This window comes from Pontibacter deserti (genome assembly GCF_023630255.1).
GTDB classification, from domain to species: Bacteria; Bacteroidota; Bacteroidia; order Cytophagales; family Hymenobacteraceae; genus Pontibacter; species Pontibacter deserti.
On sequence record NZ_JALPRS010000001.1, the window covers coordinates 1 to 115,343 of the forward strand.

At 44.9% G+C, this 115,343-nt stretch carries 94 protein-coding genes; 49 read left to right on the top strand and 45 right to left on the bottom strand.

Annotated features, from left to right (window positions below):
* Positions 1 to 434 precede the first annotated feature (434 nt).
* The 6 genes from MJ612_RS00005 (at position 435) to MJ612_RS00030 (ending at position 6,925) form a co-directional block, all read left to right on the top strand.
* Entirely contained in the window at positions 435 to 2,423 is a 1,989-nt protein-coding gene (locus MJ612_RS00005) for a BatA domain-containing protein (protein WP_250418992.1), read from the top strand.
* Position 2,424: 1 nt separating this feature from the next.
* On the top strand, positions 2,425 to 3,687 hold the full coding sequence (locus MJ612_RS00010) for a dihydroorotase (RefSeq protein WP_187028260.1): 1,263 nt from the start codon (positions 2,425 to 2,427) through the stop codon (positions 3,685 to 3,687).
* Between the two features lie 67 nt (positions 3,688 to 3,754).
* Positions 3,755 to 4,264, top strand: a complete 510-nt coding sequence (locus MJ612_RS00015) for a DUF4199 domain-containing protein (protein ID WP_187028262.1) — start codon at positions 3,755 to 3,757, stop codon at positions 4,262 to 4,264.
* A 23-nt stretch (positions 4,265 to 4,287) separates the two neighbouring features.
* Entirely contained in the window at positions 4,288 to 4,806 is a 519-nt protein-coding gene (locus MJ612_RS00020; RefSeq protein WP_187028264.1) for a DUF4199 domain-containing protein, read from the top strand.
* Positions 4,807 to 4,808: 2 nt separating this feature from the next.
* Positions 4,809 to 5,783 (top strand): glycosyltransferase family 2 protein, encoded by a 975-nt coding sequence (locus MJ612_RS00025; RefSeq protein WP_187028266.1) that lies wholly within the window; start codon positions 4,809 to 4,811, stop codon positions 5,781 to 5,783.
* Positions 5,783 to 6,925 carry a glycosyltransferase gene (locus tag MJ612_RS00030; protein ID WP_187028268.1) on the top strand — a complete coding sequence of 381 codons (1,143 nt, stop codon included), beginning with the start codon at positions 5,783 to 5,785 and terminating at the stop codon, positions 6,923 to 6,925. Before MJ612_RS00025 ends, MJ612_RS00030 begins: the two co-directional genes overlap by 1 nt.
* Before the next feature lie 51 nt (positions 6,926 to 6,976).
* Here the strand turns inward: MJ612_RS00030 and MJ612_RS00035 are convergent, their stop codons facing one another.
* Complete coding sequence (locus MJ612_RS00035) at positions 6,977 to 7,432, bottom strand: DoxX family protein (protein ID WP_187028270.1); 456 nt, start codon at positions 7,430 to 7,432, stop codon at positions 6,977 to 6,979.
* A gap of 152 nt (positions 7,433 to 7,584) precedes the next feature.
* Positions 7,585 to 8,937 carry an adenylosuccinate lyase gene (gene purB, locus MJ612_RS00040; protein WP_187028272.1) on the bottom strand — a complete coding sequence of 451 codons (1,353 nt, stop codon included), beginning with the start codon at positions 8,935 to 8,937 and terminating at the stop codon, positions 7,585 to 7,587.
* 270 nt (positions 8,938 to 9,207) lie between these two features.
* Here purB and MJ612_RS00045 point away from each other — a divergent pair, with 270 nt between their 5' ends.
* On the top strand, positions 9,208 to 11,190 hold the full coding sequence (locus MJ612_RS00045; RefSeq protein WP_187028281.1) for a transglycosylase domain-containing protein: 1,983 nt from the start codon (positions 9,208 to 9,210) through the stop codon (positions 11,188 to 11,190).
* A gap of 76 nt (positions 11,191 to 11,266) precedes the next feature.
* A complete protein-coding gene (locus tag MJ612_RS00050; protein ID WP_187028282.1) occupies positions 11,267 to 12,316 on the top strand; it encodes a bile acid:sodium symporter family protein in 1,050 nt (349 codons plus the stop codon).
* A gap of 69 nt (positions 12,317 to 12,385) precedes the next feature.
* On the opposite strand, the gene MJ612_RS00055 is transcribed toward MJ612_RS00050, so the two are convergent.
* From MJ612_RS00055 to hemG, 5 genes are all read right to left on the bottom strand, one after another.
* Positions 12,386 to 12,712, bottom strand: a complete 327-nt coding sequence (locus MJ612_RS00055) for a DUF3817 domain-containing protein (RefSeq protein WP_187028284.1) — start codon at positions 12,710 to 12,712, stop codon at positions 12,386 to 12,388.
* A gap of 109 nt (positions 12,713 to 12,821) precedes the next feature.
* Positions 12,822 to 13,886 (bottom strand): 3-deoxy-7-phosphoheptulonate synthase, encoded by a 1,065-nt coding sequence (locus MJ612_RS00060; protein ID WP_187028286.1) that lies wholly within the window; start codon positions 13,884 to 13,886, stop codon positions 12,822 to 12,824.
* 277 nt (positions 13,887 to 14,163) lie between these two features.
* The gene (locus tag MJ612_RS00065; protein ID WP_187028288.1) at positions 14,164 to 15,132 is read right to left on the bottom strand and encodes a TerC family protein; all 969 of its coding nucleotides are present in this window, start codon (positions 15,130 to 15,132) and stop codon (positions 14,164 to 14,166) included.
* A 163-nt stretch (positions 15,133 to 15,295) separates the two neighbouring features.
* Complete coding sequence (locus tag MJ612_RS00070; protein ID WP_187028290.1) at positions 15,296 to 16,030, bottom strand: polyprenol monophosphomannose synthase; 735 nt, start codon at positions 16,028 to 16,030, stop codon at positions 15,296 to 15,298.
* Positions 16,031 to 16,043: 13 nt separating this feature from the next.
* Complete coding sequence (gene hemG / locus MJ612_RS00075; protein WP_187028292.1) at positions 16,044 to 17,393, bottom strand: protoporphyrinogen oxidase; 1,350 nt, start codon at positions 17,391 to 17,393, stop codon at positions 16,044 to 16,046.
* 159 nt (positions 17,394 to 17,552) lie between these two features.
* On the opposite strand from hemG, the gene MJ612_RS00080 reads away from it, so the two are divergent.
* Both MJ612_RS00080 and MJ612_RS00085 read left to right on the top strand, forming a co-directional pair.
* On the top strand, positions 17,553 to 18,077 hold the full coding sequence (locus MJ612_RS00080; protein ID WP_187028294.1) for a D-glycero-alpha-D-manno-heptose-1,7-bisphosphate 7-phosphatase: 525 nt from the start codon (positions 17,553 to 17,555) through the stop codon (positions 18,075 to 18,077).
* Positions 18,078 to 18,103: 26 nt separating this feature from the next.
* On the top strand, positions 18,104 to 19,240 hold the full coding sequence (locus MJ612_RS00085) for a hypothetical protein (protein WP_187028296.1): 1,137 nt from the start codon (positions 18,104 to 18,106) through the stop codon (positions 19,238 to 19,240).
* A gap of 97 nt (positions 19,241 to 19,337) precedes the next feature.
* Here the strand turns inward: MJ612_RS00085 and MJ612_RS00090 are convergent, their stop codons facing one another.
* From MJ612_RS00090 to MJ612_RS00100, 3 genes are all read right to left on the bottom strand, one after another.
* Positions 19,338 to 19,703, bottom strand: coding sequence for an endonuclease domain-containing protein (locus MJ612_RS00090; protein ID WP_187028297.1), 366 nt, complete (start codon positions 19,701 to 19,703; stop codon positions 19,338 to 19,340).
* A gap of 154 nt (positions 19,704 to 19,857) precedes the next feature.
* Positions 19,858 to 20,040 (bottom strand): hypothetical protein, encoded by a 183-nt coding sequence (locus tag MJ612_RS00095; protein WP_187028299.1) that lies wholly within the window; start codon positions 20,038 to 20,040, stop codon positions 19,858 to 19,860.
* Positions 20,041 to 20,133: 93 nt separating this feature from the next.
* Positions 20,134 to 21,528 carry a type III PLP-dependent enzyme domain-containing protein gene (locus tag MJ612_RS00100; protein ID WP_187028301.1) on the bottom strand — a complete coding sequence of 465 codons (1,395 nt, stop codon included), beginning with the start codon at positions 21,526 to 21,528 and terminating at the stop codon, positions 20,134 to 20,136.
* 78 nt (positions 21,529 to 21,606) lie between these two features.
* On the opposite strand from MJ612_RS00100, the gene rocF reads away from it, so the two are divergent.
* The 5 genes from rocF (at position 21,607) to MJ612_RS00125 (ending at position 26,583) form a co-directional block, all read left to right on the top strand.
* Positions 21,607 to 22,578, top strand: coding sequence for an arginase (gene rocF, locus MJ612_RS00105; RefSeq protein WP_187028302.1), 972 nt, complete (start codon positions 21,607 to 21,609; stop codon positions 22,576 to 22,578).
* Positions 22,578 to 24,368 (top strand): arginine--tRNA ligase, encoded by a 1,791-nt coding sequence (gene argS / locus MJ612_RS00110; RefSeq protein WP_187028304.1) that lies wholly within the window; start codon positions 22,578 to 22,580, stop codon positions 24,366 to 24,368. The genes rocF and argS overlap by 1 nt, the downstream gene beginning before the upstream one ends.
* A gap of 155 nt (positions 24,369 to 24,523) precedes the next feature.
* Positions 24,524 to 24,910, top strand: coding sequence for an endonuclease domain-containing protein (locus MJ612_RS00115; RefSeq protein WP_222619589.1), 387 nt, complete (start codon positions 24,524 to 24,526; stop codon positions 24,908 to 24,910).
* Between the two features lie 101 nt (positions 24,911 to 25,011).
* Positions 25,012 to 25,617, top strand: a complete 606-nt coding sequence (locus MJ612_RS00120) for a glutathione peroxidase (protein ID WP_187028306.1) — start codon at positions 25,012 to 25,014, stop codon at positions 25,615 to 25,617.
* A gap of 30 nt (positions 25,618 to 25,647) precedes the next feature.
* Positions 25,648 to 26,583, top strand: a complete 936-nt coding sequence (locus tag MJ612_RS00125) for a 1,4-dihydroxy-2-naphthoate polyprenyltransferase (protein ID WP_250418993.1) — start codon at positions 25,648 to 25,650, stop codon at positions 26,581 to 26,583.
* A gap of 3 nt (positions 26,584 to 26,586) precedes the next feature.
* Here MJ612_RS00125 and MJ612_RS00130 read toward each other — a convergent pair whose 3' ends face one another.
* From MJ612_RS00130 to MJ612_RS00160, 7 genes are all read right to left on the bottom strand, one after another.
* Complete coding sequence (locus MJ612_RS00130; protein WP_187028308.1) at positions 26,587 to 27,111, bottom strand: GNAT family N-acetyltransferase; 525 nt, start codon at positions 27,109 to 27,111, stop codon at positions 26,587 to 26,589.
* 343 nt (positions 27,112 to 27,454) lie between these two features.
* The gene (locus MJ612_RS00135) at positions 27,455 to 28,093 is read right to left on the bottom strand and encodes a Type 1 glutamine amidotransferase-like domain-containing protein (protein ID WP_317233050.1); all 639 of its coding nucleotides are present in this window, start codon (positions 28,091 to 28,093) and stop codon (positions 27,455 to 27,457) included.
* Positions 28,006 to 28,230, bottom strand: a complete 225-nt coding sequence (locus MJ612_RS00140) for a hypothetical protein (protein WP_222619590.1) — start codon at positions 28,228 to 28,230, stop codon at positions 28,006 to 28,008. Before MJ612_RS00140 ends, MJ612_RS00135 begins: the two co-directional genes overlap by 88 nt.
* An 84-nt stretch (positions 28,231 to 28,314) precedes the next feature.
* Entirely contained in the window at positions 28,315 to 28,701 is a 387-nt protein-coding gene (locus tag MJ612_RS00145) for a hypothetical protein (RefSeq protein ID WP_187028310.1), read from the bottom strand.
* 85 nt (positions 28,702 to 28,786) lie between these two features.
* Positions 28,787 to 29,140, bottom strand: a complete 354-nt coding sequence (locus MJ612_RS00150) for an immunity protein Imm33 domain-containing protein (RefSeq protein ID WP_187028312.1) — start codon at positions 29,138 to 29,140, stop codon at positions 28,787 to 28,789.
* A 186-nt stretch (positions 29,141 to 29,326) separates the two neighbouring features.
* Entirely contained in the window at positions 29,327 to 31,777 is a 2,451-nt protein-coding gene (locus tag MJ612_RS00155; RefSeq protein WP_187028314.1) for a TonB-dependent receptor domain-containing protein, read from the bottom strand.
* 318 nt (positions 31,778 to 32,095) lie between these two features.
* Positions 32,096 to 32,704 (bottom strand): tetratricopeptide repeat protein, encoded by a 609-nt coding sequence (locus MJ612_RS00160; protein ID WP_187028316.1) that lies wholly within the window; start codon positions 32,702 to 32,704, stop codon positions 32,096 to 32,098.
* A 201-nt stretch (positions 32,705 to 32,905) separates the two neighbouring features.
* Here MJ612_RS00160 and lpdA point away from each other — a divergent pair, with 201 nt between their 5' ends.
* The 3 genes from lpdA to MJ612_RS00175 all read left to right on the top strand — a co-directional run bounded on the left by lpdA (position 32,906) and on the right by MJ612_RS00175 (position 36,991).
* Positions 32,906 to 34,300, top strand: a complete 1,395-nt coding sequence (gene lpdA, locus MJ612_RS00165) for a dihydrolipoyl dehydrogenase (protein WP_187028318.1) — start codon at positions 32,906 to 32,908, stop codon at positions 34,298 to 34,300.
* Between the two features lie 137 nt (positions 34,301 to 34,437).
* Positions 34,438 to 35,199 carry a DUF3108 domain-containing protein gene (locus MJ612_RS00170; RefSeq protein ID WP_187028320.1) on the top strand — a complete coding sequence of 254 codons (762 nt, stop codon included), beginning with the start codon at positions 34,438 to 34,440 and terminating at the stop codon, positions 35,197 to 35,199.
* A 385-nt stretch (positions 35,200 to 35,584) separates the two neighbouring features.
* Positions 35,585 to 36,991 (top strand): S8 family peptidase, encoded by a 1,407-nt coding sequence (locus MJ612_RS00175; protein ID WP_222619591.1) that lies wholly within the window; start codon positions 35,585 to 35,587, stop codon positions 36,989 to 36,991.
* Positions 36,992 to 37,143: 152 nt separating this feature from the next.
* Here the strand turns inward: MJ612_RS00175 and MJ612_RS00180 are convergent, their stop codons facing one another.
* A complete protein-coding gene (locus MJ612_RS00180) occupies positions 37,144 to 37,419 on the bottom strand; it encodes a glycine zipper domain-containing protein (protein ID WP_187028322.1) in 276 nt (91 codons plus the stop codon).
* Positions 37,420 to 37,664: 245 nt separating this feature from the next.
* Between MJ612_RS00180 and MJ612_RS00185 the strand changes: the two genes are divergently transcribed.
* The 10 genes from MJ612_RS00185 to MJ612_RS00230 all read left to right on the top strand — a co-directional run bounded on the left by MJ612_RS00185 (position 37,665) and on the right by MJ612_RS00230 (position 49,760).
* A complete protein-coding gene (locus MJ612_RS00185; RefSeq protein ID WP_187028324.1) occupies positions 37,665 to 38,195 on the top strand; it encodes a GNAT family N-acetyltransferase in 531 nt (176 codons plus the stop codon).
* Positions 38,196 to 38,271: 76 nt separating this feature from the next.
* Positions 38,272 to 39,093, top strand: coding sequence for an AraC family transcriptional regulator (locus MJ612_RS00190; protein ID WP_187028326.1), 822 nt, complete (start codon positions 38,272 to 38,274; stop codon positions 39,091 to 39,093).
* Positions 39,094 to 39,204: 111 nt separating this feature from the next.
* A complete protein-coding gene (locus MJ612_RS00195; RefSeq protein ID WP_187028328.1) occupies positions 39,205 to 39,849 on the top strand; it encodes an NAD(P)-dependent oxidoreductase in 645 nt (214 codons plus the stop codon).
* Between the two features lie 93 nt (positions 39,850 to 39,942).
* Entirely contained in the window at positions 39,943 to 41,172 is a 1,230-nt protein-coding gene (locus tag MJ612_RS00200; protein WP_187028330.1) for a multidrug effflux MFS transporter, read from the top strand.
* Between the two features lie 334 nt (positions 41,173 to 41,506).
* On the top strand, positions 41,507 to 42,619 hold the full coding sequence (locus tag MJ612_RS00205; RefSeq protein ID WP_187028332.1) for a fatty acid desaturase family protein: 1,113 nt from the start codon (positions 41,507 to 41,509) through the stop codon (positions 42,617 to 42,619).
* A gap of 202 nt (positions 42,620 to 42,821) precedes the next feature.
* Positions 42,822 to 43,940 carry a fatty acid desaturase family protein gene (locus MJ612_RS00210; protein WP_187028334.1) on the top strand — a complete coding sequence of 373 codons (1,119 nt, stop codon included), beginning with the start codon at positions 42,822 to 42,824 and terminating at the stop codon, positions 43,938 to 43,940.
* A gap of 142 nt (positions 43,941 to 44,082) precedes the next feature.
* Complete coding sequence (locus MJ612_RS00215) at positions 44,083 to 45,084, top strand: alpha/beta fold hydrolase (RefSeq protein WP_187028336.1); 1,002 nt, start codon at positions 44,083 to 44,085, stop codon at positions 45,082 to 45,084.
* A 3-nt stretch (positions 45,085 to 45,087) separates the two neighbouring features.
* Complete coding sequence (locus MJ612_RS00220; protein WP_187028338.1) at positions 45,088 to 45,834, top strand: class I SAM-dependent methyltransferase; 747 nt, start codon at positions 45,088 to 45,090, stop codon at positions 45,832 to 45,834.
* 223 nt (positions 45,835 to 46,057) lie between these two features.
* A complete protein-coding gene (locus MJ612_RS00225) occupies positions 46,058 to 47,431 on the top strand; it encodes a DEAD/DEAH box helicase (protein WP_187028339.1) in 1,374 nt (457 codons plus the stop codon).
* Between the two features lie 259 nt (positions 47,432 to 47,690).
* Entirely contained in the window at positions 47,691 to 49,760 is a 2,070-nt protein-coding gene (locus MJ612_RS00230; RefSeq protein ID WP_187028341.1) for a multicopper oxidase domain-containing protein, read from the top strand.
* 60 nt (positions 49,761 to 49,820) lie between these two features.
* On the opposite strand, the gene MJ612_RS00235 is transcribed toward MJ612_RS00230, so the two are convergent.
* Entirely contained in the window at positions 49,821 to 50,714 is an 894-nt protein-coding gene (locus tag MJ612_RS00235) for a DMT family transporter (RefSeq protein WP_187028343.1), read from the bottom strand.
* A 71-nt stretch (positions 50,715 to 50,785) separates the two neighbouring features.
* Here MJ612_RS00235 and MJ612_RS00240 point away from each other — a divergent pair, with 71 nt between their 5' ends.
* The 4 genes from MJ612_RS00240 (at position 50,786) to MJ612_RS00255 (ending at position 56,411) form a co-directional block, all read left to right on the top strand.
* On the top strand, positions 50,786 to 51,934 hold the full coding sequence (locus MJ612_RS00240; RefSeq protein WP_250418994.1) for an AI-2E family transporter: 1,149 nt from the start codon (positions 50,786 to 50,788) through the stop codon (positions 51,932 to 51,934).
* Between the two features lie 125 nt (positions 51,935 to 52,059).
* The gene (locus MJ612_RS00245) at positions 52,060 to 53,328 is read left to right on the top strand and encodes a replication-associated recombination protein A (protein WP_187028345.1); all 1,269 of its coding nucleotides are present in this window, start codon (positions 52,060 to 52,062) and stop codon (positions 53,326 to 53,328) included.
* A gap of 232 nt (positions 53,329 to 53,560) precedes the next feature.
* Entirely contained in the window at positions 53,561 to 55,324 is a 1,764-nt protein-coding gene (gene sppA / locus MJ612_RS00250) for a signal peptide peptidase SppA (protein WP_187028346.1), read from the top strand.
* A gap of 271 nt (positions 55,325 to 55,595) precedes the next feature.
* Positions 55,596 to 56,411, top strand: a complete 816-nt coding sequence (locus MJ612_RS00255; protein WP_187028348.1) for a purine-nucleoside phosphorylase — start codon at positions 55,596 to 55,598, stop codon at positions 56,409 to 56,411.
* 70 nt (positions 56,412 to 56,481) lie between these two features.
* Here MJ612_RS00255 and MJ612_RS00260 read toward each other — a convergent pair whose 3' ends face one another.
* The 7 genes from MJ612_RS00260 to MJ612_RS00290 all read right to left on the bottom strand — a co-directional run bounded on the left by MJ612_RS00260 (position 56,482) and on the right by MJ612_RS00290 (position 67,049).
* Positions 56,482 to 57,288, bottom strand: coding sequence for a DUF4249 domain-containing protein (locus MJ612_RS00260; protein WP_187028350.1), 807 nt, complete (start codon positions 57,286 to 57,288; stop codon positions 56,482 to 56,484).
* Positions 57,288 to 59,600, bottom strand: a complete 2,313-nt coding sequence (locus MJ612_RS00265; RefSeq protein ID WP_187028352.1) for a TonB-dependent receptor — start codon at positions 59,598 to 59,600, stop codon at positions 57,288 to 57,290. Before MJ612_RS00265 ends, MJ612_RS00260 begins: the two co-directional genes overlap by 1 nt.
* A 189-nt stretch (positions 59,601 to 59,789) precedes the next feature.
* Entirely contained in the window at positions 59,790 to 61,673 is a 1,884-nt protein-coding gene (locus MJ612_RS00270; RefSeq protein WP_187028354.1) for a M61 family metallopeptidase, read from the bottom strand.
* A gap of 85 nt (positions 61,674 to 61,758) precedes the next feature.
* On the bottom strand, positions 61,759 to 62,502 hold the full coding sequence (locus tag MJ612_RS00275; protein WP_187028356.1) for a toast rack family protein: 744 nt from the start codon (positions 62,500 to 62,502) through the stop codon (positions 61,759 to 61,761).
* A gap of 55 nt (positions 62,503 to 62,557) precedes the next feature.
* Positions 62,558 to 64,957 (bottom strand): ABC transporter permease, encoded by a 2,400-nt coding sequence (locus MJ612_RS00280; protein WP_187028358.1) that lies wholly within the window; start codon positions 64,955 to 64,957, stop codon positions 62,558 to 62,560.
* On the bottom strand, positions 64,938 to 65,654 hold the full coding sequence (locus tag MJ612_RS00285; protein ID WP_187028360.1) for an ABC transporter ATP-binding protein: 717 nt from the start codon (positions 65,652 to 65,654) through the stop codon (positions 64,938 to 64,940). The genes MJ612_RS00280 and MJ612_RS00285 overlap by 20 nt, the downstream gene beginning before the upstream one ends.
* Before the next feature lie 144 nt (positions 65,655 to 65,798).
* A complete protein-coding gene (locus MJ612_RS00290) occupies positions 65,799 to 67,049 on the bottom strand; it encodes an efflux RND transporter periplasmic adaptor subunit (protein ID WP_187028362.1) in 1,251 nt (416 codons plus the stop codon).
* 289 nt (positions 67,050 to 67,338) lie between these two features.
* On the opposite strand from MJ612_RS00290, the gene MJ612_RS00295 reads away from it, so the two are divergent.
* From MJ612_RS00295 to MJ612_RS18375, 3 genes are all read left to right on the top strand, one after another.
* A complete protein-coding gene (locus MJ612_RS00295; protein WP_187028364.1) occupies positions 67,339 to 68,730 on the top strand; it encodes a sigma-54-dependent transcriptional regulator in 1,392 nt (463 codons plus the stop codon).
* Entirely contained in the window at positions 68,720 to 70,081 is a 1,362-nt protein-coding gene (locus MJ612_RS00300; RefSeq protein ID WP_187028366.1) for a sensor histidine kinase, read from the top strand. The genes MJ612_RS00295 and MJ612_RS00300 overlap by 11 nt, the downstream gene beginning before the upstream one ends.
* 100 nt (positions 70,082 to 70,181) lie before the next feature.
* On the top strand, positions 70,182 to 71,450 hold the full coding sequence (locus MJ612_RS18375; RefSeq protein WP_187028368.1) for a MutS-related protein: 1,269 nt from the start codon (positions 70,182 to 70,184) through the stop codon (positions 71,448 to 71,450).
* Positions 71,451 to 71,500: 50 nt separating this feature from the next.
* On the opposite strand, the gene trxA is transcribed toward MJ612_RS18375, so the two are convergent.
* Positions 71,501 to 71,809, bottom strand: coding sequence for a thioredoxin (gene trxA / locus MJ612_RS00310; protein ID WP_187028370.1), 309 nt, complete (start codon positions 71,807 to 71,809; stop codon positions 71,501 to 71,503).
* Between the two features lie 55 nt (positions 71,810 to 71,864).
* Positions 71,865 to 73,118, bottom strand: coding sequence for an MFS transporter (locus MJ612_RS00315; protein WP_187028372.1), 1,254 nt, complete (start codon positions 73,116 to 73,118; stop codon positions 71,865 to 71,867).
* Between the two features lie 141 nt (positions 73,119 to 73,259).
* On the opposite strand from MJ612_RS00315, the gene MJ612_RS00320 reads away from it, so the two are divergent.
* From MJ612_RS00320 to MJ612_RS00330, 3 genes are all read left to right on the top strand, one after another.
* Positions 73,260 to 73,556: an HNH endonuclease gene (locus MJ612_RS00320; protein ID WP_187028374.1), complete on the top strand. Its 297-nt coding sequence runs from the start codon at positions 73,260 to 73,262 to the stop codon at positions 73,554 to 73,556.
* A gap of 83 nt (positions 73,557 to 73,639) precedes the next feature.
* Positions 73,640 to 74,701, top strand: a complete 1,062-nt coding sequence (locus tag MJ612_RS00325) for a DUF6687 family protein (RefSeq protein WP_187028376.1) — start codon at positions 73,640 to 73,642, stop codon at positions 74,699 to 74,701.
* A 144-nt stretch (positions 74,702 to 74,845) separates the two neighbouring features.
* Positions 74,846 to 75,697, top strand: a complete 852-nt coding sequence (locus tag MJ612_RS00330) for a universal stress protein (protein ID WP_187028378.1) — start codon at positions 74,846 to 74,848, stop codon at positions 75,695 to 75,697.
* A 26-nt stretch (positions 75,698 to 75,723) separates the two neighbouring features.
* On the opposite strand, the gene MJ612_RS00335 is transcribed toward MJ612_RS00330, so the two are convergent.
* The 13 genes from MJ612_RS00335 to MJ612_RS00395 form a co-directional block, all read right to left on the bottom strand.
* On the bottom strand, positions 75,724 to 76,128 hold the full coding sequence (locus MJ612_RS00335) for a hypothetical protein (protein WP_187028380.1): 405 nt from the start codon (positions 76,126 to 76,128) through the stop codon (positions 75,724 to 75,726).
* 41 nt (positions 76,129 to 76,169) lie between these two features.
* Entirely contained in the window at positions 76,170 to 76,994 is an 825-nt protein-coding gene (locus MJ612_RS00340; RefSeq protein WP_187028382.1) for a thermonuclease family protein, read from the bottom strand.
* A 45-nt stretch (positions 76,995 to 77,039) separates the two neighbouring features.
* Positions 77,040 to 79,040, bottom strand: coding sequence for a tetratricopeptide repeat-containing sensor histidine kinase (locus MJ612_RS00345; RefSeq protein ID WP_187028383.1), 2,001 nt, complete (start codon positions 79,038 to 79,040; stop codon positions 77,040 to 77,042).
* A 201-nt stretch (positions 79,041 to 79,241) separates the two neighbouring features.
* Positions 79,242 to 82,670: an amidohydrolase family protein gene (locus MJ612_RS00350; RefSeq protein WP_250418995.1), complete on the bottom strand. Its 3,429-nt coding sequence runs from the start codon at positions 82,668 to 82,670 to the stop codon at positions 79,242 to 79,244.
* A 910-nt stretch (positions 82,671 to 83,580) separates the two neighbouring features.
* Complete coding sequence (locus MJ612_RS00355; protein WP_187028384.1) at positions 83,581 to 87,228, bottom strand: AAA family ATPase; 3,648 nt, start codon at positions 87,226 to 87,228, stop codon at positions 83,581 to 83,583.
* 192 nt (positions 87,229 to 87,420) lie between these two features.
* Positions 87,421 to 88,776, bottom strand: coding sequence for an erythromycin esterase family protein (locus MJ612_RS00360; protein ID WP_187028385.1), 1,356 nt, complete (start codon positions 88,774 to 88,776; stop codon positions 87,421 to 87,423).
* A 190-nt stretch (positions 88,777 to 88,966) separates the two neighbouring features.
* Positions 88,967 to 90,196: an exonuclease SbcCD subunit D C-terminal domain-containing protein gene (locus MJ612_RS00365; protein ID WP_187028386.1), complete on the bottom strand. Its 1,230-nt coding sequence runs from the start codon at positions 90,194 to 90,196 to the stop codon at positions 88,967 to 88,969.
* Positions 90,197 to 90,332: 136 nt separating this feature from the next.
* A complete protein-coding gene (locus tag MJ612_RS00370) occupies positions 90,333 to 90,740 on the bottom strand; it encodes a hypothetical protein (RefSeq protein ID WP_187028388.1) in 408 nt (135 codons plus the stop codon).
* Positions 90,741 to 90,948: 208 nt separating this feature from the next.
* A complete protein-coding gene (locus tag MJ612_RS00375) occupies positions 90,949 to 92,292 on the bottom strand; it encodes a rhodanese-like domain-containing protein (protein ID WP_187028390.1) in 1,344 nt (447 codons plus the stop codon).
* 52 nt (positions 92,293 to 92,344) lie between these two features.
* Entirely contained in the window at positions 92,345 to 92,725 is a 381-nt protein-coding gene (locus tag MJ612_RS00380; protein ID WP_187028392.1) for a rhodanese-like domain-containing protein, read from the bottom strand.
* Positions 92,726 to 92,942: 217 nt separating this feature from the next.
* Positions 92,943 to 93,248 (bottom strand): ArsR/SmtB family transcription factor, encoded by a 306-nt coding sequence (locus MJ612_RS00385; RefSeq protein WP_187028394.1) that lies wholly within the window; start codon positions 93,246 to 93,248, stop codon positions 92,943 to 92,945.
* Between the two features lie 213 nt (positions 93,249 to 93,461).
* Positions 93,462 to 94,409: a YeiH family protein gene (locus tag MJ612_RS00390; protein WP_187028396.1), complete on the bottom strand. Its 948-nt coding sequence runs from the start codon at positions 94,407 to 94,409 to the stop codon at positions 93,462 to 93,464.
* A gap of 47 nt (positions 94,410 to 94,456) precedes the next feature.
* Positions 94,457 to 95,578, bottom strand: a complete 1,122-nt coding sequence (locus MJ612_RS00395; RefSeq protein ID WP_187028398.1) for a BamA/TamA family outer membrane protein — start codon at positions 95,576 to 95,578, stop codon at positions 94,457 to 94,459.
* A gap of 215 nt (positions 95,579 to 95,793) precedes the next feature.
* Here MJ612_RS00395 and MJ612_RS00400 point away from each other — a divergent pair, with 215 nt between their 5' ends.
* Entirely contained in the window at positions 95,794 to 98,814 is a 3,021-nt protein-coding gene (locus tag MJ612_RS00400; RefSeq protein ID WP_187028400.1) for an amidohydrolase family protein, read from the top strand.
* A 99-nt stretch (positions 98,815 to 98,913) separates the two neighbouring features.
* Complete coding sequence (locus MJ612_RS00405) at positions 98,914 to 100,257, top strand: amidohydrolase family protein (protein WP_187028402.1); 1,344 nt, start codon at positions 98,914 to 98,916, stop codon at positions 100,255 to 100,257.
* A gap of 317 nt (positions 100,258 to 100,574) precedes the next feature.
* Here MJ612_RS00405 and MJ612_RS00410 read toward each other — a convergent pair whose 3' ends face one another.
* Entirely contained in the window at positions 100,575 to 101,765 is a 1,191-nt protein-coding gene (locus MJ612_RS00410) for an aspartate aminotransferase family protein (protein WP_250419140.1), read from the bottom strand.
* A 274-nt stretch (positions 101,766 to 102,039) separates the two neighbouring features.
* On the opposite strand from MJ612_RS00410, the gene MJ612_RS00415 reads away from it, so the two are divergent.
* The 4 genes from MJ612_RS00415 (at position 102,040) to MJ612_RS00430 (ending at position 106,951) form a co-directional block, all read left to right on the top strand.
* A complete protein-coding gene (locus tag MJ612_RS00415; protein WP_187028405.1) occupies positions 102,040 to 104,394 on the top strand; it encodes a TonB-dependent receptor in 2,355 nt (784 codons plus the stop codon).
* A 20-nt stretch (positions 104,395 to 104,414) separates the two neighbouring features.
* Positions 104,415 to 105,311, top strand: coding sequence for a DUF4249 domain-containing protein (locus tag MJ612_RS00420; RefSeq protein WP_187028407.1), 897 nt, complete (start codon positions 104,415 to 104,417; stop codon positions 105,309 to 105,311).
* 204 nt (positions 105,312 to 105,515) lie between these two features.
* Positions 105,516 to 106,664 (top strand): sensor histidine kinase, encoded by a 1,149-nt coding sequence (locus tag MJ612_RS00425; RefSeq protein WP_187028409.1) that lies wholly within the window; start codon positions 105,516 to 105,518, stop codon positions 106,662 to 106,664.
* 107 nt (positions 106,665 to 106,771) lie between these two features.
* A complete protein-coding gene (locus MJ612_RS00430; RefSeq protein ID WP_187028411.1) occupies positions 106,772 to 106,951 on the top strand; it encodes a hypothetical protein in 180 nt (59 codons plus the stop codon).
* 60 nt (positions 106,952 to 107,011) lie between these two features.
* Here MJ612_RS00430 and MJ612_RS00435 read toward each other — a convergent pair whose 3' ends face one another.
* Complete coding sequence (locus MJ612_RS00435; RefSeq protein WP_250418996.1) at positions 107,012 to 108,085, bottom strand: MBL fold metallo-hydrolase; 1,074 nt, start codon at positions 108,083 to 108,085, stop codon at positions 107,012 to 107,014.
* 420 nt (positions 108,086 to 108,505) lie between these two features.
* On the opposite strand from MJ612_RS00435, the gene MJ612_RS00440 reads away from it, so the two are divergent.
* The 5 genes from MJ612_RS00440 to MJ612_RS00460 all read left to right on the top strand — a co-directional run bounded on the left by MJ612_RS00440 (position 108,506) and on the right by MJ612_RS00460 (position 112,528).
* On the top strand, positions 108,506 to 108,766 hold the full coding sequence (locus tag MJ612_RS00440) for a hypothetical protein (RefSeq protein ID WP_187028412.1): 261 nt from the start codon (positions 108,506 to 108,508) through the stop codon (positions 108,764 to 108,766).
* A 92-nt stretch (positions 108,767 to 108,858) separates the two neighbouring features.
* Positions 108,859 to 109,122: a hypothetical protein gene (locus MJ612_RS00445; RefSeq protein WP_187028414.1), complete on the top strand. Its 264-nt coding sequence runs from the start codon at positions 108,859 to 108,861 to the stop codon at positions 109,120 to 109,122.
* 112 nt (positions 109,123 to 109,234) lie between these two features.
* Positions 109,235 to 109,954, top strand: coding sequence for a dipeptidase PepE (gene pepE, locus MJ612_RS00450; protein ID WP_187028416.1), 720 nt, complete (start codon positions 109,235 to 109,237; stop codon positions 109,952 to 109,954).
* 694 nt (positions 109,955 to 110,648) lie between these two features.
* The gene (gene rlmD / locus MJ612_RS00455; protein WP_250419141.1) at positions 110,649 to 112,061 is read left to right on the top strand and encodes a 23S rRNA (uracil(1939)-C(5))-methyltransferase RlmD; all 1,413 of its coding nucleotides are present in this window, start codon (positions 110,649 to 110,651) and stop codon (positions 112,059 to 112,061) included.
* 98 nt (positions 112,062 to 112,159) lie between these two features.
* On the top strand, positions 112,160 to 112,528 hold the full coding sequence (locus MJ612_RS00460; RefSeq protein WP_187028418.1) for a hypothetical protein: 369 nt from the start codon (positions 112,160 to 112,162) through the stop codon (positions 112,526 to 112,528).
* Positions 112,529 to 112,651: 123 nt separating this feature from the next.
* Here MJ612_RS00460 and thiL read toward each other — a convergent pair whose 3' ends face one another.
* Positions 112,652 to 113,677, bottom strand: coding sequence for a thiamine-phosphate kinase (thiL, locus tag MJ612_RS00465; protein ID WP_187028420.1), 1,026 nt, complete (start codon positions 113,675 to 113,677; stop codon positions 112,652 to 112,654).
* Between the two features lie 248 nt (positions 113,678 to 113,925).
* Positions 113,926 to 115,251, bottom strand: coding sequence for a peptidoglycan DD-metalloendopeptidase family protein (locus MJ612_RS00470; RefSeq protein ID WP_187028422.1), 1,326 nt, complete (start codon positions 115,249 to 115,251; stop codon positions 113,926 to 113,928).
* Positions 115,252 to 115,343: the final 92 nt, after the last annotated feature.

Here is a 115,343-nt window from a genome sequence, read left to right on the forward strand (position 1 = left end):
GCGCCGATGGTACTGGGGTCACACCCGGGAGAGTAGGTGGCCGCCAACCCTATCTTGCAACACCCCGCTTTAGCAATAGAGCGGGGTGTTTGCGTTTAAAGCCCCTCTCCACGCCCGCTCCCGGGCTACCGGCTTTAGTCTAAAGTGGTAGCGAGTGGCTGGCGCTTCTGCCGTCTAAGCAAAGCCTCTCCTTGACAGAACCAAGCCTTGCATTAGCAGCTATACAACTGCCTGCGGCTGTGAGCTAAACAGCCCCGGCTTGGGATGAAGGGGATGATAAAGAGAATCTGACTATTTATATGATTAGAGCTTTAGCTAAATAGTTTTAGTCTTCAATCTTTCGCCTCATTTATAGTAATCATTTTATACTTCATACCGTACTAGATTGGTATTATACCCGTTGTTTGTTTGGTATTTCCTGTCTAACTTGATTCATGGCTTTTCTTTATCCTTCTTTCTTATTTGCTTTAGCAGCGGCTGCTATACCTGTTATACTTCATTTAGTGCAGCTGCGAAGAGCAAAACGGGTACAGTTCAGTAATGTTAGGTTTATTAAAGCTTCTCAGGAGGTTACTGCCAGTCAGCGTAAGCTTAAAGAGCTTCTAATTCTTTTATGCAGGATCTGCTTTATTACCTTTTTAGTTTTGGCCTTTGCTCAGCCTTTTCTTCCTGGATCTGCTGCTGTGCCTACGTCTGATAAGGATGTTTCTGTAATGATTGATAACTCCTATAGTATGCAGAATTTGCATGCTGAAAGAGATATGGCCCTTCTTACTTTTGCTGTTGATAAAGCAAAAACTGTTTTTGATCTTTTCCCTCCTGCTGCTTCTTTCTCCATTTTAGATAACAATAGCATTTCAGTAAGTAAATTTCCTTCACCAGCTGACGCAAGAGCTGCTCTAGATAATTTAGATTTTTCCTCTAAGTCCCAGGGCAAGTTTAAAAGCAGTGGTGGTCATTTCTTTTTTTTCTCAGATTTTCAGAAGAATAACTTTACCCCTTCTTCAGTAAATCAGTTTGATAGTGTGACACAAGTTCATTTGTTACCCCTTGAGTCTGGAAGTATAGCAAATGTTTACATAGACACAGTCTATCTTGAAGATGCTTTCATAAGAGCAGGTGGTGAGAGTACTTTACATGTTATCATTCAAAATGCCGGGTCTGAAAGTATACATGATATACCTCTAAAATTGATAATAGATGAGCAGCAAGTTGCTGCTTTAAGTGTTGATTTACCTGCCAATCAGGCTACGGAAGCTGTTATAAGTTTCAAGGTTAGCAGTAACAGAAGTAGTTTAGCCTATTTAGCTGTAGATGATTATCCTGTTGAATTTGACAACACCTATTATTTTGTGCTTAAACCCTCTCAAACTATACACATCGTTGAGATTACAGATGGTAATAATTTAGACCTTGAAAATCTCTTTAGCAAGGAGCGGTTGTTCAGGTATACAAAATATCAAACAAGTGGTGTTAATTATTCCCGTTCTGGTGAAGCAGATATTATTATTTTAAATGGCTTAAAAGATATAAGTAATGCTTTGGCAACTACTATATCTAATTATATACAGGAGGGAGGTACTTTGATGATCATACCTCCCGCCAGCAGTGATATAAATGGATATGATGGTTTGTTTAACGCAGCCGGGATCCCGGCACGAGTAGCAGCATCATCTGGAATCAAATCTGACTTAGTAGCACCCGCAGCTGATAACCCATTTTTCAGGGGAATTTTTGCTGATTACGATAGAAAAATGCAGATGCCTTCTGCTGTCAGGAGCATGACTTGGTCCCGTGCTTCGGATAATATTTTAAAGTATAGGGGTGGCGTTCCTTTTATTTCCAGGTTTGATCGGGGCCAAGGGCAAGTATATTTGATGGCAGCTCCTTTACACGAAGATCATAATACCTTTGTTAATCATGCATTATTGTTACCAGTAATGTATAAGATTGCGATAAGTAGCTATAAGCAGGAACAGCAGCTGGCCTATACTTTAAGCGCGAATACTATAAAATTAACGATCTCACTTACCTCTGAAGGAGAAGGCATATATAAGTTAGAAAAAGACAGTCTATCGTTTATACCTGAACAACAAATACGAGGAGGTAACTTATACTTGAATATACCTCCTGATCTAAATGAAGCGGGCATTTATAAGCTAACCTTAAATGGTAAAACTGCAGGTACGGTTGCTTTTAATTACGATAACCGCGAATCACATTTAGAGCAGTATACACCTGAAGAATTGCGCAGTATAATAGGTACGGACAGGAAAAATATACACGTATATGATTATGGTGATGCCTTTTCGGTTAAGAATGAATTTGAAAAACGATATTTTGGCGTGAAGCTTTGGAAATATTGTCTAATATTGTGTCTGTTTTTCCTGATGGCCGAAATAGCCCTTATTAGATTTCTCTGACATGAACGTTTTCCTAAGAGCCGCTACCATCTATAATCCAACTTCAGAACTTCACCTGCAACGGCAAAATATCTTAATTGAGCAGGGAAAGATCACCTACATTGGTCCTGACGAGAAGCAGGCAGATCATATAATAACATCAGATCATTTATGTGTTTCGGTAGGCTGGGCAGATATGTACGCTGTTACAGGCGAACCAGGGCTGGAGCATAAAGAAGACCTGCAGAGCCTGGCATTTGCTGCCGCTGCAGGCGGCTTTACAGAAGTGCTTTGTATGCCAAATGTAGAGCCGGTTGTGCAGACAAAAGGAGCCATCAGCTATTTAAAGAACAGATCCGTTTATTTGCCGGTTACACTGCATCCAACTGCCGCCGTAACAATGGAAGCAGAAGGCAAAGAGCTAACAGAAATGATTGACCTGAAACAGGCAGGAGCTGTAGCTTTTACAGACGGAACCCATCCTATACAAGGGGCTGAAGTAATGGTAAAAGCGCTACAATACCTTCAGTTGTTTGATGGTCTGCTTTTGAATAGACCTGAAAATACTAGGCTCACTGTTTTTGGGCAGATGCACGAAGGAATAGCCAGTACTAAACTTGGCCTTAAAGGAATGCCAGCGCTGGCCGAAGAAACTATGGTTGCCCGCGACCTCCAACTGCTGGCCTATACAGGTGGTAAACTTCATTTCTCCTTAATATCTACTGCAAAGGCTATCGAAAGTATAAGAAAGGCAAAAGCAGATGGCTTACATGTAACTTGTGATGTAGCGAGTTACCAAGCTGCCTTTACTGATGATACCATGTTACCCTTCGATACAAACTATAAAGTTAACCCACCTTTCCGGAGTGCTACAGACGCTGAAGCAATTAAGTTAGGATTGGCAGACGGAACGATAGATGCGATTGTATCAGGGCATCAGCCACACGACACAGAAGCTAAAAAGCTCGAATTTGACTTGGCAGAGTTTGGGATTATAAACCTTGAAACTGCTTTTGCAGTAGCGAATACTACTTTAAGAGATGCCGTACCTTTAGAAACGATCATTGAGAAGCTGACCACTATACCTCGTAAAATATTACAGTTACCACAGCCTCAGATTGCCGAAGGAGAGTTAGCCAATCTTACTATTTTTGATCCAAAGCAGCAGTGGACACCACAAGAGAATACCTCCCGGTCAAAAGGCGTAAACAGTCCGTTCTTCGGGCAGCAGCTTACCGGTAAAGTAATTGGTATCATCCATAAGGGGCAACTGGTGTTAAATTAATTTTATTAATAAATTTATCTCTATATTACAGTTAATTACTATAGTTGCTGTAGTATAACCTGCATACATGTTTAATCAAGCAATAATAAGAGTTGGTATACGCTACGGCGTTACGGGTGGGGTAGTATGCTTTGCTATAGTTCTGCTGTTATACTTTCTCGGGCTGAATCCATTCGGCGACTATGGCCGCTATAGTTTTATACCTATACCATTTGCCATTTTTATGGGAATACGGTATTACAAAAAGTTTAACGACACCGAGATCGGCTTCCTGAGAGGGCTTCGTGTAGGAGCTTCCATTACTTTTTATACAGCTCTTTGTGCTTCTATGCTGGTTTTTATACTCACTTATATAGCCGGCCCTGAACTATTGCAGCAGCATATAGAAGAGATGAAAATGATGTTGGAAACCGGACGCGAAGAGCAGGTAAAATTATTTGGTGAGAAATGGTACCAGGAAGCTTACAAAGCGGCTGTAACTACAACACCATCATCATTAGCAGCTGGCGATTTCATAAGAAGGTTTTTGGGAGGGATGGTTTTTGCACTGGTTGCAGCTGTTTATTTTAGAAAGTAAACTTAACCTTAAACTATAAAATCATGACTGAAACTCAACCTTCTGTTACTTCGGTAGCGCTTAAGTATGGCTTTATTACGGCACTGGTAGGTGTTGTTTATACATTAATCATCATGGTAGCTGATCTGGGTGATAACAGATGGCTATCGGGCTTATCCTACCTTATCCTTATTGCAGGTATAGTTCTGGCCATGAAACAGTATAAAAACATCAACTATGGTTACATGTCTTATGGGCAGGGCCTAGGTATAGGTACATTGGTGTCTGCGGTGTTTGGTTTATTATCTGGAATCTTCGTGTGGATCTATACTTCCTTTGTTGATACCGGATATATGGACCGCATGATGGAAAAGCAGCGTGAAGCCATGCTGGATCAGGGATTGACCGATGAGCAGATTGACGCCGGAATGGCAATGACAGAAAGCTTTCAGGGACCGCTCGGTATGATTTTAGGTGGCCTGATAGGTGCGGTTGTAGTTGGTTTTCTATTATCTTTGATCATCTCTGCCATCATGAAGCATAACAGGCCAGAGTTCGAATAAAAATGCAATACCCTTATGATATTTCGGTAGTAGTTCCGCTCTTTAACGAGGAGGAGTCGCTGCCAGAACTTGTGCGCTGGATCCGACGTGTGATGCATGCGCACGAGTTTTCTTATGAAGTTATACTTGTGGATGATGGTAGCACCGACCGTTCCTGGGAAGTTATTCAGGAATTAAGTGCTGAAGACAATACCATCAAAGGCATTAGTTTTAACCGCAACTACGGCAAATCTGCTGCCTTGCACATGGGCTTTGAGCGTTGCGCCGGTGAAGTGGTAATTACCATGGATGCCGACCTGCAGGACAGCCCAGATGAGATTCCTGCACTGTACGACATGATCAAACACCAGAAGTATGACCTGGTGAGCGGCTGGAAGCAAAAGCGCTTTGATCCGTTGAGCAAAACTATCCCTACAAAATTATTTAACGCTGCAACCCGAAAGCTATCGGGCATACAACTGCACGACTTTAACTGTGGCTTGAAAGCATACCGCCAGCTGGTAGTTAAAAGTATAGAAGTGCACGGCGAAATGCACCGCTATATTCCGGTTATAGCTAAGTGGAGCGGCTTTACCAGAATAGGTGAAAAAGTAGTACAGCACCAAGAGCGCAAGTATGGCACAACTAAGTTTGGTCTGGAGCGTTTTGTTTATGGCTTCCTGGATTTACTTTCCATTACTTTTGTCAGCCGCTTCAAGAAACGCCCGATGCACTTTTTCGGAACTATGGGCACCCTGATGTTCGTGGTTGGTTTGGGAATTACAATCTGGCTGATCGTACAAAAGTTATTGGGCTTATACTCAGGCGGCCGTGTGCGTGATATTGTAGATCAACCTTTGTTTTTCCTGGCTTTAGTGGCGGTTATACTTGGGGTACAGCTGTTCCTGGCCGGTTTTCTGGCCGAAATGATATCCATGTCAGCCAGCAAAAAGAACGAATACCTGGTGCGCGACCGGGTAGGAGCCCTGAAAGTATAATGGCAAGGCGCATCGTTATAGTTGGGCCGGCACACCCATTGCGCGGTGGTGGTATGGCTACTTTTAACGAGCGTCTGGCGCAGGCTTTCCAGGAGAATGGGGATGATGTGGAGATCGTAACATTTAGCTTACAATACCCCTCATTTCTTTTCCCGGGTAAAAGTCAGTATTCTGATGAGCCTGCACCCGAAGGACTACGCATAAAGGTGCTCATCAATTCTATTAACCCGATCAGTTGGTTTGAAACGGGCAACTATATCCGAAAGCAGAAGCCTGACCTTGTTATTTTCAGGTACTGGTTGCCGTTTATGGGTCCGGCATTAGGAACAATTGCTCGTATTATCCGCAGAAACAAGTATAGCCGCGTATTGGCTATTACTGATAATGTGGTGCCACATGAAAAACGCCCCGGTGATGTCTCGTTTACCAAATATTTCCTGAGTGCCTGCCACGGCTTTATTACTATGTCCAGATCAGTACAGCAGGACCTGCAACGCTTTGAACCGCACAAGCCTAATCTATACTTACCACACCCGCTATATGATAATTTTGGGGCAATTGAAACAAAGGCAGAGGCCTGTGCTGCTTTAGGTCTTGATCCAAAGCATAACTACCTGCTGTTCTTTGGGTTTATCAGGGCTTATAAAGGATTGGACCTGCTGCTGCAGGCAATTGCCGACGAGCGTTTACAAAACAGGGAAGATATAAAGCTGATTGTAGCCGGGGAGTTTTACGAAGATGCTGCACCGTATCATCAACTGATAGCACGCTACAACCTAAAGGACCAGCTTATACTTCGCACTGATTTTATACCTAATGCTGCTGTACGCCATTACTTCTGTGCAGCCGACCTGGTGGTGCAGCCCTACAAACATGCTACCCAGAGCGGTGTAACGCAGGTAGCCTATCATTTTAACAAACCAATGGTAGTTACCAATGTAGGTGGCCTGGCGGAGCTGGTACCTGCCGGAGAGGTCGGATATGTGGTAGAGCCGAAACCTGAAACTATAGCCGATGCTATTCTGGATTTTTATAGTTCTGGCAAGCAAGCGCAGTTTGAGCAGAATATCCGGGAATATAAGCAACGTTTCAGTTGGGCCACTTTCACAGATGCTATTTACAAGCTGGCCGATAAAGTATAAAGCCAATTTCCTGAACCACGATCTGAAGCCGGAAGTAATAACAGAAGCTATTTAGTAAGGATGATAGGTGCTACGCTTTTTAATGCCATGCCTTGTAAACTTATAAATAGGGCAACAGGCAAGAAGAACACTGGCACCGAAGGTAACAAACAAATTAAGGTTGAAAGGAGCTTTTACACCAACAAAAACAAGGGCGGCAATAGCGAGTAGTAAAGTATAAATTCCTGACCCGACAGCTGCCCAGCGTACTTTAAACCCGAAGAGCAACATCAGCGCCAATACCACTTCCAGGGTAGTTACCGCGACCGCCAGATTTTCTGTTATGCCTTTTGGCAGTAATGGAATTACAGATTGCAGGTAATTCTCATAGCTATCCCAGTTGCCCCAGATGATGTTCGGTGTTCCTGGTTCTCCCCAATAGCCCAGCTTATCAGCAACAGCAGCGAGTAAAGTAACCGCCAGCGTGATCCGGAAAAGCAGTACGGCATAAGGTAAGTATTTTTCCATAGCGCTATAGTTAGCAAAAGGTAAACTATAGTTAAACGAGATTTAGCTATAAACTATATATACCAAGTATAAATACCTGTAGTTGCCGGAAAGAAAAGGGCATAAAAAAGCCCCGGCTACTACTATAGCCGGGGCTTTTTTATGAGGTTAAATTATATAAGATCTACACCGGTGTAACTGTATGGTGTTATCTGCTTTAGTTCAGCTTTTATACTTTCATTCACCTGCAGGGTATCTATAAAGCTGCTGATGGTTTGGGCCGTTATCTTTTCGTTTTTACGGGTTAATGCTTTCAGGGCTTCGTAGGGTTGTGGGTAACCTTCCCGGCGAAGTATAGTTTGGATACCTTCTGCCACAACAGCCCAGTTATCTTCTAAGTGTTGGGTTAGTGCAGCCTCGTTCAGTTCCAGTTTGCCAATGCCACGCTCCAGCGATTTTAACGCAATTACAATATGCGCCAGCGGCACGCCTACATTTCTTAAAACCGTAGAATCCGTAAGGTCGCGTTGTAGTCTTGAAATTGGGAGCTTGGCCGATAAGTGTTCTAAAATAGCATTAGCTATACCTAAGTTACCTTCTGCATTCTCGAAATCAATCGGGTTAACTTTGTGCGGCATTGCTGATGAACCTACTTCACCGGCTTTTATCTTCTGTTTAAAGTAGCCCATCGATACGTACTGCCACACATCTCTCGAGAAGTCTATCAAAATGGTGTTCAGGCGCTTCAGTCCATCAAAGTATGCGGCCAGGTTATCGTAATGCTCTATCTGGGTAGTATACTGGCTGCGGCGCAGGCCCAAACATTCCTGCACAAACCTGTTTCCGAATTCCGGCCAGTTTATAGTTGGGTAAGCCACATAATGTGCGTTAAAGTTACCAGTTGCACCGCCGAACTTTGCCGAAAACGGCACCTGTCGCAGCAGATCCATTTGTTGTACCAGTCGCTCAGCAAATACCATTATCTCTTTTCCCAAACGGGTAGGAGAGGCCGGCTGACCATGGGTATGTGCTAACATCGGTATATTTTTCCATTGCTGTGCAAGCTCAGCCAACGTTTGGTGTAACTGCTGGTACATCGGCTGCAGCACACGCTCATCTGCCTCACGCAACGATAGAGGGATAGCTGTGTTGTTTACATCCTGTGAGGTAAGGCCAAAATGAATGAACTCTTTATATTGGCCAAGACCTAACTGATCGAACTTATCTTTTATAAAATACTCAACTGCCTTTACGTCGTGGTTAGTAGTTTTTTCTGTCTCTTTTATAGTTAGGGCATCCTGTTCGGTAAACTGCTCATACATGGCGCGCAGGGCCGGGTACAGGCTTTTATCTACCTGCTGTAACTGAGGCAGTGGCAATTCGCAAAGGGCGATAAAATACTCAACTTCTACCAGCACGCGGTAACGGATCAGGCCAAACTCCGAAAAGTAAGCGGCTAACTCAGTTGTATTGCGGCGGTAGCGTCCATCCACCGGCGAAATGGCAGTAAGCGTTGTAAGATTCATCAGAGGTATAGTTTTTGTTCAAAGATAAGCAGGAATGGTATAGTACGCCAATTGCATTGAAATTTATAGCTTTGGGTGTCGTTTGTGAAAGACAAGATATAGCTTAAGCATACAAGAGTAACTATATCTAAAAAAGTACATTATCGTATGTGCTTGTGTATAACATTAAACATACAGGCAAACGTATCTGTAGGGGTATAATAACTGATCCTATATTTCAGATACTGAATCTAAATAGCGTAATTCGCAGCGAATATTTTGAACCAGCGATTGAAAAAAAGAATATTAATTGGAGCAGGCATTTTTGTGTCGTTGCTTCTCATCCTTCTCGTACTGCTTGTTACATTCCGGAGCAGGTTACTCGAATACACGATCAAGAGAGTTGAAGCCAAGATCGAAAATAAATATCCTGTAGACTTTACCATACAGCAGGCAAAATTTACGGACCTGAACTCTGTGGTGCTGAGCGGGATTTCGCTGGTGCCCCACGAGCGCGACACGTTGTTTGTAACTGATAGTGTGCATGCTTCGGTAAGTTTACGGTCTATACTTAAAGGGCGAATTGTTTTTGATAAACTGGATGTAGCTAACGGGTACCTTACTGCCCGCAAAAACGGTGATGTAAATAACTTCTCTTTCCTGTTTAAATCTGATGAAGACGCCCCGGCCGATACCTCTGCAAAAGGAGGCCGTAACTATGGCGAACTGCTAAACCGACTTATAGAAACGACTTTCGATAACGTACCGGGTCAGGTAGATTTCAAGAACCTGAACGTGTCTTACGTATCACCGAACCGCACAATAGATGTTAAAATGCCTTTCATGAAAATGGATGATGGCAACATCGAAACTGAGCTTTCTATCCAGATGGATTCTATAGTGAACCGGATGCAGGTACGAGGAACAATAGACCCGGGAGATTACAAATTAGCTGCCAGTTTATATGCATCAGATAATAAAGGTATTGAGTTACCCTATGTGCAGGAAAAGTTTGGCGGAACAGTTGTCTTCGATACGCTGCACCTGAGCCTGGAAGATAAAAATTATAAAAAAGACAGGCTTACCCTGAAGGGGAGTGCCATGGTAGAGAACCTGGTAGTAAACCACCCGAAAATTGCAACTGAAGATGTGCTCGTTAATGAAGGAGCAGTAGACTATGTGGTAACGATCGGGGAAGATTATTATTCCATTGATGAGCCAACCGAAGTACGTGTAAACAAAGCTGTTGCCAACCTGCAAGCCAGCTACCAGAATGCTACCTCCAAGATCATCGACCTGAGGGTTAACACAGAAGCTATACCTGCCAACAACATTTTCGAGTCATTGCCAACAGGCTTGTTTGAGAACCTGGATGGAATAAAAGCTCAGGGTGAGTTACAGTATAATATGAGCTTCCATGTAAATATGGATAGCCTGGATAACCTGAAGTTTAACTCTGACCTAGAAGCTTCCAAAGATTTCAAGATCGTGAAGTGGGGCAAAACGAATATCCAGAAAATTAATGGCTCATTTGTGCACACTGTGTATGAGTATGGCAAACCGGTAAGAACATTTACAGTTGGTCCGTCTAACGCTTTCTTTTCACGCATAGGAGCCATCTCACCATACTTGCGCAATGCTATACTTACCGCTGAAGATGCTGGTTTTTACAGCCACAACGGATTCCATGAAGAGGCTTTTCGTCAGGCGATAATTGCTAACCTGAAAGAAGGAGAGTTTGTGCGGGGTGGCAGTACCATTTCGATGCAGCTGGTAAAGAACGTGTTCCTGACACGCCACAAAACCATAACCCGAAAAGTAGAAGAGGCGATCATTGTCTGGCTGATAGAAAACCTGGACCTGGTGTCGAAGAGTCGCATGTTTGAAGTATACCTAAACATAATTGAGTGGGGACCAAACGTATATGGCGCTAAAGATGCCTCGCGTTTCTACTTTGGCAAGCAGCCATCAGAACTTAACCTGGCCGAGGCTATCTTCCTGACAAGTATAATTCCGAGCCCGAAACGTTACCGTTCTTCTTTTGATAGTTATGGTAACTTGCGCAGCTGGAAAGGTTATTACTATAGGTTGATTGGTGGCATTATGCGCCGCAGGGGATTGATATCAGAAGCTGAATACCAGAACCTGTACCCGAATGTAAGGCTGTATGGCCGTGCCCGCGACCTGATTGTAACAGCACAGGATACAAGCCAGGTGGAAGAAGTAGATACTACGGAATTCCAACTGGAAACAATTGACCTGCTGGATTTTTAAGACACAACTATAAGCATTAAGTAACGGCCCCGCAAAATACTTGCAGGGCCGTTATACTTTACAGCAACCAATAAGGATGAGCTCAGACAATAAGAACCATACTTCTGCAAATGGCATAGGACTGTTGCCTCGGGCAAATAAGCTGGCTGGCCGTTTAGGTTTAGACTGGTTCCTGCTGGCATTACTGCTCATGATAGTTTTGGCTTACCTGTGGCCGCAGGTTGGCTTAAAAGACGGGCCTCTGGCGCTAGGTACGATTACAGATATAGGTGTATCCGTCATTTTCCTGTTCTATGGTTTACGCCTGAGTCCTGAAAAGTTAAAAGCCGGGTTAAGCAACTGGCGACTGCATCTGCTGGTGCAGTTGAGTACTTTTGTGTTATTTCCGGTATTGGTGTTGCTGGCTATGCAGGTGGTTGGTGCCAATTCTTCTGATCTGCTCTGGATGGGGATATTTTATCTGGCGGCTCTTCCCTCTACTGTTTCATCGTCTGTGGTGATGGTATCGGTGGCCGGTGGAAATATGCCTGCTGCTATTTTTAATGCCAGTATTTCGAGCTTACTGGGTGTTTTTATTACGCCTCTTTGGATGAGTCTTTTTCTTTCGGCAGGAGCAGGAAGTATAGATATGCAGGATGTGATGCTGAAGCTGGTACTGCAGGTGCTGGCGCCGGTTATACTTGGGGTTATACTGCATAGCCGTTTCGGAGCCTTCGCAGAAAAGCATAAAGCCCGGATCCGGTTCTTCGATCAGAGCATTATTCTGCTTATAGTTTATTCTTCTTTCTGTGAATCATTTAGCCGCAATCTGTTTGGGGGATTTAGTCTGCTGCACGTGCTGGGATTAAGCTTTGGTATGCTGGCACTGTTCTTCGTGGTGTACGGCATCATTACAGCCATCAGCAGACTGCTTAAATTAACCTGGGAAGATAAAATAACTGCTGTGTTCTGCGGTTCTAAAAAGTCACTGGTGCATGGCACGGTTATGAGCAAAGTACTTTTCCCGGATGCCAATGTGGTTGGTATTATACTTTTACCTATCATGTTGTACCATGCCTTGCAGCTCGTAATCGCCAGTATCATCGCACAGGCATCGGCACGCAAGGGTGCTGCAAAACAGCTATAGTTATACCTGGGTATCTCTCAAAAAAAAGCCCCACCGTTTCCAGTGTGGCTTTTTATCTGTAAGTATAGGTTAAGCTGCTTGCTTTTCGCGTTTCTGGGCTAATTTGGCTTGTTCTTCCTCTTTCAGCTTTTTATCCAGCCAGAAGGTACCAAACGGGACAAATGAAAGTGCAAAGGCAACTATAGCTTTAAGTATAGACCAACGCTCTGCAAAAAACACATGTGCCAGTGTAGCTACATACAGCACAAACAATACACCGTGTGCCCAGCCTACATACTTAACCAGTTCAGGTATACCAAACATATACTTTAGTGGCATAGCTATCAGCAACAATACCAGGAACGAAATACCTTCATATAAGGCAACTGCGCGGAAACGTGAAAGTGGAGTACTCATGTCAAGAATTTAATTTTTCAGATGATGCTGCAACTTAACACACTTTTGCCATAAAACGTGCCTTCTGTTTCATAATTCATACTTCTTCCGGTTTTACCGCAAGGCGTTGTCAGGCTACAGCGCTGGTAGGCTCGCTGCCAGTAGTGGTTATACTTCCCAACTGCGGGCTAACCGGATGCAGCAAACTATGAAGCTGCTCTTGCTTTTTGCGAAGCTGATCTGCAGGAGATGCACCACCTAACCCGTAGCTGCTCATCTGGCTTGCCACAGTAGTGCGGTGCAATAGTAACTCCATTAATTGCTGGTCCAGCGTTTCTACTTCCTGTCTTAGCGCATCCAGGTGCTCCACCAGTTCGGTTGTTTCGCTCAGCTTTACTCGGGTTTTAAGGGCGTTAATCAACAAGCCCAGTTCCTGCGGCATTAACTGCTGTTGCTGGCTGCTAAGGGCAGTAGCCGGGCTAACATGCGACTCAAACAACAAACCATCTATACCTAAATCCAGGGCACGCTGGCCTACCGGGTACAACAAGCTGCGTTTACCTGCAATATGGCTGGTGTCGCAAAGTACAGGCAACTCCGGAAGCTCCTGGCGCAGTTGCAGCATCACCTCCCATTTAGGCTGGTTGCGGTAGAGCAGTTCTTTGTCTTCACCGGAGAAGCCACGATGTATAGCACCCAGATCAGTTAAGCCTGCCTGCTGCAATCTTTCAAAAGCACCTATCCACAGACCCAGATCCGGATAAACGGGGTTGTTAACCAGTATTGGCGTAGCAGTACCACGCAGCACAGCAGCAATTTCCTCTACTGCATAGGGGTTTACAGTTACTCTCCCGTTCAGGCAAAGTATATCTATGCTGTGCTTCAGGGCTTCTTCGGCCTGTTGTGCGTTCGATACATCCACTGCCAGGCGCGTACCAGTTTGTTGTTTTACTTTTTGCAGCCATGGCAAACCAGTAGCACCCACACCTGCAAAGCTATTTGGGCGTGTGCGAGATTTCCAGATACCTGCCTTAAAAATAGAAACGTTCTGCAGATTATACAGAAGACGGGCAGTTTCTAATACCTGGGTTTCGCTTTCGGCGCTGCATGGGCCAGCAATCAGCACGGGCTTTCCGCTTGCATTCCTGAAGCTGGATTGCGGTGCTGCACTGATGGTTGTTTTACTTGCTCTCATGACTACATAAAATAAATTACTGTTTTAAAAATGGCTTTACAGCCTTTCGATTGATTGTTTTAAGTGATACAAAACAAAAAGCCCCGCTTGTGGGCGGGGCTCTCTATGGTATTGCTAAAGTATATATATACTATACACAAATGTCTACCACCAGAGCCCCGCAAAGCTGGACCTTGGAAATATTGGCATACATATTTGTGCAGAATAGCGTCATTTGTTGTATTAATTGATGCAAGTAAAAGTATAAATTCTTTTAAAAGCAATTTTTAAGCTTAAATTATTTTTTATCTGTATCCAGGTTATTATCAAAATTCTGTGGTTTTGGCAGCTCATCATCCTTCTTCGGGAACAGCAGCGATGCAATAACTGAGATAGCAAGTATACCTCCCACAACACCTAATGCAATGCGCATATCCAGGTGGAAAACATCGCTTAGCAGCAGTTTAAAACCTATAAATACAAGTATAACCGATAACCCATAGTGCAGGTAATGGAACAGCTGCATGATACCAGCCAAGGCAAAGTATAAAGCTCTTAAGCCCAGCAACGCAAATACGTTAGAAGTATAAACAATGAATGGATCTTTAGAGATGGCAAGTATGGCAGGTATGGAGTCGGCAGCAAAAACGATGTCGGTGGTCTCCACCATAATCAGTACCAGGAACAACGGCGTTGCGAAAATCTTCCCGTCTATTTTTGTAAAGAACTTACCACCCACCGAATGCTTGGTAAAAGGCAGTTTCTGGCTGATCCAGACAATGAACGGGTTCTGCTCAGGGTGCAGCTCATCATCGCTTTTCTGGAAAGCCATTTTTATACCTGTAAATACCAGGAACGCACCCAGTATGTAGATAATAAAGTGGAACTTAGCGATAAGCGCCACACCCACAAGTATAAATATAGCCCGGAAAACTAGCGCCCCTAAAATACCCCAGAACAGGATCTTGTGCTGAAATTTGGTCGGAACCTTAAAGAAGTTGAAGATGAGGATAAAGACAAACAAATTGTCAACACTCAGCGACTTCTCAATTAAATAACCTGTAAGAAATTCAAGTGCAGGGCCGGGGCCTTTCCAGTAGTAAATCAGTAAGTTGAATGCCAGCGAAAGCCCGATCCAGAACACGCTCCAAAGCAACGCCTCCTTTATTTTAACTTCATGCTCTTTTCGGTGGAACACAAACAGATCCAGGCCAAGTAAAAGCAAAACAAAAACATTAAAGAAGATCCAGAAATATATCTCGCTCATAAAAAGAGTATTCAGAGGCTTACTGCCAATTCGGGTTATAACTTATACCTGATAAGCTACTTTTTGGGTAAAGTTACTTCATTTAGGCGTAGATATATAGCGAAGTGCTATGAATTTGTGCCGGAAAGCAGGATATAAGCCGGATACGACAGGTATCTGTCTGCTAGTACCGGTCGAAGTGGCGGAAGAAACTGTTAACTTTCATTTTTAGCACGCCCAGTACCGCCTCCTTAAATATACCCGACGACATTTTAGACTGGCCTTTGGTACGGTCTGTAAAAATGATCGGTACTTCCTTTATCTTAAAGCCATACTTGTAAGTCAGGAACTTCATCTCGATCTGGAAAGCATACCCTACAAAGCGGATTTTGTTAAGCTGTATGGTTTGCAACACCTTGCGGCGATAGCATTTAAACCCGGCCGTAGTGTCGGCAATGGGCATACCCGTTATCAGGCGCACATATAAACTGGCAAACCACGACATCAGTACACGGTTCATTGGCCAGTTAACCACGTTTACGCCCTGTATATAGCGGCTGCCGATGGCCATATCGTAACCATCCAAAGCACAGGCGTCATGTAATTTTATCAGATCGTCGGGATTGTGCGAGAAGTCGGCATCCATCTCAAAAATAAATTCATAGCCATTACGCAGCGCATATTTAAAGCCATGAATGTAAGCGGTGCCAAGCCCTAACTTTCCCTGGCGGGTTTCCAGGTGTAAACGTTCAGGATACTCAATCTGCAGGTCGCGCACAATGTTGGCTGTGCCGTCTGGTGAGTTGTCGTCGATGATCAAAAGATGAAAGGGGTGAGTCAGCGACATCACTTTTCTAACTATAGACTCAATGTTCTCCCGCTCATTATAGGTTGGGATGATCACCAACGATTCTTTCATGCCACAAATATAGCTATTCAGCTATTGATGGCGTGGGCCTTTTTAAATTAATTTTGTGAGCAAGTTCTTTTGCATGGCGAATACAACTAGGTACCGAAACTCCTGCCTGCCAGTTTGCAGCTATAAACAGGCCATCCTGCTCCAGTTGTTTTGCCATTTCGTGGGCATCTTCTATGTACATGTCATACTGCGGAATAGAGTGCTCCATAAAATGCATGTGCTGAAAAACAGGTTTGTCTGTTGTTATGCCATACTTCTCTGCCAGCTCTTTGTGCACGCAATCCAGTAGTTTATCTTTATCTGTCAGGGCGTTTTCTTCGTATTGCGCACCACCAACAAAACTGGTAACCAGCACCTCATGCGGACGGCAACGGCCATCAAACAAGGAACTAGACCAGATAGAACCTACCGTAAAAGGACATTCAGCCTTCGGATGCAGTGCACCAAATCCATCCAGGTCATGGCTAACATCGCGGCGGTTATACACCGAATGCACTATAGCCATAGGTGGGTAATGTATATTCTGCAAAGCCGCTGCCATACCCGGGAAAGTATAATGTAAAAGGTCAGCTGCCGGTAGGGCTGGTAAGGCAAGCACCAGCATAGTATATTCTTCATTGTCATGGTCGCCGGTGGTAGAGCAGCTGATAATGTATTTACCCTGGTTGCGGGTAATCATTTCTACCCGGTGGCCGGTATGCAGCGAGATTAATTTATCTGCAATAGCCTCAGGCAGGGTTTGCATACCGTTGGCAAAAGAGATGTTCTCATGTGTAAGATGAACACTTTTATGGTGCATCAACCCTTTCAGCACAGAGCCATAGCGGGTCTCCATTTCCTTCAGCATCGGGAATGCTTTATGGATAAGCAGCTTTTCGGGATCGCCGCCATATACTCCTGATATATAAGGGTTAACAACATAGTCGATAACTCCGGGGCCAAAGCGGCGTTCGAAAAACTGGGTTATGGTTTCATAGTCAATATCAGCAGGCGGTACATCTTTTTCTTTAAGTATGCGCAGTTTGGTTTTCCAGGAAAAGAAGTTGTTTGATAGTAACGAGAAAGGATTTGTAGGTAACTTTTCATAAGAACCATCACGAAGTATATACCTGTGGTTGCCAGCCTGTGCGGTTGGTACAACTTCCTGTTCTAGTTTAAGTTCGCGGATCAGGGCCTGTAACTCAGGAGTAGATTGCAATGAGTTAGGACCCAGCTCCAACAGATAACCACTTTCCTGTATTGTTTGGATATTACCGCCTACACGCTCCCCGGCTTCGAAAAGATCATAAGGTATACCCAGTTTTTGTAGGTAATAAGCAAGCGCTAACCCCGAAATACCCGCACCAATTATCGCCACTCTCATACTACTCACTTATTACTGTAATAATTCTTCTTATAATTGCACTATATTTTCATCCTTTTTGCTGATACCCTATTTATATTTACGGCATCGGCTGAGAAATTATACTTCTTGCAAACGCTTTATTTTCTATTTTAGCATTTAAAACCTTTATTCTTATACATGCCTGAGCAAAAATGCGTGTTCCTGGACCGCGATGGTGTATTGAACCGCGAACGTGGCGACTATACGTATCGATTGAATGATTTTGAAGTGATGCCAGGTGTACCCGAAGCGTTGGCATTGCTGAAAAATAACGGCTACCTGCTGGTAGTGGTTACAAACCAGGGTGGTATTGCCAAAGGATTATATACCAAAACCGATGTAATGGCCTGCCACCAGAAGCTGCAGAATAGCTGTGGTAACCTGATAGATGCACATTATTACGCCCCCTCACATCCTAATTATTCCGAATCTCTTTCCCGAAAGCCAGATAGCCTGATGCTGGAACGCGCCATAGCTAAGTATAACATTGGCCCTGCCCAAAGCTGGATGGTCGGTGATTCTTTACGAGACCTGGAAGCTGCTGAGAAAGTAGGAGTGAAGTCTATACTTGTTGGTGATAAGTATGAAGTTGGTACATATCCGGTGCAGGTAAAAGATCTGTGGGAGGCGGCGCAGGTTATAGTTTGTAAGGGGGATGTATAAATCAAAAGCTGAAACTTATCTACTGTATGAGAAACTATATACTTCTGTTGCTTATCCTGCTCTTAACTATAAATGCTGGTGCACAAGAACATGAGGACTCAGAGGATGAAGAATTAGATGAGTTGTTCAGGCCTGTGCCAAAGGCGAAGGTGCTAAACTATACATTGCCACAAATCAGGATCAGGAAAATCAGGAACTACACTCCATTTCAGGATCTGTCGCACTATTCTCCAGAAAAGAACCTGGCAATGATCCCAAACCCCAACCGCAACAGCTTTTTCTATACCATAGGCTCATCTGGGATTGTTAAAACTCAAGTAATTAAAAGAGGATCAATTGGAAACACTCATGCCATTCTATACCGTGATTCAAGGTATAGCCAAGGTAAAGATGTATGGTTAGCTCTATATGACCCTGAACAAGAACGTTGGGAAAAGTATTACACCGGTTTAACTCAAAGCTTGCCCCTACATTTAAAATGGGACTCTCAGGTACCATTATTTAAAGATACTCACACCGTTCAAATTGAAGCTGCTTATACCCGGGATCTTCATTTAAAGGAAAACTTTTTTTCGATACTAGACCTGGTACAGGATGGTGTAGTGGTTGAGATAAACATTGCTAGCATTATAGCAGATTCAGACAGGGATGGACTAACAGACGTGCAGGAAGAGAGATTTATGCTAAACCCTAAGAAAAGTGATTCAGATGGAGATGGGTTGATTGATAGCTTGGATCCAAACCCACGTTTTAGTTTGCCACGAACAGAATTTACTCAGATTTATGAGGAGGTGTATTTTTTCCCAAACTCCCTTGATAATTTGTTCTACCCGATCCCCTTTATGCCGCTAAAGTATGCTATGTATGCCTTAAAAGGCTCCGATGCTTCTACTTATTTGATTGTGAGTGATGATAAGAATATACAAGGTATTGGCTTAAGTAACTACAGATTGATAATACTTACAACAGAAGAGTATAAAGCACAAAAAGACTTTGGGCTTAAAAAATTTAGGCAAATCCACTTCAGTCCAATTAGTAAAATAGGAGGAAGTAAAAATTTATATAATGTCAGGATATCGAGTGGGAGTGGCGGAAATAGTTATACCATAAGAAAAAGCAAGAATGGTTGGGAATACCGGCACGAGTATTTCTGGATAACGTAACTTTTTAGTTTTAAAGGATAGACAATCGTTGCCACGCTGGCATTGAAAGATCGAACAACCTAAGCTAATTACCCTCTTGAGAGGGGTAGGGGTGTGTTTACTTTTGCTGCTCTAATATCCAACTCTCAATGGTACGCAATACATTTGGTAAATTTTGCTTTACTTCCAAATCAGTTAAACGTAAAAAGCGAACGCCAAAACTTTCTAGTTGCCGCTGTCTCTCCATATCTTCTGCAAAGCTATAGTCATGGCTGTCACCATCAATTTCTATGGCTATCTTCAATTCACTGCTGTAAAAATCAACTATAAAACTATCTAACGGCTTTTGGCGGTGGAAATCATAGCCTAGCATTTTTCTGCCTTTTAATTCCTGCCAGAGAAGTATTTCACTTAGGGTGCTGTTGTTACGCAGTTGCTTTGCTAGTTCTTTCAGGTATGGCTTGTATGGTATGTGCTCTCTCATAAGTAAACACACCCCTAACCCCTCTCAAGAGGGGAATAGTTCACAAGTAATTTGCCCGCAATCATTTTGTAGTTAACTTATAACTATACCCCCAAAATAAAAAAACCGGCCTAAGAGCCGGTTTTATATTTTTAAGGGTGGTAAGTGGCGTTGGTTAGCCGTTTACGCGTTGTGTCGTAGTGGTAGTAGTCTCGTTAGATGCCGATACGCTTACTTTTTCCTTTATAGTAGGATTTTCTACGTTGCCCAGGTTGTAGTTGTAGGCCGGGCAGTAGGTTTTGCAGGAAGCCATACCCATAGCAAGGCAAAGCGTACCGAATACTAATAACTTTTTCATGGTGGTGAATATTTAACGATGGTAGATCAAAAATACGGGAAATACAATAAAAGCAAAAGACGCTAACTAAAAAACTTAAAAATAGTGTTTATCTTATACTTCGTAACCCAAGATACGTAACATCGCTTCACTTGTTTGCTCCGGCGCAAATTGCCAAGTCTTTATTTCTCCGTTCTCGTCTCTGTCTATCAGAATATGCTGCGGCGATGGTATCAGGCAGTGCTTAATTCCACCGTAACCACTTAGCTGCTCCTGGTAGGCACCCGTATGGAAGAAACCAATGTAAAGTGGCTCATCTTTAGGTATTTTAGGCAAAAACACCTGGAACGAGTGCATCTCTGAGTTATAGTAATCCTGGCTGTCGCAGGTCATGCCACCCAACTGTATTCTGCGGTATTCCTTATCCCAATGGTTAATAGAAAGCAGTGGCCAGCGCTGGTTCAGGGCCCAGGCATCCGGCAGGTTGGTGATAAAAGAACCATCTATCATGTACCATAGCTCTTTATCATTCTGCAGCTTCTCATCAAGTATAGAATAGATGTTGGCCGCACTTTCGCCTACCGTAAAAATACCAAATTCAGTAAAGATGTTCGGCTCCGGTACTCCCTCTTCTGTACAAATTCGCTTAATGGTACGCAGTATCTCCTCGGTCATGTAGCGGTAATCGTACTCCACCTGAATAGAAGTTTTGATCGGGAAGCCACCACCAATATCAATAGTATCCAACTCCGGGCACACCTTCTTTAGCTCGCAGTACTTGTGCACAAAGCGGCTAAGCTCCGACCAGTAGTAAGATGTATCTTTTATACCTGTATTAATAAAGTAGTGCAGCATTTTCAGCTCAAATCTGTCATCTGGCTTAATCTGCTGCTCGTACAGGTCAATCACGTCGTTGTAGCGCACACCCAGGCGCGAAGTATAAAACTCAAATTTAGGCTCTTCGTCTGATGCCAGGCGTATACCTACTTTGGTCTTTACCTTTACGTGTTCCTTATAGTAATCAATTTCCCCCAGGTGGTCCAGTATCGGCATGCAGTTTACAAAGCCTTCGTTTATCAGCTCTGATATCCAGTGGCGGTAGCGCTCACGCTTAAAGCCGTTACAGATAATATAGGTGTCCTTGCTGATCTTGCCTTTGTTGTAAAGCGCACGCACGATCTGCATATCGTACCCCGATGAAGTTTCAATATGAATATCATTTTTCAGGGCTTCCTCCAGCACAAAAGAGAAGTGCGAAGCCTTGGTGCAGTAGCAATAAGTATAAGTACCTTTATAATCCAGTTTCTCGATGCCTTCGTTGAAAAGCTTCTTGGCACGTTGTATCTGAGAACTTATTTTAGGTAAGTAGGTTAATTTAAGTGGAGTGCCATATTTTTTGATGATATCCATTAAAGGAATACCATTAAAAAGCAGCTCATTGTTCTCCACCTGAAACTCGTCTGTAGGGAAGTCGAATGTCTGGTGGATGAGGTCGGTATATTTATCCATTATAGGTTATGGTAGTATAAGAAAATATGCAATATTGATCGTTATTTACCATCTTTGCAATAAGTTTGTTTAAAATCTATGAAAAAAGTGAAACTGATAGAAGTGAGGTCGGAGCTGGGAGCCGGCACGCGCGGCGCCAGCATGGGCGTTGATGCGCTGCGGGTAGCCTGCTGGGACAAAGGATCTGACTATTTCAAACGTTTCAACTCTGTTTCAGTACCTGATCTAAACTATACACTTTTCGATAAAGATCTGTTCCCAAACGCACATCGGATTGATAGTATACTTACTGTACAAAAAAACATAGCCAATACCGTAGAGCAAACAATTGCCATGGATATGTTTCCGCTGGTACTTTCCGGCGACCACTCCAATGCACACGGAACTATAGCCGGCATAAAAGCCGCTTATCCTGATAAAACGCTGGGCGTAATCTGGATCGATGCCCACGCCGATATCCATTCTCCGTATACTTCGCCTTCGGGTAACATGCATGGTATGCCCCTGGCCGCTGCCCTGAACATCGATAACCTGGAGCGACAGATAAACGAACCGGAACCGGAAACCATTTTCTTCTGGAATTCGCTTAAAAAACTGGGAGTGGACGGCCCTAAACTGGAGCCACACCACTTGGTTTACATTGTAGTGCGCGATACTGAAGAGCCGGAAGATTACCTGATGGCCACATATGGTATCAAGAATTTTACCTATGATGAGCTGAATGCTAAAGGTGTAGCACAGGTAGCCGCCGAAGTCTTAGACCGCCTCCGCGACTGCGATATTATATATGTGTCTTTTGACGTAGATAGCCTCGATTCCAAATTCTCTAAAGGAACAGGTACTCCGGTAGAAGTTGGCTTAACTGTAGACCAGGCGAAAGAACTGAATTACCTGCTGCTACAGGACCCGCGCGTAGTGTGCTACGAGATGACCGAAATCAATCCTACACTAGACACTGAAAACACCATGGCTGAGAATGCCTTCGATATACTGGAGACTGCCACCGAAGCCATCTTACACAAAGAATCTAAAAGTACAGCTATACATTAATGCAACTTCAAGTTACTATTGCCCAACGGATCAGCCAGGCGCTGCAAGCTCTTTTTTCTATTTCAGTTGATGCCGCACAAATTGCCCTACAGCCTACGCGCAAGGAGTTTGCCGGCTCTTTTACTTTTGTAACTTTCCCTTATACCAAACAGGCTGGCAAAGGCCCTGAGCAGATTGGCCAGGCACTGGGCGAGTACCTGAAAGAGAATGCTGCGGAGATAAAGGATTTTAATGTGGTAAAAGGCTTCCTGAACCTGGAAGTAGAGCAAACCGAGTGGATGCGCCTGTTCCGCGACCTGATGCAGAACGACAAGTATGGCTACGGCAATACCAGCGGCAAAAAGGTAATGGTAGAATATTCGTCGCCGAACACGAACAAGCCACTGCACCTGGGCCACCTGCGCAATAACTTTTTAGGTTACTCTGTTTCTGAAATACTGAAAGCCAACGGCCACGAAGTAATGAAAGCCAACCTGGTAAACGACCGTGGTATCCATATCTGTAAATCGATGCTGGCTTACCAGAAGTTTGGCAACGGCGAAACACCACAAAGCAGCAACACAAAAGGCGACCACCTGGCCGGTAAATACTACGTGCAGTTCGATAAGGCTTACAAAGAGCAGATAGACGAGCTGGCAGCAAACGGTATGGACAAAGAGGAAGCCAAGAAGAAGGCTCCTCTGATGCTGGAGGCTCAGGAAATGCTGCGTAAGTGGGAAGAAGGCGACAAAGAAGTAGTAGACCTGTGGAAGCAGATGAACGGCTGGGTGTACGAAGGCTTTGATGCGACTTACAAGAACATCGGCGTTGATTTTGATAAATTCTACTACGAGTCGGAAACCTATATGCTGGGTAAAGAGCGTGTAGAAGAAGGCCTGGCGAAAGGTGTTTTCTTTAAGAAAGAAGATGGCTCTGTTTGGGTAGACCTGACAGATGAAGGCCTGGACGAAAAACTGCTTTTAAGAGCTGACGGAACATCGGTTTACATTACCCAAGACATGGGTACCGCCGAGTTGAAGTATAACGACTTTCCATATGATCAGTCAATCTATGTAGTGGCTGATGAGCAGAATTACCACTTCCAGGTACTGAAGGCAGTACTGAAGAAGCTGGGCAAACCATATGCAGAAGGTATTTATCACCTGTCGTATGGCATGGTGGACCTGCCTTCGGGTAAAATGAAATCCCGTGAAGGTACGGTAGTGGATGCCGATGAACTGGTGCAGGAAATGATCGATACGGCTCGTCAGCAGACCGAGGAGCTGGGTAAGATTGAAGGCTTTACACCGGAGCAGGCAAAGGAACTATACCACACGCTGGCAATGGGCGCCCTGAAGTACTTCCTGCTGAAAGTAGATCCGAAGAAACGCATGCTGTTTAACCCGCAGGAGTCGATTGATTTCCGTGGTAATACAGGTCCGTTTATACAATATACACATGCGCGCATTGCAGCTATACTTCGTAAGGCTGGCGAAATGGGGCTGAAGGTAGATGTAACGTCTTTCGACAACGTAGAGACGATGCATGAGGCAGAGCAGGACGTAATTACGCAGTTGGTAAACTATGGCGCAGTGATAGAAGAAGCCGGGAAACTGCATGCACCATCTGTTATCGCTAACTATGCTTACGAGCTGGCTAAAGCTTACAACCGTTTCTACCAGGAGATCTCGATCTTCAACGAAACCGACGAGCAGGCCCGTAACTTTAGAATTGCCCTGTCAGCTATGGTGGCCCGTTTTGTGCGTGAGAGCATGAGCCTGTTAGGTATTGCCGTACCAGAGCGTATGTAAGACTAGTGATTAAGGCGATTTTTCTGATTACTTCAGGATTTCTGTCTGAACCGTAGATTAATATGGATTTGGTGTATTGGTGTTGATGCTGATTGTATAGACCTAATGTGTTTCTTTACGTTAGCAGAAGGTCCCCCTTTGAAGGGGGCAGGGGGATGACAAACGTACAACAGGCAATGCCACAGAATAACCACTACAATCAAAAGCTGAAGCCTTTTGCTAAGGCACTCCGAAAAGAGTCTACAAAAGCAGAAGTACGGCTGTGGTGTGAGGTATTGAGCAAAGGCAAAACAGGCTTTACATTCCTGCGGCAGCGGCCTATTGGTAACTACATTGCAGACTTCTTTTGCAAAGAGCTGAAACTGGTTATCGAAGTGGATGGCTACACACATAACTTCAAAACTGAAGAAGATATAAAACGGGATAAAGAAATTGCTGAGCTGGGGTTTACTACTTTGAGGTTTTCTGATACTGAAGTGATGAAAGATCTGCCAAATGTGGAGCGTGTTATAGTTGCTTTTATTGAAGGCTCGTTAAAGTAAATCATCCCCCTGCCCCCTTCAAAGGGGGACTTTCTGAGAATGTAAACAAATAATACACGTGCAGGTTATCAAACAAGATCTGTACCTCAACTATAAACTATATGAAAAAGCTGGTTAAACTTTTGGCGCTGGTGCCGGTATTAAGTATGATGGTAGCTTGCTCGGGTAACAACAACGGCAACACCGCATCTACTGACACCACAACATCAGATAAAACTATGGCAACAGAAACACAGACTAAGCAGGATTTCTACAACTTTAAGCTGACTTCGCTGGACGGGCAGGAAGTAGATTTTTCGAAGTATAAAGGCAAAAAAGTATTGCTGGTAAATACAGCCTCGGAATGTGGGTACACACCACAGTACGCAGACCTGGAGCAACTGCACGATACATATGGCGAAAAAGTAGTTATACTTGGTTTTCCTGCAAACAACTTCGGTGGTCAGGAGCCAGGTTCTAACGAAGAAATTGCTGCTTTCTGCCAGAAAAATTATGGTGTAAGTTTCCAGATGTTTGAGAAGATCTCTGTAAAAGGAGAAGACCAGCATCCACTTTATACCTGGTTATCGCAGAATGCACCAAATCAGGAAGAACCTAACTGGAACTTCTGCAAATACCTGGTAAACGAACAGGGCGAAGTTGTTGCTTTCTTCCCGTCTAAAGTGAAGCCGATGAGCGAGGAAATCGTGATGGCTATTCAACAATAAAATTTATACTTATTCACCGGAGTTTATACTTTGGATCATACAACACAACAAACATCACCAAATCCAGGTCTGGTAAAGGCCTGGATTTCGGCTTTTAGACCACGCACTTTGCCTTTAGCGCTCTCGTGTATAGGTATGGGTGGTTTTATGGCGGCTGCCAACGGCGTTTTTAACGGAACTATAGTTGCGCTTTGCGTGCTTACCACGCTCTTTCTGCAGATACTCTCGAACCTGGCCAACGACTACGGCGACTCCAAACACGGAGCAGACAGCGTGCACCGCGAAGGACCAATGCGTGCCGTGCAGGCAGGTCACATTAAAGCCGAGCACATGAAAAAGGGGATGATCGTGTTTAGCTTATTGTCGCTGGTATCGGGGTTGGTGTTGCTTTGGGTAGCGTTCGGTAGCGAAGGAATGTTGCTGGCACTGTTGTTTTTGGGCTTGGGTCTGGCTTCTATATGGGCGGCTATTAACTATACAGCTGGCTCCAAGCCATATGGTTATGCGGGGCTCGGTGATGTATTTGTGTTTATCTTTTTTGGGTTAGTGGGTGTGTTGGGTACATACTTTCTGCAGGCGCAGAGCTTAGATGCTGTAGTTATACTTCCGGCTATGGTTTGCGGCTTTTTTGCTACAGCTGTACTTAACGTAAACAACATCCGCGACATTAACTCTGATCTGCTGGCGGGCAAGCATTCTATACCTGTTCGCCTTGGACCAAAGCGGGCACGCATGTACCACTGGTTTTTGCTGGCTGCCGGAACGCTTAGTGCTGTCGCTTACGTGGCGCTTACCTTTTATAGTTGGTGGCAGTTGCTGTTTATACTTGCTTTGCCTCTTGTTATAATTAACGGCGTAAACGTATGGCGTAAACAAACCTCTAAAGAATTAGACCCATACTTAAAACAGATGGCCATGACTACGTTGCTGTTTGTACTGCTTTTTGGAATAGGGCAGGTGTTGTAGAAACTATAGTGTTAACCTGAAACCGTAAACTGGTAATTCCTGCTGCATAAAGTCCAGGTCTTGTGATCGTTTAAAGCCTAAGCGCTCGTAGATCTGCCAGGCAGTCTGCATAGCTTTGGTACTGTGGATGATTACCTGCGAAAGATTGCTGTCTTTCGCTTTTTTAATGCATTCCAGTGTCAGAAGCTTCCCGATACCTTGCCCTCTGGCTGAAGGATCAACGGCAAGCAACCTGAAGCCGGCTGCGTCTTTTTCCTGTGTAGCCGTACCTCCGGAACCATAGTATTGCATGTCGCCAAAGTATACCACAGCACCTACAATTTTACCATCATCTGCAACAGCTACCAAAAGCTCTGTATCCGGTTTGTTTGTAAACTCCCCGATGTTGTATAGCAGGTTATAGTAAGCGGGCTGTTCCTCTTCTTTCGGGAAACCCTCTAACTGAGAATAAACCTGTACCATCAGCTTACCAATAGCGGCAAATTCAGAAGGGTGTGCGTTGCGAATGGTGTAAAGCGATTGGGTCATGTACTTTAAAAAGCCAGTGTTAACACTACTAAAAGCTAAACTTCTCTTTGCATATGTGAGTCCTTGTTACCACTGTGCAACCATTCACATCTGTTGAACGCGTTACCTTATTTTTACACTCCAGGTGGTCATTGTTGGTTCTTATGAAAAGTATAGCTGCTACAGCAACTGCTGTAAATAAAGTAAAAGCTAATGTCAATTTTGATTTCATATGATGGTTGGGTTTAACAGCCATTGGCTAGTGGCTGTGGCAGACTCAGAAGTAATATTCAAATGACCAATAAAAGCTATAATAAATGCCTATTCTGAATTACAGCCATAACAATTAGCTGTCGGTTTATGTCTAAATTAGTTCAGACTCTAAGGCTGTCTCTACTACTTTACCTTTACTTATAGTTACTTTGTACGCCTTATCTTCTTTATTCTGAGTGATAACTCTTCTCAATTGGGTGCCTTCAAAGTAAAGACCGGCTGTTTCATCACAGGCATATCCTGGAAGCAACCTGCCTTCTTCAATCATTTTTAAGTATAGAGGACGCCTGTTAGCTTCAGTATGGTAGTGAGGGCAGTTACTTCCTTTCAAAAATCCTAATCCTTTCACAGCAGTATAATTCTCCGGCCTAGAATCAGAAAGCCCCTCTTCAAACCAACAAATTGCTCCTGCGCTAGGTCCTGATAATACTATTCCTTTTTCCCAGGCTTTCTTCAAAGCAATGTCAATACCATGGGCTTTCCATAATGCTAGAGCATTCAGTGTGTTGCCGCCTGTAACCAGAATAGCATCCATTTGTAACAATGTTTCTTCGAAAGGTGTTTTTTGTTCTGTACTTGTGATAAATACTTTCTGCACAAAAGGTTGTATCGGCAGCTCCTTCGCTATTTCAAACCATTTGTTTATGTAAGCTTCACTGTCTCCCATTGGAGTAGGCAAGAAACATATTTTAGGATTTTCTTTTCCTGTAAGGGAAATAAGGTGATTGATGGTTTTAAGGTCATACCCTCCGCAGTTAGAAATATCTTTCTTATTTTCTGTTTTTGTGCAAACAGCTCTACATTTGCAGCGATGGAAATGCCAACAGTTGCAACTGTTGTTTTTCTTATAAAATCTCTTCTTTTCATGTTTTATATATTGGTGCTAACGTCTAGTATAAACGACGCCGAAGACCGTCGGACGAGATGACGTTTATCTTGTTAGGTGTAGATTTATTCTTGGTATTGCTCTAGGCTTGCTAATTTTCTCTCTAAGTTTTCCGCTAAGACAAGTTCTTCAAAACAGAATTTGCAAATCCAGTCGTAACCATTAAAATATCCTTCCGTCTCAGTGTAGTCGTTGGGACTTTCACCAATTGAGACGAAGCATATTTCGCAATGGTCGTGTGTCCAGCCTTTTTCTTCTAATTTTAAATATTTTTCGTCAAATTTTTGACCAATGTACAGATGTGTCGCTGTATTAGACTTTCTGTCGATTAATGCAGGTCTTGAAAACCATTTTATAAACTTCCATTCTGAGTTTTTAAGTTCGGAAACCATTTCTCGGATATGCTCAATTTCAACATTCCCTGATGGAAGCTTAACGAAAGTATATTTCATTCTTATCTTAATTTACACCTAACGGCCGCGTGCATGCGGAGCCTGAGCATTAGCGAAGGTTGAGCATGCATTGTGTTGGCAAATGTTATTTTTCCTGTTTTTGAATTACCCATATACTGTTTACACTCTCTCTGTAAGCGTAGTAGCCTTTGGGCATATCAGCCAACTCAAGTATGGACTTATCCATCTGTATGATTTCGCCGAGCCCGACTATTTTAGCTATACTTTCAAAATCTTCAAATTCATCGTCGCTGAAGAACTGCCAAGCCCCGTCATCTGAATCATGCGTAACGTAAGTAATTGGCTTATTTTCTTCAATCACGAACTTGGTCGTAAATACAGCTGTGTTTAGAGGCTCTTTAAATTTTTTTACTGACTGTGCCTTAGTGTTACCGAATCCGAAAAGTGTCATAATAAGAGTGAGGAAGATTATTTTCATTGATTTTAGTATTTGCCAACTACTGGATATAAGGAGCTATTCCGTTTATCTGCATCATATGCTGTGGTGCTTTTAATTATAATGCACTAACTAAGTACAACAATAATTCATTCTTCTCAAAACTATAAATAACCCCCGGCCACTCCATCAGAACAGCCGGGGTTTATACTTTAGCAAAGGTATAAGTTAATTACTGCCACCTTTGCTTTCGCCGCTTTTCAGGTCGTCGTTTTTAATGCCGCGCTTGGTGCGCTTAATGTCTTCTTTCAGCTTACCAAATTTATAGCTGAAGCCTACACTAACACGTCGCTGCATGTTTCTGAACTCGGTGCGCTGGCTAAAGTCCTCACCGTTGAGTTCATTATAAGAAGTAAAGTACTCCTGGAACGGGCTCTGTACAGATAAACTTAAGCTGGCCTTCTGATCTTTCAGGAAACTCTTGTTTACGGATAAACCATTCCAGAACTGGCCGGATGACTCACCCTGCAGCAACACCCGCGGAGCATAATAGCCAAAGTTTGCGCTGGCTCGCCAGTTCTTCGGTAATTTATAACTGATGCCACTAAACATATGCCCGCTTAAGCCAGTGTTTTTGAGATCTACACCATTTATACTTCCGCTCAGCTGGCTATAAGAGAAGGTACTGCTCAGGTTAAGATTCAGGTTTTTGAACAGGGTTGTGTTGCCGCTCAGGTTAAGCGTAGTAGTGCGGTTTTTCCCGATGTTGCCATAAGTGGTGCTGCTCACCGAATCAGCATCATTAAAGGTGGTAAAGCTCTGGATGGCGTTGTTGGTAAAAGTATGGGTAAAGGTGGTGTTTATAGAACTGGCACCTTTAAAGAAATTATGCCCTAAGCTAAATACATGGCTTGTGGCTGCTTCCAGCTCAGGGTTACCAAATGATACACTTTTTTCATTAAGCGTGTTTACATATGGGTTCAGGTACCATAAGCTTGGGCGCTCTATACGCTGTGTATAAGATGCTCTTAAAGTACCCATACCTTTAAGTGTGCGTGTTAAGGCTATACTTGGTATCAGGTTCAGGTAATCCTGGTCGGCTATAGTATTGGTATTGCCAAATTCTGCATTTACAACGGTTTGCTCCAGGCGGGTTCCTATGCGGGCACCCCACTGTTTCAGTTTTAAGCTTGCAGAGGCATAGGCAGCATAAATGTCCTGGCTGTAATCAAACTCATTACTGAGCGAAGGTATCTCCTCGTAGGTATCCGTTTCTGCATTATAGTTGCGGTAAAAGTAATTGCTGCCGTTATCACGAAGTATAGTTTTGGCGCCCAGCTCCAGTGTTTGCTTCTTTATCGGGTGTACATAATCTACCTGTATGGTCTGCTCCATAGACTTTCCCTTGTTCTGGGTACGCGTATCTTCAGCGTCATCATAGTTAAATATAGGCTCAAAAATAAGCGTGCTGTTGCTATTGTCTATGTTGTTCCCAAGTTTGTAAGAGAGTGTCATCAGCTGTTCTTTATTACGTTTAAACGTATGCTGATAATCCAGGCCAGCCTCGTAGCTACCCCATGCACCCTCGCCGGTAGTGTTGCGGTTAAAGGCTTCGTTAAGGATCCCAGCTTTATCCAATTCTTCTACTTTATGCAAGCTTAGTGATGTGTAATTGCTGTTGTTGAGGTTAAATTTGGCAGAGATCAGGTTCAGCGTATCTACCTCAAAGCTTAATTCTCCGCTTGCATAGTTAAAATTGCTTCTGCTGTCTCCGCTGCCTAGCTCCAGCCGGTTTACACCTGTTCCTTTATCGTTGCGCTTGAAGGTAGTAGTATAGCCCGGATTATTGAATTGATTGATGCCCCCGTTTCCGGAAAAGCCGAACTTACCTGTTTTGGCTGTTATGTTGGCAGATCCGAAGCGGCTGTCTGGTGTACTTTGCGAAACATGCACACTGCCGTTGTAGCCATTTTTCGGGTTTCCTATAGTTATCACGTTTATAATTCCGCCAATACCTTCAGCATCATACTTGGCAGGTGGGTCGGTAATAACTTCTATGCGCTTAATGCTGCTGGCAGGCATGCTTCGGAATACATCTTTAGGCGAGCGGGCAAACATTGTAGATGGCCTGCCATTGACCAACACTTTAAAACTGCCACTGCCATTCAGTTGAATGTTCTCTTCGGCATCAAGGCTTAACATGGGCACTTTGCGAAGCATATCCAGGGCATTAAGGGTTTTGCTTTCCGGGTCATGTTCAACGTTGTAGCTCAGTTTGTCTACATCCTGTGTCACGAGCAGCTTTTGGGTAGTTACTTCTACTTCTTTTAGTTTCTGTGCTGATGATGCCAAACTGATCTTACCGATATCTGCTGTGGTGTTGCCGGCATCCAGTGTAATTTCAGTGGTTTCTAGTTTATAGCCTACAAAACTGAAGATGAGTTTATACTTTGCCAGCGGCACTCCTGTAAATTCGAAGCTGCCGTTGTCTTTGGTAAAGGTACTTTTAATGGGTTCGGTTTTGCCCGGGTGGGTTAGTATCACCGTTACATAGCCTACAGATTTAAGGGTGGTGGAATCTTGTACAATTCCTTTAATGGTGCCGGTTGCGGCGGGGCTTTGCGCCCATGCAAATGAGCTGATCAGCAGGCACAAGGCCAGCAGTAAGTGTTGTTTCATGTGTATAGGTTGGTTAAGATAAGCGCAAAAAGCTCTGAAAATGCCGGCAAATGCTAACACTATACTTTGAGGTTTCTCTCAATCCTATACACACCAGGCTGTTAAACCTGTTCTTCCCTTAAAGTTTGTTTCCAGAGGTGCGAAGCGGCAGTAAGTATGCTTCGTACTTATAAAGGTAAAGGATATAATTGTACCTGTAAACGGGATTATGGATATTCTTATTGTTTTAACACAATTTTAACTCTTCTAAACTAAAAAGGGACAGCAGCAATTTATGCCTTGCTGTCCCTTTTATATAGTTTATGCCGTGTTAGAAGCTTATTTGCAGAATTTTTTCAGGTACTGGTCCGCTTCTTTCACGCCCAGTTGTTTTGCTTTGGTCCAGTCGGCGCAGGCACCGGCTTTATCGCCTAAACTATACTTTGGTGCGCCGCGGTTGTAGTAGGCTTCCTCGTAGCGGGTGTTTAAGGTTATTGCTTTCGTGTAGTCGGCAATGGCGCCGCTGTAATCTTTTAAGCCATAGCGCACCAGGCCACGGTTGTTATAAGCTTTGGCATCTTTAGGGTTCAGTTCTATACCTTTGTTATAGTCCAACAGGGCACTGCGGAAATCTTTCAGGTTATACTTGGAGAGGCCCCGGCTCAGGTAAGCATCCGTATATTTTGGGTTTAGCGTAATGGCCTGTGTAAAATCTTCAATCGCACCACGATAATCCAGCAACCTGTCTTTGGCTACGCCGCGGTTGGTATAGGTGGCAGCGTGTTTGGGCTCTAGTTTCAGTACCTGGTCGTAATCTTTTATAGCATCGGTATATTTACCGGCTTTAAATTTTTGATTGCCGCTCACAAAATAATCCTTCGCTGTTTTCTGGGCAAAGGCGGTAAAAGACACTAATATAGATAGGAGTAGAGGTAAAATTATTCTCATGCAAAAATTGTAATGTTTTCTATTTCAGTGCAAAGTACAGCAGATCAGGCTACTTTTAAAAGTATTTTTCCGTTTTTGTGCAGTTTGGGCTGCAGCGTTCTATATCCATCTTTCCATTATGCCATAGTTACAGTGCTTTAGTGGTTTTGTGAAGTTGGGATTTCCGTTTAATTTTGCTCATCATTTTAATAAAGAGAAACTATGGCATCAAAATACGATTTAGTAGTGCTTGGCAGCGGACCGGGCGGTTACGTAGCAGCTATCCGTGCATCGCAGTTGGGTATGAAGGTAGGTGTTATCGAGCGTGAGTCGCTGGGTGGTATATGCCTTAACTGGGGCTGTATCCCGACAAAAGCCCTGCTTAAAAGTGCGAACGTTTTTGAATATATCAACCATGCATCTGATTACGGTATTACTATCGGCGAAGCCTCTGTAGACTTTACAGCTGTTGTTAAGCGTAGCCGTGGCGTAGCTGATGGCATGAGCAAAGGTATCCAGTTCCTGTTCCGCAAAAACAAGATCGATGCGATAATGGGTACCGGTAAAATAGTAGCCAAAGGCCAGGTAGAAGTTACCAGCGCCGAAGGCAAAAAAGACATTATTGAAGCAACAAACATCATCATCGCAACGGGTGCCCGCTCGCGCGAGCTGCCTAATCTGCCTATCGATGGTAAGAAGATTATAGGTTATCGTCAGGCAATGGCTTTGGATAAAAAGCCTGCTTCTATGGTTGTGGTTGGTTCTGGTGCTATCGGGGTGGAGTTTGCTTACTTCTACAACGCAATGGGTACAAAAGTAACCATCGTGGAATATATGCCGGTTATCGTACCGGTTGAGGACGAAGAAGTATCGAAGCAACTGGAGAAATCTTTCAAGAAATCAGGTATCAACATTCTGACAAGTTCATCTGTAGAGCGTGTTGATACAAGCGGAGACCTGTGCAAAGTAACTGTTAAAACGGCCAAAGGCGAAGAGATACTGGAAGCTGAAGTAGTGCTTTCAGCAGTTGGTATTCAGACTAACCTGGAGAACATCGGTATCGAAGAGCTGGGTATTAAAGTTGACCGTGGCAGAGTAATAGTGGATGAATACTATAAAACCAACGTAGACGGTATTTACGCGATTGGTGACATTGTTCCTGGTCCGGCGCTGGCGCACGTAGCATCTGCTGAAGGTATTATCTGCGTGGAAGCAATAGCTGGTCATCATCCGGAGCCGTTAAACTATGGTAACATACCAGGCTGTACATACTGCTCTCCAGAGATCGCTTCGGTTGGTCTTACTGAGAAAGCGGCACGCGAGCAGGGTATCGAGATAAAAGTTGGTAAGTTTCCGTTCTCGGCGTCGGGTAAGGCAAGTGCTGCCGGTGCAAAAGATGGCTTCGTTAAAGTTATCTTTGATGCGAAGTATGGCGAGTTCTTAGGAGCTCACATGGTAGGCGCTAACGTTACCGAGATGATAGCTGAGGTTGTTGTAGCCCGCAAACTGGAAACTACCGGACACGAGATCATCAAGTCGGTTCACCCGCACCCAACCATGAGCGAAGCTGTAATGGAAGCTGCCGCCGCTGCTTACGACGAAGTAATTCACCTGTAAGTATAGGTTTAGCGATATTTAGAAAGGGTTGGTCGAGTTTTCGGCCAACCCTTTTTTGTTGCCGGTTTATACTTGTTTACTTTGCAAACTATAGTTTAAACATCAAACTATAGTCAACACATTCCAACCCTATAACTATGAAGAAATTAGTAATGCTACTGATGCTTTGCTGCATCATGTTTACGACTGCTATGGCCCAACCCGACACGGTACGCGTCACCAGCAAACACATCAACACCAAATACCTGAAGCCGGGCACACGGCAGTACCTGGTAACTATAAGCAACCCAAAGAACCCGAAAGTGCTTACCCAGAACCTTTGGAACCGCAACATCAGTTTTGAACAGGTGCAGGGCAAAGAGCGCATGGTAATACGCCAGAACTGGATTGGAACTGATACCCTCAGCAACCGCACGCTTTACTCTGTGATGGAAAAAGACTTTACACCCGTTTACCATACCAGCGCATCGGCCAGGGGTAAGGGTGCTTTTAATTTTTACCCGGATAAGATTGTAGCTGCCGATACGGTGCAAAAAAATGCCTGGAAAGGATTTGTGATGCCAACTACCAACCAAACCTATAACTGGGAGCTGGATATGGAATTTTTCGAGAGCCTGCTATTAAAAGCCAACACTGTATTCCTGATCAACTTCTATCACCCGGGCAGCAAGACCGGTCCGCAGGCTTATAGTTATAAAGTAACCGGCTCAGAGAAACTGGCAACTATAAACAACCAAACTATAGATTGCTGGCTGCTGCGCATAGACTACAGCCCGGAGAACTACGGCATATTCTGGGTAACGAAAAAGACACATGAAGTACTGAAGATGGAAGAGAAGTTTAACGGCATTACCCGCTACAAAATAAAACTGGGTACACTTGCCGGTAAGCATATTTAACAGAAACTATTAAGTAAAACCTGTAAGGAGGCTGCCTGATCATTTTCAGGTGGCCTTTTTGCTTTATTTACTCCTCTTATTTTAGTTCTGCTGAGCACACATCAGAAGGTTTTGCTAAAGTGTAGATGCTCTGCTCTAAATAAATTAAAAATTACCATAATATAGTAAAATTTATATTGTTACTGCGGCCTTTTATATGTTTTATTATATATGTTCATTAGGGTGATGTATAGGTGTAAAATGTTGATAGTGATAGTTTAATGAGTGTGTTTTGTGGCTTTTATGTCGGGTTACTTTTGATTGTTAATCTTCCTTTTAAAACTGTATTTATTTAGGAATATTTGATTTTAACACTAACACTTTTTCACCTAAAACAACAAACATTATGATTAGAAACTACCTAACAGCAGGAAAGTCTGCTGTCGCGATGGCTATTTTGTCTGCAGCTGTATTAACAGGCTGTGAGAAAGAAACAATACTGGAAGACAAAGAGCTTGCAACTTCACATCAGGAAGCAGCCACAGCCGGTAAAGGACAGCAGTTTGTTCCAAATGAGGTTCTTGTAAAGTTTAAAACCGGTGTTTCAGAAACGGCAAGAGCAGCTGCCTTGGCCCGTATCAGCGGTAACGTCAAAGAGCATATTCTTACAAAAACGATGGAGCGTTTCGGTGACAGGGAAGGGCTTACACTAGTGCATACACCTATGGCTGCGCTGGAGGCATTAGGCAAATTAAAAGGAGCTGCAGAAATCGAGTATGCGGAGCCAAACTATATCTACACACATGCAGCCGCATCAACCGACCCTTACTTCACAAACGGCTCACTTTGGGGTATGTACGGAGATGGCTCATCTCCGGCAAACCAATATGGTAGCCAGGCCGCTGAAGCATGGGCTGCTGGTAACACTGGTGCTGCATCTGTTGTGGTTGGTATCATTGATGAAGGTATACAGTACAGTCACCCTGACCTTGCAGCCAACATATGGACCAACCCGTACGACCCGGTAGATGGCGTGGATAACGATGGCAATGGTTATATAGATGACTCCCACGGCTGGGACTTTGACGGTAACAATAACGAAGTATATGACGGTGGCGACAGAGGTAGCCTGGATGACCATGGTACACACGTAGCAGGTACAATTGGCGCAGTAAACAATGGCTCCGGTGTAGTAGGCGTTAACTGGAATGTAACAATGATTTCGCTTAAATTCCTGGGTCGCAGAGGTGGTACAACTGCCAATGCTGTTAAAGCTGTAGATTACCTGACTGACCTGAAAACCAGACACGGTATGAATATAGTAGCCAGCAATAACTCTTGGGGTGGTGGCGGCTTCTCGCAGGCACTATACGATGCAGTTAACCGTGCTAATAACCAGGAAATACTGTTTGTAGCAGCAGCCGGTAACGGTGGCAACGACGGTGTAGGCGATAACAACGATGCAGTTGCCAGCTATCCGTCTAACATGGATCTGCCTAACGTAATTGCAGTAGCCTCAATCACTTCCTCAGGTGCAAAGTCATCTTTCTCTAACTATGGGGCTACAACTGTAGATATCGGAGCTCCTGGTTCTGGGGTTAACTCTACCACAGCGCTTAATAGCTATTCTTCTTATAGTGGTACTTCTATGGCAACGCCTCACGTAACAGGCGGTGTAGCACTTTATGCTGCTTCGCATCCAGGTTCTACGGCTGCGGCTATCAAGAATGCCATCATGAGCAGTGCAATTCCAACAGCATCACTGTCTGGTAAGTGTGTTACAGGTGGTCGCCTTAACGTAAGCGGCTTCTAAGTATAGCCCTGATTAGTTTTAAAGTCGTCCGGGTCCTCTACACCGGGCGGCTTTTAGCCTATCAGAGTTACTTTACAGAACCTGTAAACGCATGTATAATACTGAGTGTAAAACAAAAAAGGCTGCCTGTTAAACGGGCAGCCTTTTTTGTTTTACCTGTTATCGCCTTTTTCTTTGTCGCGATACCCTTCGTAGCGTTTGCGGTCTTTCTTTTTATCTTTTTTACGGCCAATTGCACCACCTGCAGCCGTTCCGGCGGCGGCACCTACCACGGCTCCAGTTGTACCGCCTACGGCAGCACCGGCTGCTGCGCCTGTAGCGCCACCAACAGCAGCGCCTTTTGCTTTCCTGCTCCAGCCTTCGCCTGTACAACTACCTAGTAGAAATACAGTGATCAGTAATGGTATAAACCTGTGTAGTATTCTCATAAGAGTATAGTTTTAATTCATTATTTTTTACGATAGCTGTACTGTGTTGTTTAGATTTAAGTACTAATAATCAGTGTCTTATAGCTGTTTGTGTGAGCTGAGCGAAATAACATTATGGTATCAATTCAGAAGATTATGATGCAATTTTCAGGAATAGCTATATCAAGTAAGCAAGTATAAAGTGTTCAACTGTTTTACCTATACCGCAAAGAGCTGTACTTTTGTGCTTCTATAGTTTATACTTTATGACACCAGCTGTTTCTATCGTACCCATTACTGTTTCCGAACTGCATACCCTACAGGATATAGCCCTGAATGCCTATGGTGATCATTATCTGCACCTTTGGAATGATGGTGGGGCCTGGTACATTGAGCGCAGCTTTAGTGATGCAGCGTTGAAAGGCGAACTGGAAGATCCCAATGCTGCTTTTTTCCTGATTCATGCTGATGATGAACTGGTTGGTTTCCTGAAGCTGAATGTGAACAAAGAATTGGAAGGTTATACTTCGGAAGGGGCCCTGGAACTGGAGCGGATTTACCTTGTAAAATCAGCCTCCGGACACGGTATAGGAAAGCAAGTGCTGGACTTTACAAATCAGTTTGCCAGAGAAAGAAACAAGCGAGTGGTTTGGCTGAAGGCTATGGACAGCAGTCACGATGCCATCAGGTTCTATGAGCGAAACGGTTACACTCAGTGCGGCACTTACATGCTTGATTTTGAAACTATGAAACCTGAGTACCGTGGTATGGTGGTGTTAAAACTGGAGCTGAACTAACTCCCAGGTATAAACTATACTTAAGAGATACTGTTGCGTATTCTCCATAATGCGGCAAAAAGAACAAGACCGGCGAGTGCCTGAACAACCTGAAGCAGATTTCCAGATCTACTACAGAGAGGTGCCTGTTACAGAAGATAAATCGTTGCAGCGGGCGCACCGGCATGCTTTTCAGGAAATTATTTTTATTGAAGAAGGTACCGCCACCCACAGTATAGATACAGAACAGACCGAACTGCAGGGGCCTCTGGTAGCTTTGATAGCGCAGGGTAAAGTGCACCGGTTTATACCTCAGCCCTGGACTAAACTATACGTGCTCCGTTTTACTAACGAGTTTCTGCCGCGCCCTGTCAACGGGCTTTTTAACCAGTTAGTTAACTTTACTTCGTTTGCAGTTTATACTTCGGAGCTGCATCACAAGATCAAAACCCTGCTCGACCTGATGTGCCAGGAGTATCAGCAACAAGCCCCAAATAAAGTATACATCCGGCATCTGCTTTCGGCATTGCTCACTGTGCTGCGCGAAGAACAGCAGAAACGTACTGTAACCGATACCACAGCAGGAGAAACAAACTATGACATCTTCAGTAAATTCTTGGCCCTCCTCGACCAGGAATTTACCCACCACAGGTCAGTAGAATATTACGCCACCCAGCTGCACATCACTACTAAAAAGTTAGGCGAACTCAGCAAAGCTATCACCGGCGAAACTCCATCGCGGATAATAGAGAAAAGGGTAGTGTTGGCTGCCAAGCGTTTTCTGATCTATACCCAGGATACTGTCCAGGAGATAGCTTATACCTTGGGTTATACCGATCATTCTCACTTTACGCGTGTTTTCAGAAGACTGGAAGGTGTAACGCCGACAGCTTTCCGGGAGAAGTATAAGCAGGCATAAAGCGTCCAGTTAAAGTCGGAAAGCGGCCATCACTCTGGCCCATTGCTTGCGTATCTTTGTACCATGAGCGTTTACAAGCTCATGATTCTGAACCTATAACTATAAACTACTATGAAAATAGCGATAATAGGAGCCAGCGGAAACATTGGTAGCCGCATTACCCACGAAGCCCTGAGCCGTGGCCATGAAGTAACTGCCATTGTACGCAATCCATCTAAACTTACTTTAGAAAACGAGAGCCTGGTAGTAACCAAAGGCGATGCACTTGATGCAGATGACCTTGCTGCTAAGCTTGAAGGGCATGACGCTGTCGTTATTTCTTACAGCCCTGGCTGGGGACCTGGTACAGATTATAACAACTATAACAAAGTGGCAGAGACTGTGATGGGCGCTGCAAAAAAAGCCGGCGTAAAGCGCCTGCTCAATGTGGGTGGAGCCGGTAGTTTGTATGTAGCACCAGGCGTGCAGGCAGTAGACACACCGGATTTTCCTGCTGAATGGAGAGAAGGGGCATCCGCAATGCGTGATTCCCTGAAAGTATACGAGGCAGAGAAAGACCTTGATTGGACATTTTTTAGCCCTGCTTTTATGATTGGCCCCGGCGAGCGCACCGGTAAATACCGGTTAGGTACTGAAAATCCGGTAATGAATGAGAAAGGCGAAAGCAACATCTCTTATGAAGATTATGCCGTGGCTGTGATAGATGAATTAGAAAAGCCTCAGTTTATCCGTCAGCGCTTTACCATTGGGTATTAATCTGTTTAATTATAATTCTGAAGGCGCAGGCTTAGCTCTCTTGCTGGGTTTGCGCTTTGCTTTAGTACCGGCCTTTGCCGTTTTAATTTTTACATGACTAAGAAACAATATAGAACAATTATTCTGATACTGGGTGCTTTAGCAGCCTTAGGCCCGTTTGCCATTGATATGTACCTGCCGGGTTTCCCGGCTATTGCCAAAGACCTGAACACTGATATAGCGCACGTTGGCTTATCGCTTACAAGTTACTTTATAGGTATAGCCGCCGGCCAACTGATCTATGGGCCGCTGGTAGACAGGTTCGGAAGAAAGAAACCGCTGATAATTGGTCTGGGTATTTTTGTGCTGGCTGCGCTTGGTTGTGCCCTGGCACCATCCGTAGAATGGCTGATTGGGCTCAGACTATTGCTTGCCTTAGGAGGTTGCGTGGGTATGGTGGCCAGCCGTGCGATGGTGCGCGACCTGTTCTCGCTGAAAGATATTCCGAACGTGTTTTCCACGCTGATGCTGGTGATGGGTGTAGCGCCGGTTATTGCACCAACTATAGGCGGGTATGTAACAGCAACACTGGGGTGGCATTTTATATTTGTAGTGCTGGCTGCCATTGCTGCTGCTGTGTTACTTGCCGTAATACGCTTACTACCCGAAAGCAAAGGAGCGGATGCCTCCATATCGCTTAAACCCCAGTTTATACTTCGTGATTTTGGAACTGTACTGAAGGAACGTACTTTCCTGACATATGCTGTTTCGGGAAGTTTGGCGGCGGCAGGTATGTTTGCCTATATCTCAGGTTCACCTTTCGTGTTTATGGAATACTTTGGTCTTACAGATACGCAATATGGCTGGGCCTTTGGACTAAATGCTGCCGGTTATATTTCGGGTAGCCAGTTTAACAGGTTGCTGTTGCGCCGGCAGACAAGCAAGCAGATTACACTTAAAGTAGGGTTTATTCAGTTTTTAGCCGCATCTGCATTATTATTCGGTGCAATTACGGGCTCTCTGAGTGCTGCCGGTACGCTTATACTACTGTTCAGCTTTATGTTCAGTCTGGGCATCATCAACCCTAATGCTTCTGCGTTGGCCATGACCCCGTTTACTAAAAATACGGGGAGTGCCTCAGCTATACTTGGTAGTCTGCAAATGGGAACCGGTGCGCTGGCATCGGCAGTAGTAAGTTACCTGCACAACAAAACTATGCTACCTATGACGGGCACTATGGCCCTTTTAACCACTCTGAGTTTACTGATTCTGCTGAGTGCAAGACTAAGCACCCGCAAAGCTTATATTTCTGCGCAATTATGTGAAGTGAAGGCACAGTCATAAAGTATAGATGCCCTGCGCTGAAGAAACTGAACATTTCAATAGCGCTGGAGCATCAAGGCTTTACTTTATGAAACAAAAGCTGTCGTCCGAAACTTAATTGGGTATGGCAAGGTTGTATTTATAAGTACCTATTTAAACGTTCTATAGTCAATTCTCCCTATTTATACTTACCTTGTGGGTTATTTAAGATAAGAAATTGCTTATGGTATAGCTAAGTTTTTATCTGGCACCATTATCGCAAGTACTGCTGTATAAGCTGTTGTTGCTTATTTTACCCGCAATTCACCTTTGAGCATCTGATTCTTTGTGTGGGTTCCGAAACACATTATCAAACATGAAGCTAAAAGGCAAAGTAAAATTCGTAAACAAAGACAAGAACCTGTTCTTCCCGACGCTCCGCATAAGGGTAGATACCTACTTCGCCGAAAATAATATTCCGACAACCGCCAACACTACCATGAAAGTGAAAAGTGTGGTGCTACTGTTAGTCTACTTGTTGCCATTTTTGGTGCTGCTCACTTTTCAACCGGCTTATCCGCTTAGTTTGCTGCTGTGGTTTGTAATGGGCCTGGGCGTGGCAGGTATAGGCATGAGCATTATGCACGATGCCAACCACGGCGCTTTTTCTAAAAGCAAGCGTGTGAACGACCTGATGGGCCATACCTTAAATTTAGTGGGTGGTTCAGCTTTTAACTGGAAACTACAGCACAATATTCTTCACCATACCTATACCAATGTGGTGGAGCTGGATGAAGACATACAGGACAGGCTGGTGCTACGTTTTAATCCCCATTCCAAAGTGAAGTTCTTTCATAAAATACAATGGATATACGCTTTTGTGTTTTATGGCTTGCTTACGCTTTATTGGGTAGTGGCAAAAGATTTTGTGCAGTATGCGCTCTTCAAAAAGAATGGTGTGAACAATAATACAACTGCTGAGAACAGAACATGGTTTATCAAACTGGTAGCTATGAAAGTTCTATACTTTTTCGTCATTCTTGGGATACCGACACTGTTCTTCGGGATTCCGTTTTTACAGGTGCTGCTCGGCTTTTTGTTAATGCACTTTGTGGCGGGTATCGTCCTGACTGTTGTGTTCCAGTTAGCGCATACCGTAGAAGGTACCACTCACCCGAGGCCGGACGAGCATGGTATTATTGAGAACGACTGGGCCATTCATCAAATGAATACGACGGTTAACTTTTCCCGGCACAATAAGATCTTGTCGTGGTATGTGGGTGGTCTGAACTTCCAGATCGAGCACCACCTGTTTCCACGTGTGTGCCATGTGCATTATCCGGCCATCGCCGGTATTGTGAAAGAAACAGCGGCCGAATTCGGTATACCATACTTGGAGAATGAAACATTTGGGCAAGCCGTGCGCTCGCACATTGCTACACTGCATCGCTTTGGAAGGCTACCAAGTTTGAACGAGGCTATCGGTTAAAAATCAAATAGACACAGAAAGCTGATAGTGTCCCGTTTGCCCTCTATATTTGCACCCCAATTGCGTACATACCTGTTTATTGTATCATCTGAAAGTTAGGGGTACAATCTGTTTTAGCTAAGCTGGCGTAACCACAGAGATTCGCTGAGTCTTAAAACAGTTTTTGGAGTGTAAGTAATTTTTAGATTATCAATTAGATTAAATGAAGCTTAAAGGCAAAGTAAAATTCGTTAACAAAGACAAAAGTCTGTTTTTCCCGACGCTCCGCAAACGTGTGGACGCCTACTTCTCAGAGAACAACCTGCCTAAATCCGGCAATTCCCGCTTACTTATCAAAAGTATCGTTCTGATGCTGCTTTATGTGGTTCCTTTTGCAGCCATGCTTGCCTTTACGCCGCATGTGGCTGTAAGCCTTGTGCTGTGGCTGGTAATGGGTATAGGTGTGGCCGGTGTGGCCATGAGTGTGATGCATGATGCCAATCACGGTGCTTTCTCGAAGAGCAAACTCATGAACTACCTGATGGCACACTCGGTGAACCTGCTCGGCGCATCGGCCTTTAACTGGAAACTGCAGCACAACATCCTGCACCATACTTATACAAATGTGGTGGAGATGGACGAGGATATTGACGACATGGTCTTCATGCGTTTTTCGCCGCATACCAAGGTGCGCTTTTACCACAAGCTGCAGTGGGTTTACGCGTTCTTTTTCTACGGCTTGCTTACGCTGTACTGGGTTATTGTGAAAGATTTTGTACAGTTTTTCAAGTATATTAAAAGTGGCGTGAATGCTAACTCCAAGTCGGACAATACAGTTGCTTTCTCTAAGATCGTGGCTTTCAAACTGCTGTATTTCTTCTCTATTCTGGTGGCCCCAACACTGATCTTCGGTATACCTTTTTGGGAGGTGTTACTTGGATTTTTTCTGATGCATTTTGTGGCAGGTATGATTCTTTCTACGGTGTTCCAGTTGGCGCATACAGTAGAGGGTACGCACCATCCGCTGCCTAGCGAAACTGGCATCATCGAGAACGACTGGGCCATTCATCAACTGAGCACCACCGCTAACTTTGCCCGCAGAAGCAAGTGGTTGTCGTGGTACGTAGGCGGACTGAATTTCCAGATCGAGCACCATTTGTTCCCGCGGATCAGCCACGTGCATTACCCGGCTATTGCAGACATTGTGAAGCAAACCGCTTCAGAGTTTAACCTCAACTATATTGAGAGCAAAACCTTTTTGCAGGCGGTGCGCTCGCATTTAAACACCCTGCACCGTTTCGGAAGGCTAAAGTTGCCAAACCTGAATGAAGTAATGGCTTAATAAGCTGAAATGATACCTCAAAACTGCCCGACCTGAAGCTTCAGGTTGGGCAGTTTTTATTTAAGGCCATAGTTTAAGTGGTGTATAGCACTACACAATCCTACCTTAGTAGCGTATAGTTAAAATCATAACCTGATCAGAAATGAGAAAAACCGCTCTGCTTATACTTGCTATTTTACTGTTGCAACTGCCTGCCATGGCACAGCAGCAGGAACTGAAGAATCTGGATATCAACCTGGAAAATTATACTTACCCATACCCGGTGCAGTTCCTGCCGCTAACTATCCAGAACCAGAAATTGCGCATGGCTTATATGGATGTGAAACCAACAAAAGCGAATGGTAAAACAGTGCTGCTGCTGCACGGCAAAAACTTTAACGGAGCGTACTGGCAGCAAACTGCAGAAGCACTATCTAAAGCAGGTTACCGCGTTATCATCCCGGACCAGATCGGTTTCGGGAAGAGTTCTAAACCGGAACATCTGCAGTATACTTTCCAGTTGCTGGCACAGAATACCAAAGCTATACTTGATACTTTGAATGTTAAAAAAGTAGCCGTACTGGGGCACTCGATGGGGGGAATGCTGGCTACCCGTTTTGCGCTGATGTACCCGGATGTGACCGAAAAACTTATACTTTTAAACCCCATAGGCCTGGAAGACTGGAAACTGAAAGTACCTTACCAAACTATAGACCAGGCATATAAGGGGGAGTTACAGCAAACCTACGACAAAATCAAAAAGTATCAGCAGGAGAACTACTATGGTGGTAACTGGAAACCCGAATACGACAAATGGGCAAGACTTCTTGCTGGCTGGACTATAAACGAAAATTACCCCCGCATCGCCTGGAACGCCGCTCTGACTGCTGACATGATTGTTACCCAGCCGGTTCTTTATGAATTTGATCAGCTTAAAATGCCTGCATTGCTCATTATTGGCCAGCGCGACCGTACTGCTCTGGGTAAGAACCTGGTACCAAAAGAAGTGGCTGCAACTATGGGTAATTATCCGCAACTCGGAAAAGACACAGCCAAAAAGATAAAAAACAGCACGCTGGTAGAACTGGAAGGAGTGGGGCATTTACCACACATCGAAGCTTTTGATAAATTTATTGATCCGCTGTTAAGCTTCCTGAAAAAGTGAGCCATGAAAGAAGCAAAAGATAATTTCTCTACCCAATCTGACCTGTATGTGAAGTTCAGACCTGAGTACCCGGATGCACTGTATGAATTTATCTTTAAGCTCAAACCACACTATGTAGTTGCCTGGGACTGTGGTACCGGCAACGGGCAGGTAGCAGCAAAACTGGCCGAGCGCTGCCACCTGGTTTATGCCAGCGATATCAGCCAGAAACAACTCGATAATGCTATAAAAAAAGAGAACATACATTACCTGCATGCCCGTGCCGAAGCTACCAACCTGCCAGACAACAGTATAGATCTTGTAACTGTGGCGCAGGCCATCCATTGGTTTGATTTCGATGCCTTTTACCGGGAAGTATACCGCATTACAAAAGCCGGTGCCGTGGTAGCGGTGTGGTGTTACAACTTGCCTCAGATCTCACCTGAAATTGACTCGATCCTGAATGATTTTTACAATAATGTACTGGACGGCTATTGGGATATAGAGCGCAAATACATCGACGAGAACTATACTACAATACCTTTCCCTTTCGAAGAACTGGAAGAGATACCTCAGCTAAGTATAACTACAAACTGGACACTGGAGCACCTGCTTGGCTACCTGAACTCATGGTCGGCGGTGCAACATTACATAGATAAGAATGGAACTTCTCCCGTTAAAGATGCAGAACTGAAATTCAGGGAAGTATGGCCTGAGAATAAAGTGCTTGGTGTTGTTTTTCCAATAGCAATGCGCGTGGGTACAACCTGATTTACAACTATAACCAAACAGCGGCATTACATGGCTGGCATAGGAACCTACCTTAAATAAACGTACCTTTGCAATCTGTCAATCATTATGGTGCAAATAGAACCATACTACCTCTTTTAAGGTTGATAGAAAGAATAACGCCGGGATTGATCGCAAATGCTATGTATTCCCGGAAAGCTGAGACAGTGCACATGGCATTGTACAGCATCATAAGACCAATTACATGACATTTAACGAATTGAACCTGATAGAGCCTATCCTAAACGCTCTTAAAACAGAAGGATATACAAATCCCACCCCGATACAGCAAAAAGCAATCCCTTATATACTTCAGAAACGCGACCTGCTGGGTTGTGCGCAGACTGGTACTGGTAAAACAGCAGCTTTTGCTATTCCGATTCTGCAGTTACTACACGCCCTGCCACAGGATCGTAACAAGCGTACTATAAAATCGCTGATACTGACGCCGACCCGTGAACTGGCCCTGCAGATCGGAGAGAGCTTTGGCGCCTACGGCCGCAATACTGGCTTAAAGCATACCGTAATTTTTGGTGGTGTATCGCAGCACCCGCAAACCGAAGTCCTGAAAAGAGGAGTGGATATACTGGTAGCAACACCTGGCCGTTTGCTCGACCTGATGGCACAAAAGTATATAGACCTGAGCCACCTGCAGATATTTGTGCTGGATGAGGCAGACCGTATGCTGGATATGGGTTTTGTGCACGACGTACGCAAGGTGCTGAACGTGATACCTGAAAAGCGCCAGTCGCTGTTTTTCTCGGCTACCATGGCACCGGAGATCATGAAGCTGGCGGATAACATTTTGGTGGAGCCTGCGAAAGTAGAAGTTACACCGGTATCAAGTACAGCGCATACTATAAAACAAGCGGTTTATTACGTTAAGAAAGCCGACAAGAAAAACCTGCTGATCCATTTGCTGAAAGGCAATGAAATTGACCGCGTACTTGTATTTACCAGAACCAAGCATGGCGCAGACCGGGTAGCAAAAGACGTTACAAAAGCTGGTGTGCAGGCCGAAGCCATACATGGTAATAAATCTCAGAATGCCCGAGTACGTGCTTTGGATAACTTTAAAGCCAGCCGTACCCGTGTGTTGGTCGCTACTGATATTGCCGCGCGTGGTATTGATGTGGATGACCTGAACCACGTGATAAATTTTGAGTTGCCAAACGAGCCGGAAACATACGTGCACCGTATTGGCCGTACAGGTCGTGCCGGGGCAAGCGGTACTGCGTTATCGTTCTGCGATGCCGAAGAAACATCGTACCTGGTAAGTATACAGAAACTGATCGCGAAGTCGGTGCCTGTGGTAGATAACCACCCGTACCCGATGACTGCCAAGGATTTTGCCGAAGCTGCCTCAACCATGAAAGAGCAGAAGAAAAAAGGTGGAAATGATGGCAGAAGCCGCTGGGGCAACAAACCTTCTGGCAGCTCTACCGGAGGTGGCCAGGGCAGAAGCACTGGCGGCGGAAACTTCAGTAGTCAGAACCGTAGCAACAATGGTGGTGGCGGACAGCGCAGCGGTAGCAACCGCAGCAATGGTAACCGGAACCGTTCGCACCAGTCGAGCTAAAAAACCGTTAAGTATAAAGTAAAAAGCCCCTGCCGGACCTAAACCAGCAGGGGCTTTTTTATGCATCACATTTAACTTACTCTGGCTGCAATACGATTTCAGAAGTTAAAAAGAGATACTTATCACTTTTCGTGCAATTTATTCATATTAGATAGAATTTAATTTATGGGAATCGTATAAAATACATGAACACTTGCTTTCGTAGCACTAGTTTTTATTGATTGTTTATAGTTCTTAAAAGTATGATTCGCTATGAAATATGAAATTTACAAGCTCCCGCCTGACTTTGTTACATCTTTTAATCTGCTTGTTGGTAGGCGTAATCTTACCACTGCAGGCACAACAACTTCTTGACCCACGCACACAAGTTAAATTTACCAATCCGTTACCCATTCCTGCTGCTATAGATGCTACACAGGGAGGTACTTTTGAAATGGAAATTACCCAGTTTGAGCAGGACCTGGGGTTACGTGATATTTCGGGGCAACCGCTGCTTACCAAAGTATGGGGCTATAATGGTCAGTATCCCGGTCCAACCTTTGTAGCTAAAAAAGATGTGCCAGTAGATGTATTCTGGTATAATAACTTAACAGTTGAAGGCTCAGCTACCGGCACACCATTACCACATCTATTACCTATAGATAGAAGTATACACTGGGCATTAGAGCACGTGGAAGGCAGGGAGCAATATGGCATACCTATAGTTACGCACCTGCATGGCGGTCATTCCGAATCAGAGAGCGATGGATTACCTGAAGCCTGGTTTACACCCGGTTTTTCACTGAAGGGCAAAGATTTTAAAAAGGGAGATAGTGAACCTTATCATTATGATAATGACCAGGAAGCTGCCACATTATGGTATCATGACCATACCTTAGGCATAACAAGGCTTAATGTGTATGCCGGTCTGGCGGGCTTCTATATACTTACAGACGATCATGAACAGCAGCTAAAAGCAACGAATAAAATTCCAGCCGATCCCTATGATATTGGATTAGCTATTCAGGACCGCATGTTTACCACAGATGGGCAATTACATTACCCTTCCGGGCTTGATAATCATGATGAATCCGGGGAAGAAGGGGCAAGCGTATTACCAGAATTTTTTGGGAACATTATACTTGTAAATGGCAAGGCATGGCCAGTATTGGAAGTAGAGCCAAGGCAATATCGTTTCCGTATGCTGAACGGCTCCGACTCAAGGTTCTATAACCTGTTTATGTCAGTGCCGCTTAGTTTTGTGCAGATTGGTACAGACAATGGGCTGTTGCCGGCCCCGGTAGCTCATAACCAGCTATTAATTTCTCCCGGCGAACGAAAAGATGTAGTTATTGACTTTTCTAATCCTGCCCTCTGGGGTAAAACGATCATCCTCCGGAACAATGCTCAGTCTCCTTTTCCGAAGGGTACACCTCCCAATCCAAATGCTGAAGGGCAGATAATGGCATTCCGTGTTTCCAAACCTTTAAATACAGCATATCCACTCACGTCAGTGCCGGGCAACTTGCGTGCCAGTGCCATGTTCGACCACGATACGCCAGCCAAAACCAGAAAGCTTATACTTTTTGAAGGTACCGATGAGTTTGGCAGGCTAAAAGCAATGCTGGGCACTTTTGAGCATGGAGCTTTGGGCTTTGTTGAGCCAATTACAGAAAACCCTAACCTGAATGCAACGGAAGTATGGGAGATTTACAATACCACCCCTGACGCACACCCGATACACCTGCACCTGGTTACTTTCCAGGTACTCAATTCACAGAAGTTTAAAGTAGATTTTGATGATGAAGAAAAGGGGACCGTGTCAAAAGTAAGGTTGATAGGTCAGCCTAAGGCACCGGAGCCGGGACAAAACGGCAGAAAAGACACTTACCCTATTGCGCCAGGGGAGGTAACACGTCTTATAGCAAAATTTGACAGGGAAGGCTTATACGCATGGCACTGCCACATTTTGTCGCATGAGGACCATGAAATGATGCGCCCATACTATGTAGGAAACATGCCGGACCACATGCTGGCAAGCCATACCCAAGATAAGAACGATAAAATACCGGCAAAAGAAAAGATACTTAACAATGGCGTATTCAGCATTTATCCAAATCCGTTTTCGAGTGCTGCGACACTACAGATAAAGCTAAGTGAGCCAGCAGCTGTAGCTGTACGCCTTTTAGATATAAGAGGACGCTTAGTAAGAGAAGTACCGGTAAAACAACTTGCTACAGGTAATCATCAGCTCGAAATCAACAGCACCGATATGCAGACAGGCATGTATATCTGCGAAGTGGAGATGAATAACAAACTATACCGCAGCCGTGTTGTGCTGACCCGGTAAACGGTTTGGTCTCAGATGGAGGGAAAGCCCTGCTTGGTGCAGGGCTTTTTTTTCTTTTTCTTACTCTGTTACCGCCTGACGTGTGCGGCTTACCAGATACACGCCTGTAAATATAAGCAAGGCATAAATTCCTTTCTGCAGGGTAAATACATCTCTCCCAAAGCCTATGGCAATAAGTATAGCCAGCAAGGGTTGCAGGTAAATATAAGCTCCTACCAACGACGGGTTTGCATAGCGCAGCGCCCAGGTATTGAACAGGTAAGCTATAATGGTTACAGCCAGCACCATAAAAACAATAGCCCACCAGATAGATGATGGAAAAGAACTATAATCTGGAGCTATAACCTGCTGCCAGCCAAACGGAACAACTATAAAAGCACCTACGGCAAAAATGCGGCTTACAATAGTAAAGGCATTATACTTCTGCATCAGGGGTTTTACGAGCACCAAGTATAACCCATAAGATGCCGCATTCAGAATTATAAGCAGATCGCCCCACAGGTTGCCGGAGTTGCTTTCATCGCGCGATGTATAGATCAGCAGGAATGCACCCGTGCAGGCCAGCACAATACCACCTACCTTCCGGAAGCTTACCCGTTCCCGCAAAAGTATAGCCGAAAAGATCAGTACAATGATGGGCACGATCACCATCAGCAGGGCAGCATTAATAGGAGATGTTAGATTAAGTCCTCCAAAAAAGCAGAGCTGGTTAATGGCAATACCTGTAACACCGCAAAGTATAGAGCGCATGTTATCAGCCCAGCCCACAATTTTTTCACGAATAACGAGCCGTGAAAGTATACCGAAAAATATTGCCGCCGACACCACCCGGATAACGATCAGCCCGTAAGGCCCCACATAAAATGGCATCACTTCTTTAGCGATGCTATAGTTGCTGCCGTATATCAGCGCTACCAGAAAAAGCGCTCCATGCACCTGCACTTGTTTACTCATTTGGCAAAGGTACGCGGTTATTTTTTTTGCACCGTATAAGGATGATCAACATAAAATCTATTTCTGAAACTATGGATCTGAAAAGTATGCCCCTAACCGCAAGACGAGCCCTTGAAGTAATGGGTTTGTTTTTTCTGGGGTGGATCATTGTGCTGGGGCAGGGAGTGCTCGCGCCGCTACTACTTGCATTTTTTATGAGCATTATGATGCTGCCTGTATACCGCTTTCTGCAGCGCCACAAAGTGCCTGATATACTTGCCATCGTGCTTAGTTTGCTTTCCCTGGGGCTTATTTTTGGCCTTATTATCTGGTTCTTTTCAGTACAGATAGGGAGCCTAATTTCGGATTTTCCGGTCATTCAGCGAAATGTTACCCAGCACCTGAAATCTCTGAGCGACTGGATCGGTTCTAAAACACCTTTCTCTACCGACGAGCAGACAAAGTTTATCAGTGAGCAAAGCAATAAGCTACTGAATTTTGCAGGCACCTTTTTAAGCGGGGCTGCCGGCTCTGTTACGTCGGTGTTGATATTAATTGCACTACTTCCAATTTATATTTTCCTGTTGCTCTTTTATAAAAACCTGTTGCTGCGGTTTGTGTTTTTATGGTTCCCTGCTGAGAAGCACGCAAAAGTAGAAGACACACTGCGCGAAATGCAGATTATCATTAAAAGCTACCTGTTCGGTCTGCTGATACAGGTAACTTACATGACCATACTTCTGGGTGGTATTTTGCTGATCATCGGTATTAAACATGCACTGCTCATCGGGCTTATTTTTGCTTTCCTGAACCTGATACCGTATGTGGGGGCCTTATTGGGCAACATTATAGGTGTGCTGCTTACACTGGCATCGTCGTCAGAATTGTGGCCTATACTGGCTGTGCTGGGTACCATAGCCGGTGTGCAGTTCTTGGATAACAACATCCTGATGCCACGCATTGTAGGTTCTAAAGTAAAGATCAATGCACTGGCAACTATAGTTGGTGTAATTGTAGGTGGTGAGATTGCAGGTATAGCCGGGATGTTTTTATCGCTGCCTATTATTGCGGTACTTAAAGTGGTATTCGACAGAACGGAAGACTTTAAGCAATGGGGTGTTTTATTTGGAGATGAAAAACCGGAGCATAGCCCAATGACAGAACCAGCCATGCGCGACGACAGCGAAGAGATGCGGCAGCACCTGGAACGGAAAAACGAGATAGAACCGCCGCATAAATAGCAGCAGATCAAAGTATAAGCCAGCGGATTTGGGAAGGAAGGGCTTCATCAGCAGATGCGATTTATCTCTTTGTTTTCAAATCCGTAACTTTGCTTTAAACCTGTTTCAGGTAAACAACATAGCTGATGATTCACCCGAATATACCGTTGGCCGAGCGCATGCGGCCACACAATTTAGACCAGTACTACGGGCAAAAGCACCTGGTAGGGCCCGGTGGCATTTTGCGCCGTTACATAGAAGGTGGCGTAATACCAAGTATGATCTTGTGGGGCCCTCCTGGCGTCGGTAAAACCACTTTGGCTAACATTATTGCCAACCAGATGAAAGTGCCTTTCGTGGCCCTGAGCGCAATCAATTCCGGTGTAAAAGACATTCGCGAAGTGATAGACCAGGCGAAGAAGCGGCAGGGTACAGTATTGTTTATTGATGAGATCCACAGGTTCAATAAATCGCAGCAGGATGCCTTGCTGGGTGCCGTAGAGAAAGGAACTGTTACTTTAGTTGGCGCTACTACCGAGAATCCCTCTTTTGAAGTGATATCAGCATTACTTTCGCGTTGCCAGGTGTACATACTCAAGCACCTGACCAAAGATGAACTGATAGAACTGGTTGACAAAGCTTTGGCTGAAGACGAATGGATGCGCCACAGAAACGTAAAAGTGCAGGAGTATGAAGCCTTACTTACGATATCTGGTGGCGATGCACGTAAGCTGTTGAACCTGCTGGAGATAGTTGCTGAAGGTGTGCAGGGCGATGAAGTTATAGTTACCAACGACCTTGTAAAGCAGGTTGCGCAGCAGAACATCGTGATCTACGATAAGTCAGGGGAAATGCATTACGACCTTGTGTCGGCGTTCATTAAGTCTATTCGTGGCTCAGACCCAAATGCAGCGGTATACTGGCTGGCCCGCATGATAGAAGGCGGCGAAGACCCGAAATTTATTGCCCGCAGGTTACTTATTGCCTCTTCTGAAGATATTGGTTTGGCTAACTCTAATGCGCTGTTAATGGCGACTTCCTGTTTTCAGGCGGTGCAGATGATCGGTTACCCGGAAGCAGAGATTATACTTTCGCAGTGCACCGTATACCTGGCCACATCACCAAAAAGCAATGCCAGTTATAAAGCTATTAAACAGGCCCGCCAGATGGTGCAGCAAACCGGGAACCTGCCTGTTCCGTTACACATCCGCAACGCGCCCACCAAACTGATGAAGGAGATTGGCTACGGCAACAACTATAAGTATGCCCACGACTACGAAGGTAATTTTGTGGAGCAAGAATTTATGCCTGACGGCCTGAACAATACCACTTTTTACGAACCCGGAAACAACGGCCGCGAAGTAGAAATGCGTAAGCAGCTGCAAGCCCAATGGGGGAAAAAGTACAGGTATTAATCTTGAGTTCTGAGTCCCGAGTTACGAGTTAAAAAGGAGTAACGCTCTGAATTTAAATAAACTCGTGACTCAGAACTTGTAACTCAGAACTCTTTATAGTTTTGTAGATGAAAAGGTGAAGTTGGTCGAGAAGGGGATGATTGCTTGAACTATAAGCAGTAAATTTGTTTATTGTAGTGTGGGGCTACGTATAGCGCCATTATTTAATAAGTATAAAAATACATAACCTTATATGCTAAACTTCCTGAAATATGTGCTGGCAACTATTGTAGGCTTGCTCTTATTCTCTTTCATCAGCATCCTTATCCTGATTGGCATAGCAGCCAGCGCCGCGTCTAAAGACGAAGTTCGGATTGTAGAGAATTCTGTACTGGAACTGAAACTGGATAACCCGATTACAGAGCGCGACCCGCATAACCCATGGCAGGAGCTTGGTTTCGCTTTTGGTGGCTTCTCCAGCACCGATGGCCTTGACCAGATCAAAGCATCTATCCGCAAAGCTAAAACCGACGATAATATTAAAGGTATCTTCCTGAACATGCGTTTCGTGGACGCAGGTATGGCGAAGCTTGAAGAGATCCGTAATGAGCTTATTGACTTTAAGAAGTCCGGCAAGTTCGTGGTTTCTTACAGCGATATCTCGAATGAGAAAGCGTATTACCTGGCATCGGTAGCTGATAAGATCTATGTAAACCCACTGGGCACGCCGGAGTTTAACGGCATGAGCTCTGAAGTATACTTCTTTAAAGGTACTTTAGAAAAGCTTGATATTAAGCCGCAGATATTTAAAGTTGGTGAATTTAAAAGTGCTGTAGAGCCTTTCTTCCTGGATAAAATGAGCGAGCCGGCACGTCTGCAGATGCAGTCTTTCCTTAACTCGATCAACGATTTCCAGCTACGCAACATTGCCAAATCCCGCAACAAGACCTACGAAGAACTAAAGAATATTTCTGATAACCTGCTGGTGCGCGATGCTGCTGATGCTAAGAAGTATGGCCTGATTACGGATGTGGGTTACTACGATGAAGCGATCAACTATATCAAGAAAAAAGCAGGTATAAAAGAAGATGGCAAACTGGAACTGGTTGCCTTGAGCAAGTATAAGAAAGCAGAAGGCAAAGAAGAGAAGAACTCCTCTAAAAACCGCATTGCTGTTATTTATGCTGAGGGTGATATTGTAGACGGTAAAGGCGATGATGATGAGATCGGCAGCGAGCGTTATGCAGAAGCTATCAGAAAAGCCCGCCTCGATGAAAGGGTAAAAGCTGTAGTGCTACGTATTAGCTCACCGGGTGGTAGCGCCCTGGCGTCTGATGTGCTGTGGCGTGAAATTCAGCTGACCCGTAAAGTAAAACCAGTTATTGCTTCCATGTCAGATATGGCGGCATCCGGTGGGTATTACTTAGCGATGGGTTGCGATACCATTGTGGCGCATCCAAACACAATTACAGGTAGCATAGGCGTATTCGGTATCATCCCGAACATACAGGGCTTCATGAATAACAAACTGGGTATTACTGTGGATAATGTAAAAACCGGCAAGTATTCAGATGTACCAACGCTTACCCGACCAATGACTGCTTTTGAGCAGGAAGTTGTACAGCGCCAGATAAACCAGATCTATGATGTGTTTACAAAGAAAGCTGCACAAGGCCGTGGCATGACGCAGGATAAACTGAAGGAGTATGCTTCCGGTCGTGTATGGTCGGGTGCAGAAGCCAAGCAACGTAACCTGGTAGATGTGTTTGGCGGACTGGAAACAGCCATTAAGATAGCCGCCGAAAAAGCTAACATTAAAGACGACTACAGGTTAACTGAGTTACCAGCCCGTAAATCGTTTTTAGAGGAACTGATGGGAGATATGGGTTCTCAGGTAAAAGAGCAATATGTAAAAGCCGAACTTGGCGAACTATACCCGCTGTACAACATGTACAAAAAGGTGGAGCACATCCAAGGCATCCAGACACGTATGCCTTACAACCTAAGCGTGGAATGATTTTGAATAACTAAATGAGTGAATAACTCAACTCACATTTATACTTTAACCCGCCCCGGCTATACTTTAGTCAGGGCGGTTTTGCTTTCAGGTAAATTGATTTTATAGATTTATCCGTAAGTTATAGTTTTGGTAATCTATACTTTATAAACTGATGTGGAGAAGCTTTGATAAAAGTCATTTATTTTGAACTATAAAATCGCCTATTTCGCACCCGTAACCATTTTAGAGATATTCACTAAATCATACGCTCATTCAATACTTAAAACCTATGATGCAGCCACTACACGAAGCGACAGCTTATATACAGCAAAACACAGACAACTTTGCGCCTGAATTCGGTATTATACTTGGAACCGGGTTAGGCGCACTGGTGAACGAGATCGAAGTACAGTACAGCCTTTCTTATGCCGATATTCCGCACTTCCCGGTATCAACGGTAGAGAGCCATTCGGGCAGGCTTATACTTGGGTTGCTGGCTGGCCGCCGTGTAATAGTGATGCAGGGCCGCTTCCATTATTATGAAGGCTATTCCATGGAGCAGGTGGTGTTTCCGATTCGTGTCATGAGGTTGCTGGGCATCCAGAAGTTGTTTGTGTCTAATGCAGCTGGCGGTCTTAACCCTGCTTTTAACACATCAGAGTTGATGGTGATTACAGATCATATTAACCTGCAGCCAAGTAACCCGCTTATTGGTAAGAACATAGATGAACTTGGTCCCCGTTTCCCAGATATGAGTGATGTATACGATGAGCATATGGTGCGCCAGGCGATGGTTATTGCAGAAGATGCTGATTTTGATTTACGTGAAGGTGTATATGTGAGCGTGCCGGGGCCGATGCTGGAAACTCCTGCCGAATATAAATATCTTTCTGTGATTGGTGCCGATGCCGTTGGTATGTCTACAGTGCCGGAAGTAATTGCTGCCCGCCACATGGGGTTACCGGTTTTTGCAGTATCTGTAATCACCGACATGTGCACCCCTGACCGACTGAAGAAAGTGAAGCTGGCTGATATTCTGGAAGCTGCCGCCAAAGCAGAGCCCCGCATGACGATGTTAATAAGAGAGCTGATAAGAATGCAGTAAGTAATCTTATTGTTCATAAAAAAGCCCCGGCTATAGGTATAGCCGGGGCTTTTTTATACTTCATTAATTCTTATTTTTTTAAAATTACCGTATCCCGGTCAAAGGCCAGGTTTGTGAAAATGCCCAGCCCACCCTGTACCGATGATTTGATCTTAGAAGGCTGGGCAAACGGGTTGCCGTTCGCGTTTTTTGCATCTTCTGTTGAGCGCAGGAAATCATAATACTGCTCTTCTATGTGGTACAGCGAAAGTATAAGCGTATCGCCTTCTTCGTAATCGTAACCCGAGCCGTAAGATGTTTCTTTGCCGTTTGTCAGCTCATCAGAAGTTACAAATTCACGCTGAGCTCCATTCTCCAGGCTATCGCGGTGCGTCATGTAACGGTAAAAGTTTGCTGTATTCGGATCATCCTGAAAAGTAGTAAGCACATATGCTTTGTCCTTCTCATTAAATTTCCATTCTACTTTTATGATCGGCACTTTGGGTAGTATAGTTGTAAAACCGGTTACCTTACGACCCTGCCCATCCACCACTTCAATGCCATATACTTCTCCGGGAGCTCCGTCCATAATCTCGGTAGATGAGTGCGTAAAGTAACGGTTGTTCCTTGCATTAAATGCCGGGTTATAGGTTAGTTTAATTCGTCTGTCACGGAAAGTAATGTATACTTCAGCATCAGGAACGAGCGGTGGAGTAGGGGAGTCGAAATAAGAGGAGGTTTCAAGCACGGTTACCTGGAAAGGATAGCCCTGCTCCAGGTAACATTCCACTACCAGTTGTGGCTCATGCTCCGGCAACACCACCTCAATCTCTTTCTCCATGTTGCAGCCAAGTATAAAAAACAGTGGCAGCAGGTATAGGTATAAAATGCGTTTCATCAGAATCTGAAATTATAAGTAACTGAAGGTATAACCGGGAACAACGATACCTGCTTGGCCCTGAAACCTATCGTTTGTTCGTCTTCTTCGTCCTTTAGCTGCTCGAAGTACACAAAGTATGGGTTGCGCCTGTTATAGGCATTGTAGGCATTAAAGGTAAGATCGGCCTCGCCTCGTTTAGGTTTAAGCTTCCAGACCACGCCCACATCCAACCGGTGTGTTGCATCCAGACGGAAGCTGTTACGGTCGGAGTATATAGGCACTACGCTAGGTTCCTGCCCTTCCACATCCTGAAAGGCAAAACGTGCAACCGGCAACGAGAAGGCATTGCCAGTACCATATACAAATGCTCCGGTAAGGCTAAGACGTTTGTTTAGCTGGTGCAGCACAACTACGCTCAGGTCGTGACGGCGGTCATAACGCGTCGGGAAGCGGCGCCCGTCGTTTATTTCATCAAACTGGCGATAGGTCCAGGATAAGGTATAGCCTATCCAGCCGGTGGTACGACCTTTTATTTTCTCCAGGTATATTTCGTTTCCGTAACTTTCACCTTTCCCGAACAGGAACTCGTTCTCCAGGCTATCGTTCACAAACAGGTTGGCACCATCCCTAAAGTCGATCTGGCGGTGCATCCATTTATAGTATACTTCATTTGTTACCAGGTATTTACCATCGCCAAATAAATGGCTTACCCCTGCAGCCACCTGTTGTGAGCGTTGCGGCTTTACACGCGCCGTAGACGGAAACCAGATATCAGTAGGGAGCGAAGCACCTGAGTTGGCTAACAGGTGTATATACTGCATCATGCTGGCGTAACTCGCCTTTACGGATGTGTTGGTTGTTATACTATAGCGGGCAGCTGCTCGTGGTTCCAAGGCTGCATATGTTTTATCCTGGCTGTTAAAACCCGATACGCGCAGGCCATAGTTTAGTGATAGTTGTGCATTTACGTTATAGTCGTCGGAGATATAGGCACCGAATTCACTGGCCTTATAGTTATTGCCGGCACTAAAGCTTAAGCGGTCGTCATCGCTATCAAAATTGAGGCGGCCAACCGTAAATGCGTGGTTTGTGGCCGATGCACCAAATCTGATTGTATGCTTGTCATCCAGCAGCCACTCGTAATCCGTTTTAAGGCTGATATCTTTTACTTCGGAGCCCAGGTTAAAGCTGAACACATCGATCTTGTTCTGGATGCTATACTTGTAGCCTGTAAGGGAAAAGGATGTGTTGGAAAACAAGCGTGTGTTATAGTTGTGGCGCCAGTTCAGGGAGCCCATTGTATTCCCCCAGTTAAACGAAAAGCTGAAATCGGCATCATCAAACGTGAAAAAGTCGCGGCCAAAGTAACTACTTAAGGTAATCTCGTCTTTTGGAGTAGGGTTATAGTTTAAGCGGGCATTAAAGTCGTAGAAGTAATAATCTGGTATAGGGTTATAGTCTTTATTGTCTTCGTTTAGCTTATTGATAATGCGGGTAAAAGAATCAACATAGGTACGGCGCCCGGATACAAGGAATGTTAGTTTATCTTTTACGATCGGGCCATCTAAGCTTAGCCGGGAAGAAATAAGGCCGATCCCGCCATTAACACGAAGCTTATCGTTATTCCCTTCGTTCATCCGCACATCCAGCACCGAGGATAACCTGCCCCCAAACTGTGCCGGAAAGCCACCTTTATACAGCTCCACATTGCGCACTGCGTCCGGGTTAAACACACTGAAGAAACCAAACAAATGCGAAGGGTTATAGATGACGGCATCATCCAGCAACACTAAATTCTGGTCGGGGCCGCCGCCACGTACATACAATCCTGATGAACCTTCGCCGCCAGATTGTACACCGGGTTTTAGCTGCAGTGTTTTTATCAGGTCCACTTCCCCGAAAATGGCAGGCAACAGCTTGGCTTCGCGGGTAGTAAGCTGCTCTACGCTCATGCGGTTATCTGTAAGTTTCTGCTCCAGTGTGTTAGCTTCCACTACTACTTCCTGCAGTTGGTTGTCAGAGGGCTGCAGCGCAATGTCTATAGTTCGGTCCGTATTGGTAACAGTTATAGTTTGAGTGACTGGCATGTACCCGACGTAGGTAGCTTGTAACTCATGCGTGCCGGCAGGTAAGTTTAAACTATAAGATCCTCGGGCATCAGTTATGGTACCTATTCTTAACTGCGGTACCGCTACAGTAGCCCCGATCAGTGCCTGTTTATCTGTTGCTGACCTTACAATACCACTCACGCGGTAACTCTGAGCAAATGCTATACTTGCAGAAAAGGAGAAAAGCAGCAGTAAAAAATATCTGTATATAGATTGAGGCATTGCCGGCTATAGTTTGTAAGCAGGTGCAAAATTAACTAATTCATTCAGGAACAGAAGCTATACTTCTGATAAACAAAGAACAAACGCCCGAGTACTGCAATTGTTTAAGAAGAGAATTAAATTTTAGCAGATGTGTTTAGTATACAAGCAAAAAGGCCTCGCTTATGTTTTTGCGAGGCCTTTAATACTTTATTGAGCATTGATGTTGAGCCAGGCAGCCCTCAACGCCAGTTGTTGTGGCGTAGCTTTAGGGTCTGGTTGCAGGTAATGGGGTACTATGCGTTCTGCCTGCCGCACTTTTGCTTTCAGGGTTACTTCGTTTAGTTTTTTCTTCTCTAAGCGGCCTACGGTAACGGTAACATCATCGCCTGGCTTCATCTTTTGTAGGTCTTCCCCTATAAGTTGTCTTACATTAGATGGCGACATCTCTTTCCCATTCCACTTCAGTAGCCGGTCGCCGGGCTTCAGGCCAAGTTCTTTGCCGAAGGCATCCATATCATCGGTCGCTTCCACAATAATTTTACCACTTTCATTATCATACCCGGGTACAAACCCACCATAAGAATTTACCAGTTGCTTCGACATTGGCTCATAGGTAATGCCAACTTTTTTAAAGGTCTCTTCCAGCGGCAGGGGCTCACTTCCTTCCACATATTTGGTAAAAAATTCCCGTATCTCCGGGTAAGTCAGCTCTGCTATTTTATCAAAAAGCTCTTCGTCTTTAAAAGATTTGTTCTTGCCATAGGTTTTGCCTAATTCCTGCATCAGGTCACGTAAACCATACTTACCCTGCGATAACTCACGCAGCCGTACATCCAGCACCAGGCCTATTAGCGCACCTTTCTGGTACACGTTACCATACTCTTTCTCGTAAGGCCCGAGCACTTTTGCACTCATTTCAGTAAAAGGCAGTGTATCGTTATAGTAAGCCTTGGAAGTAGCAATGTATTCCTGTATCTTGTTCAGGTAGGCATCGAGGTCAATTAACTTCTCATATACCTGCACATGCGATGCAAAATACTCTGTTACTCCCTCATACATCCATAAGTGTTTCGACATGTCGGGGTTTATGAAGTCGAAATTGCCGATCTGCTCTGAGTGAATGGTAAGCGGGGTTACAATATGGAAGAACTCATGGGCAGCTACATCGCGCATGGTGCTGCTGAACTGCTCTTCCGGCATTTCCGGCAGGAAGTATACCGACGAATTTGAATGCTCCAGGGCACCAAACGAGCCTGACTTACCTACTTTTTCAGGCACATAGATCAGGAATGCATACTTGTCTACCGGCAGCTTGCCACCCAGGTAGTTGCGCTGTGCCTGCAATATATCTTTAATGTTGGCGGCTATGGGCTTCGATTTTACTTTTCCGCTGGGCGAATAAACCGATACCAGCACATCTGTTTCTCCAAGGTCCAGCACGGTTGTGTCAGGGGCGTTATACATCAGTGGCGAGTCGGCCAGTGTTACATAATCCGGTAAAAGGTACGTATCAGAGGTGGCTGTAGAAGAAGTGGCTTTAAGCGGGGTAGAACCATAAAAGCCCTGCGGTTTAGTTATAGTTAACCGGAACGGCAGCTGCTTCAGCCCATCAAAATAACCCACAAACCCGAAGGTGTTCAGCAAAAAATTCTTGCTGGCTTCAATGTTTGTTCCGCCTGGTTCAAATATGGCTTCTGTTTTTTTAGCAGCATCAAATGTGTCATCTACCCAGTAGGTGATTTTCTGTAGTTTATCTGCTTCTTTAATGCGCCAGCGGTTTTCGTCCAGCTTCTCCACCACTAGTTTCCGGCCTTTATTGTCGAGGGCTGAAAATTCCGAAACAAACTTTCCGAAATCAGAAATCGAGTAGGTACCCGGCACTATCTTCGGCATGTTGTAAATAATCTCTTCCTGCTTCAGCTCGGGAGCCAGCACTGTTACCTGAACTTTGTCTTCTTTTACTTTGGTCAGATCTATTGTTACATGGTATTGTTCTTCAGATGAAGCCTGTGAGGTGTGAGCAGGTCTGGCAGAAGAGCAACCTAACAAGGCGGTAAGGCCAAGCAACAGGAGTGATTTTTTGAATGTCATAGTTTCGGATTGGTTGTAAAGGCTTTTAAACGCAGGCAGGGTTTGTTAAAGTATAACAGAAACTGAGTTTATACTTAGTGGCTGTTTAACCCTCTACTACGTTTATACTGCCCATGCCACCGGATACGTTTATGGTGAGTGTATGTTTGCTTTTACCGTAAGCCGCATTCTGATAGTACCCACCATTTTTCTTAAAGCCGTTCAGGTTCTTGCTGCCAAGCCCGGAGGCATTAAGTTTTACACCCGTGTTTTTAGGCAGCTTCAGGTTTACTTCGCCTATACCGCCTGCAATATCCACTTTTACGTTGTGGTTCCAGTTACCAGTCATGTCCAGGTTCAGTTCGCCTACACCGGCAGCAATTTCCACTACTTTCACAGAACTGCCTTTCAGGTTTACATCGCAGCTAACAGCTCCGGCTTCTATATCCAGTGTTTCCAGGTGGCTGTTGCTCAGGTCCAGCTTTGTTTCTCCGGCTCCCATCTTTAAGTATAAGTTTAGCGGGATGTTCTTATTCAGGCTGATGTTCCATTTGTTTTCGCCACTATTGCTCTTGTTGCTGATGTCTTTCTGTGTCATGGTCAGGTCAGCCATACCATTTTTCTTACTGAAATCCATATTGGGCTTCCAGTCGGTGCGGTTGTAGTTCACATTTGCATCGATCAGCTGTGTGGTACCTGTTTTCAGACTCAGTTCGCCTGCCGGAATCTCCAGCCGTATGGTTCCCCCTTTTGTATCAGTCAACGGTATGGTTCCTTTAAATTGGTTTGAATCCTGTGCCAGCAACGACAACGGAAGTATAAACAGCAGAGATGATAATAGCTTTTTCATAATTGAGGTTAGATATAAGGTATAAACAAAAGCCTTAGAGCCCTGCTATACTTGGTTATTGTGTACGGATAGCTTTTACAGGATCGAGCAGGGCAGCTTTAACTGCCTGAAAACTTACCGTGAGCAGCGCAATGGCCATGGCGGCCACTCCGGCAACAGCAAATATCCACCAGCTCAGGTTAGTACGGTAAGCAAAGTCCTGCAACCATTTATCCATTCCGTACCAGGCAATAGGTATGGCCAGCAGTATAGCTATAAGCACCAGCACTGCAAAATCGCGGGAGAGAAGCAAGACTATACTTCCGGTAGAAGAGCCCAGCACTTTGCGGATACCGATCTCTTTGGTTCGTTGTTCTGCTGTAAAGGATGCCAGGCCGAATAAACCCAAGCATGCGATAAATATGGTAAGCCCGGCAAAATACCCGAAAACGGTCAGCATCTTTTCTTCGGCCCGGTACTGCTTATCAAAGTGTTCATCCATAAAGAAGTACTCCATTGGGTGTTTTTGGTCAAATGCCTGCCATTTTGCCTGCACATATTCTATGGTTGCCGGCATATCCTGTGGCTTTAACCGCAACAGCAAGTATCCCGGAGAAGTCGGTGCCAGGGCCAGTACCAGTGGTTCTACTTTATTGTGCAACGAAGTAACATGAAAATCTTTTACTACCCCGATCACTTTTGCGTCCCAGTCACCTACCTGTATGCGTTTACCTAGCGGTTCCTTCCAACCCATTTTCCTAACAGCGGCTTCGTTTATAATCAAGCCACCTTTCAGGTCTGTTTTAAAGCTTCGGGAGTAGTTGCGGCCTTGCTTCACCTCAATACCCATAACATCTATAAACTCATAGTCTACAAACATGACATTCATGGTGTTTTGCAGCGTTTGCCCATTCTTTTCAGCAAAAACAAGTAATGTGCTCAGAGGCTCAGCCGGAATATTGGCCGTGTTCGACACGCTCTCGATGTTAGGGTTGCTGAGTAGCTCCTGTTTTATACTTGGCAATTGCTGCACCAGTACCGAATCCCCGACAGGTATGTCGATGGCCAGCACCCGTTCTTTGTTGAAGCCCAGGCTCCGGTTCTTCAGAAACTGCATCTGGCTAAAAACTACCAGTGTGCCAATGATCATAATAAGCGAAATGGTGAATTGCACCACTACCAGCGTACGGCGTAAGGCAGCGCTACCGCCTTTTGGCATTTTATCGGTTTTCAGAACATCAGCCGGCTTAAATCCTGACAAAAAAATGGCCGGATAACTGCCTGCAACGGCGCCAATGAACACAACAATGGCAAAAAGCGCTAGCAGTACTTCTGTCTGTAAAAAGAAATTGGCGTCGAACTGCTTTCCGGTAAGGTTATTAAAGGTTGGTATCAGGATCTGGGCCAGGGCCAACGCCAGAACAACAGCTATCAGCGTGATCAGCAGCGACTCGCCGATGAACTGCCCGATGATCTGGGAACGGTAGGCCCCGACAACTTTGCGCAAACCTACTTCTCGGGCACGTTTTGAGGAGCGTGCTGTAGCCAAGTTCATGTAATTTATACTTGCTATCAGCAACAGAAATACAGCCACAGCTGCAAAAATGTAGAGGTAGTTGATATTGCCCGGCGGAGACATATCAGACTCATACACTGTATCGAAATGGATGCTGCCCAGCGGTTGGAGTACAAAGCTCATAACGGCATCCAGTTTGTTTTCTTTTATCCAGGGGGTTACGTGTGTGGCTGCAAATGTCTTTAGCTTTTCCTGGAAAGGAGCAATCTGAGAGGCATCCCGCAGCAGCACATAGGTATAGCGGTTCATATTAAACCAGTGGTTCTCATCAGAGAGCTCATCCTGGCGTTTGGTATCGAAGGTGCTGCGTGCTAAGAAAGCGTTTGCCTGTATATGTGAGTGGCCTTTATCCTTAAACACTCCTGTTACACGGTACGAGTCCCGGCTGAATTTTAATACTTTGCCAATGGCCTCCTCAGCGCCGCCAAAGTATTTTTCTGCCATCAGGTTGCTCACTACTATAGTCCGGGGCTCATCCAGGGCTGTGGCGGGGTTACCTGCCAAAAACTCATAATCAAATACTTCAAAGAAGGCGCTGTCGGCAAAGATCAGGTTATCTTCGTTAAAGCTTTTATTGTTGTACCAGATGGTTTGTTTGCGGGCATTCAGCAGTTGGGTAACATGCTCCAGTTCAGGGTAATCGCGGAGCAGGTAAGGGGCAAGTATAGGTGCCGATAAAGCAAATCTGTTAGTCTGGCCTTCGTGCTCTATTTCGCCGGCCACACGTACGATGCGGTCTGCTTTGCTAAAGTGTTTTTCATAGCTTAGTTCATCCTGCACATATAAAAAGATAAGGATACAGGAAGCCACCCCCAGCGCCAGTCCGGCGATGTTGATGGCTGAGTATACCTTGTTACGGTACAGGTTGCGGAGCGCTACTTTAAAGTAGTTCTGCAGCATGTTTGCGTACGTTAAGGTTCTCTGTCACGATTTGTCCGTCGAAGAGGTTAACTATACGGTGCGCATATTCAGCATCGGAAGGAGAGTGCGTTACCATTACCACAGTTGTGCCAGCCTCGTTCAGTTCGGTTAATAAAGCCATCACCTCGCGGCCATGTACCGAGTCCAGGTTACCGGTAGGTTCGTCGGCAAGTATAAGGCTTGGGCTCGAAACCGTAGCACGGGCAATAGCGGCGCGCTGCTGCTGACCGCCGGATAACTGCTGCGGGAAGTGGTTGCGGCGGTGCGCAATGCCCATACGTTCCATGGCTTCGGTTACGCGTTTCTCGGTTTCGGCTTTGCTCATGCCCAGGTAAGCCAGTGGCAGGCCAATGTTTTCTTCCACAGTCAACTCATCAATCAGGTTAAAGCTCTGGAATACGAAGCCCAGGTTCTGTTTGCGTATTTTAGCACGCTGGCGTTCGCTGGCATGTGTAATATCCTGACCCAGGAATTTGAATGTACCACCAGATGGACTATCCAGTAAGCCAAGTATATTAAGCAGTGTAGATTTACCACAGCCCGATGGGCCCATGATAGCTACAAACTCGCCTTTAGCAATACGCAGGTCAACTCCTGCAAGTGCAGTAGTTTCTACAGTGTCAGTTACATATTTTTTCTGCAGCTGCTGTGTTTCGATTAATAGTTCCTTGTTCATTTTGTGGAGTAGCTTTAAATGTTTTTTAGTTTTATTTTGTACTAGCGGAGCGGATAATTTTAATTGTTTATTGTTAGTTGTTGATTGTTAGCTCTTGTTATGTAAGTATAGTTTTTAAGCAATTATCAATCAGCAATCAACTATCTATTTCAATTCCAGCCGGTCTATGTCGCCGTAGCTGTCGTAGGAGGATAGCACTACTTTTTCGCCGGGTTTCAGGCCATCAATCACTTCGTAATAGTTTGGGTTCTGGCGGCCCAGTTTTATACTTCGCTTTTCTGCAAAGTCCCCTGATTTATCTACTACAAACACCCAGTTACCGCCAGTGCTTTGGTAAAAGCCACCGCGTGGTAAAAGTATGGCTTTGGCACCATCGTTTAAGTTCAGCTTAAGTTGCAGCGTCTGGCCACGGCGTATACCTTCCGGGGTGCCATCTGCAAATTCCATATCTACCTGAAAGGTGTTGTTCTGCACTTCGGGGAACACTTTAACTACTTTCACTTTATAGGTCTTTCCGTTAAAATCGAAGCTGCCATCCAGTCCCGGATACACTTTGGAAATATAATGCTCGTCAATGTTTGCTTTTACTTTGTAGCCGTTCAGGTCATCTACCTGGCCAATGTTCTCGCCGGCTGCTTTGCTTTCGCCAACTTCTGCTTTTAAGGTAGATAACTGGCCTGTAAAAGGAGCCACTACATATAGGTTGTTTAAGGTATTGCGGGCCATATTAATATTAGCCTCCATGCGACGGATAGATTCATCGAGCTGGCGCAGTCGGTCATTCATTAATTGGGCATCCTGCTTTACTGAGCGATCTGCCAGGTCTTTGCGGCGTTTTAAGTATAAGTAATTGTCTTTAGAAGTTTCATATTCTTCTTTTGAGATCGCTCCTTCTGCTATCAGCATTTTGTTGCGGGTATAGGTGCGCTCCGCAGTTGTCATGTTATACTCAATCTCGGCCAGCTCATTCATTTTTCGGATCTGGTCCTGCTTCATGGTAATCTCTGAGTTCTGGCGCTCGTTCATCAGGTCATAGAGCTGCGTTTCGCGCGTCATAAAGTCGATCTGGAGCGTAGTGTTAGAGAGCTTAAGTATGGTGTCGCCTTTCTGCACCATTCGGCCATCATCGGTATAAATCTTTTCTACACGGCCACCTTCTGTTATATCCAGGAAAAATGTTTTAAGCGGATCGACAGAGCCATCTACTGCTATAAACTCCTGAAAAGTACCTTCCTGCACATTACCCATTGTAACACGCTGTGCTTCTACATTTAATTTAGATGTGCGCTCTGCAAAAAGCAGGTTGTAGATAACTACCACGAGTGCTAATGTAACAGCAGCTATAATGGCTATTTTCTTAGGTGTGTACTTCTTTTTCTCAATAACGCGATCCATAGTAAAGGTAATTGTAGGTCTTGTGTTTTTCTGTTTGTCAATATATGTGCCATTTTATATAACATCCTGTTTTACAGTATTTTATAGTGGTTGATAGTCTTGAGGATATATATAGACTGTCCGCAAACGTACAGTGGACTGTCTGCAAGCGGACACTCCTGAAATGCAGATATGGGGAACAACCTGAAACAGGGCGCAGACAACAGCTATTGCATGGCAGACAGTTTGATTTTTTGCATAAAAAAGACTTACATTAGTACATTCAATAATAAAAATAATGCCTTGATGTATGAGTAAAATTGCCTGCCAGATTTTAATTGTTGACGATGAAGAAGATATTCTGACGGCCGGCAGGCTGCTGCTGAAACAGCATTTTACGTATGTTAAAACCACTTCAGACCCTTACCAGATACCGGCTATACTTACAGAGCAGCCCATAGATGTGGTATTGCTGGATATGAACTATAGCGCTGGAGCTACCTCAAGCAAAGAAGGCCTGCACTGGCTGAAGCAGATAAAACAGCTTGACCCCAGTGTTACGGTTATACTTATGACCGCCTACGGCGACATAGAACTGGCGGTACGGGCGCTAAAAGAAGGTGCATCCGATTTTGTACTGAAACCCTGGAGAAACGAAAAACTTGTAGCTATACTTAAAACAGCCTGCCAGCATCGTCAGGAGCAACCTCTACCTTCAGTTGCAAAATCATCTCATTATAAAACCTTCCATTATGGGGAGTTTATAGGTACTTCGCCGGTTATGCAGCGGGTATACCAGACCATAGAGAAAGTTGCCGCTACCGACGCAAATGTGCTTATACTTGGTGAGAACGGAACAGGCAAGGAAGTAGCTGCCAGAGCCCTACACCAGCGATCAAAAAGAGCAAATCATGCCTTCGAAAAAGTGGATCTGGGTGCTGTAAGCGAAACATTGTTTGAAAGCGAGTTGTTTGGCCATGCCAAAGGAGCCTTTACCGATGCCAAAGAAGACCGGATAGGCAGAATAGAAGCAGCTAATGGCGGTACATTGTTTCTGGATGAAATCGGTAACTTATCGTTGGCGCTCCAGGCAAAGCTACTGTCAGTGCTGCAAAACCGCCAGGTGATCAGGCTGGGTACTAACAAGCCACGGCCCATTGATATCCGGTTGATTTGCGCTACCAATATGCCGCTTTACGACATGGTAAAACAGGGTACCTTCCGCCAGGATCTGCTTTACCGCATTAATACCGTTGAGATACAATTACCGCCACTGCGCGAGCGACGCGAAGATATAAAACTACTCGCCGAGCATTTTCTGGAAATATACAGTCAGAAGTATAACCGCCCTGAACTAGGTATAAGCAAAGAAACGCTTCGTCGTCTGTCAGAATATCGCTGGCCGGGTAACATTCGTGAACTGGACCATGCGCTGGAGCGTGCTGTTATACTTTGCGATGGCAACGAACTGCAAGCTGATGACTTTTATTTTGCACCGGGCGTAGATGGCATTCAGGTTTCCGATAAAGTACAGCATAGTGGGCAGGGGATATCAGAAGGCGATCATACGCTGGAAGAGCTTGAGAAAATGATGGTGCAGAAAGTGCTTGTAAAACACTCCGGCAACATTACGCACGCTGCTAAAGAACTAGGTATAACCCGCACTGCACTTTATCGCCGCATCGAGAAACATGGTCTTTAATCATTTCAGGGTCAGGTTGCTAGTACAGGTTTGCCTGGCTATGCTCAGTATGGTGGCCCTGATTGTGGTATTGTTCCGCACCGATTGGTACATTACTGCTTTCTGCCTGGGGGTGCTGCTTACGTTGCAGTTATATGGCCTGATACACTTTGTAGAACGCACCAATCGCGACATCACCAGCTTTCTGGAATCTATCCGGCAATCTGATTTTACACAGCGCTTTCCCGAAAAAGGGGGTAATCCGACCTTCAGCCATCTGTACCATTCTTTTAACGAGATATCTGATTCCTTCCTGAAGATAAAAGCTGAAAAGCAGGCGCATTATTTATACCTGCAAGCCATCGTAGAACACATAGGCATTGGTATACTTTCTTTTGATGAGAGCGGAAATGTACTGCTGCTAAACCACGTGGCTAAAGAGCAACTCAGCCTGCCTCACCTGACAAATATCAAAGCGCTAGACAGGGTAAGCAAGCAACTTCTGGATGTATTGCAGCGGATTACGAACAACGAGAAAGCACTGGTTACGCTACATCATAATCACGATCAGTTGCTGCTATCAGTACATGCCACGGTGCTGGTATCGCAGGGGAAAAGTATAAAGATCATATCGCTGCATAACATACAGGCCGAACTGGAAGAGCAGGAAGTGCAGACCTGGCAGAAAATGATACGCGTGCTGACACATGAAATAATGAACTCGGTAACGCCGGTTATCTCGCTTACATCTACAGTTACAGGCATACTGGAAGAAGAAATAAAAGCAAAACAGGCAGGCTGTGAGTTTAGTGACGAAGCCCTGGAAGATATTCAGGATGGCTTGAAAACAATAGAGCGCCGCGCTACAGGTATGCTGCACTTTGTGAAGAATTATCGCAGACTGATGCGCCTGCCATTGCCCGAACTACAGGACGTAAGTATAAATGAACTGCTTCGCGATGTGCACACCCTGATGAAGCCAGATTTTGAGAAAGAACATGTAGCCCTCGCTGTATACTTGCCAACCTCTGATATAACCCTGCAGGCAGACCCCGAACAACTGGAACAGGTACTGATAAATTTACTGAAAAATGCCATGGAAGCCTGCCGGCAAAGTAAAGCTCCGCAGGTAGAAGTGGTTGCGTATGCTGATGATAACAACAAGTATAAAGTTCGGATAGAGGTGCGTGATAACGGCTCAGGCATCCCGGATGATGTACTCGACAGGTTGTTTATACCTTTCTACACTACAAAAAGACAAGGGTCCGGTATTGGCCTGAGTTTGTCTAAACAGATCATGCGCCAGCACGGCGGCAGTATAAGAGTGAATAGCAAAGCCGGCGGACCAACGGTGTTTACGTTGCAGTTGTAGCTTACTGGTAATGAAGCAAAGTATAAAGTGTTTAATCAGCAGAGAATAAAGGGTATTAACCAACTATGATGCAGGTACAGGATCTGAGATTAAGGAAGATGTGCTTCCATTCTTCAACTTCACGAATAACTTACATGCTGAAAATCAATTGCTACACCTGCTGCATACCGTACCCGAAACAGAAATTGAAGTAGCGGAACGTACTGCCATTATCAGAGGAATGATTGGAAACTGGGCTATACTTGAACAGTTTACTTATCGCAGGCTTGATCTGCTGGAAGTGCATGCTTTCATGGATAATATGGCAGGGACAGGTGTGAGCAAACGTGAGGGCAAATTGATGAGATGGTTACGGCTGAAAGTGTTTGATTCAGAAAAAACCCAGTTGCAAGCAAAACTGGTGCAGCTAATCTTATTGCTGAATGGTTTGCAGCAGCAATACCTTAATCGCATGAATAGTGCTGTTTTTCCTGATAAATTTAAGTCTGATTTAAAATATGCTATAACATTTCTAAATAAACTAAATCTGAAAATGCATTCAGAGCTTGTGCAGGAGCATAGGTTTCGTCTAGGAAGTATAGTTACTTTTTCAAAAATACTTTCCACACTTGACCCGCAGGAGATAACAGCTTTTTGGAAATTCTTCTTCTCTTTTGAAGCGCATTGGTCGGTAGCCAAAGCTATACAAACACACAGATTCACATTTGCTGCTTTTGAGGATAATGGTTTTCAGATCACCGATTTTTATCACCCGGTTGTAAAAATGCCTGTTAAAAATTCTGTTGCGATAGATGCCGTGCAGAATGTGGTCTTACTCACTGGCCCAAACATGTCGGGCAAATCTACCTTGCTTAAAGCTATAAGTTTATGTGTTTATCTTGCCAGAATTGGTTTTCCTGTGCCGGCTTCTGCCTGTACTGTTCCTTTTTTTCAGACAATTGCTGTAGCCATTAACCTGAATGATAACTTACATGATGGTTATAGTCATTTTATGGCGGAGATAAATAATCTGAAATCAGTGCTAGAGGCCACACACAGCGGGATGAAGTGTTTTGCCGTGTTTGATGAAATATTTAGAGGCACAAATGTAGACGATGCACTGGAAATAACACGCGCAACTATAGATGGATTGGCAACCAAGAAGGGATCCTGTTTCTGGGTTTCAACACACTTGCTGCAACTCGAAGAACAGCTTAGTTCGGATAACAGAGAAAGTGTACAGAAGTATTGTATAGAATGTTTGTTACAAAATGGAACACCTACCTTCACCTATAAACTTCAACATGGTTGGTCACAGTTAAAGATTGGTAAGATTTTTTTTGAAAAGGAGGGGCTAGGCAAACTCTTAGGAAGTACCGTAATTGCTTAAACTATAAAAGCTGAAGACACATCTGTATCAACTCTTACAACTGGACTAAATTAACTAACATACTGCTTTATAACCTGCGCTAACTGGTTACCCGGCAACGCACCTGACTGTCGCCAGACAGCCTGGCCTTTATGGAAAAGTATAAACGTAGGCACACCCTGCACACGGTACTGTGAGGCGGCAGCCTGATTGTTATCCACGTTCACTTTTATCACCTTCAGCTTACCCGAAAACTCCGAAGCCACCTGTTGTATAACTGGGTTCATGGCTTTGCAGGGGCCGCACCAGTCAGCATAAAAATCAACTAAAACCGGCATGCCCGGGCTACTGATCAGTTCGTTAAAAGATTTCTTAGCCATAGTTTCTCAGGTTTTGTGGTTTATACTTACGAACCAACTCCGGAAAAGTATAAGCCTAGCCAACAGTCTTGATGTAGCGCACTGCCCAAATAGTTACAAGCGTAATGAGACACGCCAGCACACCATCCCAGTTAAAATGCAGCAACTTGCCATCCGCAGCTTCCTGCACAATTAACCCTGATAAAAATGCTGCCACCCCCGCACTTAACTGCTGCACAGATGAATTGATGCTCATAAAACTGCCGCGCAGTTTAGGCTCTACGCTGGAAGTAATAAGTGACATAGCTGGTACAAACCGGGCTCCAAAGAAGATGAAGAACACCGTGGTAACCATAAGTGCCATATAATGAGGTACTGGTGGCAGATTCGTAATCAGTAAAATAGGTATAAGCGAAAGTAATGCTGAAATAATAAACACTTTGTGCTTACCATGCTTATCTGCCAGGCGGCCTGCCCATTGCGAAGTAAACACGGTAGCAATACCACCAAACAAATAAATATAGCTTAGCTCAGTTTCAGAGAAGCCCACATTGGCTACCATATAAGGGCTTATGAACGGAACCACCAAAAATCCTGACATCGTAAGCGTGATCATCAAAGCCATGGCCCATTGCAGGTTTCGTTTTTGCAGGATCTCTTTTAGTACCAGGAAAGGGTTTTGCTTGACCGCATTGGTGAGGTGGCCACGCATAGGAGGGAGCAGTTTAAAAGATGCCAGTAATACCAGGAAGCTCAAACCAGCCAGTAAGTAAAATGGCGCATGCCAGCTCGAGATGCTGGCTAAGTATAAACCAACCGGCACACCTGCAATAGAAGCCACCGAAAAAGCAGCCATTACCTTACCTGTTGCAGCCCCACGTCTTTCTTCGGGTATGGCATCGCCGATTACGGCAAGTATAAGGGCACCCAGCACACCACCAAAAGCACCGGCCACCACACGCGCCACCAACAGCAACGTATAACCGGGTGCAAGCGCGCAGGCTAGTGTGCCAAGCGTAAAGCCAAGGTATAAGCCCAGCATGGCATGTTTCCTGTCGAACCTGTCGATAAAGAGTGCGCTAAGAAAACCGGCTACTGCAGCACTAAACGTATAAGCTGAAACCAGCAAACCGAACTCACTTGGTGAAATGTTGAACACGCGCATCAGTTGTGGTCCCAACGGCATCATGATCACGAAGTCCATCATATGCGTAAACTGGATGGCAGCCAATGTAAAGATCAGCAGTCCTTCGCGTATTTCTTTTTTAGGAACCAGCACCTCAGCTTCCGGTGCGGCAATATCTGTATCTTGGTTCTGATGCATTTTCATAGTTTATAGTTCAGGCAAAGCAGGGTGGCAAATGTACAAATTATACATACGGAATATGTGGTAGGCGCACTTATACTTTAGCACGAAAGCGTATAAAACCTGCAGCAATAGATAAATGTTTAGTAAAATAAAGTATAGCCTATGCCAGGTAAAAAGGAGGAGCATTTTTGTGAGCTGTGCGGACGCGAAGTGCAGCATGTGTCGAGGCATCATCTGGTGCCCCGTGAAGAGGGCGGCCGCTATGGTGCAACTGCCGACTTGTGTCAGCCTTGCCATAGTACCTTACACCTTACCTTTACCAACCGCGAGCTAGCCATACTTTACAACTCTATACCTGCACTGCAACAGGCCGAGCCGCTACAGAAATACCTGAAATGGGTAAAAGGCAAGCGCCTGGAGCGTATTACTAACCGCCGTGGCCGTAATAAAAAGAAGTAAACTTATACTTGAAGTAACGACTATCCTGTAATCAGTAAGCTACAATTTTGCTTCTCTGTTGCCAGTTTCAGACCTTTATACTTATGAGCAAAAAGCAGTTTATACCTTTCTCGGAATTAAAAGATAAAAAAGCCATTATAGTTGACAGCACCCACCCGAACGGGCTTATACTTTCACATTGGCGCGGCGCACCTACCCCTAACGAGATACGAGGTGACACCAGCGCAGCTATTGTGTTAAATGCAATTCACCAGAATGTTGCCGGACTGGACTTGCCTTATGTAACTGCCAACCATTTTGATATAGACGGATTTGTAGGTGTATGGAGTTTGCTGAATCCTGAACTGGCACTGGAGCATGAAGAACTGCTGCGCCAGATGGCTTTGATAGGAGACTTCCGGGAGTTGGACCTGAACCACCCGCTGGCTGGCGAAGCGCTGAAACTGATTTGCTGGATCAATGCCCGAGAGCGCGAACTGTTTTACAAGCCTTTTGCTGCCGACGAGATGGAAGAAAAGGAAGTAGCGCAGTGCGTGAAAAAGTTTGAGTATTTCCTGCCACGATTTAAACAGGTACTAAAAGACCCGGACTGGGAACGTGGCGCCTGGGAAGATGAAGTTGGAGATGTATTGCTCGGTTACCGTACCATGTATAGCCCGGCTACCAAACTTACACGCCATCCAGAGATCGGACTTATTATCATAGAAACACCCGAACCTGTACATTATTATGCCCTGTTCAGCCGCACGGCCGGATTTGACATTGTTTTGACTTGTTATGACAATAACCGCTACGAGTTAGAGTATAAGTATACCACCTGGGTAGATATTGCCTCAAGACCAACATTGCCACGCTTACCTATGGCTGCGCTTGCCGCTAAACTGGATGCCTTGGAGCAATCTAACTATACCTGGACGTATGATTCTGTAACTGAAACCGGTCCACTGCTACGGCTTGATGGCGAAAACTTAAACCGGGAGGAAGCCTACGACAATCCCACGCAGCGTAAAATCTATAGTTCAAGTATACCTGTATCAGTGTTAAAAGTGGAGGTGGTGCAGCATTACCGTGAGGCCTATAAAGGTATAATGCCAAAGTATAACTGGTCCTGGAAAGAAGTAAAGGCGTTAGGGCAGGAAGTATAAGTTAGCACCAGTTTCTTTAGGTTGATGCATGTCTTGTAAGGTGATTGTTATCACTTTTGATTTTTTTCCGTTTATCAGATTTGGCAGGTTGCGTATACATAGCAATCTTAGCATATAAATGAACTACATGCTCAACTAAAACTCATGAAAAAGATACTCTGCCCAACCGATTTCTCTAAAACTGCCGCCAAGGCCTTAGATTATGCTATTTATATTGCCCGCAAATCTGGCGCCCACCTTTCGTTGCTGCACGTGGTGCACCTGCCTATAGTAGATACTTCAGAAACAGCGTTGGTGGCCAGCGAACTTTTAGGAGAGCAGATACGGGATGCAGGTGAGCGCCTGAAAGCAATGGTGATGCAGATTGAAGAAATGCATGGTGCTAACCGCAGCGGCGAGTTTACCTGCGATTACATCATTAAAGAAGCATTGCTGACAGACCTGGCGGAACATCTTACCAAAAACGAAGGCTACGGACTTATTGTAATGGGAACAACCGGTGGCGGAAATGCCCTTGAAGAACTCCTGATCGGCAGCAACACAGAAGCGGTGGTAGAAGAGGTAAGAACCCCTTTGCTGGCAGTACCTGCACATGCCAAGGCTCCGGATTTTACCAGAATTGTATATGCTACAGACTATATACCCGAAGACTTAACAGCCCTGCACGAAGTAGTGGAATTTGCCAACATTTTTGGCGCCTGCATAGATCTGGTGCACGTATCTAAAACGCCATCTTCTGAATCGAAAGAACGTGCAGATAGCTTCTGGAATGAGGTAATGCAGAAGTTTCCGAGTGCTACAATGTGTATGAAAGAAGTTGTGAATAAGCACTTGGACGAAGGTTTAAAAACCTATTTTGAAGAGGAAAATGCCAGTGTTTTAGCTATATTAAGAAGAGACAGAGGCTTTTTTGCAGAAATGTTCTCACAACGTCTCGCCGACCGGATGACTTACAAGGCAGAAGTACCTTTGCTGATCTTACATGAAAGAAAATAAAAAAAGCCCCGAAAGGGGCTTTTTCTTTATCTGATCTTTTTGTCGTCGAATATATCACCTAACTCTTTACTGCACACTTCGCAGTTATAGCGCCCGAATTCTTCTATAGCACGTTGTAACGATACATTCCGCTTTGTGCCTTTGCAGTCCGTAAATACCTTACATCCTCCGTCTTTGTGAAATACATCATCGTTCCCATTATCGCATACAAAAACCCTAGTGCGCTCTGAACCAGGCGGTATAATGTAAAACTTAGGAGCCGGACGGCGCTGAACTCTATCAGCGGCAGCGGTGGTTTGCTCCACAGCAGTAGTTGTGGTCTCTTGTTGCTCTGAAGGCTGGCAACCTGCTAAAAACGTGCTGCAAAGTATAAAAAATGCAAAGGCATTACCTGTTAAAGTAGGTAAACGTTTGGTTGTTTTCTTGTGCATATTAAATAGGAAATCCTGCAAATATAAAGATAGTTTTAATCTCAGCTACAGGTTTTATCAGCCCGCCTGTTATACCTCTGAATAGCAGTGGCTTCTGTTATGGTTAGCACTTCAACTTTGCAGCGCTTAAGAACTGAACAATTTTTGGTAAGATGGTAAACACTTGAGCCAGTGCTGTTACAGATGTATACATTGCGCGTAGTGGCTCCAGCAGGTAAGGCAGCAGGAGTAGTGGCTATTTTCTTATTAGCTGAAGCTGTTCTTTTATCTTTTCTATAGTCCCAGGGTGGGGTAGGGTTTGGTGCTGCCCACAGACCCCGTTTAAATCTGCGTGCATCCACTTCCAGGTTTGCAAGGTTCTGGTCTTTAGAATAAGCCTTGTAGTGCCAGGCAAAACCATTCTTCACAAGCTCTTCGTTCAGGTTGCGCCCATCCGGAAGTATAATAGTGCCTACTGTGCGGCCATAGCGGTCTTTGTTATGCTCTATCAGGCGTACTGTTTTACCGAAAGCTAAATCTGAAGTAAACTGGCGGGCTCGCTGGCCAAAGTCCTGGGTTTTCTCAGGGCTGTCAACGCCATAAAGTCTTACTTTTATAGTTTGGCCGTTACGGAGCAGCTCTATAGTGTCACCATCTTTTATGGCTACCACTTTATCGCCGGCAGTAGTAGAAGGTGTTACAACGGCTGTATTTTCTGAGGCCGGTGCGGATTGGGTTTCGGGTGTTGGAGTGGTATTTTCCTGCTGCGTTTGTTCCTGATTTGCCCTTTGGCGTTGGCGGTATTGTTCCTGTGCTTCTTCTCTGTCGGTTTGTTTACAGGCAAGGGTACAGCATAAGGCAAAGTATAAAAATAGGATGCGGAGCATATACAGGAAGTTTAACTAGTATACTTAATACAGGTTATTGTAGTTCTACACCAGCTCTGCAGTGTGTAACTTGGGAGTAGCGACTGTAGTTTGCACAAGCGCAGGTAAAGTAAATTTAAAGGTGCTGCCCTCGCCTGGGGAGCTTTCAACCCATATCTTGCCGTTGTTGCACTCTATGAAATCCTTGCATAACGCTAGTCCAAGTCCGCTTCCTTTTTCTTTTGCTGTGCCTAGCGTAGTAAGGCTACGAAGCCCAAACAGACGTGCCTGATTTTCGTCGCTTATACCAGTACCTGTATCGCGCACCGCTACCTGCAGCATGTTATTTTCTACTAACTCTGTTTCTATGGTTATAATATCATCCTGATTACTGAATTTTATGGCATTCGCGATGAGGTTACGAAGCACAAGCATAACCATATCTGTATCCGCGAGGGCACATAATTCCGGATCTGCGAGGTTGTGCAGGGTTATACCTTTACGCTGTGCCGGCAGCTCCAGCACTTTTATACTTTCCTCGGTTAATTTCTTAATACTGATGTTGTTGGTTTTAACACAAGTGCCCTGCATCTGCGACCTGGCCCAGAGAAGTAGATTATCTACTAACCAGAGTGTGTTCTCCTGTTGGTTTTCCAGCTGTTTGGCAAAGTATACAAACTTATCTTCTGTTACCTTGCCCATTGCCAGCACCTGCAGCAACGATTTCAGTGAGAGCAGCGGGCCGCGTAAGTCATGGGCAACTATAGAGAAGAGCTTGTCTTTTAACTGGTTTAATTTTTCCAGTTCTTCTTTCTGGTCTTTAAGTATAAGCGCCTGGGCTGCCAGTTCGTTTTTCTGTTGCTTAATGTTTTCGCTATACCGGCTCACTTTTCTATTCTTTACGTTAAGCTGTTTGTTCATGCGCTTCATACGCTGGTTGCCCCGGTATATCAGCACAACTACAGTTAATGCAAGAGCCAGTAGCCCGATTGTGGTATACTGAATAATGGTTTTATGTTCGATCTCCTGTTCGTGCAGCTCGTGTTCGGCTAGTAGTTTCAGGTTCTCTTTTTCTTTCTGAGCAGTCTCATATTTTACCTGTAAGCTGGTGGTCTGCCGGGTAATTTCCTCGTTGTTAATGCTATCGCTGTAAGCTACAAATTGGTTAAGGTAGCGGTAAGCCTGCTCATAATTTCCTGTCTGGCTGTAAATTGTATGAAGCACTTCAGCTGATATTTTTGCTTCTGCCTTCGAATGTAATTTCTCAGCCAGGTTTAAGCTTTTAAGTCCGAATGCAATGGCTTTTTCAGAATTTTTTAGCCCCTGATATGTTTCAGCGAGCCCACGGAAAGCGTAGATCCGGTCGTGCAGATTATTTGTTTCTATGGTTAACGCTAAACCACGTTGCAGGTAGTGCAGTGCCTGATCATACTGACCAAGTTTCTGATAGGCATCTCCAATATTTATAAGGCTTATAACGGTACCTTTTAGGTCTTTTGCTTTTTCTTTCAGCGGAAGCGCCCTCAGGAAGTATGTTAAAGCGGTATCAAAGTTTTTCTGGCGCAGGTGTACAATACCTATATTATTTAAAGCACGGCTAATAGATAATGGATCATGAATTTTGTTAGCTAAATGAAGTGCCTTATTATAATAAATAAGCGCTTTTTTATAGTTGTGCTGGTTGTTGTAAATGTTGCCAATATTATTGTAGCTCGCGCTCAGGCCGGCTGTATCTGCTAACACCTCGCGCAGTTTTATGGCTTTGTAGTAATAGTCTGCTGCAGTATTGTAGTCTCCTAAATTGTAGAAGCCGGCTCCTGTATTATTATACGCCTGAGCGAGCAGTGGTTTATCATTCAGTTTACTGGCAATCTGAATAGCTTCTTTGCCATAGGCTACAGACTGTTTTGGGTTGGAGTACCATTGGGCTTTGCTAAGTTCGTTTAATTCTTCGGCCTTATGGTGTTGTGCCACCTTCTGATGACTTGTCGGAACGTGTGCATTAGCAGCCTTTGAGTCGGGCACTATAATGAGCAGGAAAATTCGGACAAGTAGAAGTGTAATCATCAGGAGTAACGTTGTAAAGTTTGTTTTGTGTCGGAAGTATAGGCGGCTTTAACTTAGCAAATATAATATTTTAGCAATACAAAAGCATTGCTATATTGTTGTTTTAATGTACTTTAAAAAAGTAGTTTTAGGATAATTTGAAGTATAAAAAGAAAAGCCCTTCACGCAGGTGAAGGGCTTTTACAATTTGATAACTAAAGATTATTGCTTTATACCTGGTACGCCTACCGGGGTAGCGCTGTGCCAGTCAAAATCAGGGGCTTTGCGAGCAGTAGGTGCCAGTTCATCCATTGTAGAGGCATCGAACAGGCGGCCATTACGCATCACATACTTTATAGTATTCGTGTTACGGATGTTCTCCAGTGGGTTGCTGTCCATAATTACAAGGTCAGCCAGTTTACCAGTTTCGATCGATCCGATATCACCATCTAAACCAAGCGATTTGGCACCAAGTATAGTTGCAACTTTAAGTGCATCGTGGTTGCTCATGCCACCAGACTGCACCGACCACAGCTCCCAATGGTAACCAAGACCCTGCAACTGACCATGTGAACCTACACCAGCCAAACCACCTTCTTTAACTAAATTGTTAACAAACTCGGCATGGCGAGAGAAGATGTGCTCATCTTTCGTGAACCAACCTGGTCTGCGGCGTGCTTTTGAGTCCAGTTCTGCTTTAGGTGTAAAGTAGTTTAGCTTTTTATCACCTACTACATCCTCTGTTGCATAGTAATAGTTTTCAGCCCACGGCCCACCGTAAGACACAAGCAGGGTAGGAGTATAAGCCATTTGTGTTTTGGCTACAAAGTCAACTACATCCTTATAAAGCGGGTAGATCGGGAATGAGTGCTCGTGACCTGGGTAACCGTCTATGGCTTGCGTCATGTTCAGTTTAAAGTCAAGACCGCCTTCAGTAGTTGGTAATAAGCCCTGCTCTTTAGCAGCCATAATTACCCACTGACGATGCTGGCGGTTACCTACCAAGTACATTTTTATAGTTTTGGTATTGTAGTACTCGGAATATTGGCGCAATACACTTTTTGCGTGGTCTAAGCTCTTAATATTATAAGCCCAGAAACCAACACCAGGACCAGTAGAGTAAACTCTTGGGCCTACCATTTTACCGGCATCCACTAAGTCACCATAAGTAAGTACGTCTGTAGTTCCGGTCTGTGGGTCGCGGGTAGTGGTTACACCGTAAGCCAGGTTAGCAGCATACATCCAAACTTGGTTGGTGTGTACGCCCCAGCGCGGCCACATGTGCGAGTGCGTATCTATAAAACCAGGAGTAATAGTTTTACCTTTTACATCTACTACTTTAGCACCTTGTGGTACAGTTAATGAACCAGATTTGCCAACAGCTTTGATACGGTTGTTCTCTACCAGTATGTCGCCGTTCTCGATAACTTCATTACCGTTCATAGTAACGATGCGCGCACCTTGTAACAATACTATACCTTGCGGGATATCACGTGGAACCTGAATTGCAATCTTAGTTTCTTTCGGCTTATAGTTTTCGATTACGATAGCTTCTTTTTCAGCTTTGGCGCTATCAGTCTTAGCTTCGGTACCGTTTGCTTTAGCTTCTTTTTTCTTTTCAGCATCAAGGTCCATCTGCTCTTTCTTCGCTCTGGCCTCATCCAGGTTATAAGCGAAGAAACCATTACCAATAGACCAGTAAACAGTTTTACCATCAGCAGACCAGCTCGGGAACTGACCACCAATTTCGGTTAACTTCCAGCTTGGGAACTGCGACGTAGCTACATCAGCTACAGATATAGTTGGTGTTTCGCCACCTACTACCGGAATAGTAACTACATAGATCTCATTGTTGATCAGCGCTAACGCTTTATCGCCAACCGGAGCTTTGATAAGTGTGGTAGCAGTAGATGGCTGTTGCTGTGGCTCACGCTCGTTCTGGTGCAGCATGTGGCACATTTCTTCCATCACACCATCGCCGTTTACAGTACCAAACGTAGTTATACCTTTTACTTTTAGGTATGATTTTTTGTCGGTACCATCCCAACGAATCGATATCAAACCATCAGCATAGCTGTAAAGGTAAATGCGGTCATCGCCTTTTACAAAGTGTGGGTTAGCGCCAATGTTTGCATTGGTTACAAACGTAGTTTTACCACCTTTCGCCGGAATCCAGTTCAACGTCTGGCGAGAATCGAAAGCACCCGGGCCTGGCTCCTCTTTATAAGATTGTGCCGAACCTTTTGCGAACACGATGCGCTCACCATTTGGTGTCCAAACCGGCTCCTGGAACACAGCGTTTTCCTGCGTTAGCTTTACAGGTTTGCCTTTGCCATTCGCGTTAGTTTTATAGATAGCTCCACCGTTCTTTTCGTGCCAGGTTACATAAGCTATAGTTTTACCATCCGGAGACCATGCTGGTTGCGCCTGTGTAAAGTCCTGATCTGTGATGCGTTTTGGTGTACCATTCGGATAGTCCATGACATAGAGTCTGTCCAGGGCAGTGAAAGCAACACGCTTGCCATCCGGCGACACAGCTGCATCACGCAACTGCGTTACTGTCATCATCTTGTCGTCTTTGATCGGATATTTAAAGTCCAGTTGCGGGCCAACAGCGATCTCAGTCTTAACTTCAAAAGGTATTTCTTTGGCAGGGCCACCAGCTACCGGAATGCTATAGATCTTACCACCATAAGAGGCTATAAGGTTTTTACTATCCGGAGTAAATGACATGGCAGGCAACACACCAAGCGGAGCGATAGACTCCTGTTCGTCGCGCTGTACAGGGTAAGCCAGCCATTTTTCAGTACCGGTCTGCAGGTTTTGTGCTACTAAGCCTGTATGGTTGTTATGGCGCGTACCATATACCAGCCAGTTGCCATCCGGAGAAAGAGTTGGAGTGAAGGCAGACCCATAACGTGCTGTTTTACCATCTATCTCTCCGGTTTCGCGGTCAAAAGTAGCTAATTGGTACTGTGGCAACTGGGCGTTATAGTTCCAGGCACCGTTGCGCTGTGAGAACCAGATGTATCGGCTGTCTTTACCGAACGCCGGCTCAACAGTTTTCATGGTTTCTGGTTTGTTAATCAGTTGTACACCAGTGCCGCCATCTTTATGATAAAGGTGCAACTTCAGGTTGCGGCGTCCGCGCGAAGCCACCAGGTATTCACCATCCGGTGTCCACTCAGCAGAGAAGAAGTTCTCATTCTTGCTTTTGCTGATCTGCTTTGGCTTTTTAGTTGCCAGTTCCATTGTCCAGACGTTGTCAGCGCCATCTCTATCCGAAATGAACACGATAGATTTACCATCTGGACTAAAACGAGCTTGCGTATCGAAAGCCATACCATCGGTTAGCTGGGTTGCTTTACCCCCTGTTATAGGCATCAGGTAAAGATCGCCCAGCATATCAAAGATGATCTGCTTACCGTCCGGGCTAACGTCCAGTGCCAGCCATGATCCTTCGCTGGTATTGATACTGATCTTGCGTGCACCTTCTAAAGGCAGATCTTTTTTCTCTTCCTTCTTCGGAGCGTCTTTTTTAGGTTTGGCTGCATCCTGCGCCATTGCCGGCTCCAGGAACAGACCCAATGAGCAGAGCAGAAGCAGATTTTTCTTCCAGCTGCCCTTTAATGGGTGTATTGGTTTCTTCATATGGTTCTGATTTTGAACACAAAGTATGGTTAGTCAAAGTGAATATACTAAAGGAATTTTAAGTCTGAAACTGCTTTATACAAACTATAGCTAATTATCGGCAAAATGGCTGATTTGCTAGGTGAATGGTTGGCGACCTAGTTAGGTTTTGTAAATAGCAGGGAAGGGGGTTACTGTACGAATCAGGATTTGCCTTAGCTATAAGTTTATAGTTCTAGGTTTCCAGCTACCCCTTAATTTGCTCCTTGTCTAAGGCGGAGAGTTTTTTATTCTACAGCTGTAGTTGGTTTTATAGTTGCCGTTTCAACACCCCTATGACCTGCGGTCGCAAGTTTCGAACTCCCGTTCTCACTTGTCCTCAAGGGGACAGATTTGTTATTGCTATAGTTACTTCAATAGTTTTATAGTTACAGAAAAGGACAGGTCGTGATCTGTCCCTATAGAATTAAGAAGCAGGTAAAGGCTAATAATCTATACTTCTCAAGTTAGCTATAGCTTAAGCTATCGAAAGATATCAGTCTTTGGGTTGAGCGCCTTTGATTTGTTGCGGTGCCGCCAGGCAGCCGGAGCTTTAGCGAAGGCAGCTTCAAATCAGCAGCGCGATGCCCGAAGACGGGGCCCCGCTTAAAGAGGGCCCCTACCCCCGCCGTGAGCGCACCAAAGTATAAATTAAAACTGTAGGCTACTAGAGCTCCCAGGATTGAAGCTAAATTGAAAGTATAGGTTGGTTCAAGTTGCAACTATAGTTAACTATAGAATTATAACAAAACTCCTTCTCCTGTTTTTAGGGGAAGGTTGGGAAAGGGTATAAACCAGACATTAGCAGGAGCTGCGCACATTGCTAGGTCTGGTAACTATAAATATAAATTGCAATATATTTCTCGCTTGGGCTCGAAATGACATTTACTTCTTACCAACCCACAACCTCAACCTTACTAACCCCACCTGCTAATTTCTGTACTTTAATTTGTGTGCTGATGCGTTCTTTCAGGGCTTCTACGTGTGAGATGATGCCGATCATTTTGCCGCTTGCCTGCAGGTTTTCTAAAGTTGTTATTGCGGAATCAAGCGTATCAGCATCCAGCGTACCGAAACCTTCGTCGATGAACAGGGAATTAATCTGAGTGCGGCGGCCGGCCAGGTCTGATAAACCTAATGCTAGTGCCAAGCTTACCAAAAAGCTTTCGCCACCCGAGAGCGTGTTCATCGGGCGTACGGCTTCGGCCTGGTACGTGTCTACAATCAATAACTCCAGGTCTTCAGTTGCAGATTTCTGGATTCGGTAACGGTCGTTTAGTTTTTGCAGGTGGCGGTTTGCCAGTTCTACCAGTCTTGCCAAGGTTAAGCCCTGCGCAAACCTGCTGAACTTGTTGCCGTCAGCAGAGCCGATCAGGTCTGAAAGCTGTGCCCAGCGGTTACATTCCTGCTGCTGCACATGCAGCTGGGTGGCAAGCTCCTGGTTCTTCTCGCGTTGCTGTTTATCCTGCTCTAAAAGTTGTTCTAAGCGGGCGCGTTTGGCTATCAGCTCTCTTAGTTCTTCAGTTTTAGAGGCAAGTTGCTGCTGCAGTAGATCTATACTTTCAGTGGTCAGTTTTTTGGCTTCGGCTTGGGCTAAATCGCGCTGCACATCGCTTAGCGATTTTCGGGTTTCAGTCAGCTGCTTTTCGGTCTGGGCTTTCAGGTTTGCCAGGCGGTCGGCTTCATCGCGGTCCAGCAGCATCTGGCTGAGCGCTTCTATAGTTTCAATACCTTTCTGTTGCAACACTAGTAGCAATCCATCACGGAGTGCATCCAGTTCAGATTTTTTGTTGGAGTGCGTGTTGGTATACTCCTGCTGGCGCAGGCGTTGCTCCTGTAGTTCCTGCTGTTTTTTCTGTTGGGCAGCACGTGCTTCTTCAGCTTGTTTTGTGCGTAAGGTTAGTTCCTGCTGTGCAGCTTTGCGCTCGTGCAGCGGATCTTTCTCCCCGAAAAGTTGGGTGCGTTTTTCCTTAAGTTCAGTCAGTTGAATATGTACCTGCTCCAGTGCAGCTTTTTTATCCTGAAGCTTTTGCTCTTTTTCTGTTGCCTTTTCTTTTAAGCTCTTTACCTGTCCCTGTAACTGCAGGTATGGGTCGCGTAGCGCTTCGTAGGCTTCATGTTGTTGCTGGTAAGATGCAGTCTGTTTTTCCAGGTGTTGCAGCAAGTCCTGACGCTTTTCAGAAGTATATTCCAAACTATAGCTTGCGGCAAACGATTGTGCCGTTTCCGTGAAAACCTGTTGCTGCTCCTGCAGATCGTGTAGCTGAGAAGTATAGCGCTGCAATTGGGCTTTCAGCATTTCTTCTGATCGCTGAAGTTTGCCGATCTCGGCTTTTGCCTGTAACTGCTGCTCCCGAAGCTGCTGCAGGGTTAAGTTTATACTTTCTATTTCACGGCTGATGCTGCGGGCTTGTGTTAGAGTTAGGTTTAAGTTACCTAGTGCTTCGCGCTGGGCTTGTAGTTGCTGCTGCAGGTGCTCCGTTTGTGTAATAGCTATAGTTATACCTTCGCTTTGCTGCTGGTAAGTTTGTAAGGTTTGTGCTAATTCGGCGTCAGTCTCAGCTTTGGCTTTTGCAGCGCTTTCCTGCTGGTTTTGCAAGGTGTTTAGTTGCAGCTGAAGCTGGTTTATACTTGTCTCCAGTTCCTTTACCAATGCCAGTTGTGTATCGCGGCGCTGCTCTTCTTCAGATAACGAGTTAGTATAGTTGCCTTCCACAAACGGATGCTGCGCTGAGCCGCATAACGGGCAAGGTTGTTCAGGCTGCAACATGTGGCGGTGCTGCTCCAACTCCTGTATGCGCTGCTGCAAGGTTACCAGTTTCTGCAGGTCATCCAGGCGTTCTGAGGCCAAAGTATAGTTGCTCTGCGTAGTTGTAAGCTCAGTTTTTTTAGTAACTATAGTTTGCTCCAGTTCAGCGAGCTGCGTGCTCAGTTGGGTAGCCTTTTGCAGTTGCAAAGTATAGCCTTGGGATAGCTGTAACAGTCGCTCGTAACGAGCCAGCAAGAATGGTTGTTCCTGGGCCAGTTTCTCAAGCTCATCCATACTTTTAGTAGCAAGTTTAGTTTGCAGTTGTGTTAGTTTTTCCTGCTTTTGCTCATCCAGTACTTGCTGCTTTTGCTGATACTCTTTACCGGCCAGGTTTATACTTGCCAGTTGTGCTGCTTCGGTTTGCAGTTGCTGGTTTATACTTTGCTGCTCTTTTTGCAGGCTGGCTATACTTCGTTCGGTATCGGTCAGATCTTTAACTGTCTGGCGGAATTCATGCAAGTTCTCGCGAAGGTCTTTAAGTTTGATTTTCTCTTGTAGCCATTTCTTTAGTGAAGTAGCTTTTTGGGTAAGCGTAGCCAGATCACTCTCTTGTTGCACAAGTATAGTTTTCTCCTGTTGCAGGCCTGCAGCAAAAAGGTTGTAGTCTTCCTTGTCAGCTTTAAAGCGGTCGCGGATGGTATGTAATTGGTGGTCAAGTTGCTGAACTTGCAGCAGTAGCGGCTCCAGGTTCTGAAGCGCTTCTTCCTGCTGCTGATGTGCTTTGCCGGATTCCAGGGCGATGATGCCAGCCTGTTCCAGTTCAGTTTCCAGTACAGGAATGTGTTTTTCCAACGTTACCAGTTGCTGCTGTACTTCCGAAAGGTGGCCATTGGCAAGCTTTATCTGAGTAAGTTCGCTTACAAACTGATTGGCTTGCTCGTGTTTCTGCAGTTTTACAAAATCAGGCTGAAGCGTTGCCAGCTTCTCTTCCTGTGCCTGCAATACAATTTTATATTCTGAGGCTCGCTCGCGTAGTTGCTGCAATTGCTGCAACCACTGGCGTTTTTCCTGTAGTTCGCTGGTAGCCTGTGTAAGTATAGTTTCTGATTCGGTGAGCTCTTTTATACTTGCTTCGTAGCCCTGGCGCTGCTCTTCAGGCAGCAGTTTGCTATCCTGTAGTTTCCGCTCCAGTTCTTCTTTTTTCAGGCGTTCGGTCTTCGCTTTCTCATAAGCAAATTTCGAGATGTCTGAATAAATACCGGTATCCGTAATTTTCTCTAACAGGCTGCTGCGCTCATTCGGGTTAGCTTTCAGGAAACGGGCGAAATCTCCCTGCGACAGCATCACAGAACGCAAAAACTGGCTGTAGTCCAGCCCCGAAATCTCAGCCACTTTATCCGGTACCTGGCTTGGTTTCAGGTCGAAAGGCTTGTCATCTTCCAGGTCGCAGAGTTCCATGTGCACAGCCTGAATCTTGCCATCCAGTTTGCCCCGGCTGCGACGTATCTGCCATTTGCTGCGGTAGTGCCTGCCGTTGGCTTCAAACTCTACTTCCGATGTGCTTTCCGAAGTATGGCGAGTCATCAGGTCGAGTGGTTTGTCGTTGTTGTGGCGGTGCACCATGCCGTAAAGGCCAACTGTTATCGCATCCAGAATGGTGGTTTTGCCGGCTCCTGTGGGACCGGTTATAGCAAATAAACCAGCATCGGCCAAAGGGCTTTGGTCAAAACGGATTTCGTGCTCACCTTTCAGCGAGTTCAGGTTCTGGAAACGGACAGACAGGATCTTCACGGGAGTTGTACTTTAAAGAACAGTAAAGATAAAACTTTGAGCTATAGTATAGCAAGAGCTTAACATGTTTTACCTGTCTTTAACAGAAGTCTTTCCTGTGTTATGATCAAGCGGTTACTGCTGCAGGTAAGTATAAAAAGAAACGGCTACCTGTGCTCAGGTAGCCGCTTGCTTAAAGTAATTCAGGATATGTTATCTGGCAATTTCCATTGCTGTTTGGGTAGCAATAGGAGCAAGCGCCTCTGTTTCGTCAATAAAGATAAAGGCATTATAGCGCTCCGGCATTCTGGACGGAACATAGTTGCCGCTTTCGGAACCTGGCTGGTAAACCACGCCAATTGCCCTATGTCCGATCATTTTCTTAAATGCTTTTTCTTCTTTCAGATTATCTAAAAGCACTACTTTATCTATTGGCTGCACTTTATGAAGCAGCGCCTCCCAGCTATTGCCTTGTGCATTTGGTACGCCCATTACCTGAGCCGGCGATCCCCATTTAGTAGCAGCTGTAACCGTACCCGTGTAAGAACCGAAACCTATACTATAAACACCTTTTTCGCTGTGCTGCTCACGTACCAGCTGACCAATATTAAGCATTCCATACTGTCGCATATTGGTTGCACGTGCATCGCCCACGTGTGTGTTATGAGCCCAGACAATGACCTTTGAAGATGGGCCGTAGAAATTCATTAATCGATTAACAGTTTCCATCATGTGGCGGTCGCGCAGGTTCCAGGAGCTAACATCGCTTGCATACATTTCGCGGTAATACTTTTCGGCATTAACGGCTGTAAGCGCACTTTGCTCAGCTGCAAAGTCAGCTTCGGTAGGGGTGCCTTGCTGAGCCACATGTGTTTGCACTGCTTTTAGCAACGAAGCAAGTTTATCGGCACATCCAGCACCTTTATAGTTGACAGCATACCCATAGGCCTGCTCGTCCTGGTTATAAGGCGCCAGGCATGCTTTTACATCACGTACCTGTGCTACCAGCGCAGGATTGTTCTGCTGCAGGTATGCTTCCACCACGTCAAGCGATTCCCACAAACTATAGACATCCATACCATAAAAGCCAGCTTTGTCTTTATCGGGTAAGCTGCTGTTGTGCTGGCGCATCCAGTCTGCCAGTTCGACTACTTCATTGTTTGCCCACATCCAGGTCGGCCATCTATTCAGGTCTTCTAACACAGCTTGTCCGCTGCCGCCATGCTGGTTCGAGCCTTTAATGTACTGGTTCAGGCGGTATAGTTCCGGCCAGTCGCCTTCTACGGCTACAAATGAGAAGCCTTTTTCCTTGATCAGGCGCTTGGTAAGTTCGGCCCGCCAGGTATAATATTCTTTTGTGCCATGCGATGCTTCGCCTAACAGCACAAAACGGGAGTCTCCGATCTGGTTAAGTAAAACATCTAAGTCCTGAGCAGTTTCGAGTTTACTGCTGTTAGATGCAATTATAGTAGTTGTGTTGCTTTCTTCCAGGCTGTTTACTTCATCTGTTGCTGAGCACGACGAAAACAGCAGCGCCAGAGAAAGCCACAGTAAGTGTACCTTCTTCATGGTTTACTTTTTAAATTAAGTTTAATAAATAGGGGTGCTGTGCTCTGAACTTAGAGCCGAAAAACAGGGAGCTTGCTGCCGCGGTAAGGCTATGTCCCTGAGTTAGAAGATAAACAGCAGTAAGGGAAGAAAGATTTACTTTTTGGAAAGAATTTTAAAGGAATTTTAGATAGTAATTTAAAGCCTATACTTAGCTTTCCACTTCCTGCCTCATCAGTTCCAGTAGCTCACTAAAGCTGGCTACAAGTTCAGTAGGGTCAGTTTCAGGGAAGGCACTTTCGCAGCGTTTCAGGAAAACGTCGCTCTCTTTTAAAGTATGCAGATCGGCTTCTTCCTGAATCTGTTGCTCCAGTGTCTGGCGTTCTTTACTGATGATTGGTGGACGGTTGATGAGCAGGTGCAGTTCGTCTTTTTTAAGCTGCAGTACTTCGTCGAGTTGCTGGTTCAGGTCGGGTAAGGGAGTGTCTAATTCCAGTTGTATCTCAGCCCAGGCTGGCAAAGTATAGCTGCTGTTATCGTAAACGGCAATCTGTTGTTTTACCTTCTCCAGGTCGCCTTTAAAGCGAACCAGTTTGCGGCAAACCGGTATGTCCAATTCGCGCAGTTCAGCCAGCTTCCCGGCTTCAAAATCAAGTATAAAAACTACCTTATTATCGGTTACTTCGCTAAAGCTAAGCGGAATAGGTGAGCCGGAATAACGGATATGGTTGGTGTTGTTTACTTTCTGCGGACGATGCAAGTGCCCAAGTGCCACGTAGCCAAACTCAGCCGGGAATTGGGCTGCGCCGATCTGCCCTAAATTGCCAACATGTATTTCTTTTTCGCTTTCGGAAGCGGTGCCGCCGGCTGCAAACAAATGGCCCATAGCTACCACAGGTATATTTTGATTTTTATACGGCTGCACATGCGGCACAAACTGAGCGTAATGGTCGGCTATACCTTGTTTTATGCGGATTTCACGTTCTTCGTAACTCTCGCCAGGTACAGATAAACGGATGTCGCGGTCGCGTAGAAAAGGAACGGCGCAAACTACAAGCTCAGGTTTGCCGGCAGCATCATTCAGAACTATAAGCTCGTCGAGCGGATCTGGAGTAGCGCCACCAACTACCCGGATGTTCATGCAAGCCAACAGGTCTTTGGGCGCGTTTAGCGTAGAAACAGAATCGTGGTTACCTCCTATAAACACAATATGGCGGCAGCAGGTGTCGCACACTTTCCGCAGGAAATCATAGTATAATTTGAGGGCTGTATTGGAGGGAGCGCCTGTATCAAACACATCGCCGGCCATCAGCAGCGTATCTACCTGCTCACGTTCAATGGTTTGCAGCAACCAGTCCAGGAAGTGCTGGTGTTCTTCGGTACGTTCGAGGGTAACAAGGCGCTGGCCTAAATGCCAGTCTGAGGTGTGTAGTACGCGCATAATTCTTCTTCTCCAAATCCGAACTCAAGATACATCAGAATATATAAATATTGCAAGTATAATAAGTGGAGAAATTTGAAAGCTGCTGCCTTCAGGGTGTAAAGTTCTGGAAAGAAAAGCGGTAAGAAAATGTATACTATTCTATAATCCAAGCCAGTGCCTGATCGGGGTCTGAAAAGCTTTTAACCTCAAAGCGGGTTTTACCCAGAGCCTCTGCCCGTGTAATAACAGATTCTAATGCCAGCTGATGAAACACGCTTTTAGGTAACACCCTGGCCAGTTTTTTAAGATTAGTTTGTGAGAGAAGTTCGTAAAACTCATACGACATCCAATCTTTAGCCTTTTGGGTCAGCGTCTCCAGAATTTGCCCGTTTGCAATGGCTCGCTCAACCTGTGTGTCCCGAAGTGTTTCGTAAAGTTTGGTGCCGCCGGTAATCAATTCGTCTTCAGTTACATGGCGTAACCATTCAGACAGCAACAAGTTGCCTTCCAGGTCGACTTCTATTTTGTAAAAGTCAGAGGAGTAAACTGTTTTGAAAGGCATTGTTCTTTTATTTAAAAGATTTAGCAAACAACCACTGCTGGGTGTTGTAATATAATAACAAAACTACAGAAAATAGGTTGCTAACCCGCTTGTTATAGAAGTTATTTTAATGCTACCAGCTTTGGTCAGTAATACAAAAAGCTCAGGTTTATACCTGGGTAATAAAAAAGCCTGTCGGGTAGACAGGCTTTTTTATTTATAGTCTGTTTTAGCGAGCTACCACGCTAAAGCTAGTGATCGCATCGCTCAGGTCGTAAACCGGCACACTGAACTCTTGCTCCAGTATACTTTGCCCGGCTGCAGAACGGTACCCTGCAGCACAATGTATCATCAATGGTTTGTCCTGCGGAATCTCGTTTTTGCGCTCGCGCAGCTCCGGTAGTGGAATAGTGATAGCGTTCTCAAATATCTTTCCGGCTTTTACTTCGCCCGTGTTCCGGATATCTACAATAGTATAGTTATCGGGGTTCGTTCTGAAATCTTCCAGATCAGTTTCTGCGCTGGTTTCAGGAAGTATAGCTGGCGTAAGCAGTGCACCTTTTATGTTGCCTTCGTATCCGATCTTCGCAGATTTGCGGATCACAGAATCAAGAACAGTTTCGTTTTCAGCAATCAGATAAAACTTTTCGGTAGGGCCAACTATAGAACCCAGCCACGTCTCAAATTTGCCTCCTTCCTGAATGTTAATGCTGTTGGGCAGGTGACCCTTCTTGAACTGTGCCTGCGGGCGTGTATCAACAACCAGCACTCCCTCTTCCAGGGTAGCATCATTTGCCAGGCGTGGTACTGCTTTTATACTTTCTTCAAAACCTACTGCACCGGCTTTGTTCATCGTAACATCGTGCCCAAAATACTTCGGTATAAATGGCTGATCTTCGAGCAGGGTTTTTACAAAGTCGTCTTCGCTCCTATCCTGCAAGGCATAATTGGTGCTTTTTTCGCGGCCTATAGTGGAGTAAGTGTCTGAACTTAAATTTTTACCACAAAGCGAACCAGCGCCGTGTGCAGGATAAACTAAAACTTCCTCATCCAGCTTCTTAAATACGTTGTTCGTGGTCTGGTACATCTGGCGGGCAAGCTCTTCGCGCTTGGCGGTCATGTTACCTACATTTTCGCGCAGGTCCGGGCGGCCAACATCACCTACAAACAGGGCGTCGCCGGTAAAGGCTGCGTGTTGTTTGCCGTTCTCATCCAGCAGAAGTATGGTTACGCTGTCAGGAGAATGGCCAGGCGTGTTCAGGGCACGCAAGGTAACAGCACCAAGCTTAATTTCATCGCCGTTATCAAAGCTTTTGTGCTCGTAGTCTGCACCCAGTAGTTTACTTACATAAATGGTAGCGCCTGTGTTTTTAGCTATCTCCAGGTGCGAGCTTACAAAATCGGCGTGCGGGTGTGTTTCAAAAACAGCTACAATCCCAGCGTTATGGTCCTTTGCGAAATCGTAATAAGGCTGCGGGTCGCGGGCCGGGTCTACAAGCGCCATCTGGCCTTCGCTTATAATTGCATAGCTGGCATGGGCCAATCCTTTATCGTAGAATTGCTCAATCTTCATAGAGGTATAGGTGATGTGGTTGGTAAGTTAGTTAAACAGCGGCTTTGCTGTGTTATTCTTTGGTTGGTAACCCGGCTGATTTCAGACTCTGGTACCCGCCAATGTTGTACACATTTTTAAAACCGGCTTCCTGCATCAGTTTTGCTGCTTTTCCGCTGCGGTTGCCGCTGGCGCAGTAAAGATAATAGGTCTTTTCTTGATCCCAGCCTTTTATACTTTCCGCAAAAGTGCCATCCAGGAAATTAGAGTTTGTGGCTTCAGTCAGGTGGCCGGCAGCATACTCTTCCGGTGTACGCACGTCTACCAAAACACCTTCTTTTGAGGCTTTTTCTTTATATTCTGTAGGGGTGAGGGTTTTAACGGCTGTGCCCTCTTGCTGTGGCTCCGCACAACTAAAAAATGCCGCTACTAGGGTCACCAGGATCAGTTTCATATGCTAAAAATCAGGATCAGGTTTAAAACACGAAAGATACCAATATAAGAACAAAAAAGCCTCCTACACCTAAAGTTTATCTCTTCGCTTTACTGTACAGCTATTCTATACTTTATTCAGTTTTACGTAGTTAAGTAAAAACAATAAATCGTTACCCGCAAATCCTGAGAAATAACAGGTAACGATCTAAGAGAATGCTGGCCTTTGGTTCTGATTATCAGAAGATGCTGCAGCTGTTTATACTTTCGATGATGTGGGTAATATTTTTATCGGTAAGGAAGTAATAAACATTTTTGCCTTCCCGCTTGGTATCAACCACGCCTTTGTCGCGCATGTTAGTGAGGTGATGCGAAAGAAGCGATTGCTCTATCTTAAGTACTTCCTGTAATTCACTCACCGTCAGTCGCTCTTTTTGCTCCAGCAGGTCTATGATGCTGATGCGAATCGGGTGCGCTACACATTTCAGCACATAAGCAGCCCGTTCTAACTTCTTCTTATCTATCCTTACCTGTATGTCAGCCATGCTTGTACCAATATTTATTTTTCCTATACATGAACATATCTTCATGTAATGAATTATAGTACAATTTGCCCGCTCACGAAGTTCCCATTTAAGGTATAAATGTTAAGGGAGGTAGATACAGGCAGGGCGTTACCTGCCGGCTTGAGGTGCCATTTAAGCTGTAAGATTTCAGGTACTTAGAGTATAGCTCACAGTTTCTGTAGCCGAGTGTAATTAAAGAAATATAACTGCCAGTAAGGTGCCTAAGGTTACCAGGACCCAAAGTATAAAGCCTTGTAAAAAAGGCCTTGCGCTTATCTTTTTTAAGGTAGCAGGGTTAAGGTTAATGCCGATGAAGAACAAGCTAAGCACGAGAAGCTTTTTAGCTACTAAAACTATAGTTAGGGCAGCTACGGAAACAACAGGTACAAATGTATAAAGTACCGAAGCTACCAGGAACAGCGGAATAAAAAGCGGCAGACTAAGCTTTGTTTCTTTGCTTTTGAACAGGAAGGCAGACAACAGCACCATCGGGATGATCCAGAGAGCCCGGGTTAACTTTAAGGTGGTAGCAATCTGTAGTGCATCCAAACCATACCTGCTGGCCGCACCAACTACCGAGCTGGTATCGTGAATGGCTATAGCTGCCCACACACCAAACTGACTTTGCGTGAGCTCAAACCAATGCCCTACCACCGGAAATGTAAACAGAGCCAGTGCATTAAGTATAAACACAATAGCCAGCGATACAGAAATTTCAGTTGCGTCTGCTTTTATAGTTGGGGCAACGGCTGCAATCGCGCTACCGCCACAAATAGCAGTGCCCACACCTATCAAATGCGAAAGTTTTGCCTGTATGCCCAACGCTTTACCAAGTATAAACCCTAGGCCTAGCGTTACACTTAAAGAGATAGCGGTGTAAAGTATACCAGAAAGCCCGGTAGCGCTAACCTGATGCAGATCAATACTAAATCCGAGGCCGACTACAGCTATCTGTAAAGCATATTTAGAGGAAAGAGAAGTATATTTTTGCCAGGGATTACCCAATACTAGGCCTACCACCAGACCAGCAAATAAAGCCACGGGTGCAGAAAAAGCCTGCGTAAAAAGTATAGCCAGTATCAGCCCTGCAATGATCAGTTTTTGCAGTAACGGAAACTTGTTGAGCAGGGGTAGAGGCATGCTGGTTGGTGTGGCTAAGCAGCAAAGTTATACTTTCCGGGGTAAACCTAAAATGCTTCGCCTAATACAACAAAGAAGTTGGCTCCTTCTTTGCCATAACCAGCATCTACACGCACATTTATTTTTTCTTTCGGATTTAAGGCAAAACGCAGACCGGTACCAATAGTATACTTCAGTTCTTTCAGTTTCAGGTCAGAGGTACTATCAAACACATCGCCGATACCTGTAAAGGCTGCCATCCCAAACCTGCGCCAAACCGGAAAACGATATTCTACTTGTGTGGCTGCCACATTTCTGGCCATGTAGCGGCTGCGGGCATAGCCCCGCAGCAAGCGATCTCCGCCTAACGTAGCCATCCGCATAAAAGGTACTTCGTTGGTATTTATATTCAGAACTGTATTACTTGCCAGGATATGATTTCCTTTTAGTTGAAAGTACTTGCTGAAGTTCAGGTTATAGTTGCTGTAACTAAAATCGCCACCTAAGTAACTTCCAAAACCGTACCCCGAGGCTTCCAGAAATACACCACGGCTGGCATAGGAAACATTATCCCGACTATCGATCATAAATATCAGACCTAGTCCGTTGTTGATGCCGCCTTGGTACCCACTAACCTGCTGTTCTTCCAGTTGGCTGGGTCTGTCTTCTGCAATAGGGTTGGTTTTAAGGTTATAGTATTTGGTAAGCTGCAGGTCAGGGCCAAAAAAGGTCTTGTTTCCGATACGTTTTATACCTGCGAGCTTCGTTCCTATTAAGTCATATTCATACTTCTCCTCATTATCTACTGAGCTGTTGTTGCTGGTGCCATAAAAGCGATCGGTGTAGATGCGGTGCCTTAGTTCGCCACGCAACAGGTACTTTTCGTTGCGGGTGAAGATGTTCCACTCCAGCCATTGGTCCGTCTGTTTATTTAAAGTATAATCTGCTATCAATTTAACAGTAGAGAGGCGGGTATAAGTGCTGTCCGTTTTGCTTTGTAACTTAAAGAATCCAATCAGTGCAGCCCCGAAGCCCAGCTTGGTATCGGGAGTATAGTAGAGTACCGGAATAGGTATAATGCCTTTGGATTTTTCTGTGGATACGACTGTTGTGTCAGGCGACTGAGCTACAGCATGTACAGATGCTGCAAATAGCAGAAATATTAGCAGCAGAAGAGTGTGACAGCGCATAAAATGAAGCTTAAGGTTGAAACTGCTAATTAAGAAATTGCAATACTTTAAAACAACTTAAGACACAATAAGATACAATCTATTTTTGATAAAATACAGAATCCGCAAAAAGCAGAAACTTTTTCAGAACAGTTCAAAGTTTTAACAACAGTATCGTTATATTTGGTTAACCTAAACTAACTGAAAAAATTATACTCTCACTTTTACGCTGATCAATGAAGAAAATCTTAACCATTGCAGCCTGCCTGGCTTTAGGAGCTGGTAGTGCGATGGCGCAGGAGACCTTTCCGCGCAACGGGGTGTACGACGAGCGTCCGGGCCTGGTAGCCCTAACAAACGCTACAATTCACACCGACTATAAAACCACACTTAACAATGCCACCCTCATTATCCGGAACGGGAAAGTAGAAGCTGTGGGCACCAATGTAAAAGTACCTGCCGGTGCTGTGGTAGTTGATGCCAAAGGCAAGCATATCTATCCTGGCTTCGTGGATATGTTCACGAGCTATGGCTTGCCCGAAGTAAAGCGTGCCCAACGCAACTGGGGTTCTGCACCGCAAATGGAGTCTACCAAGCTGGGCGCCTACAACTGGAACCAAGCTATCAGGCCGGAAACCAATGCCGTTGAGCTTTTTAAAGCTGACAGAAAGCAGGCAGAAGAGCTACGTAAGCAGGGCTTCGGAACTGTGCTGGCCGTACACCGCGATGGCATTGCCCGTGGAACAGCCTCACTCGTAACACTGGCTGACAAGCGCGAAAATGAAGTGATTGTGCTCGATAAAGCTGCCGGTTCCTTGTCTTTTGATAAAGGCTCTTCTCCACAAGATTATCCAAGTTCATTGATGGGTTCGGTGGCATTGCTGCGCCAGACTTACCTGGATGCTCAGTGGAATGCCCAGAACCCGGGCCGTGAGCAGAATATCTCGCTTAAAGCCTTTACCGATGCCAACAGATTCCCGCAGATCTTTGAAGTTGAGGATAAGCTAAGTATACTTCGTGCTGATAAAGTAGGTGATGAGTTTAAAACGCAGTATATCATTAAAACAAACGGCGATGAGTACCAGATGCTGAAGGAAGTGAAGGCGACCAATGCACCACTTATCGTTTCTGTGAATTACCCGGATGCCTATAACGTGGAAGACCCATATGATGCACGCCGTGTACCATTGGAGGCCATGAAGCATTGGGAAATGGCACCAGCTAATGCCGGTATCTTAGAGAAAGCAGGTATAACGTTTGCCTTTACTGCATCTGACCTGAGAGATAAAAAAGACTTTTTACCAAACGTGCGCAAAGCCGTAAAGTATGGCCTGTCGGAAGAAGAGGCCTTAAAAGCGCTGACTGCTACACCAGCAAAACTTCTTAAAGCAGAAAACCTGGTAGGTAGCTTGGATAAAGGTAAGTTAGCCAACTTTATTATCACCTCCGATAATTTGTTTGCCAACGACAACATCATCCTGGAGAACTGGGTGCAGGGCGATCGTTACAAAATTACCGAAGTGCCTTCTGACTACAGAGGCGTTTATACCTTAAAGATTGGTGACAACACTACCAAGAAACTGAAAATTGCTGGTACACCTGATAAACCGGAGCTTTCTGTAATTGGCCAGGATACTGTTAAAGGTAAGATATCTTTCAGTGGTAACCTGGTAACCTTATCATTTACTGATAGCAAAAAGAGCAACGAAACGATACGTTTGAGCGGCTGGTTATCTGATAAAAACCTGCAGGGCGAAGGCCAGTTACCGGATGCCAGCACCGTAAAATGGTCGGCTACGTTCTCTGAAGCTATGACGCAGCAGGATAAAAAAGAAACTGCCAGGAAAGCTGAGAAAGTAGAAGTAGGTCAGATGATCTACCCGTTCCGTGCTTACGGCCAAGCAGAATTGCCAAAGCAGGAAACTATACTTATTAAAAATGCCACCGTCTGGACAAACGAGAAAGAAGGTAAGCTGGAAAATGCAGATGTGCTGATTAAGAATGGTAAGATCGCTAAAGTAGGTAAAAACCTGAGCGAATCTGGAGCCAAAGTAATAGACGGAACAGGCAAGCACGTAACCCCAGGTATCATTGATGAACACTCGCATATTGCGCTAAATGGTGTGAACGAAGGTACCCAGGCTGTAACTTCGGAAGTACGCATGCAGGATGTAGTAAACTCTGACGATATCAATATTTACCGCCAGTTAGCAGGTGGTGTTACTACCTCTCAGTTGCTGCACGGTTCTGCTAACCCGGTTGGTGGCCAGTCGGCCATTATTAAGCTGCGTTGGGGTAAAAGCCCGCAGGATCTGTTGGTTGAAAACGCAGATGGCTTTATCAAATTTGCACTTGGCGAGAACGTGAAACAGTCTAATCGTAACAATGCCAGCGAGCGCTTCCCGCAATCCAGAATGGGTGTGGAGCAGGTTTATGTAGATGCCTTTACACGTGCCAAAGAATACGAACAGGCCTGGAAAAACTATAACAAGCTTTCTAAAAGACAACAGTCTAAAACAGCAGCACCACGTCGCGACCTGGAGCTTGATGCACTGGTAGAGATCCTGAACGGCAAACGCTTTATCACCTGCCATTCTTATGTGCAGTCTGAGATCAACATGATGTTGAAAGTGGCTGACCAGATGGGCTTCAAGATCAACACATTCACACACATCCTGGAAGGTTATAAAGTAGCTGACAAAATGCAGCAACACGGCGCCGGTGGCTCAACATTCTCTGACTGGTGGGCTTATAAAATGGAAGTGAAAGATGCTATTCCGCAGAACGCCGGTATCATGAACCAACTGGGTGTGGTTACAGCTATCAACTCCGATGACGCTGAAATGGCTCGTCGCCTGAACCAGGAAGCTGCCAAAAGCGTGAAGTATACCGGCATGAGCGAAGAGGAAGCCCTGAAAATGGTAACCCTGAACCCTGCTAAACTGCTGCACCTTGATAACAGAATGGGTAGCCTGAAATCTGGTAAAGATGCCGACGTGGTACTTTGGAACAACCACCCGCTTTCTATTTATGCAAGACCTGAAAAAACCTTTGTTGATGGTGTAGCTTACTTTGATGCCGAGCGTGATGCACAGTTACAGCAGGATATTGAGAAAGAGCGCATGCGCCTGATCCAGAAAATGCTGACAGCCAAAGCCGGTGGTGCTAAAACACAAGCTCCAACTATAAAGAAGGCGAGCGTAATGCACTGCGAAGACGTGGAGCACAGCGAAGAGGAAAGCTACATAGCTTACTAAGTGTTAAATTGTTTAATGGCTAATTGCTGAAGGTTAAAAAGTTGAGTTTATAGTTATAGATCAACAATTTAACAATGCAGCAATGCAACAATTAAAATCATGAAGATCAATAAAAGATATATATCCGCTTTTGCAGCTTTAATGCTGAGCACTGCTGCGTTTGCGCAGGTGCCTGCTCCGGCTGCCAAGCAAAGCAAACCAATCCTGCTGAAAGGTGCTACACTGCACGTAGGTAACGGTACGGTAGTAGAGAATGCTGCTGTAGGTTTTGATAATGGCAAAATAATTTACGCTGGTCCGCAGAGCGGTGCAAACCTGAGTGGCTACGAGGTGGTGGACGTAACGGGACAGCACATTTATCCGGGCTTAATCCATACAAATTCCAGTCTTGGCCTGAACGAGATAGAGAGCGTGCGGGCAACTATAGACTGGCGTGAAGTAGGCGATTTTAACCCGAACGTGCGCTCAGTAGTTGCCTATAACACCGATTCAGACATTATACCTACAGTGCGTGCCAACGGTGTACTGATGACGCAGCTTGCCCCGATCGGCGGAACAATTGCCGGTTCGTCGTCGGTGATGCAACTGGATGCATGGAACTGGGAAGATGCCGTGGTTAAAGCGGATGAAGGGATACACCTGAACTGGCCAGCCATGCTGATACCAACCGGTAACAAAGAGCAGGACGACCGCCTGAACCGCATGAAAGATGGCCGTGAAGTTACGTTGCGTGAGCTTGGCCAGTTACTGAGCGATGCCGCTGTGTTCAAAGCCGGTAAAAACGACAACGAGAACCTGAAGCTGAGTGCTATGGCTGGTTTGTTTGATGGTTCTAAAAAGCTATACATCCACACCAACTATGGCAAGGAGATCATCGAATCGGTAAATTTTGTGAAGCAGCATGGCGTGAAGAATATAGTTATAGTTGGCGCAGGCGATGCGTTGGCTGTAGCTGATTTCCTGAAAGCCAATAACATTCCGGTTATCTACTCTGGTGTGCATGCCCTGCCTTCCCGTGCTGAAGAAGATGTATACCATCCATACAAAATGCCTTACCTGCTGCACAAAGCGGGTATACAGTTTGCTCTGGACTATGACCTGAGCATCCATGGTATCCGTAACCTGCCGTTTATTGCCGGTACAGCTGCTGCCTTTGGCTTAGATAAGGAGCAGGCACTGGCATCTGTTTCATTAAATGCAGCTAAGATTTTAGGTGTAGATAAACAAGTAGGTTCTGTAGAAGTGGGCAAAGATGCTACCATCGTGGTATCATCTGGCGACCTGCTGGATATGCGTACCAACAATGTTACACATGCTTTCATCCAAGGCCGTAAACTGGATCTGAACGACAAGCAAAAGTATCTCTATAAGAAGTTTGATGATAAGTATAAAGCACAGAAGAAGCAGGCACCAGCTGGTGCTACAACCTCTGCAGGTAAGTAATTTATACTTTAGCTAATAACAAAAAAGAGCTGGCAGTCTTCTGCCGGCTCTTTTTTGTATATCGCTTTTGCTTTAGATTATACGTAACGGTTATAGTTCCAGGACCTCGGAGCGTCTATGCTATGCCTTTGCTTCGTAGCAAGACGCTTGTAGGAGCTGCGCACGCTACGAGGTCTGTGATAATTTGTAGGAACAGTTCACGATCTTTCCGCTCGTGGGCTGTATCTATAGAGCTATAGCAGTGGTAGAAACAACTCCCCTCCTTAGACAAGGAGGGGTAGGGGTGGTTGGAACACAGCAACTATAATATTACAAATTTACCTTCCCACCGTCTCATCAATAGACTGAAGTATAATCTCACAGGCTTCATGTATTTGGGCCTCGGTTATAGTTAGGGGAGGAGCAATACGCATGGAGTTGTCGCAGAACAAAAACCAGTCTGTAAGAACGCCATTAAGTATAGCTTTGTCGATCACAGTCTTCAAAACTTCAAACGACTCAAACTCGGCAGCCATCATCAGCCCACAATTCCGGATCTCTTTAATGCGCGGGTGCACCAGCAGTTTTTTAAACAACCCGGCTTTGGCAGTAACACCGCTTAGTAGGTCATCCTGAAGTATAGTTTGCAAGGTAGCCAGCGAGGCCACACACGAAACCGGGTGCCCGCCGAAAGTAGTGAGGTGCCCAAGTATTGGGTTCTCTTTAAAGACAGACATGATTTCCTGAGGTGCAATAAAGGCACCTATTGGCATGCCTCCGCCCATTCCTTTGGCACAAAGTAAAATATCCGGCTCTATACCAAATTGCTCAAAAGCCCAGAATGTGCCGGTACGGCCAAAGCCGCATTGTATCTCATCAAGTATAAGCAGTGCACCTACCTCAGTGCAGCGGGCACGCAGGTGTTGCAGATAATTGTCTTCAGGCACACGCAGGCCGGCTTCGCCTTGTATGGTCTCAACTATAACGGCTGCTGTTCGGGTGGTGATGTCCTGCAGGTCGGGCACGTTATTGTACCTAATGTGGCGTACATCGGGCAACAAAGGCCGGAATGCATTTTTGAAGTTCTCGCTGCCGTTTACAGACAGAGCTCCCTGGGTAGAGCCGTGGTAGGCATTGCGGCAGGAGATAAGTTCAGTACGGCCTGTGTAGCGCTTTGCAAGTTTCAATGCTCCTTCTACGGCTTCAGTTCCGGAGTTAAGCAGGTACACGTTGTTCAGGTGGGAGGGCAGGGTATTACAGATAGCTTCGGCCAGTTTTGCCTGCGGTGCTTGCACAAATTCGCCATACACCATCAGGTGCATATACTTATCTAATTGCTCGTGTATGGCTTTAACTACGCGCGGGTGGCGGTGGCCTACATTGCTTACTCCAATACCCGAGATCAGGTCCAGGTAACGGTCGCCGTTTGCTCCATACATATACACACCTTCGGCTTTCTCCACTTCAATCATCAGCGGGAAATCTGATGTCTGGGCCTGGTGCTTCAAAAATAACTGCCTCATTGAAATCATGGTGCAAAGGTAGGCAATTATAGCTGAACGGTGTAATGCTGTAAGTCTTGTAACATCCTCTCCCTAAATGTTATGGTAAGTCAGGTTAAACTATATCTACAAGTATAAGCTTCGGATGATTGATAATTTGTAGATGAAAAGCTGAGCTCCATAGTTAATTTTCATGGGTTAGTATACTATTAATACTATATTATGAAAAATTAATACTTGGCATAATTATAGCTACTGGAAGATTACATAATTTTGTCAGATTATTTAAGTTTTCTGAGCTATGAAACACCTGTTTACACTTCTTTTGCTGGCCTGCTGTGTTAGCATGTCTGTTGCCCAAACCCGCTATACCATAAGTGGTTATGTGCGGGAGAAAGGTAGCAGGGAACAACTCATTGGGGTAAGTATTTACCAGCCCGGCACTACCATAAGTACAAGCACCAATACCTACGGCTTTTACTCCATAACCTTGCCTGCCACCGATTCTGTTAAACTAGCTTTTGGCTACCTGGGCTACAAGCAGGAAATAAGAACTATAGCTTTAAACAAACATGTGGAACTGAACATTGACCTGCAGCAACTGGAGACCTCACTTAAAGAAGTGGAAGTTGTGGCGGAGCGTGTAGAAAAAGTAAGCCAGACCGTGGAGATGAGTAAGATTGAGGTGCCTGTTTCCCAAATTAAAAATATACCTATGCTGCTGGGTGAAAAGGATGTGATGAAGGTGCTGCAGTTGATGCCGGGGGTGCAGAAAGGTAGCGAAGGAAACAGCGGTATTTATGTGCGTGGTGGTGGCCCGGACCAGAACCTGATCATACTGGATGATGCTACCGTTTACAATGCCTCGCACCTGTTTGGGTTTTTCTCGCTGTTTAACGGCGATGCCCTCAAAAGTGTAGAGCTGACCAAAGGTGGTTTCCCGGCACGCTATGGTGGCAGGTTATCTTCCGTTATAGAGCTGAACATGAAGGACGGGAACAAAGAAGAACTGCACGGGGAAGGCGGTATCGGGCTCATTTCATCCAGGTTGATGCTGGAAGGCCCCCTGAAGAAGGGTAAATCTTCCTTTTTGATCTCTGGCCGCAGAACGTACGCTGATATACTTGCCCGACCGTTTATGCCTGTTGATGGCAAAGCTGGTTATTATTTCTATGACCTGAACACCAAGGTTAACTATGATTTTGGCCGCAAAAACAAACTATACCTGAGCGGCTACTTTGGGCAGGACCGTTTCTATTATCGCAACAAAGAAGATGACAGTGAAACAGATGGAGGTGTGAACTGGGGAAATGCCACCGGTACGCTTCGCTGGAACCACCTGTTTAACGAGCGCCTGTTCTCTAACACGTCGTTAATCTTTAGCCGTTACCGTTTCAACATTACAGCAGAAGAAAGTGATGAAGAGAATGGCAACTTCGACCTGAACTACTTCTCGGGCATACAGGATGTTGCTTTAAAGTCTGATTTTGATTTCCTTCCAAATCCGCAGCATTCCATTAAAGTAGGTGTGCAGTCAACGTTCCATATGTTTACGCCAAGCGCACTGGTTCTTAAAGATTCAGAAATAAAAGAATCGAAGGATCATAAGGAAAGTATAAACAGTGTGGAGTCTTCGGTGTATGTGGAAGATACTTATAAGCCATCGCCTAAATTCAGGGTAAATGCCGGTTTCCGTTTAAGTCACTTCGCCTCCGAGAATAAGAATTATATTATGCCGGAGCCACGTTTATCAGCAGCTTACAACATCTTTGATGATCTGGCTGTGAAAGCTTCTTATGCCCGCATGAACCAGTATGTGCACCTGATTAGCAACACAGGTATAGGCTTACCTACAGACCTTTGGGTACCAACTACAGACCGGGTAGCACCACAACGGTCGCAGCAGGTGGCAGTAGGTATTGCCAAAGATTTTATAGAGAAAGACCTTGCCCTTACGGTAGAGGGGTATTACAAAAAATCAGACAATATTATTGGTTATAAAGAAGGAGCCAGCTTCCTAATGATAGATGACCCGGAGACTGCTGATGAAGTGAGTTGGGAAGATAACATTACTGCCGGCCAGGCCTGGTCCTATGGTCTGGAGTTCCTGTTACAGAAAAAGGTTGGCCGCTTCTCGGGTTGGGCTGGCTATACATTGTCCTGGACACAGCATCAGTTCGATTCTGTTAACTATGGTAAAAAGTTCTACGCCCGTTACGACCGCCGCCATGATATATCGCTGGTTGGTATTTACGAGCTGCGCGAGAATATTACGTTATCTGGAACGTGGGTGTATGGTACAGGCAATGCGGTTACAATGCCAATAGGCAGTTACAGCGATAACTCTCACAAGCCATCTAAGTATGAGATAGAGTGGTACTCATATTATTATAACAAAGCAGTAGATTATGGCGAGCGCAACAGTTCGCGGATGGCTGCTTACCACCGCATGGATGTGGGTATACAGTTCCATAAAAAGAAGAAGTGGGGCGAACGAACCTGGGAGATAAGTTTTTATAATGCCTATAACCGCAAAAATCCATTCTTTTATTATATCTCCGAAGAGTATAAAGATGGCGAACGAACGGAAGCAAAACTGAAGCAGATTACGCTCTTCCCAATCGTTCCTTCATTTAGTTATGGTTTCAAATTCTGATCTTTCTGAGTAGCATTGATATGAAAACTTTACGATTAATAACCCTGCTGTTGGTAAGTATAGCTGTAACCTTTACAGGCTGCGAAAGCGATGTGGATAATATAGATTCCTTCGAAAGTAAGTCGAAACTGGTTGTGCTCTCCTATATATCGCCGCAGGATACAATGCTGGAGGTAAGGGTGCAGAAAACCCAGCCTGCTATAGGCAAGCAACTAACCGATGAACAACGGAAGGTTAAGGATGCAACTGTTACTATTTCAAATGGTACTTCCGTTGTAAGCCTGGCCTACAATGCTGAAACAAACCAGTACGAAGCCGATGCACGCGCATGGCCTATAGAAGCCGGAAAAACATATAAGTTAAAAGTGGTTGCTCCGGGCGCCACTGCTGAAGCATCCTGCACCGTTCCTTTTACTGATGGTATAGAGATAACAGAAGCAACAGCCCCATATAGTATTATTGAGGATTATTATGGGCAGAGCGTGCGCAGGTATACTATAACTTTTAAATGGCGGGATGCACCCAATGTCAAAAATTTCTACCGCACCCTGGCTTTCAAAGAATACTCAATTACAGACTTTTATGGTAAGCGCGTTTACAAAGAAGGCCTTTATGCCAGCTACGAGGATGATAAGGAGATCCAGGATGATGAGGAAACTGACAATGGAATAATGACATCAGAACCTTTGGTTTTCCATGATTACAACTATGAAAATATAGACAAACCGTATTATATACATTGTGTACTCGTGGTATCAGACCAAAACTACTATTTATACCATCGTTCACTAGACGAACAGGAAGAATCGAACGGAAACCCTTTTGCTGAACCTACCCTGATGTATACCAACATGGAAGGAGGTATTGGCGTTTTTGCCGGGTATAATCAACTTCTCTCCACCATAGAAATAGAGTAAGACAAAAAAGCCCGGGCATTGCACCGGGCTTTTTTGTTTGGCTGGTTTAATAAGTAACGGGTAAGTATAGCCCGTTATATTTGTATTCTTCGAAACCCAACTGAGAATAGGAGAGTAGTTAATTGGTTTAGAAGCATAGATATACGTAGATTAGAGTTTATTTAAATTTTACCCTTCAGTTATCTGGAGGAAACGCCGCACATAATGAGTAATATTAAAGATCCAGTGCCTGATGCGAACAGGGCAGTAAGCAGAAAGGAGAAGCGTGACTTTAACAATGAAGAGATATATCGGCTCATAATTGAAGGTGTAAAGGATTACGCTATTTTCATGCTCGACACTACCGGTAAAATAGTTACCTGGAATGCCGGAGCAGAGCATATAAAAGGGTATAAAGCTGACGAAATAATCGGCAAACACTTCTCCATCTTCTATCCGCGCGAAGCACTTGAGCGAAATTTTCCACAGTTTGAGTTAACCAAAGCGAAAGCTGATGGTAAATTTGAAGATGAAGGCTGGCGTGTGCGAAAAGATGGCAGCCTGATATGGGCCAACGTGGTTATAACTGCTCTATACAATAAGCAAGGCAAGCATATTGGCTTCTCGAAAGTTACCAGAGACCTATCGGAGCGGAAGAAGAATGAAGATCTGATGTTTAAAAACCAGGAACTGTTACGTATTAACAAAGATCTGGATAACTTTATATACACTGCTTCGCATGATCTGAAAGCCCCTGTTATAAACCTGGAAGGGTTGGTAGAGGTGCTGAAAGAAGAGATAGGAGATAACAAACATGAAGCAGTACTCTCCAGAATAACCCATTCCATAAACAGGCTAAAGAACGTAATAACGGACCTTTCAGATATAGCCAGATTGCAGGAATCAGGTACGACTAAAGAACCTGTTCCTTTGCAGGAGCTTTTTGATGAAGTAAAGGAAGACCTTGATATAAGTATAGGAAGAACCGGAGCAAAAATAACTTCTGATCTTGGTGATTATACATTGTTGCGCTACCCGCGCAAGAACCTGCGCAGTGTGTTATATAACCTGTTGTCCAATGCCATTAAATACGCTTCTCCGGAGCGTACCCCGGAAGTACATATAAGTATAGAGCAGCCATCTCCGAACCTTTTAGTGCTTCGTGTTGCTGATAATGGTTTAGGCATGAATGAAGTACAGCTGCAGAAAATCTTCCAGATGTACCGGCGCATGCATACCCATGTAGAAGGCTCCGGACTTGGGCTATACATTGTTAAAAGGATACTGGAAAATCAGGGCGACAGCATTGAAGTGCAGAGCGAAGAAGGAAAAGGTACGACGTTTACCATTTTCTTCCGCACAGGAGAATTATAGTTCCTGCAAGAGCCACTGAGTCATTTCCGGATCATTTATACTTTGTTGCCGTACATTATACCTAAGCCTTTGCGCTTTAAATTATGTATCATTAAACAAAGTAAACTATGGCACAAGGAGATAAATCTGCTTACACTGATAAGCAGAAACGCCAAGCAGAGCATATAGAAAAAAGCTATGAGAAACGCGGCGTAAGCGAAAAAGAAGCTGAAAAAAGAGCCTGGGCTACCGTAAATAAACACGATGGCGGCGGTAAGAAAAGCGGCTCAGGAAGAGGCAAGTCTTAATAGTTATTAAGTATAAATTTGATAAAAAAGGCCGGTAGTTTCATCTACCGGCCTTTTTGTTTACGGATAATTGTTAGTGTGCGCCTGCGGATCGTCGTAGTCTGGTTCTGCAGGTACATGCGGAGTGGTAATTGGTCTGTTATGAGAAAATGGTCTCTCCGAAGTATAGGTTCTGCCTGCTCTTCGTTTGCCGTTTCTGTTGCGCATAGTAAGCAAAGCGGCTCCTGCCAGGGCAACAACTCCGGCAGCCAGCATTACTTTTGTAGCAGGGCTAGAGACAGCAGGAGGCACAGATACTACACCCAGTTCGTCGGTTATAGCGGGTTCGTGTACATAACGCCCATGCTCGGGTACAGCTATGGCCCAGAAATCTCGCACCAGTTCGTCCAGTTGCCATTGCAATGTTTGTCCGCGCATAGGCATGCCGTGGCCGGTTGCTGCAATAGCCGGGTTCAGGTGGGCCAGTTTTTCAACTGAATGATGTGCTTCAGCCCAGTTAGAAGTATAATACTTTGGAGGCCCATACACATGTTTCTTCTGAGTCATTACGGCTACCATAGACTCACCATGCCGGGTTATGAAGGCATCGCCGGCAATTAATAACCTGTCGCTCTCCCTGAAAAAGGAGACATGTCCTGCTGTATGCCCTGGTGTATGAAGCCATTTCCAGTCTGGCAGGCCAGGAACAGATCCATCCTGAGGTAGCAGCTCTACATGGTTGGTTATATTAATTGGCTTTTTAGGGTACAGAAACGACATATAGGCCATGCCACCGCCGCCAACACCCGGATCAGGTGGCGGATAACTGGAGCGGCCTGTCAGGTAGGGTAGTTCCAGCGGGTGTGCGTACACCGGCACATCCCACTCGTTGGCAAGTTCTTTTACTGCGCCAATATGGTCGAAGTGGCCATGTGTGAGCAGTATAGATCGTGGGCGTGCACCTGGTCCGAACAATTCTTCTGCAGCAGCTTTAATTTTTCCCGCTGAGCCATAAACACCAGTATCTATAAGTGTCCAGGTGCCGTCAGGTGCTGCTACAAAGTAAAGATTTACGAAAACAGTTTTCATACCCCACACCCCGGGCGCAACCGGGAAAGTGTGCTTACTCCGGTTTATTGTTTCATTTGTCTCCATAGGTTAGTACTGTAAATGATCTGCTAATTTTATAGTTACAGGAATATTTAACTACGCACCACCGGCCAAAGTGGCTGGCAACTATAGAAGTAAATTAGTTAAGCTACCAGATGAATTATTTACTGATGTATTAACATATGAATATACTTAACTGCCTGAATTAAAACAAACTATATATACTAAACCTCCTTATCAGCAGTTATTGCATTGTATTGTTTTATGTAATATATTACATCTACCTAAAGTATAAGTCTGCCAAAAACATAGTTGTAGATGTAATAAGCAGCCAAATCAGCAGAAATTTAATTGCACAACTTTGGTAGAGCATACAGGCACGCTTTTTGTAATTTTGTAGTTAGCTGACACGCCTGCCCTGGTGTAGTAGCGGAATTATTTAACTGTTTTAGAAGTTAGAGTAACATGGTTAACTTATTTGTACCTCCGGGATATATGGCAGTTTATGCCAAATGTATAGATGCATCGCTGCCGGCATTTGAGCCGGATGAGTGGGTGGAAGAAGGCAAAATATATTCTGTGAAGCACTTTACCGAGCCAATGAATCAGGGTGAAGGTTTTGCTATAACCTTGATGGATGAAGATGGTGTTGAGATCCATCCTTCGCCGTCGCACTGGAGTTTTGCTTCGCACCGCTTCGAGCTTTATACTTTGTTTCTGAATTAAAATCTTTCAGTAACTATTTACGTTAATGAGAAAGGCTGCCACGAGCAGCCTTTTTTTTATTACCGTTGGTTTGTGTAGTACCAGGAGTGTTTATGATCAGCCCCGAAGAATTCAATAATCTGCCTCCACACCTTCAGGCAGAGCTGGCCCTTACCGAGGGGCATTACCTGCATCACCGCATCAGAGGCTGGTGTAAAATAGACCTGTACTGGCTCTATGATTTTTATGTGGAACTATGGTTCTTTTATGATCTGAAGAGCATTGGCCTTGTCCGTGCACTTACCACCTATAATGCTTTAGATCCTTACGCCGAAACTATAAAACTGAAGCTATCCATTAATAAAGAGAAAGATTAGTTTAGGAGGGACGAGTTAGAGAGTTTGGGAGTTAAAGCAATTAACTATTATCAACCAACCAAAAGTAAGGCTAGGTATACTATAGCTCATGCAAATTCTATACTTTTGAAGTATGAGCAGAAATCTATTATTAATCAGCACATCCACTACGCATGGCACCGGTTACCTGGAACATGCCGAACAAGAAATAAAAGAATTACTGAAAGGCAAAAACAGCATTCTGTTTATACCTTATGCCCGCCCAAATGGCATTTCGCATACACACTACACTGCCAAAGCCCGCGAAGCTTTTGAGAAGTGGGGGATTAGTGTAACCGGTGTGCACGAATATGAAAACCCGGTAAAAGCAGTGAACGAAGCTGAGGCAGTATTTATAGGTGGTGGCAACACATTTCTGCTGCTGAAGCAACTATACGCTAACAAACTGGTGGAGCCTTTAAAAGAGCGTGTTCGTAAAGGAATGCCTTATATAGGAACAAGTGCCGGAACAAACGTAGCCGGTAAAACTATAGGTACAACCAACGATATGCCAATCGTACATCCTAAAACACTTGATGCCCTAGAGTTAGTGCCATTTAACATCAACCCGCATTACCTGGACCCAATCCCGGACTCTACCCACATGGGTGAAACCCGCGAAACCCGCATCCTGGAATTCCATGGCCATAACCGCCAGCCTGTTGTTGGCTTACGCGAAGGAAGCATGCTGCGTGTTGAGGGTGATAAGATACAGTTGTTAGGTCCGCTTACAGCGCGAGTATTCCTGCAGGGCCAAAAGCCAATGGAGTTTGCCCCATCTGATGATATTACTTTCCTGCTGGAAGCTTACTAGCAGGTAAATTATACTTTATAGTTTGAAGAAGACAGCTGCTGATGTGGCTGTCTTTTTTGTTTTTACCTCACCCCAGCCCTCTCCTTTTAATGAGGGCCCCTACCCCCAAAACAGGAGAGGGAGTTTGTTCTGTAATCTCGAACAGCGTGAGGGGTGTGGGAAAGTTTTATAGTTGGTGTTTTCCAACCACCCCCGGCCCCTCCTTGTCTAAGGCGGGGAGCTTTTTGTTTCTGCTATGGTTAGAGCTATAGTTTTATAGTTTACGATATTGAGCGGACAGGTTGTGACCTGTCCCTAAGAAACTACAACTACAAGAAAAGCTAAGTGCTATGGCATCTCCAACATCTATAGATTTACTATCGAACAGATCACAGTCTTTGGGTGGAGCGCCTTGTAGATTTCTGGTGCCGTAGGCATTGCGAGTATGCGAGCAAAAGGAATGTACACAGCGCAATACCCGAAGACGGGGCCTCCCGGCCGTGAGCGCATCAAGGCATAGTATAGAACAGTAGGTAAGTAAAACTCCCAGGATTGGAAGTGGCTATGAAAGTATAGCTTGATTCAAGTAAGTATAAGCTTCAACTATAAGCTGTAATAGATTTCTCTCTTAGGCCCGAAATAACATTAATAAGTATGAACGGTGCGGTTTTAAGAATCAAAAAGCTAAATCACAAAAATTAGCTAATTTTGCAGTATCGTGAGAAATAAGAAACAAAAGACTTTCGAGATACTCGAAAATATTAGGATAGAAGAGATGGTGGCCGAAGGTAAATGCCTGGCGCGCCATAATAATATGGTTGTTTTTGTAGGCGGCGTGGCTCCCGGCGACGTAGTAGACCTGCGCATTACCAAAAAGAAAAAAAGCTTTATGGAAGCTGTGCCGGTGCAGTTCAGAGAATATTCTGAGCTACGTGTGCAGCCATTCTGCGAGCACTTCGGGATTTGTGGTGGTTGTAAGTGGCAACACATTGGCTACGATACCCAGCTATACTATAAAGAGAAACAGGTACGCGATAACCTGGAGCGCATTGGGAAAGTGGCATTACCTCCATTTGATCCTATACTTGGTTCTAAAAAGGATAAGTTCTACCGCAACAAGTTAGAGTTCACGTTTTCTGGCTTTGGCTGGTTAACAAACGAGCAGATTCAGTCGGGTCAGGAGTACGACCGTAACGCGCTGGGTTTTCATATGCCGGGCCGCTTTGATAAGATACTGGACATTCAGAACTGCTACCTGCAACCCGATCCGTCTAACGCCATCCGGTTGGCAGTGCGTGATTATACCCGTGCAAAAGGTTTGGTATACTATGATGCGGTAAAACAGACTGGCTTCCTGCGTAACCTGATCGTGCGTACGGCCAATACCGGCGACCTGATGGTAATTCTCTTAGTGAAGCATGACGATCGGGAAGCTATTCATGGCATTCTGGATGATCTGTATGCAAAATTCCCGGAGATTACCTCGCTACAATATGTGGTGAACACCAAAATGAACGACACCTTCCACGATCAGGAGGTGATCTGCTACAAAGGCCAGCCTTATATTTATGAGCAGATGGAGGATATCCGTTTCCAGGTGGGGCCAAAATCTTTTTACCAGACCAACGCAGACCAGGCTTATGAACTGTACCGCCTGACACGCGAGTTTGCAGGATTAACTGGCAATGAACTGGTTTATGACCTGTATACAGGTGCCGGGACTATAGCTAACTTTGTTGCCCGTCAGGCCCGTGAAGTAATTGGTATTGAGTATGTGCCAAGCGCTATTGAAGATGCTAAAATCAACTCGCAGCTAAACAACATTACCAATACTACTTTCTATGCCGGCGACATGAAAGATATACTTTCGGATGAGCTGATTGCCCGACATGGCCGACCGGAAGTAGTGATAACTGACCCTCCACGTGCTGGTATGCACCCTGATGTGGTAGAGAAATTACTGCAGGTGCACGCTGACCGTATAGTATATGTAAGCTGCAACCCAGCTACACAGGCCCGTGACCTGGAGCTTTTATCGGATAAGTATGATGTAACGCGAGTGCAGCCGGTGGATATGTTCCCGCAAACACACCATGTTGAAAATATAGTTTTACTAACAGCTAAATAGATATTAGGCTATAGTATTTAGATGTTACATGCTGGATGTATGCCTCTTCCTAAAGAGATCAGATGTCTAATATCTAAAATCTAACGTCTGTAAAGAATATGGAAAACGATCCGGAATTAAACGGTAAATACCTCGGCACCATTTCGAAGGATTTTGTGGTGGTGGCCGAAACTCTGCGCGAAGCTTCTTACCAGGTGCGCAAACGCCAGATATCAAAGTACCCGATCTTTGTGTTCAGCAGAACGCAGGTGCCGGTGGGTTCTAACTTTGTGGCGAAAGAAGAGTTGGCGCTTGAGTGGAATATCAACGCTTCGTACCTGGAGGATTTTATGCAACGCAACCTGATTCTGGAAGACCGTGCAGAAGATTTTATAGCTGCCTACAAAGACCCGGATGAATTCTGTTGCCTGTTTGTGGTAGATGGCGAGTTCCAGAACTTCGTGTTCATTCCTTACCCGGAAGATTAGGAACAGACGCTAGACACAGGACATAAGATTTAAAATTTTTAATAAAAAAGGAAGCTCGAGAGCTTCCTTTTTTTGTATGCAGACTGTTTTCAGTCCTGCATCTTGTGTCTAAAATCTTAAGTCTTAAAAATGTGTCCAGCCTTGTGCTTTTAGCGGGAATGACTGGCCATGTTTATTGGCCATATTTATACCTTCGCTGGCTTCCGTAATTTTACCGATGATGCTGATATCCGGGTGGTTTTTTAGTTTGTCATAATCAGCTAGTGGGGCTGTAAACAGCAGTTCATAGTCTTCGCCGCCGTTTAGCATACACATGACCGGGTCCAGGTTAAATTCCATGGCAGCTTCCAGCATCTGCTCATCAGCAGGCAGGTTTTCGCGGTAGATGGTAGCACCTACTCCGGACTGAGAACATATATGCATCAGTTCCGAAGCCAGTCCGTCTGACACATCAATCATAGAAGTTGGTTTTACTCCAATTTCTTTTAATTCGTGTATCACATCCATGCGTGCCTCCGGGCGCAACTGACGACCAACAATGTACTCATGGCTCTCTAGTTGTGGTTGCATGTCTGGATCAGCCATAAAAGCCTGTTTCTCACGCTCCAGTACCTGTAAACCTAAATAAGCTGCACCTAAATCGCCGGTCACACAAATAAGGTCGTTTACTTTAGCGCCACTACGCAGTGCTGCTTCGCCTTTGGCAACTTCACCAATGGCAGTTATACTTATAACTAAACCAGCTCTTGATGATGTAGTATCACCGCCAACCAAGTCTACTTTATAGTTCTCGCAAGCTAACCTTATACCTTCGTATAGTTCATCTATAGCTTCTACAGTATAGCGTGCACCTACCGCAATGTTCACTGTTATCTGAGTAGGTTTCGCGTTCATAGCTGCTATATCAGACACGTTAACCGCTACAGCTTTATAACCCAAATGTTTGAGTGGGCAAAAAGTAAGGTCGAAATGAACCCCTTCCAGCAGCATATCACTGGTAATCACCAATTGCTTTTCTTCCGGCTCAATTACTGCTGCATCGTCGCCGATGCCTTTTATAGTTGATGGCTGCTGCAATACCACCTTCTCTTTTATGCGTCTGATCAGGCCAAACTCACCTACTTCGCTTAGTGGAGTTAGTTCGCTCATAGTTCTATCTTAAATTGAATGGCTGCAAAATTACGAATTATAAGTAATAAACTGTCCCCTTGAGGGAACCATAACGGTGTTTACTTTATCAGATTTATACTTTGCTTAAAAGTGGTTGAGATTACAACTGTACTTAACACCGCTGCAGTCCTCTCAAGAGGACAATCACTTAAAATTATTGCTCTCTTAAACAGAAAAGGCGCAACTATAAGCTGCGCCCTCTCCACTATGTTTCACTATAGTTTCTTTTATGCTCCTTTTTGATCTTCCTGTTTATCTGATGCTAACAACTGCTGTGATTTTGAACCGCCCTCGTTAATGGCTTGCATCTGGTTTATAGTTGCATCTTTAACCTCGTCAAATTCATCTTTATACTTTTTGCTCACCGGGTCAGCCGATGGTAGTTTCACGCGGAGGGCGTCTACCTGCTTCCCATTCTTCCAGAAGCGGTAGCAAAGGTGCGGACCGGTTGCCAGGCCGGTGCTGCCTACATAACCTATGGTTTGGCCTTGTTTTACACGTTTGCCTGCACGCATGCCTTTTGCAAACTTCGACATGTGGAGGTATTGGGTAGTATAAGTCTTATTGTGTTTGATCTTTACATAATAGCCATTGCCACGGCTATACTTTGCTTCTAATACCACACCGTCGCCTACTGTTCGGATAGGAGTACCATAACGAGCTGCAAAGTCGGTGCCCAGGTGTGGCTTGTAGCGTTTCTGCACCGGGTGAAAACGCTTTTTAGAAAAGCGGGAGCTAACGCGGCTATACTCCAGTGGCTCTCTCAGAAATGCTCTTTTCAGACTTTTGCCATCCTGATCGTAGTAACTCAGGTTTTTACCTTGCTGAAATCCGATAGCGTAGATCTCTGTTCCTTCGTGCTCAAAGTATGCTGATTTGATTTTGCCGAACCCTATCGTTTTACCATTTACTACATGCTCGTCGTAGATCAGCTTAAACTTGTCGCCGGGCTGTATACGGTTCAGGTCGAGGCGCCAGGCATAGATGTCGGCAAAGTGGTTTACAAGCTGCGCAGATCCACCTGCTTCGGTTAAAGCATCAAACAGAGAATTTTGTATGATACCCGCAATGGCGCGCTCTACAGTATCAACCTTACGTTTTTCCAGCGTCACATTCAGCTCACCGCGCAGGTCATAAATTACATATTCTGTTTCGCAGGGCTCATAAATAAAGTATTGCGCAGTTCTGCCAGAATCAGGTAAGTGCAGAATGGTATAGTTGCGGTTGGCACTAATGCGACGGACGTTAAATACATCCCTTGATTTTTTTGCCAGTTCCGAAATGGTAGTTAGTGTAATGTTATATTCATCAAGTATTTCTGAAAGGTTTTCTCCTCGTTTAACAGTGGCTTCTACAATCTCCAATGAGTCGGTTGGGATGCCATAAACAATAGGAGCGGGTGCTTTTACTTTAATTGGTTGAGCTAGTGGTGCTGTTGTGTTTGGTCTGCTTTGGGCACTGGCTTTTTCAAAAGTTAAGTTTTGTGCTACCGTAAAAAACACTAACATCGAAATAGCTATCAGGGTGGCCAGGCTGATACTACGTTTGAACATTACTAATTGGCTAAAATTGAAACTATGCGCGAAAATATGGCTTAAACAATAGAAATAAAAATAAAGCTATACACAATAATCAGATTATAAAT

Coding starts and splice junctions, on each gene's coding strand:
- MJ612_RS00005 (WP_250418992.1), top strand. CDS start 435: ATGGCTTTTCTTTATCCTTCTTTCTTATTTGCTTTAGCAGCGGCTGCT.
- MJ612_RS00010 (WP_187028260.1), top strand. CDS start 2,425: ATGAACGTTTTCCTAAGAGCCGCTACCATCTATAATCCAACTTCAGAA.
- MJ612_RS00015 (WP_187028262.1), top strand. CDS start 3,755: ATGTTTAATCAAGCAATAATAAGAGTTGGTATACGCTACGGCGTTACG.
- MJ612_RS00020 (WP_187028264.1), top strand. CDS start 4,288: ATGACTGAAACTCAACCTTCTGTTACTTCGGTAGCGCTTAAGTATGGC.
- MJ612_RS00025 (WP_187028266.1), top strand. CDS start 4,809: ATGCAATACCCTTATGATATTTCGGTAGTAGTTCCGCTCTTTAACGAG.
- MJ612_RS00030 (WP_187028268.1), top strand. CDS start 5,783: ATGGCAAGGCGCATCGTTATAGTTGGGCCGGCACACCCATTGCGCGGT.
- MJ612_RS00035 (WP_187028270.1), bottom strand. CDS start 7,432: ATGGAAAAATACTTACCTTATGCCGTACTGCTTTTCCGGATCACGCTG.
- purB (WP_187028272.1), bottom strand. CDS start 8,937: ATGAATCTTACAACGCTTACTGCCATTTCGCCGGTGGATGGACGCTAC.
- MJ612_RS00050 (WP_187028282.1), top strand. CDS start 11,267: ATGAGCTCAGACAATAAGAACCATACTTCTGCAAATGGCATAGGACTG.
- MJ612_RS00055 (WP_187028284.1), bottom strand. CDS start 12,712: ATGAGTACTCCACTTTCACGTTTCCGCGCAGTTGCCTTATATGAAGGT.
- MJ612_RS00060 (WP_187028286.1), bottom strand. CDS start 13,886: ATGAGAGCAAGTAAAACAACCATCAGTGCAGCACCGCAATCCAGCTTC.
- MJ612_RS00065 (WP_187028288.1), bottom strand. CDS start 15,132: ATGAGCGAGATATATTTCTGGATCTTCTTTAATGTTTTTGTTTTGCTT.
- MJ612_RS00070 (WP_187028290.1), bottom strand. CDS start 16,030: ATGAAAGAATCGTTGGTGATCATCCCAACCTATAATGAGCGGGAGAAC.
- hemG (WP_187028292.1), bottom strand. CDS start 17,393: ATGAGAGTGGCGATAATTGGTGCGGGTATTTCGGGGTTAGCGCTTGCT.
- MJ612_RS00080 (WP_187028294.1), top strand. CDS start 17,553: ATGCCTGAGCAAAAATGCGTGTTCCTGGACCGCGATGGTGTATTGAAC.
- MJ612_RS00085 (WP_187028296.1), top strand. CDS start 18,104: ATGAGAAACTATATACTTCTGTTGCTTATCCTGCTCTTAACTATAAAT.
- MJ612_RS00090 (WP_187028297.1), bottom strand. CDS start 19,703: ATGAGAGAGCACATACCATACAAGCCATACCTGAAAGAACTAGCAAAG.
- MJ612_RS00095 (WP_187028299.1), bottom strand. CDS start 20,040: ATGAAAAAGTTATTAGTATTCGGTACGCTTTGCCTTGCTATGGGTATG.
- MJ612_RS00100 (WP_187028301.1), bottom strand. CDS start 21,528: ATGGATAAATATACCGACCTCATCCACCAGACATTCGACTTCCCTACA.
- rocF (WP_187028302.1), top strand. CDS start 21,607: ATGAAAAAAGTGAAACTGATAGAAGTGAGGTCGGAGCTGGGAGCCGGC.
- argS (WP_187028304.1), top strand. CDS start 22,578: ATGCAACTTCAAGTTACTATTGCCCAACGGATCAGCCAGGCGCTGCAA.
- MJ612_RS00115 (WP_222619589.1), top strand. CDS start 24,524: ATGACAAACGTACAACAGGCAATGCCACAGAATAACCACTACAATCAA.
- MJ612_RS00120 (WP_187028306.1), top strand. CDS start 25,012: ATGAAAAAGCTGGTTAAACTTTTGGCGCTGGTGCCGGTATTAAGTATG.
- MJ612_RS00130 (WP_187028308.1), bottom strand. CDS start 27,111: ATGACCCAATCGCTTTACACCATTCGCAACGCACACCCTTCTGAATTT.
- MJ612_RS00140 (WP_222619590.1), bottom strand. CDS start 28,230: ATGAAAAGAAGAGATTTTATAAGAAAAACAACAGTTGCAACTGTTGGC.
- MJ612_RS00145 (WP_187028310.1), bottom strand. CDS start 28,701: ATGAAATATACTTTCGTTAAGCTTCCATCAGGGAATGTTGAAATTGAG.
- MJ612_RS00150 (WP_187028312.1), bottom strand. CDS start 29,140: ATGAAAATAATCTTCCTCACTCTTATTATGACACTTTTCGGATTCGGT.
- MJ612_RS00155 (WP_187028314.1), bottom strand. CDS start 31,777: ATGAAACAACACTTACTGCTGGCCTTGTGCCTGCTGATCAGCTCATTT.
- MJ612_RS00160 (WP_187028316.1), bottom strand. CDS start 32,704: ATGAGAATAATTTTACCTCTACTCCTATCTATATTAGTGTCTTTTACC.
- lpdA (WP_187028318.1), top strand. CDS start 32,906: ATGGCATCAAAATACGATTTAGTAGTGCTTGGCAGCGGACCGGGCGGT.
- MJ612_RS00170 (WP_187028320.1), top strand. CDS start 34,438: ATGAAGAAATTAGTAATGCTACTGATGCTTTGCTGCATCATGTTTACG.
- MJ612_RS00175 (WP_222619591.1), top strand. CDS start 35,585: ATGATTAGAAACTACCTAACAGCAGGAAAGTCTGCTGTCGCGATGGCT.
- MJ612_RS00180 (WP_187028322.1), bottom strand. CDS start 37,419: ATGAGAATACTACACAGGTTTATACCATTACTGATCACTGTATTTCTA.
- MJ612_RS00185 (WP_187028324.1), top strand. CDS start 37,665: ATGACACCAGCTGTTTCTATCGTACCCATTACTGTTTCCGAACTGCAT.
- MJ612_RS00195 (WP_187028328.1), top strand. CDS start 39,205: ATGAAAATAGCGATAATAGGAGCCAGCGGAAACATTGGTAGCCGCATT.
- MJ612_RS00200 (WP_187028330.1), top strand. CDS start 39,943: ATGACTAAGAAACAATATAGAACAATTATTCTGATACTGGGTGCTTTA.
- MJ612_RS00205 (WP_187028332.1), top strand. CDS start 41,507: ATGAAGCTAAAAGGCAAAGTAAAATTCGTAAACAAAGACAAGAACCTG.
- MJ612_RS00210 (WP_187028334.1), top strand. CDS start 42,822: ATGAAGCTTAAAGGCAAAGTAAAATTCGTTAACAAAGACAAAAGTCTG.
- MJ612_RS00215 (WP_187028336.1), top strand. CDS start 44,083: ATGAGAAAAACCGCTCTGCTTATACTTGCTATTTTACTGTTGCAACTG.
- MJ612_RS00220 (WP_187028338.1), top strand. CDS start 45,088: ATGAAAGAAGCAAAAGATAATTTCTCTACCCAATCTGACCTGTATGTG.
- MJ612_RS00225 (WP_187028339.1), top strand. CDS start 46,058: ATGACATTTAACGAATTGAACCTGATAGAGCCTATCCTAAACGCTCTT.
- MJ612_RS00230 (WP_187028341.1), top strand. CDS start 47,691: ATGAAATTTACAAGCTCCCGCCTGACTTTGTTACATCTTTTAATCTGC.
- MJ612_RS00235 (WP_187028343.1), bottom strand. CDS start 50,714: ATGAGTAAACAAGTGCAGGTGCATGGAGCGCTTTTTCTGGTAGCGCTG.
- MJ612_RS00240 (WP_250418994.1), top strand. CDS start 50,786: ATGGATCTGAAAAGTATGCCCCTAACCGCAAGACGAGCCCTTGAAGTA.
- MJ612_RS00245 (WP_187028345.1), top strand. CDS start 52,060: ATGATTCACCCGAATATACCGTTGGCCGAGCGCATGCGGCCACACAAT.
- sppA (WP_187028346.1), top strand. CDS start 53,561: ATGCTAAACTTCCTGAAATATGTGCTGGCAACTATTGTAGGCTTGCTC.
- MJ612_RS00255 (WP_187028348.1), top strand. CDS start 55,596: ATGATGCAGCCACTACACGAAGCGACAGCTTATATACAGCAAAACACA.
- MJ612_RS00260 (WP_187028350.1), bottom strand. CDS start 57,288: ATGAAACGCATTTTATACCTATACCTGCTGCCACTGTTTTTTATACTT.
- MJ612_RS00265 (WP_187028352.1), bottom strand. CDS start 59,600: ATGCCTCAATCTATATACAGATATTTTTTACTGCTGCTTTTCTCCTTT.
- MJ612_RS00270 (WP_187028354.1), bottom strand. CDS start 61,673: ATGACATTCAAAAAATCACTCCTGTTGCTTGGCCTTACCGCCTTGTTA.
- MJ612_RS00275 (WP_187028356.1), bottom strand. CDS start 62,502: ATGAAAAAGCTATTATCATCTCTGCTGTTTATACTTCCGTTGTCGTTG.
- MJ612_RS00280 (WP_187028358.1), bottom strand. CDS start 64,957: ATGCTGCAGAACTACTTTAAAGTAGCGCTCCGCAACCTGTACCGTAAC.
- MJ612_RS00285 (WP_187028360.1), bottom strand. CDS start 65,654: ATGAACAAGGAACTATTAATCGAAACACAGCAGCTGCAGAAAAAATAT.
- MJ612_RS00290 (WP_187028362.1), bottom strand. CDS start 67,049: ATGGATCGCGTTATTGAGAAAAAGAAGTACACACCTAAGAAAATAGCC.
- MJ612_RS00295 (WP_187028364.1), top strand. CDS start 67,339: ATGAGTAAAATTGCCTGCCAGATTTTAATTGTTGACGATGAAGAAGAT.
- MJ612_RS00300 (WP_187028366.1), top strand. CDS start 68,720: ATGGTCTTTAATCATTTCAGGGTCAGGTTGCTAGTACAGGTTTGCCTG.
- trxA (WP_187028370.1), bottom strand. CDS start 71,809: ATGGCTAAGAAATCTTTTAACGAACTGATCAGTAGCCCGGGCATGCCG.
- MJ612_RS00315 (WP_187028372.1), bottom strand. CDS start 73,118: ATGAAAATGCATCAGAACCAAGATACAGATATTGCCGCACCGGAAGCT.
- MJ612_RS00320 (WP_187028374.1), top strand. CDS start 73,260: ATGCCAGGTAAAAAGGAGGAGCATTTTTGTGAGCTGTGCGGACGCGAA.
- MJ612_RS00325 (WP_187028376.1), top strand. CDS start 73,640: ATGAGCAAAAAGCAGTTTATACCTTTCTCGGAATTAAAAGATAAAAAA.
- MJ612_RS00330 (WP_187028378.1), top strand. CDS start 74,846: ATGAAAAAGATACTCTGCCCAACCGATTTCTCTAAAACTGCCGCCAAG.
- MJ612_RS00335 (WP_187028380.1), bottom strand. CDS start 76,128: ATGCACAAGAAAACAACCAAACGTTTACCTACTTTAACAGGTAATGCC.
- MJ612_RS00340 (WP_187028382.1), bottom strand. CDS start 76,994: ATGCTCCGCATCCTATTTTTATACTTTGCCTTATGCTGTACCCTTGCC.
- MJ612_RS00345 (WP_187028383.1), bottom strand. CDS start 79,040: ATGATTACACTTCTACTTGTCCGAATTTTCCTGCTCATTATAGTGCCC.
- MJ612_RS00350 (WP_250418995.1), bottom strand. CDS start 82,670: ATGAAGAAACCAATACACCCATTAAAGGGCAGCTGGAAGAAAAATCTG.
- MJ612_RS00360 (WP_187028385.1), bottom strand. CDS start 88,776: ATGAAGAAGGTACACTTACTGTGGCTTTCTCTGGCGCTGCTGTTTTCG.
- MJ612_RS00365 (WP_187028386.1), bottom strand. CDS start 90,196: ATGCGCGTACTACACACCTCAGACTGGCATTTAGGCCAGCGCCTTGTT.
- MJ612_RS00370 (WP_187028388.1), bottom strand. CDS start 90,740: ATGCCTTTCAAAACAGTTTACTCCTCTGACTTTTACAAAATAGAAGTC.
- MJ612_RS00375 (WP_187028390.1), bottom strand. CDS start 92,292: ATGAAGATTGAGCAATTCTACGATAAAGGATTGGCCCATGCCAGCTAT.
- MJ612_RS00380 (WP_187028392.1), bottom strand. CDS start 92,725: ATGAAACTGATCCTGGTGACCCTAGTAGCGGCATTTTTTAGTTGTGCG.
- MJ612_RS00385 (WP_187028394.1), bottom strand. CDS start 93,248: ATGGCTGACATACAGGTAAGGATAGATAAGAAGAAGTTAGAACGGGCT.
- MJ612_RS00390 (WP_187028396.1), bottom strand. CDS start 94,409: ATGCCTCTACCCCTGCTCAACAAGTTTCCGTTACTGCAAAAACTGATC.
- MJ612_RS00395 (WP_187028398.1), bottom strand. CDS start 95,578: ATGCGCTGTCACACTCTTCTGCTGCTAATATTTCTGCTATTTGCAGCA.
- MJ612_RS00400 (WP_187028400.1), top strand. CDS start 95,794: ATGAAGAAAATCTTAACCATTGCAGCCTGCCTGGCTTTAGGAGCTGGT.
- MJ612_RS00405 (WP_187028402.1), top strand. CDS start 98,914: ATGAAGATCAATAAAAGATATATATCCGCTTTTGCAGCTTTAATGCTG.
- MJ612_RS00415 (WP_187028405.1), top strand. CDS start 102,040: ATGAAACACCTGTTTACACTTCTTTTGCTGGCCTGCTGTGTTAGCATG.
- MJ612_RS00420 (WP_187028407.1), top strand. CDS start 104,415: ATGAAAACTTTACGATTAATAACCCTGCTGTTGGTAAGTATAGCTGTA.
- MJ612_RS00425 (WP_187028409.1), top strand. CDS start 105,516: ATGAGTAATATTAAAGATCCAGTGCCTGATGCGAACAGGGCAGTAAGC.
- MJ612_RS00430 (WP_187028411.1), top strand. CDS start 106,772: ATGGCACAAGGAGATAAATCTGCTTACACTGATAAGCAGAAACGCCAA.
- MJ612_RS00435 (WP_250418996.1), bottom strand. CDS start 108,085: ATGGAGACAAATGAAACAATAAACCGGAGTAAGCACACTTTCCCGGTT.
- MJ612_RS00440 (WP_187028412.1), top strand. CDS start 108,506: ATGGTTAACTTATTTGTACCTCCGGGATATATGGCAGTTTATGCCAAA.
- MJ612_RS00445 (WP_187028414.1), top strand. CDS start 108,859: ATGATCAGCCCCGAAGAATTCAATAATCTGCCTCCACACCTTCAGGCA.
- pepE (WP_187028416.1), top strand. CDS start 109,235: ATGAGCAGAAATCTATTATTAATCAGCACATCCACTACGCATGGCACC.
- MJ612_RS00460 (WP_187028418.1), top strand. CDS start 112,160: ATGGAAAACGATCCGGAATTAAACGGTAAATACCTCGGCACCATTTCG.
- thiL (WP_187028420.1), bottom strand. CDS start 113,677: ATGAGCGAACTAACTCCACTAAGCGAAGTAGGTGAGTTTGGCCTGATC.
- MJ612_RS00470 (WP_187028422.1), bottom strand. CDS start 115,251: ATGTTCAAACGTAGTATCAGCCTGGCCACCCTGATAGCTATTTCGATG.